General features: G+C 55.5%; 100 protein-coding genes and 4 pseudogenes (2 of these 104 only partly in view). 41 read left to right on the top strand and 63 right to left on the bottom strand.

The window, feature by feature from the left end:
- The 3 genes from asnS to ACE3MN_RS17460 all read left to right on the top strand — a co-directional run.
- A protein-coding gene (gene asnS, locus ACE3MN_RS17450; RefSeq protein WP_102650048.1) for an asparagine--tRNA ligase crosses the window boundary here: on the top strand, window positions 1-79 show its final stretch. It extends 1,322 nt beyond the left edge of the window; the window shows 79 of its 1,401 coding nt (coding positions 1,323-1,401); its start codon lies beyond the left edge, outside the window; the stop codon is at window positions 77-79.
- Window positions 80-670: 591 nt separating this feature from the next.
- Entirely contained in the window at window positions 671-1,756 is a 1,086-nt protein-coding gene (locus ACE3MN_RS17455) for a porin (RefSeq protein ID WP_064342411.1), read from the top strand.
- 187 nt (window positions 1,757-1,943) lie between these two features.
- Window positions 1,944-3,134, top strand: coding sequence for an amino acid aminotransferase (locus tag ACE3MN_RS17460; RefSeq protein ID WP_004137615.1), 1,191 nt, complete (start codon window positions 1,944-1,946; stop codon window positions 3,132-3,134).
- Between the two features lie 60 nt (window positions 3,135-3,194).
- On the opposite strand, the gene ACE3MN_RS17465 is transcribed toward ACE3MN_RS17460, so the two are convergent.
- The 7 genes from ACE3MN_RS17465 to cmoM all read right to left on the bottom strand — a co-directional run bounded on the left by ACE3MN_RS17465 (window position 3,195) and on the right by cmoM (window position 13,921).
- Window positions 3,195-3,842, bottom strand: coding sequence for an MBL fold metallo-hydrolase (locus ACE3MN_RS17465; protein ID WP_004871622.1), 648 nt, complete (start codon window positions 3,840-3,842; stop codon window positions 3,195-3,197).
- A 13-nt stretch (window positions 3,843-3,855) separates the two neighbouring features.
- Window positions 3,856-4,407: a YcbK family protein gene (locus ACE3MN_RS17470; protein ID WP_004130967.1), complete on the bottom strand. Its 552-nt coding sequence runs from the start codon at window positions 4,405-4,407 to the stop codon at window positions 3,856-3,858.
- 298 nt (window positions 4,408-4,705) lie between these two features.
- Window positions 4,706-6,499, bottom strand: coding sequence for a L,D-transpeptidase (ldtD, locus tag ACE3MN_RS17475; protein ID WP_102650049.1), 1,794 nt, complete (start codon window positions 6,497-6,499; stop codon window positions 4,706-4,708).
- Window positions 6,500-6,682: 183 nt separating this feature from the next.
- Window positions 6,683-11,131, bottom strand: coding sequence for a chromosome partition protein MukB (mukB, locus tag ACE3MN_RS17480; RefSeq protein WP_024360065.1), 4,449 nt, complete (start codon window positions 11,129-11,131; stop codon window positions 6,683-6,685).
- Complete coding sequence (gene mukE / locus ACE3MN_RS17485) at window positions 11,131-11,835, bottom strand: chromosome partition protein MukE (protein WP_004100725.1); 705 nt, start codon at window positions 11,833-11,835, stop codon at window positions 11,131-11,133. Before mukE ends, mukB begins: the two co-directional genes overlap by 1 nt.
- Entirely contained in the window at window positions 11,816-13,138 is a 1,323-nt protein-coding gene (mukF, locus tag ACE3MN_RS17490) for a chromosome partition protein MukF (RefSeq protein ID WP_024360066.1), read from the bottom strand. The genes mukE and mukF overlap by 20 nt, the downstream gene beginning before the upstream one ends.
- 3 nt (window positions 13,139-13,141) lie before the next feature.
- The gene (gene cmoM, locus ACE3MN_RS17495) at window positions 13,142-13,921 is read right to left on the bottom strand and encodes a tRNA uridine 5-oxyacetic acid(34) methyltransferase CmoM (protein ID WP_004871632.1); all 780 of its coding nucleotides are present in this window, start codon (window positions 13,919-13,921) and stop codon (window positions 13,142-13,144) included.
- 121 nt (window positions 13,922-14,042) lie between these two features.
- On the opposite strand from cmoM, the gene elyC reads away from it, so the two are divergent.
- A complete protein-coding gene (elyC, locus tag ACE3MN_RS17500; protein WP_375364121.1) occupies window positions 14,043-14,822 on the top strand; it encodes an envelope biogenesis factor ElyC in 780 nt (259 codons plus the stop codon).
- Here the strand turns inward: elyC and ACE3MN_RS17505 are convergent.
- From ACE3MN_RS17505 to ACE3MN_RS17570, 14 genes are all read right to left on the bottom strand, one after another.
- Window positions 14,799-15,692, bottom strand: a complete 894-nt coding sequence (locus ACE3MN_RS17505) for a YcbJ family phosphotransferase (RefSeq protein WP_102650050.1) — start codon at window positions 15,690-15,692, stop codon at window positions 14,799-14,801. The two genes, elyC and ACE3MN_RS17505, sit on opposite strands and share 24 nt — an antisense overlap.
- Before the next feature lie 141 nt (window positions 15,693-15,833).
- On the bottom strand, window positions 15,834-16,580 hold the full coding sequence (gene kdsB / locus ACE3MN_RS17510; RefSeq protein ID WP_004871641.1) for a 3-deoxy-manno-octulosonate cytidylyltransferase: 747 nt from the start codon (window positions 16,578-16,580) through the stop codon (window positions 15,834-15,836).
- Window positions 16,577-16,759, bottom strand: coding sequence for a protein YcaR (gene ycaR / locus ACE3MN_RS17515; RefSeq protein ID WP_004130952.1), 183 nt, complete (start codon window positions 16,757-16,759; stop codon window positions 16,577-16,579). Before ycaR ends, kdsB begins: the two co-directional genes overlap by 4 nt.
- A gap of 52 nt (window positions 16,760-16,811) precedes the next feature.
- The gene (locus ACE3MN_RS17520; RefSeq protein ID WP_098067001.1) at window positions 16,812-18,041 is read right to left on the bottom strand and encodes a winged helix-turn-helix domain-containing protein; all 1,230 of its coding nucleotides are present in this window, start codon (window positions 18,039-18,041) and stop codon (window positions 16,812-16,814) included.
- A gap of 46 nt (window positions 18,042-18,087) precedes the next feature.
- Complete coding sequence (gene lpxK, locus ACE3MN_RS17525; RefSeq protein WP_024360072.1) at window positions 18,088-19,068, bottom strand: tetraacyldisaccharide 4'-kinase; 981 nt, start codon at window positions 19,066-19,068, stop codon at window positions 18,088-18,090.
- Complete coding sequence (gene msbA / locus ACE3MN_RS17530) at window positions 19,065-20,813, bottom strand: lipid A ABC transporter ATP-binding protein/permease MsbA (protein ID WP_024360073.1); 1,749 nt, start codon at window positions 20,811-20,813, stop codon at window positions 19,065-19,067. The genes lpxK and msbA overlap by 4 nt, the downstream gene beginning before the upstream one ends.
- 45 nt (window positions 20,814-20,858) lie before the next feature.
- Window positions 20,859-23,114 (bottom strand): ComEC family protein, encoded by a 2,256-nt coding sequence (locus ACE3MN_RS17535; protein WP_064342407.1) that lies wholly within the window; start codon window positions 23,112-23,114, stop codon window positions 20,859-20,861.
- A 215-nt stretch (window positions 23,115-23,329) separates the two neighbouring features.
- Window positions 23,330-23,617: an integration host factor subunit beta gene (gene ihfB / locus ACE3MN_RS17540; RefSeq protein WP_004100704.1), complete on the bottom strand. Its 288-nt coding sequence runs from the start codon at window positions 23,615-23,617 to the stop codon at window positions 23,330-23,332.
- 150 nt (window positions 23,618-23,767) lie between these two features.
- Window positions 23,768-25,441, bottom strand: coding sequence for a 30S ribosomal protein S1 (gene rpsA / locus ACE3MN_RS17545; RefSeq protein WP_004100702.1), 1,674 nt, complete (start codon window positions 25,439-25,441; stop codon window positions 23,768-23,770).
- A gap of 137 nt (window positions 25,442-25,578) precedes the next feature.
- A complete protein-coding gene (cmk, locus tag ACE3MN_RS17550) occupies window positions 25,579-26,262 on the bottom strand; it encodes a (d)CMP kinase (RefSeq protein WP_102650051.1) in 684 nt (227 codons plus the stop codon).
- Between the two features lie 171 nt (window positions 26,263-26,433).
- Complete coding sequence (locus ACE3MN_RS17555; protein WP_102650075.1) at window positions 26,434-27,201, bottom strand: M48 family metallopeptidase; 768 nt, start codon at window positions 27,199-27,201, stop codon at window positions 26,434-26,436.
- 147 nt (window positions 27,202-27,348) lie between these two features.
- The gene (gene aroA / locus ACE3MN_RS17560) at window positions 27,349-28,632 is read right to left on the bottom strand and encodes a 3-phosphoshikimate 1-carboxyvinyltransferase (RefSeq protein ID WP_024360077.1); all 1,284 of its coding nucleotides are present in this window, start codon (window positions 28,630-28,632) and stop codon (window positions 27,349-27,351) included.
- Between the two features lie 72 nt (window positions 28,633-28,704).
- Window positions 28,705-29,793, bottom strand: coding sequence for a 3-phosphoserine/phosphohydroxythreonine transaminase (gene serC / locus ACE3MN_RS17565; protein ID WP_024360078.1), 1,089 nt, complete (start codon window positions 29,791-29,793; stop codon window positions 28,705-28,707).
- A 186-nt stretch (window positions 29,794-29,979) separates the two neighbouring features.
- On the bottom strand, window positions 29,980-30,672 hold the full coding sequence (locus tag ACE3MN_RS17570; protein ID WP_024360079.1) for a DUF421 domain-containing protein: 693 nt from the start codon (window positions 30,670-30,672) through the stop codon (window positions 29,980-29,982).
- A 114-nt stretch (window positions 30,673-30,786) separates the two neighbouring features.
- Between ACE3MN_RS17570 and ycaO the strand changes: the two genes are divergently transcribed.
- The 4 genes from ycaO to pflA all read left to right on the top strand — a co-directional run bounded on the left by ycaO (window position 30,787) and on the right by pflA (window position 37,065).
- A complete protein-coding gene (ycaO, locus tag ACE3MN_RS17575; RefSeq protein ID WP_004871670.1) occupies window positions 30,787-32,547 on the top strand; it encodes a 30S ribosomal protein S12 methylthiotransferase accessory factor YcaO in 1,761 nt (586 codons plus the stop codon).
- Between the two features lie 382 nt (window positions 32,548-32,929).
- Complete coding sequence (focA, locus tag ACE3MN_RS17580; protein ID WP_004849465.1) at window positions 32,930-33,787, top strand: formate transporter FocA; 858 nt, start codon at window positions 32,930-32,932, stop codon at window positions 33,785-33,787.
- 51 nt (window positions 33,788-33,838) lie between these two features.
- Window positions 33,839-36,121: a formate C-acetyltransferase gene (gene pflB / locus ACE3MN_RS17585; RefSeq protein WP_024360081.1), complete on the top strand. Its 2,283-nt coding sequence runs from the start codon at window positions 33,839-33,841 to the stop codon at window positions 36,119-36,121.
- 203 nt (window positions 36,122-36,324) lie between these two features.
- The gene (gene pflA / locus ACE3MN_RS17590; protein ID WP_004871674.1) at window positions 36,325-37,065 is read left to right on the top strand and encodes a pyruvate formate lyase 1-activating protein; all 741 of its coding nucleotides are present in this window, start codon (window positions 36,325-36,327) and stop codon (window positions 37,063-37,065) included.
- Window positions 37,066-37,118: 53 nt separating this feature from the next.
- On the opposite strand, the gene ACE3MN_RS17595 is transcribed toward pflA, so the two are convergent.
- Window positions 37,119-37,976 (bottom strand): MurR/RpiR family transcriptional regulator, encoded by an 858-nt coding sequence (locus ACE3MN_RS17595; RefSeq protein ID WP_098066999.1) that lies wholly within the window; start codon window positions 37,974-37,976, stop codon window positions 37,119-37,121.
- A 122-nt stretch (window positions 37,977-38,098) separates the two neighbouring features.
- Between ACE3MN_RS17595 and ACE3MN_RS17600 the strand changes: the two genes are divergently transcribed.
- Genes ACE3MN_RS17600 through ACE3MN_RS17620 form a run of 5 tightly spaced genes read left to right on the top strand, consistent with a single transcriptional unit; the run spans window position 38,099 to window position 41,858 of the window.
- Complete coding sequence (locus ACE3MN_RS17600) at window positions 38,099-38,374, top strand: PTS sugar transporter subunit IIB (RefSeq protein WP_004100672.1); 276 nt, start codon at window positions 38,099-38,101, stop codon at window positions 38,372-38,374.
- Window positions 38,375-38,391: 17 nt separating this feature from the next.
- Window positions 38,392-39,657, top strand: a complete 1,266-nt coding sequence (locus tag ACE3MN_RS17605; RefSeq protein WP_102650052.1) for a PTS ascorbate transporter subunit IIC — start codon at window positions 38,392-38,394, stop codon at window positions 39,655-39,657.
- 12 nt (window positions 39,658-39,669) lie between these two features.
- A complete protein-coding gene (locus tag ACE3MN_RS17610) occupies window positions 39,670-40,467 on the top strand; it encodes a transketolase (RefSeq protein ID WP_004871681.1) in 798 nt (265 codons plus the stop codon).
- On the top strand, window positions 40,467-41,378 hold the full coding sequence (locus ACE3MN_RS17615) for a transketolase family protein (protein ID WP_102650053.1): 912 nt from the start codon (window positions 40,467-40,469) through the stop codon (window positions 41,376-41,378). Before ACE3MN_RS17610 ends, ACE3MN_RS17615 begins: the two co-directional genes overlap by 1 nt.
- A 42-nt stretch (window positions 41,379-41,420) precedes the next feature.
- On the top strand, window positions 41,421-41,858 hold the full coding sequence (locus ACE3MN_RS17620; RefSeq protein WP_004871686.1) for a PTS sugar transporter subunit IIA: 438 nt from the start codon (window positions 41,421-41,423) through the stop codon (window positions 41,856-41,858).
- A gap of 42 nt (window positions 41,859-41,900) precedes the next feature.
- Here the strand turns inward: ACE3MN_RS17620 and ACE3MN_RS17625 are convergent, their stop codons facing one another.
- The 9 genes from ACE3MN_RS17625 to lrp form a co-directional block, all read right to left on the bottom strand.
- Window positions 41,901-43,049 carry an MFS transporter gene (locus ACE3MN_RS17625; protein WP_004871688.1) on the bottom strand — a complete coding sequence of 383 codons (1,149 nt, stop codon included), beginning with the start codon at window positions 43,047-43,049 and terminating at the stop codon, window positions 41,901-41,903.
- 274 nt (window positions 43,050-43,323) lie between these two features.
- The gene (locus ACE3MN_RS17630; RefSeq protein ID WP_375364122.1) at window positions 43,324-44,187 is read right to left on the bottom strand and encodes a dimethyl sulfoxide reductase anchor subunit family protein; all 864 of its coding nucleotides are present in this window, start codon (window positions 44,185-44,187) and stop codon (window positions 43,324-43,326) included.
- 1 nt (window position 44,188) lies between these two features.
- Entirely contained in the window at window positions 44,189-44,806 is a 618-nt protein-coding gene (locus ACE3MN_RS17635) for a DMSO/selenate family reductase complex B subunit (RefSeq protein ID WP_004871693.1), read from the bottom strand.
- A gap of 10 nt (window positions 44,807-44,816) precedes the next feature.
- A complete protein-coding gene (gene dmsA, locus ACE3MN_RS17640; RefSeq protein ID WP_375364123.1) occupies window positions 44,817-47,255 on the bottom strand; it encodes a dimethylsulfoxide reductase subunit A in 2,439 nt (812 codons plus the stop codon).
- A 200-nt stretch (window positions 47,256-47,455) separates the two neighbouring features.
- Window positions 47,456-48,748, bottom strand: a complete 1,293-nt coding sequence (gene serS / locus ACE3MN_RS17645; protein ID WP_004871699.1) for a serine--tRNA ligase — start codon at window positions 48,746-48,748, stop codon at window positions 47,456-47,458.
- A 90-nt stretch (window positions 48,749-48,838) separates the two neighbouring features.
- Window positions 48,839-50,182: a replication-associated recombination protein RarA gene (gene rarA / locus ACE3MN_RS17650; RefSeq protein ID WP_004871703.1), complete on the bottom strand. Its 1,344-nt coding sequence runs from the start codon at window positions 50,180-50,182 to the stop codon at window positions 48,839-48,841.
- 8 nt (window positions 50,183-50,190) lie between these two features.
- Window positions 50,191-50,802 (bottom strand): outer membrane lipoprotein chaperone LolA, encoded by a 612-nt coding sequence (gene lolA / locus ACE3MN_RS17655; RefSeq protein ID WP_004130911.1) that lies wholly within the window; start codon window positions 50,800-50,802, stop codon window positions 50,191-50,193.
- A 121-nt stretch (window positions 50,803-50,923) separates the two neighbouring features.
- Complete coding sequence (ftsK, locus tag ACE3MN_RS17660; protein ID WP_102650055.1) at window positions 50,924-54,970, bottom strand: DNA translocase FtsK; 4,047 nt, start codon at window positions 54,968-54,970, stop codon at window positions 50,924-50,926.
- 135 nt (window positions 54,971-55,105) lie between these two features.
- Window positions 55,106-55,600, bottom strand: a complete 495-nt coding sequence (gene lrp / locus ACE3MN_RS17665) for a leucine-responsive transcriptional regulator Lrp (protein ID WP_002439523.1) — start codon at window positions 55,598-55,600, stop codon at window positions 55,106-55,108.
- A 531-nt stretch (window positions 55,601-56,131) separates the two neighbouring features.
- Here lrp and trxB point away from each other — a divergent pair.
- The 5 genes from trxB to infA all read left to right on the top strand — a co-directional run bounded on the left by trxB (window position 56,132) and on the right by infA (window position 61,944).
- Window positions 56,132-57,100 carry a thioredoxin-disulfide reductase gene (gene trxB / locus ACE3MN_RS17670; protein ID WP_004871710.1) on the top strand — a complete coding sequence of 323 codons (969 nt, stop codon included), beginning with the start codon at window positions 56,132-56,134 and terminating at the stop codon, window positions 57,098-57,100.
- Between the two features lie 114 nt (window positions 57,101-57,214).
- Window positions 57,215-58,981: a heme ABC transporter permease/ATP-binding protein CydD gene (gene cydD, locus ACE3MN_RS17675; protein ID WP_375364124.1), complete on the top strand. Its 1,767-nt coding sequence runs from the start codon at window positions 57,215-57,217 to the stop codon at window positions 58,979-58,981.
- Window positions 58,982-60,703, top strand: a complete 1,722-nt coding sequence (gene cydC / locus ACE3MN_RS17680) for a heme ABC transporter ATP-binding protein/permease CydC (RefSeq protein ID WP_024360088.1) — start codon at window positions 58,982-58,984, stop codon at window positions 60,701-60,703.
- Between the two features lie 38 nt (window positions 60,704-60,741).
- Window positions 60,742-61,446, top strand: coding sequence for a leucyl/phenylalanyl-tRNA--protein transferase (aat, locus tag ACE3MN_RS17685; protein ID WP_024360089.1), 705 nt, complete (start codon window positions 60,742-60,744; stop codon window positions 61,444-61,446).
- Window positions 61,447-61,725: 279 nt separating this feature from the next.
- A complete protein-coding gene (gene infA, locus ACE3MN_RS17690) occupies window positions 61,726-61,944 on the top strand; it encodes a translation initiation factor IF-1 (RefSeq protein ID WP_002211347.1) in 219 nt (72 codons plus the stop codon).
- A gap of 138 nt (window positions 61,945-62,082) precedes the next feature.
- On the opposite strand, the gene clpA is transcribed toward infA, so the two are convergent.
- Both clpA and clpS read right to left on the bottom strand, forming a co-directional pair.
- On the bottom strand, window positions 62,083-64,365 hold the full coding sequence (clpA, locus tag ACE3MN_RS17695; protein ID WP_101867741.1) for an ATP-dependent Clp protease ATP-binding subunit ClpA: 2,283 nt from the start codon (window positions 64,363-64,365) through the stop codon (window positions 62,083-62,085).
- A 30-nt stretch (window positions 64,366-64,395) separates the two neighbouring features.
- Entirely contained in the window at window positions 64,396-64,713 is a 318-nt protein-coding gene (gene clpS / locus ACE3MN_RS17700; protein ID WP_004130898.1) for an ATP-dependent Clp protease adapter ClpS, read from the bottom strand.
- Window positions 64,714-65,037: 324 nt separating this feature from the next.
- On the opposite strand from clpS, the gene cspD reads away from it, so the two are divergent.
- Entirely contained in the window at window positions 65,038-65,268 is a 231-nt protein-coding gene (gene cspD / locus ACE3MN_RS17705; protein WP_004100627.1) for a cold shock-like protein CspD, read from the top strand.
- A 68-nt stretch (window positions 65,269-65,336) separates the two neighbouring features.
- Here cspD and macB read toward each other — a convergent pair whose 3' ends face one another.
- The 3 genes from macB to ACE3MN_RS17720 form a co-directional block, all read right to left on the bottom strand.
- Window positions 65,337-67,283, bottom strand: coding sequence for a macrolide ABC transporter ATP-binding protein/permease MacB (gene macB / locus ACE3MN_RS17710; protein WP_024360091.1), 1,947 nt, complete (start codon window positions 67,281-67,283; stop codon window positions 65,337-65,339).
- Complete coding sequence (macA, locus tag ACE3MN_RS17715; protein WP_004871729.1) at window positions 67,280-68,395, bottom strand: macrolide transporter subunit MacA; 1,116 nt, start codon at window positions 68,393-68,395, stop codon at window positions 67,280-67,282. Before macA ends, macB begins: the two co-directional genes overlap by 4 nt.
- A gap of 172 nt (window positions 68,396-68,567) precedes the next feature.
- On the bottom strand, window positions 68,568-70,226 hold the full coding sequence (locus ACE3MN_RS17720; protein WP_004871731.1) for an ATP-dependent endonuclease: 1,659 nt from the start codon (window positions 70,224-70,226) through the stop codon (window positions 68,568-68,570).
- A 384-nt stretch (window positions 70,227-70,610) separates the two neighbouring features.
- Here ACE3MN_RS17720 and aqpZ point away from each other — a divergent pair, with 384 nt between their 5' ends.
- From aqpZ to hcr, 4 genes are all read left to right on the top strand, one after another.
- Window positions 70,611-71,306: an aquaporin Z gene (gene aqpZ, locus ACE3MN_RS17725; protein WP_004130892.1), complete on the top strand. Its 696-nt coding sequence runs from the start codon at window positions 70,611-70,613 to the stop codon at window positions 71,304-71,306.
- A gap of 124 nt (window positions 71,307-71,430) precedes the next feature.
- Entirely contained in the window at window positions 71,431-72,330 is a 900-nt protein-coding gene (locus ACE3MN_RS17730) for a lysine exporter LysO family protein (protein WP_004871736.1), read from the top strand.
- A 145-nt stretch (window positions 72,331-72,475) separates the two neighbouring features.
- Entirely contained in the window at window positions 72,476-74,128 is a 1,653-nt protein-coding gene (gene hcp / locus ACE3MN_RS17735; protein WP_098140534.1) for a hydroxylamine reductase, read from the top strand.
- Between the two features lie 11 nt (window positions 74,129-74,139).
- Window positions 74,140-75,108: an NADH oxidoreductase gene (hcr, locus tag ACE3MN_RS17740; protein WP_082237382.1), complete on the top strand. Its 969-nt coding sequence runs from the start codon at window positions 74,140-74,142 to the stop codon at window positions 75,106-75,108.
- A gap of 39 nt (window positions 75,109-75,147) precedes the next feature.
- Here the strand turns inward: hcr and ACE3MN_RS17745 are convergent, their stop codons facing one another.
- Complete coding sequence (locus tag ACE3MN_RS17745) at window positions 75,148-75,582, bottom strand: DoxX family protein (RefSeq protein ID WP_004871745.1); 435 nt, start codon at window positions 75,580-75,582, stop codon at window positions 75,148-75,150.
- A 151-nt stretch (window positions 75,583-75,733) separates the two neighbouring features.
- On the opposite strand from ACE3MN_RS17745, the gene poxB reads away from it, so the two are divergent.
- The 4 genes from poxB to ACE3MN_RS17765 all read left to right on the top strand — a co-directional run bounded on the left by poxB (window position 75,734) and on the right by ACE3MN_RS17765 (window position 81,162).
- A complete protein-coding gene (gene poxB, locus ACE3MN_RS17750; RefSeq protein ID WP_024360095.1) occupies window positions 75,734-77,452 on the top strand; it encodes a ubiquinone-dependent pyruvate dehydrogenase in 1,719 nt (572 codons plus the stop codon).
- Window positions 77,453-77,606: 154 nt separating this feature from the next.
- Complete coding sequence (gene ltaE, locus ACE3MN_RS17755; RefSeq protein WP_004871751.1) at window positions 77,607-78,608, top strand: low-specificity L-threonine aldolase; 1,002 nt, start codon at window positions 77,607-77,609, stop codon at window positions 78,606-78,608.
- 10 nt (window positions 78,609-78,618) lie between these two features.
- The gene (locus ACE3MN_RS17760) at window positions 78,619-80,052 is read left to right on the top strand and encodes a DUF2867 domain-containing protein (RefSeq protein WP_375364125.1); all 1,434 of its coding nucleotides are present in this window, start codon (window positions 78,619-78,621) and stop codon (window positions 80,050-80,052) included.
- Between the two features lie 96 nt (window positions 80,053-80,148).
- Complete coding sequence (locus tag ACE3MN_RS17765) at window positions 80,149-81,162, top strand: NAD(P)-dependent oxidoreductase (protein WP_024360097.1); 1,014 nt, start codon at window positions 80,149-80,151, stop codon at window positions 81,160-81,162.
- Here ACE3MN_RS17765 and ACE3MN_RS17770 read toward each other — a convergent pair.
- Both ACE3MN_RS17770 and ACE3MN_RS17775 read right to left on the bottom strand, forming a co-directional pair.
- The gene (locus tag ACE3MN_RS17770) at window positions 81,159-81,989 is read right to left on the bottom strand and encodes an N-acetylmuramoyl-L-alanine amidase (RefSeq protein WP_049087316.1); all 831 of its coding nucleotides are present in this window, start codon (window positions 81,987-81,989) and stop codon (window positions 81,159-81,161) included. The genes ACE3MN_RS17765 and ACE3MN_RS17770 overlap by 4 nt on opposite strands.
- Window positions 81,986-82,309 (bottom strand): heavy metal-binding domain-containing protein, encoded by a 324-nt coding sequence (locus ACE3MN_RS17775; RefSeq protein ID WP_004100606.1) that lies wholly within the window; start codon window positions 82,307-82,309, stop codon window positions 81,986-81,988. The genes ACE3MN_RS17770 and ACE3MN_RS17775 overlap by 4 nt, the downstream gene beginning before the upstream one ends.
- A 117-nt stretch (window positions 82,310-82,426) precedes the next feature.
- Here ACE3MN_RS17775 and ACE3MN_RS17780 point away from each other — a divergent pair, with 117 nt between their 5' ends.
- From ACE3MN_RS17780 to artJ, 6 genes are all read left to right on the top strand, one after another.
- Window positions 82,427-82,942 carry a lipoprotein gene (locus tag ACE3MN_RS17780; RefSeq protein ID WP_004849391.1) on the top strand — a complete coding sequence of 172 codons (516 nt, stop codon included), beginning with the start codon at window positions 82,427-82,429 and terminating at the stop codon, window positions 82,940-82,942.
- A gap of 227 nt (window positions 82,943-83,169) precedes the next feature.
- On the top strand, window positions 83,170-83,898 hold the full coding sequence (gene artP / locus ACE3MN_RS17785) for an arginine ABC transporter ATP-binding protein ArtP (RefSeq protein WP_024360099.1): 729 nt from the start codon (window positions 83,170-83,172) through the stop codon (window positions 83,896-83,898).
- Between the two features lie 19 nt (window positions 83,899-83,917).
- Window positions 83,918-84,649, top strand: a complete 732-nt coding sequence (gene artI, locus ACE3MN_RS17790) for an arginine ABC transporter substrate-binding protein ArtI (protein WP_004130868.1) — start codon at window positions 83,918-83,920, stop codon at window positions 84,647-84,649.
- A 6-nt stretch (window positions 84,650-84,655) separates the two neighbouring features.
- Complete coding sequence (artQ, locus tag ACE3MN_RS17795) at window positions 84,656-85,372, top strand: arginine ABC transporter permease ArtQ (RefSeq protein WP_049090041.1); 717 nt, start codon at window positions 84,656-84,658, stop codon at window positions 85,370-85,372.
- Window positions 85,372-86,040: an arginine ABC transporter permease ArtM gene (artM, locus tag ACE3MN_RS17800; RefSeq protein WP_004130864.1), complete on the top strand. Its 669-nt coding sequence runs from the start codon at window positions 85,372-85,374 to the stop codon at window positions 86,038-86,040. Before artQ ends, artM begins: the two co-directional genes overlap by 1 nt.
- A gap of 173 nt (window positions 86,041-86,213) precedes the next feature.
- Entirely contained in the window at window positions 86,214-86,945 is a 732-nt protein-coding gene (gene artJ, locus ACE3MN_RS17805; protein ID WP_102650057.1) for an arginine ABC transporter substrate-binding protein ArtJ, read from the top strand.
- A gap of 217 nt (window positions 86,946-87,162) precedes the next feature.
- On the opposite strand, the gene ACE3MN_RS17810 is transcribed toward artJ, so the two are convergent.
- The 12 genes from ACE3MN_RS17810 to ACE3MN_RS17865 form a co-directional block, all read right to left on the bottom strand.
- Window positions 87,163-88,635 (bottom strand): ATP-binding protein, encoded by a 1,473-nt coding sequence (locus tag ACE3MN_RS17810; RefSeq protein WP_102650058.1) that lies wholly within the window; start codon window positions 88,633-88,635, stop codon window positions 87,163-87,165.
- Window positions 88,632-89,348: a response regulator transcription factor gene (locus tag ACE3MN_RS17815; protein ID WP_049087323.1), complete on the bottom strand. Its 717-nt coding sequence runs from the start codon at window positions 89,346-89,348 to the stop codon at window positions 88,632-88,634. Before ACE3MN_RS17815 ends, ACE3MN_RS17810 begins: the two co-directional genes overlap by 4 nt.
- Before the next feature lie 78 nt (window positions 89,349-89,426).
- Window positions 89,427-90,557 (bottom strand): 23S rRNA (uracil(747)-C(5))-methyltransferase RlmC, encoded by a 1,131-nt coding sequence (gene rlmC / locus ACE3MN_RS17820; protein ID WP_004134585.1) that lies wholly within the window; start codon window positions 90,555-90,557, stop codon window positions 89,427-89,429.
- Between the two features lie 42 nt (window positions 90,558-90,599).
- Window positions 90,600-91,088, bottom strand: a complete 489-nt coding sequence (locus ACE3MN_RS17825) for a YbjO family protein (protein WP_102650059.1) — start codon at window positions 91,086-91,088, stop codon at window positions 90,600-90,602.
- Between the two features lie 57 nt (window positions 91,089-91,145).
- Window positions 91,146-91,991, bottom strand: a complete 846-nt coding sequence (gene potI, locus ACE3MN_RS17830; protein ID WP_024360104.1) for a putrescine ABC transporter permease PotI — start codon at window positions 91,989-91,991, stop codon at window positions 91,146-91,148.
- Window positions 91,988-92,941, bottom strand: a complete 954-nt coding sequence (gene potH, locus ACE3MN_RS17835; RefSeq protein WP_102650060.1) for a putrescine ABC transporter permease PotH — start codon at window positions 92,939-92,941, stop codon at window positions 91,988-91,990. Before potH ends, potI begins: the two co-directional genes overlap by 4 nt.
- Window positions 92,942-92,951: 10 nt before the next feature.
- Window positions 92,952-94,085: a putrescine ABC transporter ATP-binding subunit PotG gene (gene potG / locus ACE3MN_RS17840; protein WP_102650076.1), complete on the bottom strand. Its 1,134-nt coding sequence runs from the start codon at window positions 94,083-94,085 to the stop codon at window positions 92,952-92,954.
- A gap of 102 nt (window positions 94,086-94,187) precedes the next feature.
- Window positions 94,188-95,300 carry a spermidine/putrescine ABC transporter substrate-binding protein PotF gene (gene potF / locus ACE3MN_RS17845; protein WP_004134594.1) on the bottom strand — a complete coding sequence of 371 codons (1,113 nt, stop codon included), beginning with the start codon at window positions 95,298-95,300 and terminating at the stop codon, window positions 94,188-94,190.
- A 348-nt stretch (window positions 95,301-95,648) separates the two neighbouring features.
- Window positions 95,649-96,128, bottom strand: coding sequence for a YbjN domain-containing protein (locus ACE3MN_RS17850; RefSeq protein WP_004130838.1), 480 nt, complete (start codon window positions 96,126-96,128; stop codon window positions 95,649-95,651).
- 89 nt (window positions 96,129-96,217) lie between these two features.
- Window positions 96,218-97,120, bottom strand: a complete 903-nt coding sequence (gene rimK, locus ACE3MN_RS17855) for a 30S ribosomal protein S6--L-glutamate ligase (protein WP_004134597.1) — start codon at window positions 97,118-97,120, stop codon at window positions 96,218-96,220.
- A 103-nt stretch (window positions 97,121-97,223) separates the two neighbouring features.
- Complete coding sequence (nfsA, locus tag ACE3MN_RS17860; protein ID WP_004134599.1) at window positions 97,224-97,946, bottom strand: nitroreductase NfsA; 723 nt, start codon at window positions 97,944-97,946, stop codon at window positions 97,224-97,226.
- Window positions 97,930-98,220: a YbjC family protein gene (locus tag ACE3MN_RS17865; RefSeq protein ID WP_004134601.1), complete on the bottom strand. Its 291-nt coding sequence runs from the start codon at window positions 98,218-98,220 to the stop codon at window positions 97,930-97,932. The genes nfsA and ACE3MN_RS17865 overlap by 17 nt, the downstream gene beginning before the upstream one ends.
- A gap of 211 nt (window positions 98,221-98,431) precedes the next feature.
- On the opposite strand from ACE3MN_RS17865, the gene ACE3MN_RS17870 reads away from it, so the two are divergent.
- Complete coding sequence (locus ACE3MN_RS17870; protein WP_004100567.1) at window positions 98,432-98,695, top strand: GrxA family glutaredoxin; 264 nt, start codon at window positions 98,432-98,434, stop codon at window positions 98,693-98,695.
- Window positions 98,696-98,701: 6 nt separating this feature from the next.
- Here the strand turns inward: ACE3MN_RS17870 and ybjM are convergent, their stop codons facing one another.
- Window positions 98,702-99,085, bottom strand: a complete 384-nt coding sequence (ybjM, locus tag ACE3MN_RS17875; RefSeq protein WP_004134606.1) for an inner membrane protein YbjM — start codon at window positions 99,083-99,085, stop codon at window positions 98,702-98,704.
- Between the two features lie 267 nt (window positions 99,086-99,352).
- Between ybjM and ACE3MN_RS17880 the strand changes: the two genes are divergently transcribed.
- Entirely contained in the window at window positions 99,353-101,038 is a 1,686-nt protein-coding gene (locus tag ACE3MN_RS17880) for an aspartate:alanine antiporter (RefSeq protein ID WP_004134610.1), read from the top strand.
- Between the two features lie 274 nt (window positions 101,039-101,312).
- Here the strand turns inward: ACE3MN_RS17880 and ACE3MN_RS17885 are convergent, their stop codons facing one another.
- The 6 genes and pseudogenes from ACE3MN_RS17885 to ACE3MN_RS17910 all read right to left on the bottom strand — a co-directional run bounded on the left by ACE3MN_RS17885 (window position 101,313) and on the right by ACE3MN_RS17910 (window position 104,548).
- Complete coding sequence (locus ACE3MN_RS17885) at window positions 101,313-101,528, bottom strand: ogr/Delta-like zinc finger family protein (RefSeq protein WP_012016760.1); 216 nt, start codon at window positions 101,526-101,528, stop codon at window positions 101,313-101,315.
- 67 nt (window positions 101,529-101,595) lie between these two features.
- Window positions 101,596-102,087: pseudogene (locus ACE3MN_RS17890) on the bottom strand (contractile injection system protein, VgrG/Pvc8 family); the annotation flags it as partial.
- Window positions 102,087-102,326, bottom strand: a pseudogene (locus ACE3MN_RS17895) (phage baseplate assembly protein V); the annotation flags it as partial. The pseudogenes ACE3MN_RS17895 and ACE3MN_RS17890, both read right to left, overlap by 1 nt.
- A 78-nt stretch (window positions 102,327-102,404) precedes the next feature.
- Window positions 102,405-103,046, bottom strand: coding sequence for an MAE_28990/MAE_18760 family HEPN-like nuclease (locus tag ACE3MN_RS17900; RefSeq protein ID WP_102650061.1), 642 nt, complete (start codon window positions 103,044-103,046; stop codon window positions 102,405-102,407).
- 1 nt (window position 103,047) lies between these two features.
- Complete coding sequence (locus tag ACE3MN_RS17905) at window positions 103,048-104,139, bottom strand: DUF262 domain-containing protein (protein WP_180971300.1); 1,092 nt, start codon at window positions 104,137-104,139, stop codon at window positions 103,048-103,050.
- 14 nt (window positions 104,140-104,153) lie between these two features.
- Window positions 104,154-104,548 (bottom strand): annotated as a pseudogene (locus ACE3MN_RS17910) (phage virion morphogenesis protein).
- Between the two features lie 73 nt (window positions 104,549-104,621).
- On the opposite strand from ACE3MN_RS17910, the pseudogene ACE3MN_RS17915 reads away from it, so the two are divergent.
- Window positions 104,622-105,383 (top strand): annotated as a pseudogene (locus ACE3MN_RS17915) (tyrosine-type recombinase/integrase); the annotation flags it as partial.
- Between the two features lie 789 nt (window positions 105,384-106,172).
- On the opposite strand, the gene ACE3MN_RS17920 reads toward ACE3MN_RS17915, so the two are convergent.
- A complete protein-coding gene (locus tag ACE3MN_RS17920) occupies window positions 106,173-106,715 on the bottom strand; it encodes a TetR/AcrR family transcriptional regulator (RefSeq protein WP_004130826.1) in 543 nt (180 codons plus the stop codon).
- A gap of 149 nt (window positions 106,716-106,864) precedes the next feature.
- On the opposite strand from ACE3MN_RS17920, the gene ACE3MN_RS17925 reads away from it, so the two are divergent.
- Window positions 106,865-108,067, top strand: coding sequence for an MFS transporter (locus ACE3MN_RS17925; protein WP_004135117.1), 1,203 nt, complete (start codon window positions 106,865-106,867; stop codon window positions 108,065-108,067).
- Complete coding sequence (locus ACE3MN_RS17930; protein WP_004135118.1) at window positions 108,067-108,882, top strand: Cof-type HAD-IIB family hydrolase; 816 nt, start codon at window positions 108,067-108,069, stop codon at window positions 108,880-108,882. Before ACE3MN_RS17925 ends, ACE3MN_RS17930 begins: the two co-directional genes overlap by 1 nt.
- A 47-nt stretch (window positions 108,883-108,929) precedes the next feature.
- Here ACE3MN_RS17930 and ACE3MN_RS17935 read toward each other — a convergent pair whose 3' ends face one another.
- Window positions 108,930-110,165 (bottom strand): MFS transporter, encoded by a 1,236-nt coding sequence (locus ACE3MN_RS17935; RefSeq protein WP_024360107.1) that lies wholly within the window; start codon window positions 110,163-110,165, stop codon window positions 108,930-108,932.
- Between the two features lie 318 nt (window positions 110,166-110,483).
- Here ACE3MN_RS17935 and ybjG point away from each other — a divergent pair, with 318 nt between their 5' ends.
- Together ybjG and deoR are read left to right on the top strand one after the other, a co-directional pair.
- Window positions 110,484-111,077 carry an undecaprenyl-diphosphate phosphatase gene (gene ybjG, locus ACE3MN_RS17940; protein WP_024360108.1) on the top strand — a complete coding sequence of 198 codons (594 nt, stop codon included), beginning with the start codon at window positions 110,484-110,486 and terminating at the stop codon, window positions 111,075-111,077.
- A gap of 125 nt (window positions 111,078-111,202) precedes the next feature.
- Window positions 111,203-111,961, top strand: a complete 759-nt coding sequence (gene deoR, locus ACE3MN_RS17945) for a DNA-binding transcriptional repressor DeoR (protein WP_004135121.1) — start codon at window positions 111,203-111,205, stop codon at window positions 111,959-111,961.
- Window positions 111,962-111,989: 28 nt separating this feature from the next.
- Here deoR and dacC read toward each other — a convergent pair whose 3' ends face one another.
- Window positions 111,990-113,192 (bottom strand): serine-type D-Ala-D-Ala carboxypeptidase, encoded by a 1,203-nt coding sequence (dacC, locus tag ACE3MN_RS17950; protein ID WP_029669928.1) that lies wholly within the window; start codon window positions 113,190-113,192, stop codon window positions 111,990-111,992.
- 257 nt (window positions 113,193-113,449) lie between these two features.
- Here dacC and ACE3MN_RS17955 point away from each other — a divergent pair, with 257 nt between their 5' ends.
- A complete protein-coding gene (locus ACE3MN_RS17955; RefSeq protein ID WP_004135126.1) occupies window positions 113,450-114,076 on the top strand; it encodes a glutathione S-transferase family protein in 627 nt (208 codons plus the stop codon).
- A gap of 2 nt (window positions 114,077-114,078) precedes the next feature.
- Here the strand turns inward: ACE3MN_RS17955 and ACE3MN_RS17960 are convergent, their stop codons facing one another.
- Both ACE3MN_RS17960 and bssR read right to left on the bottom strand, forming a co-directional pair.
- Window positions 114,079-115,191, bottom strand: coding sequence for a PQQ-dependent sugar dehydrogenase (locus ACE3MN_RS17960; RefSeq protein ID WP_049086372.1), 1,113 nt, complete (start codon window positions 115,189-115,191; stop codon window positions 114,079-114,081).
- Window positions 115,192-115,295: 104 nt separating this feature from the next.
- Window positions 115,296-115,343: the final stretch of a biofilm formation regulator BssR gene (bssR, locus tag ACE3MN_RS17965; RefSeq protein ID WP_004135130.1), read on the bottom strand. It continues 336 nt past the right edge of the window; only the last 48 of its 384 coding nucleotides appear in the window; its start codon lies beyond the right edge, outside the window; its stop codon occupies window positions 115,296-115,298.

Here is a 115,343-nt window from a genome sequence, read left to right on the forward strand (position 1 = left end):
GATCGCTTACGTGACCGGCGTGCAGAACGTTCGTGACGTCATTCCGTTCCCGCGGACCCCGCGTAACGCGACATTCTGATTTTTTTCTGCAATTTTTGTCAAAGGCCAGCGCAAGCTGGCCTTTTTTTATGTCAATTTACGTTAACGAATATCAGGAAACTTAAACATCAACCGTCATGATTCACAATTATGTTACGCACTATTTCATTAGCGACCGCTAATTAAAACCGCACCTTTTGTTCATAAACTGGCAAACATGCTGATTATATTGCTCGTTTTTTAACCACACGCAGCACAACTTGCAACGACAAGATTTGAATAAAAATAAAGCAAAATGCAGATGCAAAATGCGTAAACCCTCTCTTATCTAAATTAATCATAATTAATTCATATAGATATATAAAGGAAGGTGATTTTGTCAGCAAATACGACCGGAATGTTGATTGAGTTCACAAAGTTCCCAAAAATACATATTTGGTTACATAGAATTTCCTTTTGTTACTCATATGAGATATTGGTAGCATTTTCAGGCTAGCGAAACGTTGTTCTGAATGGAAAGATGCCTCCAGACACCAAACTATCATCAATAGTTCCGTAAATTTTTATTGACGAAACTTATTGGCGGCAGTGGCAAGTGTTCATAAAAAAATATAAATGAGGGTAATAAATAATGATGAAGCGCAAAATTCTGGCAGCGGTAATTCCTGCCCTGCTGGTAGCCGGTGCAGCTAACGCTGCAGAAATCTATAACAAAAACGGCAACAAACTGGACTTCTACGGGAAAATGGTTGGCGAGCACGTTTGGACCACCAACGGCGACACCAGCAGCGATGATACCACTTACGCCCGTATCGGCCTGAAAGGCGAAACCCAGATCAACGATCAGCTGATCGGCTACGGTCAGTGGGAATACAACATGGATGCGTCCAATGTTGAAGGTAAACAGACCACCAAAACTCGTCTGGCTTTCGCAGGCTTAAAAGCCGGTGAATATGGTTCATTCGACTACGGTCGTAACTATGGCGCCATCTACGACGTCGAAGCGGCAACCGACATGCTGGTTGAATGGGGCGGCGACGGCTGGAGCTATACCGACAACTTCATGACCGCGCGTACCAACGGCGTTGCAACCTACCGTAACTCTGACTTCTTCGGTCTGGTTGACGGTCTGAGCTTCGCGCTGCAGTACCAGGGTAAAAACGACGCTTCTAGTCGTGATGTTAAGAAACAAAACGGCGACGGCTTCAGCACCGCGGCAACCTACGCGTTTGACAACGGCGTTGCGCTGTCTGCTGGCTATGCGAACTCCAACCGCAGCGGCGATCAGAAAGCTGACCGTCAGGGCGAAAAAGCTGAAGCATGGGCAACCTCCGCTAAATATGACGCGAACAACGTCTACGCTGCGGTCATGTACTCCCAGACCTACAACATGACGCCGGAAAACGAAGGCAACTACTTCGCTAACAAAACTCAGAACTTCGAAGCCGTCGTTCAGTATCAGTTCGACTTCGGCCTGCGTCCGTCCATCGGCTACGTACAGACTAAAGGTAAAGACCTGCGCTCTCGCGCTGGCTTCTCCGGCGGCGATGCTGACCTGGTTAAATACGTCGAAGTGGGTACCTGGTACTACTTCAACAAAAACATGAACGTCTACGCTGCGTATAAATTCAACCAGCTGGACGACAACGATTACACCAAAGCCGCTGGCGTTGCGACCGACGACCAGGCCGCAGTGGGTATCGTTTACCAGTTCTAATCTGCAGTACACCCCTTCGTGATATGCCTAAAAAGCAGGACTTCGGTCCTGCTTTTCTGCTTTCCTGAGAGGAAGATCGTAACTTTCAAAAACCTTCTCGCTTTTTGTCGCAAACGGTTGGCAATTAACATAACTCCCGTTAACCTGATAGCGGATTTCCCTTCAGTAATCACAATGGAACCTCGTCATGTTTGAGAACATTACCGCCGCCCCTGCCGACCCAATTCTGGGCCTGGCCGATCTGTTTCGTGCCGATGACCGCCCAACAAAAATTAATCTTGGAATTGGTGTTTATAAAGATGAAACGGGTAAAACACCGGTCCTGACTAGCGTGAAAAAAGCAGAGCAGTATCTGCTGGAAAATGAAACCACCAAGAACTACCTGAGCATTGATGGTATCCCCGAATTTGGTCGCTGCACCCAGGAGCTTCTGTTTGGGAAAGGAAGCGCAATTATCAATGATAAACGCGCTCGCACCGCCCAAACGCCGGGCGGTACAGGCGGCCTGCGCGTCGCCGCCGATTTCCTGGCGAAGAACACCGATGCAAAACGTATTTGGGTGAGCAACCCTTCCTGGCCGAACCATAAAAGCGTATTTAATTCAGCCGGCCTGGAAGTTCGCGAATATACCTATTACGACGCCGCTAACCACAAACTCGACTTCGACGGTCTGCTGGCCAGCCTGAACGAAGCCCAGGCCGGCGACGTGGTGCTGTTCCACGGCTGCTGCCACAACCCTACCGGTATCGATCCGACGCTTGAGCAGTGGCAACAGCTGGCGCAGCTGTCGGTAGAAAAAGGCTGGCTGCCGCTGTTTGACTTCGCCTATCAGGGCTTTGCCCGCGGTCTGGAAGAAGACGCGGAAGGCCTGCGCGCTTTCGCTGCGCTGCATAAAGAGCTGCTGGTTTCCAGCTCCTACTCGAAGAACTTTGGCCTGTACAACGAGCGCGTAGGCGCCTGTACGCTGGTTGCCGCGGATCAGGAAACGGTAGACCGCGCGTTCAGCCAGATGAAGTCCGTCATTCGCGCTAACTACTCTAACCCACCGGCTCACGGCGCCTCGGTAGTGGCGACGATTCTCAGCAATGACGCGCTGCGCGCTATCTGGGAACAAGAGTTGACCGACATGCGTCAACGCATCCAGCGTATGCGCCTGCTGTTCGTGAATACCCTGCAGGAAAAAGGCGCCAGCCGCGATTTCTCTTTCATCATTCAGCAAAACGGGATGTTCTCGTTCAGCGGTCTGACCAAAGAGCAGGTATTACGTCTGCGTGAAGAGTTCGGGATTTACGCGGTGGCGTCCGGACGTATAAACGTCGCCGGTATGACGCCTGACAACATGGCGCCGCTGTGCGAAGCGATTGTCGCCGTGCTGTAACCTCAAGCTCAGGACAAACAAAAGGCCGCATTTGCGGCCTTTTTTACATTCTGGCTCCGGTCACCAGACCGGCATTTCATCCTGCAGGAAAGGGTTATGCAGACGCTCATAGCCAAGCGTCGACATAGGGCCATGGCCAGGAATAAACGACACGTCATCGCCCAGCGGCAATAGTTTGCGTTTAATCGCATCGATCAGTTGATTATGGTCGCCGCGAGGGAAGTCGCTACGCCCTACTCCGCCTTTAAAAATCACATCGCCGGAAATCAGCAGTCGGCAAGCCGGATCAAAGAAGACTACGTGCCCCGGCGTATGGCCAGGACAGTGCAGCACCTGCAGGGAAATATTCCCCACGCTAACCGCATCGCCTTCGTTCAGCCAGCGATCGGGCTGCAGCGGCTGACAGTCTTCAAGACCAAACATCCGGCTCTGCGCCGGCAATCCTTCCAGCCAGAACTCATCTTCTTTTTCCGGACCAATAATCGGCACACCATAATGCTGCGCCAGCTCCGCCGCCGCGCCAACATGATCGAGATGACCGTGCGTGAGCAGAATCTGCATCAGGCTAACGCCTGCCGCCGCGACTTCCTGTTTGATTCGCTCAGCGTCACCGCCGGGATCGACCAGCGCCGCCAGTTTGGTTTGTTCACACCAGATTAAAGAACAGTTCTGCGCGAACGCGGTAACCGGAATAATACGATAGTTCATGAGGCTCCTTTCGTTACCAGTGCCGTACCGGCCCGGTATCAATATGCACAAAGTTGCTACGTGGGTAGTATCCTACACCACCTGTGCGCATAGATAACGCCGCTTTGCGAACATTGCTTAACGAAATGCCTTCAATATGGAAATCCATCGCCTGGCCTTTAGTGTGGTAGCTGTGTTTCGCCACCCCTCGGCTGCGGGCGCGAAGCTCATTATTGGTATCAACAGAACGATAACCGGAAATAAGCTGGACAGGCTTGTTGGTGCCAAGTAATCCCTGCAAACGATAGAGTTGATCGAACAAACCGGGATCGATGGATTTAATCTTATTCGCGCGATAGTCGCGGAAAAAATGATTAAGTCTTGCTAATTCATCCTGAATATAGCCTCTGCCATCGAAAAACTCCGCCTTGAGTGATTCACCAGTATGCAGGTTGTTCAGCGTCAAAATACGCGGTCGGGGGGTCGAGAGGGTGGCAAATGCCGGCGCAGGCAGAATGGCAGCAGCACCGAGCGCGGCTCCACCTAACGCCAGCAGTTTGCGGCGATTAGCGTCAAATTTGTCCATGATAATCAGGTCTACAGGTAAATGAATCGTAATATACTTTTCCCGCAATCCGCCCGTTAGCCGCCAGCGCGCTCGCTCCCCTAAGGCTAATCAATATCAGCTATGGAGAATGGGCTGCTTACCGCCACAACGCCTTTGCAGGATTATATGTATATGCACTTCTGGCGCACGAAGGGCACCTTACCGGGCATTATTGCCAACGTCAAGGTAGCCTAACCCCAGTAAACTCGGGCCTTGCAGCATGCCAGGCCCGTTTTCACACACAGATAGGACAACCAAATCCGTTGAACTACTTCATTTATCTGATTAATTGTTCAGCTTTAGGCAATATTTGTGCGCTGGATCGCGCGGTGAGATCGTAATTGTAAATATCTGTTCGATATTGTGTACGTCCATCAGCGCCGACAAACGCGGTCAAATAATAGAGATTAACCGGGATATTCTGGCGAATATTAACGTAGCGGGTGTTTCCCTGTTTAAGCGCATCTGAAATACGCGCGTCATTCCAGCCAGCATCCTGCAGTAGCATATTCGCCAGCTCAGAGGCTTTATTGACGCGTACGCATCCGGAGCTCAACGCACGCCCATCCCGCTGGAACAGATTGTGATTTGGCGTATCGTGCAAATAGATAGCGTCCGAGCTTGGCATATTGAATTTATAGCGCCCCAGCGAATTGCGCGCGCCGGGAGCCTGCTGGAAGCGGAACGGCAGATTCGATGCGGTTATCGTTTCCCAATCGACCTGATAAGGGTCGATTGTCTCTTTGCTATTCCAGCCGCGCATCATCGTATAGCCGTGCTGCTCAAGGTAGCCTGGGTTATTGCGCACCTTCGGCAGAATATCGTTGCGCGCCAGCGTCGGCGGCACGTTCCACGGCGGGTTGACCACGACATTGTTCAGGGCGCTGCTCATCATCGGCGTTTTACGGTCCGGGCGACCAACGATAACCCGCGATGCCAGCACCTGGCTACCGCCCTGGTAATAGACCAGCGAAAAGGCGGGAATATTCACCATGATGCCGGTCGCCAGATTACCCGGCAGCAGGCGCAAACGCTGAATATTCAATGCCAGCACGCCGGCGCGCTGCGCGGGAGAAACGTTGAGCCAGTCGCGGGTCGCCTGACCAATCACACCGTCAGCGCCCAGCCCCTGCCAGGCCTGGAAGCGCTTAACGCCCTCGACTAACTGGCGATCGTAAACGCCGCGGCCGCTGTTTTTGGCCTTTTTCCCGGCAGATGGGCTCACCACCTCATCGCCCGGCAAAGCAATCTTTGCCGATTCATCCAGCATACCGGTGCGCTGTAAAATTTCGCGCAGCGCGCCGGCATCATTGCTCCATTCGCCCGGGCGCAGCGACGTCTTGCTGGTAAGCTGCGGCCATGGACGGGAATCGGCAACCTGCGCTAATAGCGCCTGATGCATTGCGGCATACTGCGGATGCTGCGGGGCGAGCCCGGCAATAAACTGCGGCAGCGAACCGTTATCCAGCGCCACCTGCCACTGGTTAATGACCGACAGAGGCGGCGTCGACATCGCATACGGTTTGGTGCCGTACAGCCAGCGGTTGCCCTGAGTCGGAATACCGCTAATAAAATGCAGATAGCCCATCATGGCGTCAGAAAGAACAACATCCCGCGCCAGACCGTTCACTGCCGGGTCGGTCAACAGCTCAACCCAGGTGGTGAACTGCGGCTGGAAACCGGCGATAGCCACTTCAGCCAGCTGCTGTTGAAACGCCTGCACCGCCTCGCGGTTATCCCACATCGGTTTCATATCCCTGGCCGCATACAGCGATACCAGCGGATTCATAAATACGGGTTGATAACCGGTCGGCAGCACCGCCTGAATATCGGCACGGCTTTTTGCCGCCGCCTCGGCTGGAAGCGCCTGCTCGCCGGTCATTTTGGCGACCGCCGCAGATTGGTTTGCGCTTTGGCTCAGCGCAGAAGAAAGCTCGCTGATGGCGGTAGCGCTATCCGATGGTACCACTTCAGGCTCTTCGGCCTGGACATTGAACAGTGGAGCAAATGCAAAAGCCAGGCTCAGACTGAGCGCGGACAATTGACGACCATACCGTTTCTTTAGCAACATCCCTTGCCCCCTGTTAACACATTGCTGCCCGCTAAATTGGGGCTTACTTTCAGTATATGAAGACGAAAACGCTTTTGCCTTCCCAAATGTAAAGAAGTTAAAAGATTATACAATCCTAAAATACAGGAACGGATAACAAAAAGGGCGACATCGCGTCGCCCTTTGGCTGGTTATTATACCACCCTATGAAGCATTTGCCGTTCCCGGCAGCGTTTCGGGCAGCTGCGGCGCGAAGCCACGCAGACCGACGACGTGCACGTGCTCGTGATTATTCACGACCTTACGCACAAGCTTATAGGTGGTGCCTTTTTCCGGACTGATATTTTCCGGCGCCGCGATAATCAGCTGCATCTCCAGACGATCGCAGAGCTCGAACAGCGTCGCGATAGAGCGGGCATCCAGACGCGCCGCTTCATCAAGGAACAGCAGACGACACGGCGAAATGTCCTTACCGCGCAGGCGCGAAGATTCATCTTCCCAGCTCTGTACCACCATCACCAGGATCGACATCCCGGTACCGATAGCCTCACCGGTCGATAGCGCACCGGATTCCGCGCGCAGCCAGCCGTCGGAACCACGGTTAACTTCCACTTCCATCTCCAGATAGTTGCGGTAGTCCAGCAGCTCTTCGCCGATGGTCTGCGGCGTACGCTGCCCCATATCAATCTGCGGATTCAGGCGCTGATACAGCTTCGCCAGCGCTTCCGAGAAGGTCAGACGATTGCTGTTGAACAGATCCTGATGCTGTTCATGCTGTTCAGACAGCACGTCCAGCAGCATCGAGTGGGTTTCCCGCACGTTGACGTTCAGACGCACGCTGTTAACCTGGCCGAAGGAGACGCTCTGCAGCCCCTGGTTGAGCATGCGAATACGGTTTTGCTCGCGCTGGATAGTCTTGCGGATAATATTGGCCACGCTGCGGGAGCTGATGGCCAGCTTCTGCTCGCGGTTGGTCAGCTCTTCCGTCAGACGGCTGAGTTCGATCTCCATCTGCTCAATCGCTTCCACCGGATCGTCGGTGCGGATGATATCCTGGCGGATACGCTCGCGCAGATGCTGATACACGGCGACAAAGAACTGGATTTTGCGTTCCGGGCGTTTCGGATCTTCAGAAATACGCAGCACATCGCGCAGATGTTCGTTATCCGAGACCGCCAGACGCAGCGCGCCGAGCGCCTTATCCGACATGGAGCGCAGCTCATCTGCAGACAGGTAAGCCAGCTCGCGACGATGCAGGCGACGCTCCACGCCGTTGTCTTTCACCAGGCGCATGACCGCGCACCAGCCCGCTTTGGCGCTGACCACCTGTTCGCGCATTTCGCAGTAATCGCGCTCCAGCTTGCGCAGTCTGCGGGTCAGGTTATCCATTTCCGCTTCGCAGAAGGTCAACGCTTTCTCAAGTTGATTGCGGCGCGCGCGGTTGTTGCTGAGCTGAGCGTGGAGCTCATCGCGGCGCAGACGGGCGCGCTCTTCGGCGCCGGCGTCGGCGCGTACGCCAATATCCTTAAGCTCTTTATGCAGGTCGTTGAGCAGCTCTTTTTTGGTGTCATACGAACTTTTCAGCGATGCCAGCACCTGATGGTACTGATTGAGCTGCGCGGCGTGGGTACGCAGCGCGTCGCGGGTGCGGGCACGTTCCGCTTCCGCCTGCTCCAGGCGATGGCGCAGCTTCTCGTTCAGATCGCTATTACCGCTGAGCATCTCTGCGGAATCAGAGTAGCTAAAGTGGGCGCGACGCTGCACCACTTCGGTCAGCGCAAACGCCTGCTGACGCGCGTCGCGCTGGGTCTGCTGCGAATACGCATAGTCTTCTTTCAGCTGTTCAAACTGCTCCGGGTCGCTCTGAAGAACGGAAACGATCGGCTCCAGCTTTGCCAGCTGATTGCCGTGCTGCTGTACGAAGCGCGCGGCTTCCTGCGCTTCGTCAAGGCGTTCCTGGATTTCATCCACGCGATCGGCCAGCGAGTCGTCGGCCAGTAGATTCAGACGCGGCAGCAGGCGGTTGAGGGCGGATACCCCCTCTTTGGCCTGCTCATACTGCGCCCGGTTCTGCTGGTTATCGCTCTCATGGGCAGTCAGCGCCCGCTCCAGTTCGCCGCGACGCGTATTCAGTTTGCGGATTTCCTCTTCCGGGTCGTCCTCAAAGGCCACCGCCAGATGGTTGCCGATAAAGCGGCTGAACGCCTGATGCAGGCGCTGGGTTTTCTGCACATCAAACGACAGCGTCGCAAAACGCTCGGACAGGCTTTCGCGCTCGGCGTGCAGGGTTTCAACACGGCTTTCGCGGGCCGCGCGGCCAAACAGCGGCAGCGTCGGGAAGCGTGAATAGCGCCACTGGCGATCGGCAATCTTCACGACCACCGCTTTTTCCAGCTCATCGACGCTGAATACGCTGTCATCAAACGACTGCGGATCGCCTTCGATCAGGTAGAGATCTTCGGGACAATCTTCAAGACCTTCGAGCTGATCGGCAATCAGCGACAGATCCGGTACCACGATGGCGTGGCGGGAAGGACCGTAGAGCGCGGAGTAATAAGGCGCATCATCGAGACTCACGTCATCGTAGATTTCCGACAGCAGTACGCCGCCAAAACGTTCCGCCAGCGCGTTCAGGCGCTGATCTTCCGAACCGCCCGGCTGGCTAAGACGCTCAATTTCATCATCGATAGCGCGCTTGCGGGCGCCGACTTCATCGCGCTCCACGATAGCTTCGCGTTCACGCTCCAGCAGCTGCTGGAGATATTCGGTGACTTCCTGGCTGGACTCAAACTGCTCGCCGCTCTGCTCGCACAGCTGGTTAAGGCTGTTCTGCGCCGCCAGCCAGATGGGCGCGCGGCGCATCAGCGTTTGCGTCCGCGACTGCAGCTGTTCCAGCTCCTGGCGTAGGGTCATCCGCCGTTCGCTGGCGGAGGAGACGCTGTCGGAAAGCGACGCGATGCGGGCTTCCAGCTCCTGATGCAGAGCTTCCAGCTCATCGATATCGTAGCGTTTGCCCTGCCGCTTACAGAATTCATTGAGCTGGCGTTCGGCGTCCTGCTGTTCACGCAGGCGCTGTTCGAGCTCGGTCAGGCGGCTGCGCAGCCCGTGCGCCTGTTCAGCCTGATGGCGTTGATTAACGCCTTCGCGCAGCAGCTCGCGCGCTACGTTCCAGGCTTCATTACGCGCCAGCGGGCCGTTGATCTCCGCCACCAGCTGGTATGCCTGTTCAAACTGGCTGTGCGCGGTTTGCGCCACGCTCATTTTCTGTTCCAGCGACAGCATTTTTTCCGTCGCTTCCTGCTCTTTCGCCTGGAACGTTTCCAGCCACTCGTCGGCGCTTTCCGGGGTTAAGTCCGGCAGATGGCAGAGGGTTTTTGCCCGCTCCAGCGCCTGCAGCGCCTGGGTGTACTGAATCGCGCGGGTCTGCTGCACGTCCAGCGCCTGCTGGTAGTCGGCAAGCTGGTTTTTCAGCTCATCCACTTCCAGCTCGGCGGCTTCGGCGCGGGCTTCGTTCTCTTCCTGTAGATCAACCGCTTCCGCGACGACTTCATTTTGCTCTTCGAGGCGAATCTGCAGTTCATCAAGATCCGCTTCATAGCGCTCGATTTTTTCCTGCTGGCGCAGCGCGGTCTGTACCAGGTTCAGATGGTCGCTGGCGGCCTGGTAATCGGCTTCCAGATCGCCTTCCGCGCCGTTATGTTCCTGCAGTTCGCGGGCCATATCGACGTGCTTATACTGTTCCGCCGCGAGCTGAGCGCGGGAGGTGAACAGATCCCGGCGATATTCCAGCGCTTTATCGAGATGAATGCGCCGTTCATTGGCGTGACGCATATAGTCGGCGGCAACGTAGTTGGTGGCTTCGCTGATCAGATGCTTGAAGAGATCGCGGTCCGACTGCGTCACGCGGATAGCTTCCAGCGTCATGCGGTTTTCACGCAGCGCCGCTTCCATATCCTGGAACGCCTTACGCACGCCGCTGTTTTCCGGCAACAGGTAGTCGCGCAGCGAGCGGGTAATGGTGCTCGAAATACCGCCGTACAGCGAGGCTTCGATCAGGCGATAGTATTTGCTACGGTCCGAAGCCGAACGCAGGCGACGGGCCACCACGCCCAGGTCAAACATCAGCGAGTGATATTCGGTAATAGAGTTAAACTGCTTAAACTGCACCCCTTCCATCGCTTCGAGCTTATCTTTCAGCTCGTTGAGCGTCACCACGCGCGCCTGGCGCTCGTTAAGGGTTTCGGTCAGCAGCTGGGTTGGCTGGATGGAGGTTGGCAGGCCCTGGATCGCAAACGGCTTGATATCGACTTTACGATCGCGACCGGCCACCTGCTGTAGGCGAACGCCGACCACCACGCGCTGGTGGCGGGAGTTGATCACGTCCAGCACCGAGTAGCAGACGCCAGCGCGCAGCTTACCGTGCAGGCCTTTATCGCGCGAGCCGCTGGTGGCCCCCGCTTCCGTGGTGTTACGGAAGTGCAGCAGCGTCAGGTCCGGGATCAGCGCGGTGACGAAGGCGGCCATGGTCGTGGATTTACCGGCCCCGTTACCACCGGAAAGCGTGGTCACTAATTCATCAAGATCAAAAGTCCGGGCAAAAAAGCCGTTCCAGTTAACCAGCGTTAGCGAGCGAAATTTACCGCGTTCAATCATTACTCTTCCTCCCCGCTATCCGGCTGATTCTCTTCATTCTCATCATTAAGCTGCAGGCGATTTTCCAGCGCCATCGCTTCACCGTCGCGGATCATACGCAGCTGGGCTTCGCGCGGATCGTCACCGGCGCGCACATCGGCGCCGAAGCGAAATACCGATTCGGTGATGCGGAATTTGCTGCTGTCGTGGCCCATAAACCACACCATGCCGAGACGGCGCAGGCGGTTGAGCGAAGCGCGCATTTTTTCCTGCAGTTTCTGGCGATCAAGGTCGGAGCCGGTAGAACGGTTATTGACCAGCTTCAGCAGCTTGGCTTCATCCGCCAGAGTCAGCAGCTCGTCGTAAAGCTCCTGCTGGGTGAAGATGCCTTCATTCGCCAGGCGCTCCGGGCTGAGGTAGAGATAGCAGAGAATTTTGCCCACCATCATATCCAGCTCGGAGAGCACCGAGCGCGGGATCAGCGTGGTCGACCGCGGACGCAGATAGAAAAATCCTTCCGGGGCGCGAATCAGCTCGACGTTGTAGCGAGCATAAAATTCTTCCAGGTAATCCTGAAAATCCATTAAAAATGCGTGATTATCCAGCTCGTCGAGGCCGATATGGCGGCCCGCGCGCAGGGCGCTATCCAGCGCCGGAAATAACGGATTAGCCAACGCTTGCGCCAGTTTAACCGGCATCACTTGTTCAATATTTGTCGATGACATGCGCCTGTACCTTGGCTCCGTAATCATTAATCGGCTGCCATTTTGCCGGCAGTCCGGTGAAATCTGCTTGCGCTACGCCCAAACGTACCGCCTGGTCGACCACAATGCGCGCGACATCAAAGTGGCGTGCGCGCGGATACTGCGACAGATATTCGCGAACCACCAGGCCAAGATCCAGCGGCAGTCCCTTCTCTTTATAGACCACCAGCTGTCCTTCAATCAGCGCCGCCAGCTGTTCGCGAATTTCGTTAAACTCTTCGTACTCCAGATCCGCCGGAAGTTCCCCGGTGACCTCTTCATCATGCAGCGCCATCTCTTCATCGCGCATATCAAGCAGTCGATCGGCATTCGCGTGGGTGAGCGCCCACGGAGCGTCGAAGTAGGTTTGCACCGACTGACGCAGACGCTGCGCGAAGACACGGTTTTTATCCATATCGATGGCGGTACGGATAAATTTATGCACGTGGCGATCGTAGCCGATCCACAGGTCAATCGCCTGCTGGCCCCAGCTGACGATGCGGTCCAGCTTGCTTTGCAGATCGAACACCAGACGATCGATAAAATTCAAATCGTCACGCGCCATGGTCGAATCCTGGATACGCAGCAGGTTTGCCTGCAGCTTATCGCCCGCCGCGTCCAGCGTATCCTGCAGTTCGCGCAGGGTGCCGGAGGTTTCCGACAGCAGCAGCTCACAGCTGGAGATCGCCGCTCGCCAGTCCTTGTTCAGCAGTTGGGCAATATCATCTTTCACCAACTGCTGCTGTTCATCCATGATCCGCTGAGTCAGGTCGATGCTGTCAAAAATTTCCGCTACCGAGTACTTCAGCGGGGCGAAAACGTTACGATGCCAGTGGAACTCATCGCCGCCCTCTTCTGCCGAGTCGGCGGCGCGCTTGAGTTCGCCGGCAACGATGGAGAGCTGCATCGACAGGCGCAAGGTGGAGAACTCACGCTGGCGAATATAGTAGTCGGTGATCCCGATGCCCAGCGGCGTCAGGCGATAAATAGCATTACCCTCGGTGATTTCGCTGGTAAAGCGGTTCAGCAGACGCTGGCGCACCATATCGTTAATGGCATTATTGGCGCGCTGGCTGATGGTTTCGCTGGTCTGCTCAAACGCATCACTCACGTGGCGGAACGCGTCCACCAGTTCTCCCTCGGTCATTTCCCCTTCCATCCGCTCGCCGTTCAGCGTGGCGATCGCCAGCAGAAAAGAGAGTCTGTCGACCGGCAGCGAAATAGAAAAATCATTTTTCCTGGCCCAGGCAACCAGTTCGGGGACTGTCTGGGAAAATTCACTCATAGTTTATCCTTGCATCTGCGGCTTAAGCGCGGTGACGTGAATATAACGGCCTAAGCTAATATACGGCTCCTGGCGACAGTAGCGCGTTTCCAGCTCCAGCAGCGCCGCAAATTTGTCGTGCTGTTGGTGTTTTTCACGCAGATAATCATGAAACACCCGTACGCCTGTCTTACCGGTAATCTGCCAGCCAATCTCTTCCAGCCAGCCGTAAACCTGCTGCGGATCGCGCGGATAGTCCGGCGACAGCGTGCGTTTTTTCTTTTTCGGCATGCCGATTTGCACATAGTCGAGATTTCCGGCGACCATATTGTGCATCAACAGACCGTTAGCATTGTAGAACATCAGCGACAACGCGCCGCCGGGACGCAGCATCGCCCACAGCGTACGCAACATCGCCTGAGGTTCGGCTACCCATTCCAGCACCGCATGAAACAGTATCAGATCGACCGGACTTTCCAAATGCTGCTCAATATCCTGAGCCGCGCATTGTACAAAATGCATGTTGTCGATCACACCTTTATCGGCAGCCGCCTGCCTGGCGCGAGCCACCATTTCACCGGAAAGATCGCATAACGTGACGTGATGGCCCATTTCCGCCACTTTGATCGCCGTCTGTCCCTCGCCGCCGCCCGCGTCAAGAACTCGCAATGGCCCAGGCCCCAGCTGGTTCAGCAGCGGTTGCAGATCCTGCCAGAGGATCGCCTGCCGCAGCTGGCCTTTGGTGGTGCCATATATATTGCGCGAAAACTTTTCAGCAATATCATCGAAATTACGATCCTGCACGGGTGACTCCACACGCCAACACAAAGCCGCTATTTTGTCATACCCGCGCGGAGAATGAAGCGATCTGTTGTAAGATCCGGGTATATCTTTAGTTAGATGGTTAAAAAAGGAACCGTACGGCATGCTTTTTACGCTGAAAAAGGTTTTAGGCGGCATGATGCTGCCGCTTCCCCTGCTGCTGTTGCTGATTGCGCTCGGGATCGCACTGCTGTGGTTTAGCCGTTTCCAGCGCACCGGCAAGCTCTGCGTCAGCCTCGGCTGGCTACTGTTACTGCTGTTGAGCCTGCAACCCGTAGCCGATAGCCTGCTAAAGCCGATTGAAGATAAATACCCGACGTGGAGAGATGAAAAGCGCGTGCAGTATGTCGTCGTGCTTGGCGGCGGCTACACCTGGAATCCGAACTGGGCCCCCAGCTCAAATCTCATCAACAACAGCCTGCCGCGGCTGACGGAGGGGATCCGCCTGTGGTATGAAAACCCGGGCTCGAAACTCATTTTTACCGGCGCCGCGGCAAAAACGAATCCAGTCAGCACGGCGGAAGCCGGGGCCAGAGTTGCCGAGAGTCTGGGGATACCGCGCAGCGAAATCATCGTTCTGGATAAACCCAAAGACACCGAAGAAGAAGCCGCTGCGGTGAAGGAGGCGATAGGCGATGCGCCGTTCCTGCTGGTTACCTCCGCCTCGCATCTGCCGCGGGCGATGATTTTCTTTCGCCGCGCCGGGCTAACCCCCCTGCCCGCGCCGGCCAACCAGTTGGCGATTGAGTCACCGCTCAACCCATGGGAGCGAGCAATTCCTTCGCCCGTTTGGCTCATGCATAGCGATCGGGTGGATTACGAAACGCTAGGCCGCATCTGGCAATGGCTGAAAGGATCCTCAGGCGATCCAGGGCAGGATTGATTTAGCCGCCAGATCAAACCGGGTGCGGTCAAAGCGCCCGGTATTCACCAGATTATCCACTTCGTCCCACAGCAGATACAGCCAGCGCCGCCAGAGAAACGCTTCCGCCACCGGCGCCCGCCGGAGATAGTGCCACAGCAGCTCCTCCTCCTGACCGCTATCGGCCAGACGGAATAGCTCATATTCCCGCGGCGCCCAGAGCATCATACCCGGCCCGACCATCGCCAGCAGCTGATCGCTGCGCGGATCTTTAAGCATGCTGCGCAGCGTGAAGCGACCGTGTACCAGCACGCAGTTATCATTGAAATCTTTAAACAAATCCATAAGGCATTCGCGGGTGCGGAACAGAATGCGTTTATCCTGCATCGTCAGGCCGGTATCATGATAAAGATTCAGCGTGCTCCATAGCACCTCCACGCGCTGGCGATACCAGTACGGCCAGAGGTTTTCCTGAGTACTATCGACCATCCCGACGCAGCCGCCGCTGTCCTGGCGGTGCCAGGCCAGCAGCGCTTCAACGATCTGCTCCTGCAGCTGCTCCCAGCGCTCCGGCGTGCGGGCGGGGGCTTCAACCGAGACGCCGCGCAGCCGTTCGATCAGCAGAACATCGGGGCCGGGATGCTCTTCATGCGTCATTACGCCGTAGACAACCGGCATACGCACGGTGCCGCTTCGCGCGAGGGTCGATATTTTCCACGCCAGCTGGCGCGCCACCCCCGGCGTCGTAAAGCTGCGCGCCAGCAGCGGCATTGGGTTTCCCTGTGCATCATATAGCGACCACAGCGCCGACGAGGGTTTCTCGCTGACGCACTCCACGCGGCTTAGTTTTTCACCCAGCAGGTGGCTCAGCTCGGTACGCAACTGTTCCATTTCTGATTACCCCTATGAATACTACCGGTTTCATAATGAGCGCCTGCGCCGGGGTTGTCATCGGGTGAGATCAAAATTGACGTAAAAAAGTATGGAATAACGGCCTGGGGATATCCCCTCCTGGCGGAGGGGACGGAGGGATTAACGCAGCTCCGCGCGAACGCGCTCCAGATCTTCCGGTGTATCGACACCCGTACCGGGAACCACTTCCGCCACCGCGACATGGATTTTCTCGCCGTACCACAGCACGCGCAGCTGCTCGAGCATCTCTATTTGCTCCAGCGGGCTCGGTGCCCAGCTAACATAGCGGCGGATAAATCCGGCGCGATAGCCATAAATCCCAATATGGCGCAGCAGCGAATCGCCAACAGCCTCGCGGGATTTGGCGAAACGATCGCGATCCCACGGAATGGTGGCGCGTGAGAAGTAGAGCGCATAGCCCTCAGCATCCATCACGACCTTCACCGCATTCGGATTAAACGCTTCTTCCGCATCGTGGATTGGCACCGCTAAGGTCGCCATACCGCTCGTGCTTGCCGCCAGATTTTCGGCCACCTGCCGCACGATGGCTGGCGGGATCATCGGCTCGTCGCCCTGAATGTTAACGATGATGGTGTCATCGCTGAAGGCGCATTTTTCGACCACTTCGGCAAGGCGTTCGGTACCAGATTGATGATCTTCACGCGTCATGCAGACTTCGCCACCGGCGGCTTCCACCGCATGGGCCACGTCCGGATGGTCGGTAGCAACGATGATACGCTCGGCACCGGATTCGCGCGCGCGTTCCAGAACGTGGACAATCATCGGCTTGCCGTTGATATCCTGGAGCGGTTTCCCTGGCAGGCGGGTAGAAGCAAAGCGCGCGGGGATGATAACCACGAAACTCATGACTGGCTCTCTTCTACAGGAAGCGGGCGCGCTTCGGTTTCCAGCAGTACGGGAATGCCTTCACGCAGCGGAAAAGCCAGGCGATCAAGTTTGCAGATCAGTTCTTGCTTATCCTGGCTGTAATACAGCTTACCGTTACAAACCGGACAGGCGATAATTTCAAGTAAACGGTGATCCATGATTCCTCCAGATGGACCGAATAGATTCTTCAGCAGCATATCACACGTGGGCTCAGGCGGCGTCAATTTCCCAACCCTGCTGCAGGCCGGCAAAAAGCGCCGGAGGTAGCCGTCCGCAGGTCACTCGCGCGGCACCCTGCCAGAGGGCAAAATCATCAATGGCGCGTTTTAGCCCGCTCTCCAGCCCGGACGTCACCTTTACCCCCTCTTCCAGCCACAGGGCGATAATTTCCAGCACGCCGGTTTTACGGTGCATTTTGCTGTCCATTCTGCCAACCAGTCTCCCCTGGTGCAGCAGCGGTAACACAAAATAGCCGTACTGCCGTTTCGGCGCGGGGGTGTAGCACTCCAGGCGGTAGGTAAAGCTAAACAGCTGTTCCGCTCGTTTGCGATCCCATACGACCGGATCGAAAGGCGAGAGCACGGCGCTGTGGCTGGCGGCGAGCCTGCCGCCGGGAGAGGACTCCAGCAGCGTCAGGGCATCACGGTGAAGCCACATTTCGCCCAGCGTCTCAACGTTAACCGGCACCACCAGCCCCTCATCCTGCCAACTCGCCAGCAGCAGCGGCAGCGGGGGCTGACGCAGACGATAATAATCCGCCAGCCACTGCGCGCGAAAAATCCCCAGGCTACGAGCGCTATTGCGTAACATAATGGCTTCAGCCTGCTCCTGAGAGAGCCCATCTCGCGCATCGTCCCAGTTCGGCATCACCCGATGGGTCAGGTCGTAAACGCGCTGAAAATTACGCCGCTCGATAACCATCACTTCACCGGCGGTAAATAAACCTTCAAGATGGCGTTTATGCGGTTTCCACTCCCACCAGCCGCTGGCGCCTTTGCGCGGATGCTCGAAGTCGGCCGAGCGCACCGGGCCATTTTCAGCAATATGGGCCAGCAGCTCCTGAATGCCTGCGGCGTGCTCGGTCATCCACGCTTTGTGATATTTCCAGCCCATTTTATCCGGCGCCAACATGCGGTGACGCACCAGCGAAAAGTCGCTGCGCGGTAAAAAACAGGCTTCGTGCGCCCAGTACTCCATCAGCTCGCCGGCGCGGAGCGCCTCGTCCAGCCAGCCCTGAGGATAGCGGCCAAGGCGGCTAAAAAGCACCAGGTAAGGACTGCGGGCAACCACGTTGATGGTATCGATTTGCAGCAGGGACATCTGCCTGATGGTCTGTAGAATGTCCTCGGGCCTGGCGCGACGACGGGGCTTTTTCAGCAGCCCCTGCGCGGCGAGGTGGAGATGGCGGGCATCTTTAAGCGAGAGGGACAATACCGGCATGCAGCTACTCCGTTAAGGGTTCAGGCGCAAGCGGTGACGGACAAAATCAGCGTTGCGCCAGCGTAATTAAGTCAGTGAGCAACCGCTGCGCGCGTTCATCAGTCATTATCGCGTCGACCGGGAGATACCACCAGTTTGCCTGCGCAAACTCGCGGCACTTCACCGCGTCTTTTTCGGTCATCAGCAGAGTTTGCCGCGCTGTCGCCAGGGCGGCGACAGCGCTCTGCGTCAATGCCTGATGATCGGCCAGGGCAACGGTTTTGACTGGCTGTACGCCGCAGCTTTCAAGAGTGGCGAAGAAACGCGGAGGGTGGCCGATTCCGGCCATCGCCACCACATTGTCAAACGCCGCGACATCCCGGCGTTCACCGGTCAGCAGATTCACCGCCAGTCCGGGGCGAAGCTGCATCGGAATTTCTCCCGGGCGGGCGAGGCCCCCGTTAACAATAACCGCATCCACGCTGCGTAAACGCGAAGCGCGCTCACGCATAGGCCCGGCGGGCAGCCACCAGCCGTTGCCAAAACGGCGCACGCCGTCAATCACCACAATTTCTTTGTCGCGCGCCAGCTTATAGTGCTGCAGGCCATCATCAGTGACGATAAGCTGAAGATCCTTGGCGGCAAGCAGGGCCTGTACCGCATCGCTGCGTACCGGCGAGACGGCAACCGGCGCGCCGGTACGTTGGTAAATCAGTACCGGCTCATCCCCCGCTTCCCCGGTGCGGGTATCCGGATTAAGCAGCAGCGGATAGCTCGCTGCTTTACCGCCGTAGCCGCGTGAAACGACACCAACGCGAATACCGCGCTGCTGGAGCTGTTCCACCAGCCAGACGACAACCGGCGTTTTACCATTGCCGCCTGCGGTCAGGTTACCCACCACCACGACCGGCACCGGCGCTCGCCAGGCTTTTCGCCAGCCCAGTTTATAGCTAAGCCGTATCAACCCGCTCACCAGGCCATAGAGCCAGGAGAGCGGAAGCAGCAGCCGCCATAAGGGCGACTCACCGGACCAGATACGAGCAATCATGCGCCGAACTGCATCTTATGCAGCTGAGCGTAGACGCCCTTGTGCTCAAGCAGATCGGTATGGCTGCCGCGCTCAACGATCTGACCATCTTCCACCACCACGATCTCATCAGCCTGCTCAATCGTCGACAGACGGTGGGCAATAACCAGCGAAGTGCGGTTTTTCTGCAGTTCGTCCAGCGCGGCCTGAATCGCGCGTTCGGATTCGGTATCCAGCGCCGATGTGGCTTCGTCGAGGATCAGGATCGGGCTGTTACGCAGCAGGGCGCGAGCGATTGCGATACGCTGACGCTGGCCGCCGGAAAGCATCACGCCGTTTTCACCGATAATCGTATCCAGGCCATTGTCCATTTTGTTGATAAAGTCCATGGCATAAGCCATACGCGCCGCCTCTTCAATCTGCTCGCGGCTGTACTCTTCGGTACGCGCATAGGCGATGTTGTTCGCTACGGTATCGTTAAAGAGATGGACGTTTTGCGACACCAGCGCAACCTGATCGCGCAGGGAGCTCAGGGTGTATTCACGCAGGTCGTGGCCGTCCAGCAAGATCTGTCCATCATCAACATCGTAGAAACGCGTAATAAGGCTGGCGATGGTCGACTTACCCGAGCCCGAGCGCCCGACCAGCGCCACGGTTTTCCCTTCCGGAATATTCAGGTCGATATTGCGCAGGGCGGCGACTTCGCGTCCTGGGTATCTGAAGGTGACGTTTTTAAATTCGAGGTTGCCCTTCGCGCGTTCGATAACCCGCGTGCCTTCATCCTTCTCCTGCTCGGAATCAAGAATGGCGAAAAGGGTCTGACAGGCGGCCATCCCGCGCTGGAACTGCGCGTTGACGTTAGTCAGCGATTTCAGCGGGCGCATCAGCGCGATCATCGAGGAGAAAACAACGGTGATGGTCCCGGCCGTCAGCGTCTCCATCACGCTCGGGAAGCTGGCAGCATAGAGCACGAAAGCCAGAGCCAGAGAGGCGATCAGCTGGATAATCGGATCAGAAATTGACGACGCGGAGACCATTTTCATCCCCTGCAGACGCATCTTATTGCTGACTTTATCAAAACGTTTGGTTTCGACGGCCTGGCCGCCAAACATCAGCACTTCTTTGTGCCCTTTCAGCATCTGCTCTGCGCTGGTCGTCACCTGTCCCATGGTGTTCTGCATATTCTTGCTGATATTACGAAAACGCTTCGAGACCACGCGAATAGCAATAGACACGATCGGCGCCAGCACGATCAGAATCACTGACAGTTGCCAGCTGTAGTAGAACATCATAACGAACAGGCCAATAATCGATGCGCCTTCACGCACAACGGTAATCAGCGCGCTGGAGGAAGAGGACGCGACCTGCTCAGAATCATAGGTAATACGCGATAACAGCGTCCCGGTGGACTGTTTGTCAAAGAAGGCAACCGGCATCCCCATCATATGGCTGAATAAACGACGGCGCATCGTCATCACGACTTTGCCGGACACCCAGGAGATACAGTAGCTTGAAACGTAGCTGGTAATGCCGCGCAGAATCATTAACCCGATCACCACCAGCGGCATCCATATCAGCACGGAGCGATCCGTTTTACCAAAACCATCATCCAATAACGGTTTAAGAAGCGATAGCATGAAGGTATCACTAGCCGCGTTAAGCACTAACGCTACCGCTGCAACGATTAGCCCGGGTTTAAACGGCGCTATAATCGGCCAGAGTCGGCGGAAGGTCTGCCACGTGGAGAGATCTTTATCGTTCTGCATTCAATAAACCAGCTTGTGTTGAAATAGCCGCATATTCTACCCGTTCTACGCCTTCCCGCCAAACCACTGATGATACCAACGAGGTAAAACTTGATCCCGTAAGCCATGGATTTGCCAGCCGTCCGGGGAAAAAACGACCGTAATTTGCCCCTGATGCGGCGTATCGAACCATTGATAACGCTGATTCCGGTAGCGCTGAATCACTTTCGCTGATGGCATACGCCAGGCGTTATAGCGAGAAGCGGAAGCAAGCGCCGCCTTGCCGCCAACGCTCCGCAGCAGGGCTATCCCTGACGAGGTATTACTGCCGTGGTGCGGAACCTGGATAAGTGTAGACGCAAGATGCTGCCAGTAGTGGCTAATCATCGCCAGCTCCGCCGGCGTTTCAATATCCCCGGTCAGCAGAATACTGTACTGCCCATCGTCAATTCGCACCACGCAAGAGCGATTATTTCCCGCTTTTGTCGCCCCAGGCAGCGGCCAAAGCGCGCGAAAGGTTAAGCCTCGCCACTGCCAGGTTTCTCCGCGTCGGCACGCTAAATGACCAGCCCAGCCCAGCGGGCTGCGCACCGCTGTCTGCGGCCATGCTTTTAACACTGAGTTGAGCCCACCGCGGTGATCGAGATGCTCGTGGCTGAGAACGATCCCCTCCAGCTGCAAATGGTGCCAGCGTAGCCACGGGATAATAATCTGCTGGCCGCTGTCGCCATCAGGCCAGGCAAGCCCGGTGTCATAGAGAAACGCCGCGCCCTGACGTTCAATGACCACCGCCAGCCCCTGCCCTACGTCCAGCATAGTGGCTCGCCATTCGTCAACTGAGGCGCTTCGCCAGAACGGCCTGCTCAGCAGCACGAGGCAGGTCAAGCAAAATGCGGGCGCCGTCCGCCAGGCGTGAAAGCGCCAGACGATCAGCGCCAGCCACGGCACTATGCTTATCCCAAGCCAGCGAGCGTCAAGCCCCAGCCAGCCGGACGGCAGCTGGCGTAATAACCAGAATAAGATAGCCAGGATCCTGTCCGCTGATTGCCAGACCGCCATCTCAATGATAGACGGCGCGCAGAGGTGTAAAAACATGGCTGCCAGGATCAACGGGACGACGACAAAGGTCACCAGAGGCACGGCGATAAAGTTGGCGACCACGGACGTTAAGCTTATACCGTGAAACAGAGCGATCTGTAGAGGAGCGAGCAGGAACATCAATCCGATCTGCAGGTGGCATAACGCAAGGCTTTGACGCAGTAGCCAGTTCTTTTTGCCGGCCGGCATCGGCGCCAGTTGATACCAGAAAATAAGCGCCGCTACGGCGAACGCTGATAGCCACAGGCTTTCGGATAACATTGCCAGCGGATCGGCAAACAGTATTGCGCCAATGCAGCAGACCCATAGCTGCCATGGCGACCAGCGTTTTCCGGATAGCCTCAGCGCGCCCCCCGCCGCCAGCGCGACGCAGGTGCGCAGCGCCGGCGGCTGCATGCCGGTTAGCCCAGCGTAAAATATCGCGCTCGCCAGGCCCATAAGCAGCGGCGCCCGCCAGCCAAGCCAGCGGCACGGGAGAAAGAATTGCGCGCCCCTGAGCAGCAACCAGCCCAGAGAAGCCCCCAGCGCGATATGTAAGCCAGAAATCGCCATCAGGTGCGATATGCCGGTTTCCTGCATCAGGGATTTTATCTCGCGAGGTATCGCCAGACGCTCCCCCATGCCTAACCCTAGCATCACCGATTGCCACGGCAACGCGGCCAGCGTGTGATTCAGCGAAGCCAGATAACGCGCTCGCAAACTGCAGTTTCGCTCCCGGATTTCAGCCGTGATAAAGCGCCCGGTTAACGGACGATGCTGCGCTAATGCATAGCGTTGGCTATCGAAACCGCCATCGTTGAGCTGACCGTGGACTGGACGCGCCCGCAGCGTCATGGCCCAAACCTGGCCTGCGCAGGGCGTTTCTGGCAGATAGTTGCCGTAGAGGCTAATCCCCGGAGCAGGAAACAGCCGACGCCCATCCAGACGAATAATTTTGCCCTGATGCGTTGTCTGCCCGTCCGTTGCGGTCAGCTCAACTTCAACCCGCTGATTCCTGTCCGTTAACCTCTCTGTCGGCCATAGCGTCTGGCGAGCGCTGAGCACTCCCCAGACAAAAAACAGCGTTATCAATGCCGCGTATTGCGCAGGTCTGCGCCGACATTGCGCAATGAGTAGCGCCAGGACCATTAACCCCCAGGTAACCCACCGCCCGGGCAGAACGGGCAACCAGAGTAGCGGCAGGATACCGATAATCACGCAGCCCGCAAGTTGTGGTAAACGCATGAGCACCTCCCTGTCAGAGGGAGTGTTACGCTAAACAGGCAGGCTGTCTCTGAGGACGGAGAGAAACTGCATCGCGCTATCCAGAGAATTTACTTTTCTGGTGCAACAGAACCTGCGTTTTGCGAGGTAGCTTCAAAGAGAGATTAAAAGTCATAAAAAAAGCACCCGAGGGTGCTTTTTTAACGTTTAAGTATGTTGTCGCCGATCGGCGAAACTTACTCTTCGTAAATATTGGCGCGGTCGCGTAATTCTTTGCCCGGCTTAAAGTGCGGAACGTATTTACCTTCCAGTTCAACTTTATCGCCAGTTTTTGGGTTACGCCCGGTGCGGGGTGCTCGATAATGCAGAGAGAAGCTGCCGAAACCGCGGATTTCAATGCGCTCGCCTTGAGCAAGCGTTGAGGCCATATGCTCCAGCATTTCTTTAACAGCATCTTCCACTGCTTTCGCAGGAATGTGAGATTGCTGGCTGGCAAGTCTTTCTATCAATTCTGACTTGGTCATTATTCCTCCGGTTTCCTTCAAGGCAAAATTAGCTAACAGCTTAAACAAGGGCGGCCGTAGCCGCCCTTTGTGCTTGATTACAGGACGAATCCCGCAATCTGTCAAGTAAACTCGTCGTAATTCAGGTTGTTGTAACCCGAAAGACTAAGATTACTCGCCTTTAGCTGCTTTGAAAGCTTCAGCCATTGCGTTGTTAGAGAAGTTTGCATCTTCCTGTTTGTTAACAGTTGCGATTGCATCTTTCTCGTCAGCTTCGTCTTTCGCACGAACAGACAGGCTGATTGCGCGGTTTTTACGATCAACGCCGGTGAATTTAGCTTCAACGTCGTCGCCAACGCTCAGAACCAGAGTTGCATCTTCAACGCGGTCACGGGAAGCTTCAGAAGCGCGCAGGTAACCTTCAACGCCGTCAGCCAGCTCTACGGTTGCGCCTTTAGCGTCAACTGCAGTCACTTTACCGTTTACGATTGCGCCTTTCTTGTTCAGTGCAACCCAGTTGTTGAACGGATCTTCTGCGAGCTGTTTAACGCCCAGAGAGATACGCTCACGCTCTGCGTCAACCTGCAGAACAACTGCTGCGATTTCGTCGCCTTTTTTGTATTCACGAACTGCTTCTTCGCCTGCAACGTTCCAGGAGATGTCAGACAGGTGAACCAGGCCGTCGATGCCGCCGTCCAGGCCGATGAAGATACCGAAGTCAGTGATAGACTTGATTTTACCTTCAACACGGTCACCCTTGTTGTGGGTTTCCGCGAACTGCTGCCATGGGTTGTTTTTGCACTGCTTCAGGCCCAGGGAGATACGACGACGTTCTTCGTCGATATCCAGAACCATAACTTCCACTACATCGCCAACGTTAACAACTTTGGACGGGTGGATGTTTTTGTTGGTCCAGTCCATTTCGGAAACGTGAACCAGGCCTTCAACGCCTTCTTCGATTTCAACGAAGCAGCCGTAGTCGGTCAGGTTGGTCACGCGACCGGTCAGTTTGGTACCTTCCGGATAACGTTTAGCGATAGCTACCCACGGATCTTCGCCCAGCTGTTTCAGGCCCAGAGATACACGAGTACGTTCGCGGTCGAACTTCAGCACTTTAACAGTGATTTCGTCGCCAACGTTTACGATTTCGCTCGGATGCTTAACGCGTTTCCATGCCATATCGGTAATGTGCAGCAGGCCGTCAACGCCGCCCAGATCAACGAATGCACCGTAGTCAGTGAGGTTCTTAACGATACCTTTAACTTCCATGCCTTCCTGCAGGTTTTCCAGCAGCTGATCGCGCTCTGCGCTGTTTTCGGATTCGATAACGGCACGACGAGAAACAACAACGTTGTTACGTTTCTGGTCCAGCTTGATGACTTTGAATTCAAGCTCTTTGCCTTCCAGGTGCAGCGTGTCGCGCACCGGACGAACGTCTACCAGGGAGCCCGGCAGGAACGCACGAATACCATTCAGCTCAACAGTGAAGCCACCTTTAACTTTGCCGTTGATAATACCGACTACAGTTTCAGCGTCTTCGTAAGCTTTTTCCAGCGTGATCCAAGCTTCGTGACGTTTAGCTTTCTCACGGGACAGCAGGGTTTCACCGAAGCCGTCTTCTACTGCATCCAGAGCAACGTCAACTTCGTCACCAACCTGGATTTCCAGCTCGCCCTGGGCGTTTTTGAACTGCTCTGCCGGAATGGCAGACTCAGATTTCAGACCGGCGTCAACCAGTACTACGTCTTTGTCGATAGCAACAACAACACCACGAACGATGGAACCCGGACGGGTTTCGATTGTTTTTAAGGATTCTTCAAATAGTTGAGCAAAAGATTCAGTCATGTTTAATCTTCAGGTTTCATATTTAACGTCCACCTGGCTCCATGCCGGATGGGGTTGTTTAACATACCCGCTAACACTCCATTGCTGCGGGGGTACTGCTAAAATTCGGAGGCTCTTGTGCTTTTTCGATAAGACGATTAAGCGGAAGCCAGTTTTTCGCGCGCATATTGTAACGCTTTTTCAATCACTTGCTCAATCTTTAGTTCTGTTGAATCAAGAACTAAGGCATCGGCAGCCGGGATCAGCGGCGCGACTGTACGATTGCGATCGCGATCGTCGCGCTCTTTTATCTCGGATAAAAGGCGATCAAAGTTAACACTAAAGCCCTTTTCCTGCAACTGGAGCATGCGGCGATGAGCACGCTCTTCCGCGGAAGCGTCAAGGAAAATTTTCACCGGCGCATCAGGGAATACGACGGTGCCCATATCGCGTCCGTCGGCGATCAGGCCCGGCAATTCGCGAAAGGCTCGCTGGCGGCGGAGCAATGCTTCACGCACGCGAGGAAAAGCAGCCACTTTAGATGCCGTGTTGGCAACATCCTGAGTGCGAATTTCAGCGCTAACATCCTCCCCCTCCAGAACCACTTCCAGGCTACCGTCAGTAGAGACAAAACGCACATCCAGGTGCGCAGCCAGCGGCACCAGCGCCTCTTCGGATTCAACATCCACATGATGATGTAGGGCCGCGAGAGCAAGCACGCGATAAATCGCCCCAGAATCGAGCAGATGCCAGCCCAGCGTTTCTGCCATTGCCTTGCATAAGGTGCCTTTGCCCGCACCGCCAGGCCCATCAATGGTGATTACCGGAACTGTTGCCGTCATCTTTTTCTCCTTCAGCAGGGCGCATCAATATATAAACGCCGCGCATTATACGCATCTCTACGACAGAAAGTGAGCATTGCTTGTAAATTACGGATAACAGGAAATCTCCTGCGGAAGAATTGTGCAATTATAGCGGGCTGTCAGAGCAACAGCCCGGAAGATGATGTCGTTTTACTGTTTATCTGCGGCGATACGGTCGCGAATATGCTGCGCGCGTTCTGTTGAAGGTGGGTGTGAATCGAACAGAGATTTGCTACGCCCGGCGTCAAGACTGGCCAGTTTTTCGAAGCTTCCCACCAAGCCTTGGGTGCTGATTTTGCGCTTCTTCAGCAAATCGTAAGAGAAATCATCGGCGTCCGACTCCTGCGAACGAGAGAAGGCTGAGTTGATCATCCCCTCGCCAATGTCGCCCAACTGGGATTTTGACAGACTTGCAGCCGCTCCGCCGGTTGCCGAAATGGCATCACGCGCGGCGACGGTTGCATACGCGGTTTGCATCGCTTTACGCGAGTGGCCCAGCGCGACGTGACCCAGTTCATGGCCCAGTACAGCTTCAACTTCATTATCGGTCATCATGTCCATCAGGCCGCTATAGACGCGCACGCAGCCGTTGGCCATTGCCCAGGCATTGACATCTGACGTCATATAAACCTTATAGTTTACCGGGGTACCGTTGATGTTATTTCCAAGCGCTTTGGCAATTTTATTCAGACGTTTGGTGTACTTACTTGAAGCGCCGGCCTGTTTATTTTCGCTATCCATTTGCTTACAAGCATCGTCGGAAAGCGCTTTGACTTCAGCGTCAGAAAGCGTTGCCGCTTTGTAGGCCGTCATCCCTGAACTTACGAGGGCGTTGGTGTCCATCCCCTGCATATTTTTACAACCTGCCAACAACGTGGCGGAAACCACTAAAGCCAGCATTACTTTTGTATTTCTCATATCAATCATCCATTGATTTTCATATTAAATGCTTATAAATCCTGCATTTACAAGCAGTCAAGGCTAGCATTTAGTTTCCCGCCCGACAAGCAGACATAAAAAAACGCCGACACGATGGTCGGCGTTTTTACCTTAAACTCACGTCATTCAGGCCGGCGTACTAATTCGCGCCAGCTGCTCGAAGTAGTCCGGGAACGTTTTCGCCGTACATTTCGGGTCAAGGATGGTGACCGGCGTATCGGAAAGTGCCACCAGCGAGAAGCACATTGCCATACGGTGGTCGTTCCAGGTGCCGATCTCAGCAAACTGAAGCTTCGCAGGTGGAGTAATGCGGATGTAATCCTCCCCCTCTTCAACCTCTGCTCCCACTTTACGCAGCTCCGTGGCCATAGCAAACAGACGGTCGGTCTCTTTGACCCGCCAGTTATAGATGTTGCGCAGAGTCGTGGTGCCTTTCGCAAACAGGGCTGCCGTGGCGATCGTCATCGCCGCGTCCGGAATATGATTCATATCCATATCGATGGCGTTCAGTTCACCATGGGTGCAGGCAATAAAGTCATCGCCCCAGGTAACGGTTGCGCCCATTTTTTCCAGCACATCGGCAAAACGGATATCACCCTGTACGCTGTTGCGGCCAATACCGGTGACCTTCACCGTACCGCCTTTGATCGCGCCAGCGGCGAGGAAGTAGGATGCCGAGGAGGCATCGCCTTCCACCAGATAGTCGCCCGGCGCGAGGTAGTGTTGATTGCCGCGCACGATAAAGCGCTGATAAGACTGGTTTTCAACCTCAACTCCAAAGGTTTTCATCAGGTGCAGCGTGATATCGATATAAGGTTTGGAAACCAGATCGCCTTTAATCACGATCGCGGTATCCTGCGGCGCCAGCGGAGCCGCCATCAGCAGCGCGGTCAGAAACTGGCTGGAAACGCTGCCGTCCACTTCAACCTGGCCGCCGCTGAAACCGCCGCGCAGGCGCAGCGGCGGGTAGTTTTCCTGCTCCAGGTAATCAATCTGCGCTCCGCCCTGACGCAGCGCGTCAACCAGGTGGCCAATCGGCCGCTCTTTCATTCGCGGTTCGCCGGTCAGCACAATATCGTTACGGCCTAAACATAACGCAGCCGCCAGCGGACGCATCGCCGTTCCAGCATTACCGAGGAACAGTTCTAGTGCTTCAGCCGCCTGCAGAGGGCCGCCGTTGCCGGTGACTTCACAGCGAGTACGATCGGAAGACAGGGTATAATGAACTCCCAGCGCGCTCAGGGCATTCAGCATGTGGCGTACATCGTCGCTATCCAGCAGGTTGGTCAGCACCGTAGTGCCCCGGGCCAAAGCCGCCAGCAGCAAGGCACGGTTAGAAACACTCTTGGACCCGGGCAGGTTAATCGTGCCATCTACGCGTGCGATGGGTTGTAACGTCAGGGATTCCATTAAACTCAACTCTCAAACAAACAGAATAAAAACCCCGCAGAGCGGCTACGGGGATGAAAAACACGACAGCGATTAACCGTGACGGCGTTCGAAGTCCTGCATAAAGTCGGTCAGCGCCTTCACGCCCGCCAGCGGCATGGCGTTATAGATGGAAGCACGCATGCCGCCCACGACGCGGTGGCCCTTCAGCGCATGCAGACCGGCGGCAAAGGACTCTTCGAGGAACAGTTTATCAAGCGCGCTGTCCGCCAGCTGGAACGGCACGTTCATGCGCGAGCGGTTCGCCGCAGCGACATCGTTGCGATAGAAAGCGCTGTTATCGATGGTGCTATAGAGCAGGTCGGCTTTCTGCTGGTTGATTTTATCCATAGCGGCAACCCCGCCCTGCTCTTTCAGCCATTTAAACACCAGACCTGACAGGTACCAGGCAAATGTCGGCGGCGTGTTAAACATGGAGTCATTGGCGGACAGAATGGAGTAATCCAGAATCGATGGGCAGGCTACACTGGCTTTACCCAGCAGATCTTCGCGCACAATAATCAGCGTCAGACCAGCAGGGCCGATGTTTTTCTGCGCGCCGGCGTAGATCACGCCATAGCGGCTAACGTCAATTTCACGGGATAAAATCGTCGATGACAAATCCGCCGTGACGACCACATCGTCGCCAAAGTTTGGCGCTTCTTCAATGGCAATACCGTCAATGGTTTCGTTCGGACAGTAGTGCAGGTAGGCAGCGCCCGGAGTCAGCTGCCATTCGCTCATCGGTTTAACCGCGCGCAGGCCGTCAACGGTAATTTTGGCGTCGATCACGTTCGGCGTGCAGTATTTATGCGCTTCTTTTACCGCGCTGGCCGCCCAGTAGCCGGCATCGACGTAGTCGGCAACGGTTTTATCGCCAAGCAGGTTCAGCGGGATACCGGCAAACTGTCCGCGACCGCCGCCGTGGCAGAATAAAACTTTATAATTGGAAGGAATATTGAGCAGGGAGCGAAAATCCTGTTCCGCCTCTTCAGCCACCTTAATGAACTCTTTGCCACGGTGGCTGATTTCCATCACCGACGTTCCCAAACCGTTCCAGTCGCACAGTTCCTTTTGCGCCAGTTTGAGTACTTCCGCCGGCAGCATTGCCGGGCCTGAACTGAAGTTATAGACCTGAGCCATTTCCCCTCACCACTTGCTATGTTATTTACCCGCGAACCGTCGCGGGCATAAGTTATTCCTGTGGCTATCGGTTTTATCATTCAGTGACACGCACCGCAATGGCTAAAACTGAGCGTCGGGGAAATGCGGCCTCGCTCACACAAAAGAATCTGCCAGCTTGACGTCATAAAACCGACATAATTGCTGTCAAGTGACTCTTTTTGCCCGGCTGACCTTCGACCATTCTGCATTTGCGCAGCGAGGGCATAATTGTTTATCCCCGGCGCGTAGCGTAAGGATTGCGCTACAGCGAACGCAGGCATAATGGTCGTCCCGGGGAATAGTGGTAAAACGATCGGTAAAGCGGGAAGGAAGAATGGAGAGTCCGGCTTTAACATCTTCATCCTCGTAGAAATAGAGGCTGATCTGGCCGTTGGTTTCCAGAATAGCCAGCCGCACCTGTCCCAGTTGTTCAACCCCGCTGATTCTCAGCTCCATAAAAAATTCAAATTCGGTCATGTTTTCCGCCTGCAGTTTCTCCCATGCCAGCTCGCCGTTTTCCACAACAATAATCGGCTTGCCTTCCAGCAGATCCTCAAGTTTTTCGCTATGCCCCATCAGCCACATAATCAATCGATACAGCAGCGCCAGCGTAATAAAAACCGCCAGTACCGGCAGCATAGGGACGTCATCGTAAAATGCGACGTCGCCCGCGGCCGAACCGAGAGTCAAAATGATGAGCACTTCGAACAGAGACATCTGACGAACGCCCCGCCGCCCGGTTATCTTGAGAAAAATAAATACCAGTACGAAGGTGTAGAGGCTCCGTAATGCCACCTCGGCCAGAAATTCCACGGGCACTTTATCCAGTGCCATACGATGCCAGTCAAATGTCTTCATGTTTTACGCCTGAACAGTTATTGAGTGACATAAGCATAGCCAGACGATGGAGATAGCACCCGTCATCTAAAACCCGTATCATTGCGCGCTTTACGTACGATAAAAGTGACCGCCATGACTCAAACATTTATACCCGGCAAAGATGCCGCCCTGGAAGATTCCATCGCTCGCTTCCAGCAGAAGTTGCTCGACCTCGGATTTGATATTGAAGAGGCCTCATGGCTCAACCCGGTACCGCACGTCTGGTCAGTGCATATCCGCGATAAAGAGTGCGCCCTGTGCTTCACCAACGGCAAAGGCGCCACCAAAAAAGCCGCGCTGGCCTCCGCGCTCGGAGAGTACTTTGAGCGCCTCTCGACTAACTATTTCTTTGCCGATTTCTGGCTGGGCGAGACCATCGCGAATGGCCCTTTCGTCCATTACCCTAATGAAAAATGGTTCCCGTTAACCGACGATGACGACGTGCCGGAAGGCCTGCTGGATGCCCGCCTGCGCGCGTTCTACGATCCTGACGAGCAGTTAACCGCCAGCATGCTGGTGGATCTGCAGTCTGGTAATGACGAGCGCGGCGTCTGTGGCCTGCCGTTCACCCGTCAGTCTGATGGTGAAACGATCTATATTCCGATGAATATCGTCGGCAACCTGTACGTTTCTAACGGGATGTCCGCGGGCAACACCCGCAACGAAGCCCGCGTTCAGGGGCTTTCGGAAGTGTTTGAACGCCATATTAAGAACCGCATTATCGCCGAGAGCATCAGCCTGCCGGAGATCCCTGCGGAGGTGATGGCGCGGTATCCGGGCGTAGTAGAATCGATCAATAAGCTGGAGGCCGAAGGCTTCCCGATTTTCGCATATGATGGTTCGCTCGGCGGCAAATATCCGGTTATCTGCGTCGTACTGTTTAACCCGGCTAACGGCACCTGTTTCGCCTCTTTCGGCGCACATCCCGATTTCGGCGTGGCGCTGGAACGTACCGTTACCGAACTGCTACAGGGCCGCAGCCTGAAAGATCTCGACGTTTTCACGCCGCCAACCTTCGATGATGAAGAAGTCGCCGAACATGCGAACCTTGAAACGCACTTTATCGACTCCAGCGGCCTGATCTCCTGGGATATGTTTAAGCAGGATGCCGACTATCCGTTCGTGGACTGGAGCTTCTCCGGGACCACGGATGAAGAGTTCGCCACTCTGATGGCTATCTTTAAACAAGAAGATAAAGAAGTTTACATCGCCGATTACGAACACCTGAGCGTCTACGCCTGCCGAATCATTGTCCCGGGCATGTCTGATATCTATCCGGCGGAAGACCTTTGGCTGGCGAATAACAGCATGGGCGCGCCTCTGCGGGAAACGATTCTTTCCCTGCCGGAAAGCGAGTGGGAAAAAGAAGATTATCTGGCGCTTATCGAACAAATGGACGATGAAGGCCTCGATGATTTCACCCGCGTGCGCGAACTGCTGGGTCTGGCGACCGGCAAAGACAACGGCTGGTATACCCTGCGCATTGGCGAGCTGAAAGCAATGCTGGCGCTGGCGGGCGGCGATCTCGAGCAGGCGTTGATCTGGACCGAGTGGACGATGGAGTTCAACGCCTCCATCTTTAGCGCCGAGCGCGCCAATTACTACCGCTGCCTGCAAACCCTGCTGCTACTGAGCCAGGAAGAAGAGCGTCAGCCGCTGCAGTATCTGAACGCTTTTGTGCGCATGTACGGCGCCGATGCCGTAGAAGCTGCCAGCGCCGCGCTCAGCGGAGAAGCACCGTTTTATGGGCTGCAGGCCGTTGACAGCGATTTGATGGCTTTCCCGGCTCATCAGTCGTTATTGAAGGCCTATGAAAAGCTACAGCGCGCGAAAGCCGCATTTTGGGCTAAATAAAGCGTTTCTTCCGTTAAAATGACGATAACAGGGGGTCGACTGCGACCCCTTTTTCCTGTTTTGCACTATTTCCGCCGATGTTGTAGCTATAAAGTTAATTAGTGGTGAGAAATAATAAAATACTGCCGCAAATATTGTTAATTTTAATAAAAATACCCCATTTTAATTAACCGAAAAACGGGGGCAAAATGAAAATAATCAACATTATTTGTAAATTTTAAAATTTATTTTTTTATTAAAAAACAAAAAGTTAACTAAAAAAATAAGCAAACCCACACACTAAAAAGGCCTATAGTTCCGGTAGGATATGATCTACATCAAATTCCCTTCTATAATGCTTTGTTAGTATCTCACCGCCAACTTACATAAAGAGAGAGTTAGTGTGAAAGCTGACAACCCTTTTGATCTTTTACTCCCTGCTGCCATGGCGAAAGTCGCCGAAGAAGCGGGCGTCTATAAAGCGACAAAACATCCGATAAAGACGTTTTATCTGGCTATCACCGCAGGTGTCTTCATCTCTATCGCTTTTGTTTTCTATATTACCGCGACAACCGGCACGGCCGGGATGCCATTCGGGGTTGCCAAACTGATTGGGGGCATCTGCTTCTCACTGGGTTTGATTCTCTGCGTTATTTGCGGTGCCGACTTGTTTACCTCAACCGTTCTTATCGTTGTCGCGAAAGCCAGCGGAAGAATCACATGGGGTCAACTGGCGAAAAACTGGCTCAACGTCTATGTTGGTAACCTGATTGGTTGCTTACTGTTTGTATTGCTGATGTGGCTTTCAGGCGAATATATGACTGCCAACGGTCAATGGGGACTTAACGTTCTGCAAACCGCCGACCACAAAATGCACCATACTTTTGTTGAAGCCGTGTGCCTGGGTATCCTGGCAAACCTGATGGTCTGCCTTGCGGTATGGATGAGTTACTCCGGCCGTAGCCTGATGGATAAAGCCATGATTATGGTTTTACCGGTGGCAATGTTTGTTGCCAGCGGGTTTGAGCATAGTATCGCGAACATGTTTATGATCCCGCTGGGTATCGTTATCCGCGACTTTGCAAGCCCGGAATTCTGGACCGCAGTTGGTTCAACTCCGGAGAGTTTCTCTCACCTGACCGTCATGAACTTCATCACTGATAACCTGATTCCGGTAACTATCGGGAACATCATCGGCGGTGGTCTGCTGGTTGGGTTGACATACTGGGTCATTTACCTGCGTGGCGACGACCATCACTAAGGGTTGTTTCAGGCAGTAAATAAAAAATCCACTTAAGAAGGTAGGTGTTACATGTCCGAGCTTAATGAAAAGTTAGCCACAGCCTGGGAAGGTTTTGCGAAAGGTGACTGGCAGAACGAAGTCAACGTACGCGACTTCATCCAGAAAAACTATACCCCGTACGAAGGTGACGAGTCCTTCCTGGCTGGCGCAACTGACGCGACCACCAAGCTGTGGGACACCGTAATGGAAGGCGTTAAACAGGAAAACCGCACTCACGCGCCTGTTGATTTTGATACTTCCCTTGCGTCCACCATCACTTCTCATGACGCTGGCTACATCGAGAAAGGTCTCGAGAAAATCGTTGGCCTGCAGACTGAAGCGCCGCTGAAACGTGCGATTATCCCGTTCGGTGGTATCAAAATGGTAGAAGGTTCCTGCAAAGCGTACGATCGCGAGCTGGACCCGATGCTGAAGAAAATCTTCACCGAATACCGCAAAACTCATAACCAGGGCGTGTTTGACGTATACACCAAAGACATCCTGAACTGCCGTAAATCTGGCGTTCTGACTGGTCTGCCGGATGCCTATGGCCGTGGTCGTATCATCGGTGACTACCGTCGCGTTGCGCTGTACGGTATCGACTTCCTGATGAAAGACAAATACGCTCAGTTCGTTTCTCTGCAAGAGAAACTGGAAAACGGCGAAGATCTGGAAGCAACCATCCGTCTGCGTGAAGAAATCTCTGAACAGCACCGCGCGCTGGGTCAGATCAAAGAAATGGCGGCTAAATACGGCTGCGATATCTCTGGTCCTGCAACCACCGCTCAGGAAGCTATCCAGTGGACCTACTTCGGTTACCTGGCTGCCGTTAAATCTCAGAACGGCGCAGCAATGTCCTTCGGTCGTACCTCCAGCTTCCTGGACATCTTCATCGAACGTGACCTGAAAGCCGGTAAAATCACCGAGCAAGACGCACAGGAAATGATTGACCACCTGGTCATGAAACTGCGTATGGTTCGTTTCCTGCGTACTCCTGAATATGATGAACTGTTCTCTGGCGACCCGATTTGGGCAACCGAATCTATCGGCGGTATGGGCGTTGACGGCCGTACTCTGGTCACCAAAAACAGCTTCCGTTTCCTGAACACCCTGTACACCATGGGGCCGTCTCCGGAGCCGAACATCACCATTCTGTGGTCTGAAAAACTGCCGCTGAGCTTCAAAAAATACGCTGCGAAAGTGTCCATCGATACCTCTTCTCTGCAGTACGAGAACGATGATCTGATGCGTCCTGACTTCAACAACGATGACTATGCTATCGCTTGCTGCGTAAGCCCGATGGTTGTTGGTAAGCAAATGCAGTTCTTCGGTGCTCGCGCTAACCTGGCGAAAACCATGCTGTACGCAATCAACGGCGGCGTTGATGAAAAACTGAAAATGCAGGTTGGTCCTAAATCTGAACCGATCAAAGGCGACGTCCTGAACTTCGACGAAGTGATGGAGCGCATGGATCACTTCATGGACTGGCTGGCTAAACAGTACGTCACTGCGCTGAACATCATCCACTACATGCACGACAAGTACAGCTACGAAGCTTCACTGATGGCGCTGCACGACCGTGATGTTATCCGCACCATGGCATGCGGTATCGCAGGTCTGTCCGTTGCGGCTGACTCCCTGTCTGCAATCAAATATGCGAAAGTTAAACCGATTCGTGACGAAAACGGTCTGGCTGTCGACTTCGAAATCGAAGGCGAATACCCGCAGTTTGGTAACAACGACTCTCGCGTCGATGATATGGCCGTTGACCTGGTTGAACGTTTCATGAAGAAAATTCAGAAACTGCACACCTACCGCAACGCTATCCCGACTCAGTCCGTGCTGACCATCACCTCTAACGTTGTGTATGGTAAGAAAACCGGTAACACCCCTGACGGTCGTCGCGCTGGCGCTCCGTTCGGACCAGGTGCTAACCCGATGCACGGTCGTGACCAGAAAGGTGCTGTTGCCTCTCTGACCTCCGTTGCGAAACTGCCGTTTGCTTACGCGAAAGATGGTATTTCTTACACCTTCTCTATCGTGCCAAACGCGCTGGGCAAAGACGACGAAGTGCGTAAAACTAACCTTGCCGGCCTGATGGATGGTTACTTCCACCACGAAGCGTCCATCGAAGGTGGTCAGCATCTGAACGTCAACGTCATGAACCGCGAGATGCTGCTCGACGCGATGGAAAACCCGGAAAAATATCCGCAGCTGACCATCCGCGTATCCGGCTACGCAGTACGTTTTAACTCCCTGACTAAAGAACAGCAGCAGGACGTGATTACTCGTACCTTCACTCAGACCATGTAATGGTATTGACTGAAATCGTACAGTAATAAGCGTACAATAAAGGCTCCACGCAAGTGGGGCCTTTTTAGCAATATCATCCTGCCCCAGTCTCTTTTGTCTGCTGTCTATACTTTATGGATAACAGCCAAAACAGACTCGACATAGCCTTTGAGCTGTGCATCTACATAGGCCCCGGATGGGCCAAATTCGGAGATATCACCGCAATGTCAACAATTGGTCGCATTCACTCCTTTGAATCCTGTGGCACCGTCGATGGCCCGGGGATCCGCTTTATCACCTTCTTCCAGGGCTGCCTGATGCGCTGCCTCTATTGCCACAACCGCGACACCTGGGATACCCACGGCGGCAAAGAGATTACCGTTGAAGAGCTGATGAAAGAGGTGGTGACCTATCGCCACTTTATGAACGCTTCCGGCGGCGGCGTGACGGCATCCGGCGGCGAGGCTATCCTGCAGGCCGAATTTGTTCGCGACTGGTTCCGCGCCTGCAAGAAAGAAGGTATTCATACCTGTCTCGATACCAACGGCTTTGTGCGCCGCTACGACCCGGTTATTGATGAACTGCTGGAAGTCACCGATCTGGTGATGCTCGATCTCAAGCAAATGAATGATGAAATTCACCAGAATCTGGTTGGCGTCTCTAACCATCGGACGCTGGAGTTTGCCCGTTACCTGTCAAACAAAAACATCAACGTCTGGATCCGCTACGTTGTGGTCCCGGGCTGGTCCGACGACGACGATTCCGCGCATCGCCTGGGCGAGTTTACCCGTGACATGGGCAACGTCGAGAAGATTGAACTGCTGCCGTACCATGAGCTGGGCAAACACAAATGGGTAGCCATGGGCGAAGAGTACAAGCTGGATGGCGTCCATCCGCCGAAGAAAGAGACCATGGAACGCGTGAAGGGTATTCTCGAGCAGTACGGTCATAAGGTGATGTACTAAGGTTATCTCCCGGTAGACCTTGCGCTACCGGGTTTCTCCTCCAGCGATAAGCATCAGGACATAAAATATTCCGACAGCTTATTCGCCACGCTCTCAATTGAGAAAATCCGCTTCTGATGCGCTTTACGGTATTCCGCATAGCGTTCATCCTGCTCTTCAAGCGCGCTCAGTATCCGGTCAGCCACCATCATTGCCCCGGCAATTTCCGCAAACCCCGATTCGCCTTCCCCTTGTAGGGCCACCGCCGCCTGAAGATTCCAGTCAGACAAACGGGCCAGCGGCGCAAACGTCCCGCGGGTCAGCGACAATATTTTAACGCCCTGCTGCTTTGCCAGCGACAGGGCCTGCATCATATCCGCCGACGCCTGTTCGCTATGCACCACAATAATGCCGGTTTTCTGGTTATCAGAAAGCAACGGCATCGCCGCCGGGTAGGAGCGATCGACAAAGCTTGCCGCCTTACCCATATTGATGAGGTTCATCTGCAGGAATAACGCCACCGGCACCGCCGTGCCCACGGCATAGATAGCGATGCTGTTCAGGGCGTTAAGCCAGTCAGCCGCGGCTTTCAGCTCCTGGCTATCGACAATGGCATTACTGTCGCGAATGCTCGCCAGCACCGGCGCAATCTCTTCGCTCTCGTGGCTACCGCTATCTTCCAAACGCGCGGCGCCCTGCTCCATCGCCAGCGCGGTTCTGAAATCCGAGAAACCTTTAAAACCAAAGGCCCGACAAAAACGGGTGATGCTGCCCTCACTGGTATCAATGGAGTCGGCCAGTTCTGAAATCGTGTGACGCATCACAAAGTCAGGATTCTCCGTAATAAAACGGCCCACTTTCTCCAGTATTGGGCTTAGCCCTGAAGCTCCATTTCTTATGCTAATCAACAAGTTGTTGTCTATATAGCTCATTTTTCGCCCTATTTGCTCAAAATGCAAACACAGTCACATCTTTCGGCCTGCGGTAAAGATAATAATTATTATCTCACATAAACAAATAAAAATAATTATTTTTACACGCAGGAGAACATCGAATGAAAGGTCTCATAGTCTGTCGTACCGGTATGGGCAGCTCTTTAATGCTCAAAATCAAAGCCCAAAAAATCATCGACAAACACGGCTGGGATATCGAACTGGAACACGATGTCCTCTCAGGCTTACGCACCTGGCGAGACATTGATTTTGTCATCACTATGCGCGATCTCACCGATGAAGTCGAAGCCGCCGGATTCAGAGCTGTCGGCATTACCGACCTGATGAACAGTGAAGAGATGGAGTCTGCGCTCACTGACATCGTTCAAAGCAACTAACCTCTCCCGGAGGCAATATGGATTTCCTCAGATTTATTGTATTCGACATTCTGGGCGTAACCCCACTTTTAGTTGGCTTTATTGCATTAATCGGCCTGTTAATCCAACGTAAGCCGATTGAAAAAGTGCTTTCCGGCACCTTCAAGACCATCGTCGGTTTTCTGGTTTTCGCCGGCGGCGCCGGTCTGGCGGTCACTTCCCTGGGTAATTTTCAGACCTTATTCAGCGATGGATTTGGCCTGAAGGGCGTAATGCCGCTGGCGGAAGCGCTAACCGGACTGGCGCAAACCAAATTCGCCATGTGCGTATCGCTAATCATGGTGATTGGCTTTGGCTGGAACCTGTTCTTTGCCCGCGTGACGCCGTTTAAATACATCTTTCTGACCGGGCAACATAACCTTTATCTCTCCGCGCTGCTTACCGTGACGCTGAAGGCGCTGGGCTACAGCGACATGACGACCATCATTGTCGGCTCCGTCCTGCTGGGTCTCGCCGCCTGCCTCTATCCGGCTATTGCGCAGCCGTGGATGCGAAAAATTACCGGTAACGATGAGATCGCGATGGGGCACTACGTCACCCTGGCCTACGCCGCATCCGGCTGGATCGGCTCAAAGGTCGGCGATCCTAAACAATCTACCGAAAAGCTGAATCTCCCCGGCTGGCTGGGGATCTTTAAAGACTACATCGTCTCAGTGTCGATCTCGGTGAGCATTTTCTATTACATCGCCGCGCTCGCCGCCGGGAAACCCGCGGTCACCGCTGCGGCCGGCGGGATGCACTGGCTGGTTTACCCGCTCTTTCAGTCGCTGACCTTTACCGCCTCGCTGTACATCATTATTACTGGCGTACGCCTGCTGCTGTCAGAAATTGTTCCGGCCTTCCTTGGCATCTCGGAAAAGTTTATCCCTAACGCCAAACCCGCGCTTGATTGTCCGGTGGTCTTTCCCTACGCCCCGACCGCCACGGTGCTGGGGTTTATCTCTTCGTTTGTCGGCGGGCTGGTGGTGATGGGCTTTCTGGCGATCCTTGGCCAGACCGTGATTATCCCGGTAGCCATCCCCTACTTCTTCATTGGCGCGACCGCAGCGGTATTTGGTAATGCCTCCGGCGGCTGGAAAGGCGCGATTGCCGGGAGCTTCATCACCGGGATCCTGATCGGCATCGGCCCCGCGCTGATTTACCCGATTATGGAGTCCGTCGGTCTTTCAGGCACCAGCTTCCCGGAAACCGACTTCGTCGCGCTGGGTCTGGTCGTGTACTACATCGGCAAAATGCTGCCCTAAGAAGGAAAGAACATGAACATTGATGAACTGAAATCCCACGCGCTTGCCGCCCGCCGCGAGATCGTCACCCTGATTTACGAGTCCGGAATTGGCCATCCGGGCGGAGCATTATCGATAATCGACATTCTTACCTGGCTCTATTATCAAGAGGTCGATCTGGCCGCCTCTCCCCGCTCGCGCGTGGTGATGAGTAAAGGCCACGCCGTCGCCGCGCAGTACGCCATGCTGTACCAAAAAGGGAAGATCGATCGCAGCGAATTCTCTACGTTCCGACAGATCAACTCGCGTCTGCAGGGTCACCCGAGCATAAAGTCGCTACCCGAGGTCGATGCAACGACCGGCCTGCTGGGCCAGGGGCTGTCGATTGCTTTGGGTATGGCGGCCGCCAAAAAGCGGCGCAACGATCCGCACCGGGTGTTTGCCATCGTTGGCGATGGTGAAATGCATGAAGGCCAAATCTGGGAGACGCTACAGCAGGCCGGGCATATGAAAATGGATAACCTGGTCGCCATCATCGATTACAACGGCTTCTCTTCCCACGATCCGGTCAATGAAGTCGTTAACCTCGAGCCGCTGGCGGACAAAATCCGCAGCTTTGGCTGGCATGTACTGGAACTGCATAACGGCAATGATATGCATCAGGTTGCCGATACCCTGATGCTATCCCGCCACCTGAAAGGTAAACCTGTCGCTATCGTGGCGCACACCACCAAAGGCTCCGGCGTCAGCTATATGGAAAACAACGGCGACTGGCACTCAAAAACCCCGAGTAAAGAACAATTTCAGCAGGCAATGGAGGAGTTACAGTGATGAAAGCGCCCCGTGATGAGATCGGTAATGCCCTGATTGACCTTAAAGAAAAGGGCTATCCCGTCGTTGTTATCGACAGCGATTTAGCCAGCTCCACCCGTACTGACCAATTTCAGGCCGTCTATCCAGAGGCTTTTTTCGAAATGGGCATTGCGGAAGGTTCCGCCATGAGCTTCGCGGTCGGCCAGGCGCTGGAGGGCTTTATGCCCTTCTACGTCAACTTTGCCATGTTCGTCACCGGCACCGCCTGGACCCAGCTGCGGCAGGCGTGCTATGCCAAAGCCAATATTAAACTCGTCGGTAGCCACCCCGGTATGGATGATGGTCCGGACGGCGCTTCGCATCATGCGCTGGAGGATTTAGCGCTGACCCGCGTCCTCCCGGGATTAACCATTCTGACCCCGGCAGATGCGGAGGAGATCGCCGAGGCCTTTGAGCAAGCGGCCAAAATAAAGGGCCCTGTCTATATTCGCGTGGCGCGCGAGCCGATGCCGGTTCGCGATAAAAGCGTCGTTCCGCGGGTCAGCGATATCGCCGCCATCGCCGATAGCGGCGCCGATTTCGCGATTCTGTTTGAAGGGACGGTGCTGGAGCAGGCTACCGATGGCTATGAAAAGCTGATCGCCAGCGGCAAAAAAGGCAAGCTTATTCACGTTGCAACCCTCAAGCCCTTTAACGAGCAGGCATTTTATCGGCTGGTTGAAGGCTGCCCGCTTATCGCTACGCTTGAAAATCACACGGTAAACGGCGGCCTCGGCGGACTGATCGCGGAAACCCTGGCGCAAAAGGTGCATCCGGCCCGCCTCACTCGGCTGGGAACGCCGGACACATTTACCGAATCGGGTAATAGCAGGCAGCTAAAAGCGAAATACGGCATCTCGGGAGAAGCGCTATTTAACGCTCTACACTAACCTCCAGGCGAGCCGGTCAGCTCGCGCGTAAAGGGAACATATATGGAAGAGACGCTATTTTCCGCCTGTCAGTTCACCAGCGACAGCCTGAACTGGCGCAGCGCCGTTCAGCTCGCCTGCCGCCCGCTTGAGCAGCAGGGAAAAATCACCGGAAGCTATGCCAGGGCTATTATCAGCGCCACGGAGCAGGATGGTCCCTGGTATATACTGAGCCCGGCGTTTGCGCTACCGCACGCGCGACCGGAAGCCGGAGTGCTGAGCAGAAACAGCGCGCTTTCGCTGCTTTGCTGTCGCAAGGCCGTTGATTTTCCGCAGCATCCCGGTATTCGGCTGATAGTCGTACTGGCGGCGGCCGATAGCGAACAGCATATTCAGACAATCCAGCGATTAGTCAGTTGGCTGGATGAGGAGGACAGACTACGGCGATTCACCGAGGTTCACAATCAGGCCCAGCTTGAAGCGCTTCTCGCTTCGCATTAATCGATAGCCAGGGGCGTCTCTCCTGGCTATTTTCGACCACAATCAGGCGTGAGCAACCGGCGTAGGGTGATGCCCCGCTTTGCGCAGCAGCGTCAGCAGGTAGATGAAGGACACGCTGGCTATCATGATAAACAGCAGATTGTCAGAGAAATTCTGCATCAGCATCGCGGTCAGCGTTGGCCCAAGCAGGCTGCCCACGGTATAGCTCAGTAACAGCGCCTGGTTCATCGCCACCAGCTGATGACGCTCCACTTTTTCACAGGCCCAGGCCATAGCGACCGGATAGAGCGTGAAGCCGGAAGCGCCCAGCACGAACAGCGCAGGCGCCATTGCGGCCTGGCTTAACATCGCCAGACAGCCGAGAATCACCACAAACACCTGGACGCGTAGAACCAGCAGGCGACCGTAGCGATCGGCGAGCCGACCAATCGGCCACTGTCCAACGATGCCTGCGCTCACCATCACCGCCATCCAGAAGCCGATGCCGGAATCGCTGACGCCCTGGTGGTTAAGCCACAGCGGCATCAGGCCATACAGCGAGCCGAGCACGATACCGGAAATAATGCAGCCATTGACCCCGTGACGGGCCTGACGCAGCCTTAACATTGGCCAGATACGCGCCGGTTCGTGCGGCTCATCGCCCCGAGTCGCCACGCGAGCAAACAGCAGCGGCAGAATGGCCGCCAGAGCCAGCGCCGTCACCCACGGCAGGACGCTCATCAAATCCGTCGGCAGTTTGCTGACCATTAACTGGCCCAGCACCGTGCCAACGTAATAAATCATCATATACGCCGCCAGCAGGCGACCGCGGCTCCGCGAAGTGCCGCTACAGACCAGCGCGCTCTCCACCACCACCCAAATCATCGCGCAGCCGACGCCCGCGATAAAGCGCCAGCTGAACCAGCTCCAGAAGCCAAGCGTAATGCCGAGCCCAACGCAGCCCACGGCAAAAATAATGGATGCCAGATAATAGCTACGATTAAAACCCAGACGCTTAATCACCCATCCGGCGAGCAATGTCCCCACCAGATTACCGGTAAAGTAGGACGACCCTACCATGCCGACCTGCCAGGTCGGCATATTTTCATGGGCGAGCCAAAGCGGGACAAGCGTATTTAAAACCGCTATCGCCAGGGTCAACAGAAGCAGGCCACAGAGCAACATTTGCACTGGCCGGGTGTAGATGGTCATGGATATAAACCGTGATGGAGTTCAGATTTCGTGCGCATCATGCCACTGCTGCAAACATTGTCAATCCACCTGAAATCAGGCGTGACGCGGTTTGCGGGCGTACGATAGAAGTTTTTTATCCAGCGGATCGGCAACAGAATAGTTGTTTATATTATTCCATTGTTTTTATTAATTTATTAGGAAAATGAGGTGGGAGTATCGGTAGAAATATTTCATGAATCGACCGCACTTTTTATCGCGCCAGAAAGTAATATCCTGGCGCGATAAAGGGCGGTTAGCTGGCGATTGCCATCCCTACGGTCATATGCAGGCCGTAGAAGACGCCGCGGCCGATCATCTCGCCGACCAGCATTAGCACAAAAGCCAGCCCCAGCATCGGCAATGCGGGCTGATAGCCTTTGAGCTGCGGAGCGATCCAGCAGACCAGGGCCAACGCCAGCGCAACCAGACGCCAGGCCATTAGCGAGCCGTAGTCCGGCACCAGCGCGGAAGCTTGCTGGATGGAGCTATGGATTGTCGCCAGCTCGCTTCCCTGCATTAGCCCCACGATCGCGCTATTCACCAGCGCCAGCAGGGTCACCGCCGGCAGCAGGCGCATCGCCCAGCCGGTAACGTCCGCAACGCGCAGCAGCAGATATCCCAGCAGCGGACCGCCGATAAACATCGTCAGGAAGAAACTCAGCGGCGTCCAGACCGTATACCAGGTGGGTACCGTATCAATAGTGTTATAGACGCGGACCATCATCCAGACAAAGATAACCCCCAGCACCATGGTAATAATCAGCCAGAGATGACGCAGTCCCGCCGGTAGCTTATTGACCACCGCCAGCAGCCAGCCAATACCGCCGACAGCAAAGAAAAGCGCCCCGCTGGCGATTTCATTGCTGAGCGACGAGGCCCCTACGCGATTGAGCGAGTTAAACGCGCGCATGGGCGACCCAAGATGCAGGGTTGAGGCAATAAAGCCCACGCCCATCAGCACCCACAGGCCAAACATACTCCACACCACGCGCTGCTGCTGTTCACGCGATAAGTCGCCTTTCATGAGCGCCAGAGCCAGTACAATAAAGCCGCCCACCACGCACTGACCAAAGACCGTGAAAATAATCAGCGGCCATTCATGCCATCCACTCCCCATCTCACACCTCCTTCGGGTTAGCCAGATAGCCGGTGGTATCTCCACACGGTCGGCTGTTGGCGTTAGGTTTAATCACAATACTTGGTTTAGTGAAGTGGGCCGAAGGCAGCGGCGCAACGGCAGCCAGCTGGCCGTGTTTTTTACGCAGCTCTTCAATCGGGCCAAAATCAAGCGCGCGGAGCGGACAGGACTCCACGCAAATCGGCTTTTTGCCCTCGGCGACGCGTTCGTGGCAGCCGTCGCATTTGGTCATATGCCCTTTTGCCGCATTGTACTGCGGCGCGCCGTACGGGCAGGCCATATGGCAATAGCGACAGCCGATACAGACATCCTCATCGACAACGACAAAGCCATCTTCACGTTTATGCATCGCCCCGCTCGGGCAAACTTTGGTGCAGGCCGGATCTTCACAATGGTTGCAGGCGATAGAGAGGTAATAGGCAAACACGTTCTGCTGCCAGACACCGTTATCTTCCTGCCAGTCGCCGCCCGCGTATTCGTAGATACGACGGAAACTCACCTCCGGCGTGAGGTTTTTGTAGTCTTTGCATGCCAGTTCGCAGGTTTTGCAACCGGTGCAACGGGCGGAATCAATAAAAAATCCATATTGAGTTGTCATCGGTCACTCCTTACAGCTTTTCAACCTGGACGAGGTTGGTATGCGATGGATTGCCTTTCGCCAGCGGCGATGGGCGTTGGGTGGTCAGCACGTTAATGCTGCCAGCCTGATCCACGCGACCGGCGTCCGGGTTATACCAGGCCCCCTCACCCAGCGCGACCACGCCCGGTATCATTCGCGGGGTCACTTTGGCTTCGATATGCACTTCACCGCGATCGTTAAAAATGCGGATCCGATCGCCATTGGCGATACCGCGCTTCTGCGCATCAAGTGGGTTGATCCACATCTCCTGACGGCACGCGGCTTTCAGTACGTCAACGTTGCCGTAGGTGGAGTGAGTGCGGGCTTTGTAGTGAAAGCCGGTCAGCTGCAGCGGATATTTTTTAGCCAGCGGATCGTCATAATTTTCAAACCCAGGGCTGTAGATCGGCAGCGGGTCGATAACATCCTCTTCTTTCAGCTCCCAGGTCGCCGCGATTTCCGCCAGCTGCGCAGAGTAAATTTCAATTTTCCCTGACGGGGTCGTTAACGGATTGGCGGCAGGATCTTCACGGAAAGCCTTATAGGCAACGTGGTGGCCTTGCGGATCGCGCTGTTTGAAGATCCCCTGCTTGCGGAATTCATCAAACGGCGGCAGCGCCGGGATCGCTTTACGGGATTGCTCATAGAGGTGACGCAGCCACTCTTCCTGAGTGCGGCCTTCGGTGAAGCGTTGCTCAACGCCCATGCGCTTCGCCAGCTCGGTAGTCATCTCATAGATGGTTTTGCACTCAAAACGCGGTTTGATGGCCTGGTCGGCAAAAATCACGTAGGACATGTTGCCGCAGGAAGCATCGAGGGCAAAATCCATCTGCTCCGAGGCGGTACAATCCGGCAGCAGAATATCGGCATATTTCGCAGACGAGGTCATATGGCAATCAATGACCACAATCATCTCGCACTTTTTGTCATCCTGGAGGATGTCATGGGTACGGTTGATTTCTGAATGCTGGTTGATCAAGCAGTTACCGGCATAGTTCCAGACCATTTTGATGGGGACGTCGAGCTTATCTTTACCACGCACGCCGTCGCGTAGTGCGGTCATTTCCGCTCCGCGCTCAATCGCATCGGTCCACATAAACATGGAAATACTTGTTTCAACCGGGTTATCCAGCGTCGGCATGCGCTCAAACGGCAGCGAGTAAGAGCCTTCACGCGCGCCGGTATTCCCGCCGTTGATTCCAACGTTGCCGGTTAAGATCGCCAGCATGGAAATCGCGCGGGAAACCAGCTCGCCGTTAGCATGGCGCTGCGGGCCCCATCCCTGAGAAATATAGGCAGGTTTTGCGCCGGCGATTTCACGCGCCAGCTGCACGATACGCGCCTGAGGAATGCCGGTAATCGTCGACGCCCACTCTGGGGTCTTCGCGATACCGTCTTTGCCCTGACCGAGAATATAGGCCTTATAGTGACCATTGGCCGGCGCGCCTTCCGGCAGCGTTTTCTCGTCATAGCCTACGCAATACTTGTCGAGGAAAGGCTGGTCTACGAGATTCTCGTTAATCATCACCCACGCCAGCGCCGAGACCAGCGCGGCATCGGTTCCGGGGCGGATAGGGATCCACTCATCTTCGCGTCCGGCACCGGTGTCAGTATAGCGTGGATCGATAATAATCAGTCTGGCGTTGGATTTCTCCCGCGCTTGTTCCAGGTAGTAGGTCACCCCGCCGCCGCTCATCCGGGTTTCCCCCGGGTTATTGCCAAACAGCACCACCAGCTTGCTGTTTTCGATATCCGACGGGCTATTGCCATCGGCCCAGCCGCCGTAGGTGTAGTTCAGTCCCGCGGCGATTTGAGCGGTGGAGTAGTCACCGTAATGGTTGAGGTAACCGCCGCAGCAGTTCATCAGACGGGCAATCACGGTTTTCCCCGGCGGCCATGAGCGAGTCAGGGTTCCGCCGAGGGTTCCCGTTCCGTAGTTCAGATAGATGGACTCATTACCGTACTCTTTTATCAGGCGCTGCATATTGCTGGCGATAGTATCGAACGCTTCTTCCCAGCTGATGCGTTCGAATTTGCCCTCTCCGCGTTTGCCCACCCGCTTCATCGGATATTTCAGGCGATCCGGGTTGTAGACGCGCCGACGCATCGAGCGACCGCGCAGACAGGCGCGAACCTGGTGCAGGCCATCGTAGTTATCGTCACCGGTATTGTCTGTTTCAACATATTTAATCTCACCATCAACCACATGCATCCGCAGCGGGCAGCGGCTTCCGCAGTTCACCGTACAGGCGCTCCAGGTGAGCGTTTCGCTGACAGGGTTGAGGTTGTCTGCGGCATGGGCAATGCGCGTGAAGGGTAAGGTAAAAGCGCTGCTGGCCATCGCCAGCCCGCCAATCGCCGTGGTTTTCATTAAACCACGCCGGCTCACCTCGGCAGCCAGTAAAGCATCGGGGGTTTTGATTTTCATAGATACTCGCTTCGGTTGCTCACAATGAACTTAAAGCCGTTGTATAGTTATTGATACAACGAAATTAGTCTTTATTAGTTTTTTATGCTGGATAATCCAAAGGGAGTATCTTCGTAATCGCGAAGTCGATTATTGCCCGGTATCAAGAAGGGGGTAAAAAAAAAGCGCCCGCAGGCGCTTTTGAGAAGAGTGTTGAAAAATCAGCCGATAAACTCAAGGCCGCGCATATACGGGCGCAGGACTTCTGGGATCGCAATGCGACCATCCGCCTGCTGATAGTTTTCCATCACCGCGACGAGCGTACGTCCAACCGCCAGGCCAGAACCGTTCAGCGTGTGTACGAGGCGAGTTTTCTTGTCAGACTTGCTGCGGCAGCGCGCCTGCATACGACGCGCCTGGAAATCCCAGACGTTAGAGCAGGAAGAGATCTCACGATAGGTATTCTGCGCCGGTACCCACACTTCCAGATCGTAGGTTTTGCATGCGCTAAAGCCCATATCGCCCGTGCACAGAGCCACTTTACGATACGGCAGACCCAGCAGCTGCAGCACTTTCTCGGCGTGGCCGGTCATCTCTTCCAGCGCCGCCATGGAATCTTCCGGACGTACAATCTGCACCATTTCGACTTTGTCGAACTGATGCATACGGATCAAGCCGCGGGTATCGCGGCCATAGGATCCGGCTTCAGAACGGAAGCACGGCGTATGCGCGGTCATTTTGATCGGCAGATCGTCTTCGTCGATGATCTCATCGCGCACCAGGTTGGTCAGCGGGACTTCCGCCGTCGGGATCAGCGCGTAGTTGCTGCTGTCAGCTTCTTCTTCCAGCGGACGGGTATGGAACAGGTCGCCGGCGAATTTTGGCAACTGACCGGTACCGTACAGCGTGTCCTGGTTAACCAGATACGGGACGTAGTTTTCGCTGTAGCCGTGCTGTTCAGTATGCAGATCCAGCATAAACTGCGCCAGCGCGCGGTGCAGACGCGCCAGTTGGCCCTTCATGACCACAAAGCGAGAACCGGTCAGCTTCACGGCGGCGGCAAAATCCAGCCCCCCGTGCATTTCGCCCAGCGTCACGTGATCGCGAACGTCAAAATCAAACTCGCGCGGCGTACCCCAGCGGCTGACTTCAACGTTGTCATTTTCGTCGCGGCCGGCCGGAACGTCATCGTGCGGAATATTAGGGATGGTCAGCGCGATATCGCGGATTTCCGCCAGCAGCGCGTCCAGTTCGGTCTTAGCGGCATCAAGCTGCTCGCCGAGTTTGTTCACTTCCAGGCGTAATGGCTCAATATCTTCCCCGCGCGCTTTCGCCTGGCCAATGGATTTCGATCGGGAGTTGCGCTCCGCCTGCAGGTTTTCAGTTTGAACCTGCAGAACTTTACGACGCTCTTCCAGAGCGCGAAGTTTATCTACATCCAGCTTAAAGCCCCGGCGTGCCAGTTTTTCTGCGACTGCGTCTGGCTCGGTACGCAGCAGATTGGGATCGAGCATGCTTATCCTGTGCTTATCGAATTAATAAAGAAAAATGGCCGCAGAGCGCGACCACGGAAATAGTGTGACAACCTTACCGCAACGCCTCAATTATCGGTAGCGTTTTATCGGGCTATTTTGATCCTGTTCGGTTAACCAGGCGAGCTTTTCGCCTATTTTGCCCTCCAGCCCCCGGTTTGTCGGCTTATAATAGCGCGTTTGCGCCATTTCCTGCGGGAAGTACTGCTCTCCAGCGGCATAGGCATTTGGTTCATCATGAGCATAGCGATACTCCTGCCCGTAGCCCATCTCCTTCATTAGCTTCGTTGGGGCATTGCGTAAATGTACCGGTACGTCGTAATCGGGGCGTTCGCGGGCATCGGCCATCGCCGCTTTAAACGCGGTATAGACCGCGTTGCTTTTCGGCGCGCAGGCAAGATAAACAATGGCCTGGGCAATCGCCCGCTCGCCTTCCGCCGGTCCGACACGAGTAAAGCAATCCCAGGCGGAGATCGCAACCTGCATCGCGCGCGGATCGGCATTACCGACATCTTCCGACGCGATTGCCAGACAACGGCGCGCGACGTAGAGCGGATCGCCGCCGGCGGTAATAATCCGCGCGTACCAGTAGAGGGCGGCATCCGGTGCGCTACCGCGAACCGATTTATGCAGCGCGGAGATTAAATCGTAAAAACGATCGCCTTTGTTGTCGAAACGCGCGCTGCGCTCGCCGGCGATTTCGGTCAGCAGCTCAACTTTCAGCACGCGATTGCCGGAGGCGTCGGACTCGGCCATATCGGCCATCATTTCCAGGGTATTCAGCGCCCGCCGCGCGTCACCGTTGACCAGGTCGGCGATGGCCTTGCGCGTCTCGTCCGGCAGAACGATATTTTGCCCGCCGTAGCCGCGCGTTTTATCGCTCATCGCCTGGCTGAGCACCTGTTCGATGTCGTCGCTGGTCAGCGATTTCAGCAGATAGACGCGCGCGCGGGATAACAGTGCGGAATTGAGTTCAAAGGAGGGGTTTTCCGTCGTCGCGCCGATAAAGGTGATGGTTCCGTCTTCGATATGCGGCAGAAAGGCATCCTGCTGGCTTTTATTGAAACGGTGAACTTCATCGACAAACAGAATTGTGCGGCGACCCGCGTTGCGGTTTTGTCGCGCGCGTTCAATGGCCTCGCGGATCTCTTTCACCCCGGAGGTCACCGCTGAAATACGTTCAACGTCGGCGCTGGCATAGCGCGCAATCACCTCGGCCAACGTGGTTTTCCCCGTCCCCGGCGGCCCCCAAAGGATCATGGAGTGCAGATGACCGGCTTCAATCGCCCGTGGTAAGGGTTTACCCGGTGCCAGCAGATGCTGCTGGCCAATGTACTGCGCTAAATTTTCTGGCCGCATGCGTGCGGCCAGGGGTTGAAACGCGTTGTCGGAAAAATCGAGCGACAGATTGCTCACGTTCGCCTCTACTTACGTTGATCGTCCACCGTAACCCCTTGCGGCGGCGTAAAGGTGAACTTAGATGCGTCGACGGCGCCATTTTGTTGCGACTTCAGCTGATAGCTGCTGCGTTGATCGTCCTGTTCCACGGCGCTGAACTGATGAATCGTGCCGTCACGACCCACGTTAATGGTGAACTGCTTCAGATTACCGCTACCGTTTTTCGGGGTCAGAACAAAATCATCGCCGTTCTGCTTAATGTTGTAGTTCTGCCAGTCGCTGGCCTGGTTGCGGGCAATCAGCATAAACGGCGTGTTGCTGGTCGCATCTTTCAGCCAGGTGGCGGTAGCCTGCTCAACAAACGGGTTATAGAACCACAGCGTTTTGCCGTCGGAAACCAGCACGCTTTCATCCGGCTGGGTCATATGCCAGTTGAACAGATTTGGTCGTTTGACCCACAGGTCGCCCTGCCCGTCCTGCACGGCGTTGCCGCTGCCGTCCGTCACTTTCTGCGTAAAGCTGGAGTGGAAGCTGCTCACTTTATCAAGGCGGCTTTTTAAATCGCTGGCGGCGTCCGCCCATACCTGACTGACGACAAAACTGGACAGTAATGCACAGGTGATTGCGAGTTTTTTCATTGTTATTCCTTAATGTGCGTCACTCCCGACGCGGGAGCCTGATCTGCTGCTAATGTAGAACGGCCAACGGCGGTTAAACAGCAGAACAGGCTGATTTTCACTTATTTACCCAACTTTGCGGTTACTCAAAAGGCGGCGGAGCCAGCACCTCACGGTTACCGTTATGACCCTGCTCGCTCACGATACCCTGAGCTTCCATTTGCTCAATGATACGCGCGGCGCGGTTATAGCCAATACGGAACTGACGCTGCACCCCGGATATGGAAGCCTTGCGTTTCTCCGTCACAAAGTTGACGGCCTGATCGAACAGCGGATCGAGCTCTTCACCGCCCTCGTAGCCACCGCCGCCGCCTTCGCTTTCGCTATCGGAGGTGATGCCATCGACATACTGCGGACGCCCGCGCGCCTTCCAGTCCTGAACGACGGCGTGAACTTCCTCGTCGCGTACAAAAGCGCCGTGCACGCGCACCGGGATCGTGGAGTTAGGCGCGGAGTAGAGCATATCGCCCATCCCCAGCAGAGACTCCGCACCGCCCTGGTCAAGGATGGTCCGCGAGTCAATTTTACTCGATACGGTAAAGGCGATACGCGTCGGGATGTTGGCTTTAATCAGGCCGGTGATAACGTCAACCGACGGTCGCTGGGTCGCCAGCACCAGGTGGATCCCCGCGGCGCGCGCTTTCTGCGCCAGACGCGCGATCAGCTCTTCCACTTTCTTGCCGACGGTCATCATCAGGTCGGCAAATTCGTCGACCAGCACTACGATATAAGGCTCTTTTTTCAGCACCGGATGCGTCGCATCCATACTGTCGCCAGGCTTCCAGTAAGGATCCGGAATGGGTCGTCCCATACGCGCGGCTTCGGCAATCTTCTCGTTATAGCCTGCGAGATTACGTACGCCCAGCGCGGACATGAGTTTATACCGGCGCTCCATCTCGTTAACGCTCCAGCGCAAAGCGTTGGCCGCGTCTTTCATATCCGTCACGACTTCCGTCAACAGATGCGGTATTCCCTCATAGACCGACAGTTCGAGCATTTTCGGGTCAATCATGATGAATTTCACATCTTCCGGCTGCGCTTTGTAGAGCATGCTGAGGATCATGGCGTTGACCCCAACGGACTTACCGGAGCCGGTGGTACCCGCCACCAGCAGGTGCGGCATCTTCGCCAGATCGGCGGTCACAGGTTCGCCCGCGATGTCTTTACCGAGGACCACCGTGAGCGGTGAAGGATTGTCGCGGAATTTCGCATTATCCAGCACTTCGCGCAGGTAAACGGTCTGGCGCTTTTTGTTAGGCAACTCCAGGCCAACGTAAGGTTTACCCGGAATAACTTCCACCACACGAACCGCCGCCGTGGACAGTGAACGCGCCAGATCTCGCGACAGGTTGGAAATCCGCGCCGCTTTCACCCCTGGAGCCAGGTTTAGCTCAAAGCGGGTGATGACCGGGCCTGGTGAGTAGTTCACCACGTCGGCTTTAATGCGGAAATCGGCCAGACGAGCTTCAACCAAACGCGCCATCTGCTCGAGGGCAAAGGTATCGATCGGCTCAACCTCAGCCGGCGGCGGCGTGAGCAGATCAAGCGAGGGCAGCAGCGTCGTGGGTTTCTGCAACGGGCGACTGTCGCCATTGCGCATCAACAGCGGGTGAATCAGGCTTTCCTGCGGCTGCGGGATCGGTTGCTGCTGCTGCGAAGCCTGCTGCTGCGGATAACCGCCAGGAGCCTGCTGTGGCATCTGCGGATGTTGAACCGGCTGCTGCTGTACTGGCTGATAAGCCTGAGGCTGCGCACTTTGCGGCTGCTGATGCATCTGCTGGTGCGGCATCGGCTGCTGTACGGGCTGCGAATGCTGGGTCGGCTGCGGGGCAGGCTGCTGCACTTCCGGCATCGGCGTGAAGACAGGCTCGCTCGGCGTATCATCAACTAACGTTTTCATTGGCGAGAATTCATAATCAGCCGCAGAGAACGGATGCGATCCCGGCGGCTGCTCGCTGGCGTAACGCTGCTGCTGGGAAGCGGCAAACTGACGGGCAAGTTCGGCTTCAGCGGCGGAATCCTCGTCTACATTATCCTCTTCCGCAGCGTAGCTATCGCCATAGCGCTGATTTTGCGCAGCCGCGAACTGACGCGCCAGCTCGCCCTGCTCAAACTCTGCAACTTCCTCGTCCGTCAGCGCATCATCATCATAGTGCTGATGTTCTGCCTGACGCGCGCGTTCTTCAGCCAACCGCTGCGAAGGCAGCTTAATGCCATAGGATGCCAGCTCACGTCGCGTTGGAACACGAACGCGATTTGGACGAGGCAATTTCGGGCCTATGCCCTCTTTTACCTGCGCACGCGGGCCGCCAGACGCCGGGCTAAACAGCGGCGCGGCGCTGGATGCGACGGAGGCCGCCGCGGCGCTTGCCCCGGTGGCCTGATGGACGCCGGCCGCCAGCGCGCTCACCGCGGCAACATCAGCCGCCGGAGCAGGCGGAGGCGAGATCGGTTTTGTCGCAACTGGACTGACCGGTTCTGGAATTGGCTGATACCACGCGGCAAGCTGCTCGCGTTCACGCGCGCGTTTCTCTTCCACTTCTTCGAAGTAGTACATCGGCGGACGCTGTGGTTTCACTTCCTCTGCTGGCTCAGGCTCTACGGCAGAAGCAGGAACGTAAGGTTCAGGCTGCTGGATAGGGGCCTGCTGCGGCGGGTAAGCTGGTTCAGACTGATAAGCGGGCTGCTGAACTGGAGCCTGCGCAGGCTGATAGGCCTGCTGCGGCGGGTAGGCCGGTTCAGGCTGATAAGCAGGCGGCTGAACAGGAGCCTGCTCCGGCTGATAGGCATGCTGCGGCGGGTAAGCCGCTTCAGGCTGATAAGCAGGCGGCTGAACAGGGGCCTGCGCCGGCTGATAGGCCTGCTGCGGCGGGTAAGCCGCTTCAGGCTGATAAGCAGGCGGCTGAACAGGGGCCTGCGCCGGCTGATAGGCCTGCTGCGGCGGGTAAGCTGGTTCAGGCTGATAAGCAGGCTGCTGAACAGGAGCCTGCTCCGGCTGAGACGCGTACTGCGGCGGGTAAGCCGGTTCAGGCTGATAAACTGGCTGAGCGTCATACCCAGGCAGCGGTTCAGACCATGCCTGCGGCGCCGCGGTATCCTGCGCGGCCAAAGCCACCGGATCGGCAATGCTATGCCCGTTCAACAGAGGATCGTAGGGGTCAAAATCGCCGGGGCGCGCCGCGCTGGCTCCGGAGAACAGAACATCATCGGCGTTCGCCTGACGCGCTGCGCTAGAACCAGAAAAAAGCACATCGTCTGCGGCAACAGGCGCGCCGCTGGCGCTGTACTGAACCTCGCCCTCGGCGTCGTCCATCCGTTTACCGGAGAACAACGCGGCATCGGTCTTACGCCCCAGCGGATTGGCAAACTTCTCAGCCAGGCGCTGGCGGCGTGCTAAGGCGCTGCGTAGAATCCGCGCCCGACGAGAACCTTGCGGTTTAGTGGATTCATCGTCTTCATATTCTTCTTCATCTTCTTCATATTCCCCTTCATCGACCCAGGTGTCGTCACGACGGGTACGGTTGCTGGCGAAAGTGAGAATAGAAAGGATCGCGCCGCCGAGTTTTTCAGCAATGCTAACCCAGGACCAGCCGGTAAACAGCGTCAGTCCTGCCGCCCAGATGCAGAGCAGCGCGATTGTACCGCCGCTGCTGTGCAGCAGCGGTTGCAGGGTCGTGCTCAGTAGGCTGCCGATCACCCCGCCCGAAGCGAAGTACCAGATATCATCCGCGTTAATCGCCGCCAGACCGCAGGACGTGAGGATCAGCGCCAGCGCGCCAATCAAACGCAGCGAGACGGCGAAATAGTCGATGTACTCGTCGTTTTCCTGATGACGCCAGGCAAACCAGCAGCCGCCGATAATGATGACCGGAATGGTATAGGCCATTACGCCAAAAATAAAAAATAGCGTATCGGCGAGCCAGGCTCCCGGCGTCCCGCCTAAGTTGTGAATAGGCTCATGCCACGCCGTTTGTGACCAGCTAGGATCCGAGGGATTAAAGCTGAGTAAGGCCGCCATCAACCAGATGGCAAAAAGGGAGCAAAGAATGAGTAACGCCTCAAGGAGTCGGCGCCCGCTACTTAGCTTTGTGAATTTGACTTCTTTGTCTTCGGTGTATTCCTGGCTCAAGAAAGGCTCTCCAGGTATCAGGCTGTTTCCTGCCTTCGGCTAAAACGGACAACAGTGCCGGGTCTCCCCGGCACTGTTGCTGTATGGATTAACAGGAGTGTAATCAAACTACATCGATTTTGCACCTGTTCCGTGTTAGCGCGTCTTGATTACCAAACGATTACTTTGCTTGACTTCTTCCATTACCACATAGGTACGGGTGTCATTTACGCCCGGCAGGCGCAGCAAGGTCTCGCCCAGTAATTTACGATACGCTGACATATCCGGCACGCGAGTTTTCAACAGATAGTCGAAATCCCCGGAAACCAGATGACACTCTTGAATTTCTTCAAGTTTTTGCACAGCGGAGTTAAATTGCTCAAACACATCCGGCGCGCCACGATTCAGAGTAATCTCAACAAATACCAGAAGTGATGCATCCAGATAATGCGGGTTGAGCAGCGCTGTATAGCCCTGAATAAAACCCTGTCTTTCCAGTCGACGCACGCGCTCAAGGCAAGGCGTCGGAGAAAGTCCCACCCGTTTAGAAAGCTCTACGTTGGAAATACGCCCGTCTTTTTGCAATTCATTCAAAATATTACGATCAATGCGGTCGAGATCTTTGCCAGGGCGCTTCTTGCTATCTACCATTATTATTGTCTCTCTGTATTCCTTCCCTACTCCTGTTCCGACTCTGAGCCTTCACTGCCAGAGTCCATCCTGTTATCACCCGTACGACGTTGGGTAACCCAGGGGTACGTGAGAAGCCCGTTGCCTGACGGCAGCCACCGACATCACGCATGGCGTCTGTCCACACCATGCGTAGATTTCGCTAACCCGGATAAAAATGGCATTTGCGTGCATGAAAATTCGCCACACGCCAAACACTGCTTTTCTTCTTCCATGAATGTTTTCGCAAAAGCACAGGGGATTGTCAAAGCAAAACATCGATTTTTAGTACAAGATGCCAGATATTCATTATCCTCCCCGGTTGATTCTCATGTTTTCCTCTTATAATTGTCCCGCTAACAGTAGAATTAGTTATATTGTTCGTTCGTTAAATCGCCAATTAATCGGCATCTTCTATTGCACATATCGTTAACAAAACCGCCGCGCTCTTTTTTTACGTCAACAAATTCCCTACAATCCAGCTCATGTATGCCAATAAATTATGAGGATCTCATGGGCACGGCCAAACACAGTAAACTGCTTATTCTTGGTTCTGGACCTGCGGGATACACCGCTGCGGTCTACGCAGCGCGCGCAAATCTGCAGCCGGTACTGATTACCGGAATGGAAAAAGGCGGTCAGCTGACCACCACCACTGAAGTGGAAAACTGGCCAGGCGATCCTAACGATCTGACCGGACCGCTGCTGATGGAGCGCATGCACGAACATGCCACCAAGTTTGAAACCGAAATTATTTTCGATCATATCAACAGCGTCGATCTGCAAAACCGTCCGTTCCGCCTGGTTGGCGACAGCGGTGAGTACACTTGCGATGCCCTGATTATCGCTACCGGCGCATCAGCGCGCTATCTGGGTCTGCCATCGGAAGACGCGTTTAAAGGCCGCGGCGTTTCTGCCTGCGCGACCTGCGACGGTTTCTTCTATCGTAACCAGAAGGTCGCGGTGATCGGCGGCGGCAATACGGCTGTAGAAGAGGCGCTGTACCTGTCTAACATCGCTTCCGAAGTCCATTTGATCCACCGTCGTGATAGCTTCCGCGCGGAAAAGATCCTTATCAAACGCCTGATGGACAAAGTGGAGAGCGGCAACATCGTGCTGCACACCCACCGTACGCTGGAAGAAGTGACCGGCGACCAGATGGGTGTGAGCGGGTTGCGTCTGCGCGATACGCAAAATGCTGACAACGTGGAATCCCTCGAAGTTGCGGGGCTATTCGTGGCAATCGGCCACAGCCCGAACACGGCAATTTTCGCCGGTCAGCTGGAGCTGGAAAACGGCTACATTAAAGTTCAGTCCGGCATCCACGGCAACGCCACCCAGACCAGCGTTCCGGGCGTTTTCGCCGCCGGCGACGTGATGGATCATATCTATCGTCAGGCGATTACTTCTGCCGGTACAGGCTGCATGGCGGCGCTGGACGCAGAGCGTTATCTGGATGGTTTAGCCGACGCTTGCAAATAATCTTTACAAGTCAGTAACAAAGGTAAAGAAGGCGACGAAAAGTCGCCTTTATTTTTGCCCCGTTGTAACATTGCCGTGCCCAAAAAACTCATAACTACACCTGCTAAGCGCGCAATGAATAAAACCCGTCAACAAGAGTTAACCCGTTGGTTAAAAGATCAAAGCATTATCTCCCGTCGCTGGTTGATGATTTCCCGTGTATTGGGCGTCGTTAGCGGCCTGTTGATCGTTGCTCAGGCCTGGTTCCTGGCGAGGATCCTTCACCGCATGATTATGGAAAATATCCCCGCGACGGCGCTGCTGCTGCCCTTTACGTTACTGGTGCTGGTCTTCGTGCTTCGCGCCTGGGTGGTCTGGCTGCGTGAAAGAGTGGGTTTTCAGGCAGGTCAACATATCCGCCTGGAGATCCGCCGTCAGGTTCTTGATCGCTTACAGCAGGCGGGGCCGGCCTGGATACAGGGGAAACCCGCCGGTAGCTGGGCCACGCTGATCCTTGAGCAGATCGACGATATGCATGATTACTATGCTCGCTATTTGCCGCAGATGACGCTGGCGGCCTCTATCCCTTTGCTGATTGTCATCACTATTTTCCCGGTCAACTGGGCTGCCGCGCTTATTTTGCTGGGCACCGCCCCGCTTATTCCGCTGTTTATGGCGCTGGTTGGGATGGGCGCGGCCGATGCCAACCGACGCAACTTTCTCGCTCTGGCGCGGTTAAGCGGCCATTTTCTCGATCGTCTGCGCGGTATGGAAACGCTGCGAATTTTTCATCGCGGTGAAGCAGAGACCGACAACATACGCGAAGCCTCGCAGGATTTCCGCCAGCGGACCATGGAAGTGCTGCGCCTGGCGTTTCTCTCCTCCGGGGTCCTGGAATTTTTCACCTCGCTCTCTATTGCGCTGGTCGCCGTTTACTTTGGCTTCTCCTATTTGGGAGAACTCAACTTTGGCCATTACGGCGCCGGGGTGACGTTGATGTCCGGTTTCCTCGCTCTAATTCTGGCCCCCGAGTTTTTCCAACCGCTGCGCGATTTAGGTACCTTTTATCATGCTAAAGCGCAGGCTATTGGCGCCGCTGATAGCCTGAAGACCTTTATGGAAACGCCGCTGGCGCAGGCAGAGCGTGGAGAAAAGGCATTAAGCGATAATGAAATGATAAGTATTGAAGCTCGCGACCTGCTAATTAAGTCTCCCGAAGGAAAAGTGCTGGCCGGGCCGCTGAGTTTTTCCTTACGCGCCGGGGAACGTGTGGTGCTGATTGGGCAAAGCGGCTCGGGCAAGAGCTCGCTGCTGAATACGTTAACCGGTTTTCTTCCTTATGATGGCTCTCTCAGGGTCAATGGCGTTGAGTTAAAGAGCCTGGACGCCGACCGCTGGCGCCGTCTCCTGAGCTGGGTTGGGCAAAATCCGCAGCTGCCCGCGGCGACGCTGCGCGAAAACGTCCTGCTCTCCTGCCCTGATGCTACTGAAGCCCAGCTGCAGCTTGCGCTGGATAAAGCCTGGGTCAGCGAGTTCCTCTCCCTTCTGCCGCAGGGTATCAATACCCCTGTTGGCGATCAGGCCGGTCATCTGTCGGTCGGGCAGGCCCAGCGCGTCGCCGTCGCCCGGGCGCTGCTGGTGCCCTGTCGTCTGCTGCTATTGGACGAGCCAGCGGCCAGCCTTGACGCGCATAGCGAACAGCGGGTGATGCAGGCGCTGACCAATGCGTCAACGCAGCAAACCACGCTAATGGTTACCCACCAGTTGGAAGGCCTGGCAAACTGGGATGCCGTCTGGGTTATGCAGGATGGTCAAATTGTTGAGCAAGGCAGTTATTCGCAGCTGGCGGCCGCAGGCGGCCCGTTCGCGACCCTACTCGCCCATCGTCAGGAGGAGATTTAAATGCGCGCGTTGTGGCCTTACCTGGCGCTCTACAAACGACACAAATGGCTGTTGCTGCTCGGAATCGTGCTGGCGATCGTGACGCTGCTGGCCAGTATTGGCCTATTAACGCTGTCGGGCTGGTTCCTGTCGGCATCCGCCGTGGTTGGCGTAGCGGGCATCTACAGCTTTAACTATATGCTGCCTGCCGCCGGCGTACGCGGCGCGGCGATTATTCGCACCGCAGGCCGCTACTTTGAGCGTCTGGTTAGCCATGATGCCACCTTCCGCGTCCTGCAGCACCTGCGGGTCTTTACCTTCAGCAAGCTGCTGCCGCTCTCCCCAGCCGGGCTGGCGCGTTTTCGTCAGGGCGAGCTGCTCAACCGGGTGGTTGCCGATGTCGATACCCTGGATCATCTCTATCTGCGCGTTATATCGCCGCTGGTAGGGGCGCTGGTGGTGATCCTGGTCGTCACCGTGGGGCTGAGCGTGCTGGACGTCACGCTGGCCCTGACCCTCGGCGGTATTATGCTGCTCACCCTGCTGGTGATGCCGCCGCTGTTCTATCGCGCCGGCAAACCCGCTGGTGAAAGCATGACCCGGCTTCGCGGGCAGTATCGCCAGCAGTTGACCTCCTGGCTGCAGGGACAGGCGGAGCTGATGCTGTTCAACGCCAGCGATCGCTACCGGCGGCAAATGGAAAAAACGGAAGCGCATTGGCTGGATGCACAACGTCGCCAGGCGGAACTGACCGCCCTCTCTCAGGCGCTGATGCTACTGATTGGCGGTATTGCAGTTATTGCTATGCTGTGGCTCGCCTCCGCGGGGGTTGGCGGCGATACTCAGCCAGGGGCGCTGATTGCGCTGTTTGTCTTTTGCGCGCTGGCGGCGTTCGAAGCGCTGGCGCCGGTTACCGGCGCATTTCAGCATCTCGGGCAGGTGATCGCTTCTGCAAAACGCATCACGCAAATAACCGAGCAAGAGCCGGAAGTCTCCTTCACTCAGGGCGAAGAGCGGAAGCTGGAGCGCGTCGCGTTGAACTTAAATCAGGTTAGCTTCAGCTATCCTCAGCAGCCCTCCCCTGCGCTGGAGAAAATTTCATTGCAGGTCAAGGCCGGGGAGCATATCGCCATTCTGGGGCGCACAGGCTGCGGTAAATCAACCCTGTTGCAGCTGCTGACCCGGGCATGGGATCCGGCGGAAGGTGAAATATTACTCAACGGTGAGCCACTGGCGCAGCTTAACGAGGCAACGCTGCGTCAGGCGATGAGCGTCGTGCCGCAGCGCGTGCACCTGTTCAGCGCCACGCTGCGCGATAACCTGCTGCTGGCTTCCCCGAACGCCAGCGACGCCCGGCTTGCCGAAACGCTTGAGCGCGTCGGTTTAGCAAAATTACTGGACGATAGCGGCCTGAATAGCTGGCTGGGCGAAGGCGGCCGTCAGCTCTCCGGCGGCGAACTGCGCAGACTGGCTATCGCCCGCGCCCTGCTCCACGACGCGCCGCTCATGCTGCTTGATGAGCCTACTGAAGGCCTCGATGCGACGACTGAAAGCCAAATCCTTGATTTACTTGCAGAAGTGATGCGTGAAAAAACCGTATTAATGGTGACCCATCGTCTGCGCGGACTGGCGCGTTTTAATCAGATAATAGTCATGGACAACGGGAAGATTATTGAGCAAGGTAGTCACGCAGAACTGCTGGCTGAACAGGGGCGTTACTACCAGTTTAAGCAGCGCCTGTAGGCTACTATTGAATCATTGCCTGATGCGTTGAGGTAAAAATGCGGCTGGTTCAGCTCTCTCATCATTCCATCGCCTTCCCCTCCCCGGAAGGCGCTTTACGTGAACCTAATGGCCTGTTGGCGCTGGGCGGCGATCTTAGCCCGGCGCGGCTACTGATGGCCTATCAGCGCGGTATTTTTCCGTGGTTTTCACCCGGCGATCCTATTTTATGGTGGTCTCCCGATCCGCGAGCGGTACTGTGGCCGGAGAAATTCCATCTCAGCCGCAGCATGAAGCGCTTCCATCAGCGCTCGCCCTATCGTGTGACGCTGAATCACGCCTTCGGTCAGGTTATCGAGGGCTGTGCCGACCATCGCGATGAGGGCACATGGATAACGGCAGGAATCGTTCAGGCCTACCATCAGCTGCACGAGCTGGGACATGCGCATTCTATTGAAGTGTGGCAGGGAGATGCTTTAGTCGGTGGAATGTACGGCGTCGCGCAGGGCGCGCTGTTTTGCGGAGAGTCGATGTTCAGCCGTGCCGAAAACGCCTCTAAAACCGCGCTGCTGATCTTTAGCCAGGTATTTTCACAGGATGGCGGAAAATTAATCGATTGTCAGGTGCTGAATAAGCATACGGCATCGCTGGGCGCAGTGGAAATTGCTCGCCGGGATTATCTCGACTATCTCTCCGTACTGCGGACTTATCGTCTACCGGAACGATTCTGGGTACCGAGGGTGCTATTTGCAGGAGAAGCGTAAATGTTTTCAGCACATTTTTTGTTGGGATGTTATAATTGCGCGGTAGAGTAGCTTCTGCCCGTTGCCCCGCCGCCGTTTGGGAATAATAAGAGTCAGATAACACCCATTGTTCTGTCACTCCCCCTTTACGTTTGCGCCTGTCACCCGGTTTATCCGCGTGAATTACGGGTAATGCGCCAAAACTACTTCGGCGATTTGACGTAAAACTTTACATACTTGCTGAACTTCGGCATTATCTTGCCGGTTCAAAACTACGGTAGTGATACCCCAGAGGACTAGATGGCCAAAGAAGACAATATTGAAATGCAGGGCACCGTACTTGATACGCTGCCTAACACTATGTTCCGCGTAGAACTGGAAAACGGTCACGTGGTAACTGCGCATATTTCCGGTAAAATGCGTAAAAACTACATCCGCATTCTGACGGGCGACAAAGTGACTGTTGAGCTGACCCCGTACGACCTGAGCAAAGGCCGCATTGTCTTCCGTAGTCGCTGATCGTTTTCGCGCTTAACGCGCCAGATGCTGAAGGCCGGGATAATTCCCGGTCTTTTCATTTCTACATCATTGACAACTTAAAGCGCGCAGATAAAAAAACCGGCCCTAAGGCCGGTTTTGTCATTGAGTACCAGAAACTTAATGCGCCGCTTCCGGTTTGTGCTTCTGCGCACTCTGGAAGTCGTAGGTCAGCGCGTTTTTCTCTTTATCCAGTTCCACAGTCACCTGGCCGCCGTCAACCAGTAAGCCAAACAGCAGCTCGTTGGCCAGCGGTTTTTTCAGGTTGTCCTGAATTACCCGTGCCATCGGACGTGCGCCCATGGCCCGGTCGTAGCCTTTCTCGGCCAGCCAATCGCGGGCTTCCTGGCTCACTTCCAAAGAGACGCCTTTCTGATCCAGCTGAACCTGCAGCTCGACGATAAATTTATCCACCACCTGATGGATAACCGTCGTAGACAGGTGATCGAACCAGATAATGTTGTCGAGACGGTTACGGAATTCCGGCGTAAAGATCTTTTTGATCTCCTCCATCGCATCCGGACTGTTGTCCTGATGGATAAGGCCAATGGATTTACGCTCGGTTTCACGCACCCCGGCGTTGGTGGTCATCACCAGCACCACGTTGCGGAAATCCGCTTTGCGGCCGTTGTTATCGGTCAGCGTCCCGTTATCCATCACCTGCAACAGCAGGTTAAAGACGTCCGGATGCGCTTTTTCAATTTCATCCAGCAGCAGCACCGCGTGCGGATGCTTGATAACCGCATCGGTCAGCAGCCCGCCCTGATCGAAACCGACGTAGCCCGGAGGCGCGCCGATTAAGCGGCTGACGGTATGACGTTCCATATATTCGGACATATCAAAACGCAGCAGCTCAATACCCAGCGACTTCGCCAGCTGCACGGTGACCTCGGTTTTACCCACCCCGGTAGGTCCGGCGAACAGGAAAGAACCCACAGGTTTGTGCTCATGGCCAAGCCCGGCGCGCGCCATCTTGATCGCTTCGGTTAAGGCCTCAATCGCCTTATCCTGGCCAAAGACCAGCATTTTCAGGCGATCGCCGAGGTTTTTCAGCGTATCGCGATCGCTGCGGGAAACGCTCTTCTCAGGAATGCGCGCAATCCGCGCCACCACGGACTCAATATCCGCCACGTTAACCGTTTTCTTACGTTTGCTCACCGGCATCAAGCGCGCACGCGCTCCGGCTTCGTCAATCACGTCAATCGCCTTATCCGGCAGATGACGATCGTTAATGTATTTCACCGCCAGTTCCACCGCCGCACGTACCGCCTTCGCGGTGTAACGGACATCGTGGTGCGCTTCATACTTCGGCTTCAGGCCGTTAATAATCTGCACCGTCTCTTCCACGGAAGGTTCGGTGATATCAATTTTCTGGAAACGACGCGCCAGGGCACGATCTTTTTCAAAGATGTTGCTGAATTCCTGGTAGGTTGTCGAACCAATTACCCGGATCTTACCGCTGGAAAGCAGCGGTTTAATCAGGTTAGCGGCATCGACCTGCCCGCCGGAAGCCGCGCCCGCACCGATGATGGTGTGGATTTCATCAATGAACAGAATACTGTTGGTGTCCTGCTCCAGCTGCTTGAGCAGCGCTTTGAAGCGTTTTTCAAAATCGCCGCGGTATTTGGTGCCTGCCAGCAGCGAGCCGATATCCAGTGAATAGATAGTGCAATCTGCCATCACTTCCGGCACATCGCCCTGCACGATACGCCAGGCAAGACCTTCAGCAATAGCGGTTTTACCGACGCCGGATTCCCCTACCAGCAGCGGGTTGTTCTTGCGACGGCGGCACAGAACCTGAATAGCGCGTTCCAGCTCTTTCTCGCGGCCGATCAGCGGATCGATACCGCCTACGCGGGCAAGCTGGTTGAGGTTGGTGGTGAAGTTTTCCATACGATCCTCCCCGCCTGCTTGCTCTTCGCTGCTGCCTGGCTGGCTTCCGCTGTTATCGGAAGACTGGCTCGGCTCGTCTTTACGCGTACCATGAGAGATGAAATTCACCACATCAAGTCGGCTGACTTCATGTTTACGCAGCAGATAGGCCGCCTGAGACTCCTGCTCGCTAAAAATCGCGACCAGAACGTTGGCGCCGGTCACTTCGCTGCGGCCGGAAGACTGGACGTGGAAAACGGCACGCTGCAGTACGCGCTGGAAGCTCAGCGTCGGCTGAGTATCGCGCTCTTCTTCCGTTGCAGGCAGTACGGGTGTGGTCTGTTCGATGAAGGCTTCAAGCTCCTGACGCAGCGCGACCAGGTCCACTGAACACGCTTCAAGCGCTTCGCGGGCCGAAGGGTTGCTAAGCAGCGCCAGCAACAAGTGCTCGACGGTCATGAACTCATGACGGTGCTCGCGCGCTCTGGCGAAAGCCATGTTTAAACTGAGTTCCAGTTCTTGATTGAGCATAGGCACCTCCCCCAAGTTTATTGCCTGCATTCAGGCTTTTTCTAGCGTACACAACAACGGATGTTCGTTCTCCCTTGCGTACTGGTTCACCATCGATACTTTGGTTTCCGCGACTTCGGCGGTAAAGACCCCGCAAATCGCTTTACCTTGATAGTGAACCGTCAGCATCAGTTGCGTTGCACGTTCAACATCATAAGAAAAGAATTTTTGTAACACGTCAATAACAAACTCCATTGGAGTGTAGTCATCATTGACTAATATCACTTTATACATAGATGGCGGTTTAAGCGCATCCTTAACTTCGTCCTCTACTAGCTGATCGAAGTCCAACCAGTCTCTCTTACTCATCGTCAGTGTTCATCATCGGTTGCTGTTGCCAACAGGCGGTGGCCTGTCGATGACCAGAGGCTATGCACATCACAAATCTACAATAGATCATAGATAATTATCATCTATTACTTCCATCCGCGATGTCTGTCACATTCCCCGGCAATAGCGTTAACTGCTTCAAATTTTGACGCATTTTTCACCGTCCCCCAGCGTCAATCGCTTGACGCATTTCCTGATTTCTCTAAATTGTAGTGGCGAGAGTTGGCGAGCAAATGAACAACTCGTCACTCCACTACCGGTTCATTCCATCTTACTTATAAGATTTACGAAGGATGTCGAAGTATGGAAATGGGTACTGTTAAGTGGTTCAACAATGCCAAAGGGTTCGGTTTTATCTGCCCTGAGGGCGGCGGCGAAGACATTTTCGCCCATTACTCGACCATCCAGATGGATGGTTACAGAACGCTAAAAGCCGGACAAGCGGTTCGGTTTGATGTTCACCAGGGGCCAAAAGGTAACCACGCCAGCGTGATTGTCCCTGTTGAAGCTGAAGAAACAGAAACAGCCGCATAACTCTTTTGCTTCATTGTGTACATCCCGCCAGCAAAATGCCAGTCCTTCTGACTGGCATTTTTTTATCGCTACTCGCGCGCCAGGGCGTCTACCGGGTCCAGACGCGCCGCGTTGCGCGCCGGTAGCCAGCCAAACAGCACCCCGGTCAGCGTGGAGCATAAAAACGCGGTCAATAACGCCAGCGGTGAAAAACCGATCTCCCAGCCGGGTAAAAACAGCTGTAGAACAAAGGCGATCAGCAGCGAAAGCGTGACGCCCAGCGCCCCGCCGACCAGGCAAACCAGCACCGCCTCGATCAAAAACTGCTGTAACACATCGCTGGCCCGCGCCCCGACCGCCATACGGATACCGATCTCCCGCGTGCGCTCGGTGACTGAGACCAGCATAATGTTCATTACGCCAATTCCGCCGACCACCAGCGCAATCACCGCCACCAGCGTCAGAAACAGCTGTAATGTATGTGTGGTCCGCTCCGCCGTTTTCAAGACGCTGTCCATATTCCAGGTAAAAACATCTTTCTTGCCGTGACGCAGTTCCAGCAGGCGCAGCAGCTGCTGCTCAGCAATCGAGCTGTCATAACCTTCGTTCACCCGCACGGTAATGGAGTTCAGCCACGACTGTCCCATCACCCGCCCGGCCATCGTGGTATAGGGTAACCAGACGCGCAGAATTTTGCTGCTGCCGAACATCGACTGTTTTTCATCCGCGACGCCGATCACCGTTGCTGGCATATTGCCGACCAGAATGATCTCACCCACCACTTTCGCTTTGTGCGGAAACAGCTGTCGACGCGCGTTGCTGTCGAGCACCACCACCTGCGCGCGGCTATTTAGCTGGAGCTCGTTAAAGGTATTTCCTTCGCTAAAAGTCATGCCGTAGACGTTAAAATACTGCGCCCCCACGCCCTCGGCGCTGGCGGCAACGTCAATATTATCCGCCCGCAGACGCAGGCTTTTTGATACCGCCGGGGTCGCCGAGCTGACCCAGGGCTGTTTCTGAATAGCCAACAGATCATCGTACTTGAGAGACTGCTGATAGCGGGGATCGTCATCGCCGAAATCCTTGCCGGGATAAACATCAATGGTATTGGTACCGATAGCGCGAATATCGGCGAGCACCATCTGCTTCGCGGCATCGCCCACCACTACAATCGACACCACCGAGGCAATGCCGATAATAATCCCGAGCATCGTCAGCAGCGTGCGCATTTTATTCGCCGCCATCGCGCGCCAGGCCATGACCAGCGCTTCGCGAAAGCCGCTGCTGAACTGACGCCACGCCGATGGCTCAGCCGCCCCGCGCTGGTGCAGCACGCCGCCGTGGGCGGAACCCAGCGCGGGCGGATTACGCACGATTTCACCATCGTGTATTTCAATGACCCGTTCCGCCTGGGCCGCCACCTGCGGGTCGTGGGTGACAATAATCACCGTATGCCCCTGCGCTTTTAGCTGGTGAAGGATCCCCATGACCTCTTCGCCGGAGCGGCTGTCCAGCGCGCCGGTTGGCTCATCCGCCAGAATCACTTCCCCGCCGTTCATCAGGGCGCGGGCGATACTCACCCGCTGCTGCTGGCCCCCGGAGAGCTGCGAAGGCTGATATTCAGCCCTGTCGCCCAGCCCCAGCCGAATCAGCAGCTCATGGGCCCGAGCCAGGCGCGCTTTACGCTCCGCGCCGGCATAAACCGCCGGAACTTCGACGTTCTGCGCCGCGGTCAGATGCGATAGCAGATGATAGCGCTGGAAAATAAAACCGAAATGTTCCCGCCGCAGGCGTGCCAGTTCATCGCCGTTAAGACGGGCCACGTCCGTACCCGCGACCCGATAGGTGCCGCTGGTGGGTTTGTCCAGACAGCCCAGAATATTCATCAGCGTGGATTTACCGGAGCCGGACGCCCCGACGATAGCCACCATTTCTCCGGCGGCGATGCTCAACGTAATGCCTTTCAGCACCTCAACGTTGCCCTCGCCAGAAGGATAGCTGCGGCGAATATCACGCAGTTCCAGTAACGCCGTCATTTCGCCGCTCCGGCCGCACCTTCGCCGATAATCACTTCATCCCCCTCTTCCAGCCCTTTCACCACCGCCACATCGGTGTCGTTACGCGCGCCGATAACGATTTCGCGCTCTTTAACTTCACCGGTACGCAGCAGACGCACGTGATAGCGGTTATCGCCGATGGCGTCACCCAGCGCGCTCAGCGGGAGGGTGATGACGTTTTTTACTTCAGAAAGCTGGATATGCACCTGAGCGGTCATCTCCAGACGCAGGATCCCCTGCGGGTTCGGCACTTCAAAACGGGCGTAGTAGAAAATCGCGTCATTGACCTTTTCGGGTGTCGGCAGGATATCCTTCAATGTTCCTTCATAGCGCGTCAGCGGATCGCCCAGCACGGTAAACCAGGCTTTTTGCCCCGGCTTCAGATGAATCACGTCCGCTTCCGAGACCTGCGCCTTCACCAGCATGGTGCTGAGATCGGCCAGGGTTAAAATATTCGGCGCCTGCTGGGCGGCGATCACCGTCTGCCCCTGCAGGGTAGTGATTTGCGTCACTTCCCCGGACATCGGCGCCAGAATTTTGGTGTAGTCGAGGTTGGTTTTGGCCGTATCCAGGGTAGCCTGATTACGTTTGACCTGCGCTTCAATCGTACCGATTTGCGCTTCTTTGACCGCTAAGTCGGTCGCGGCGGTATCGAGGTCCTGGCGAGAGACCAACTGGCGCTGCGCCAGCTGCTGCTGGCGGGCCAACGTCGTCGCGGACAGTTTACGTTCCGCACGCGCCTGGTTGAGCTGCGCCCGCAGCTCCATCAGCGTCGCTTCAACTTCTTTAATCTGGTTTTCCGCCTGCTCGGGATCGATAACCCCCAGCAGCTGATCTTTTTTCACTTTGTCGCCAATCTCAACGCGCAGCGTTTTTAGCTGTCCGCTCACCTGCGCCCCGACGTCAACTTTTTTTAACGCATCCAGCTTACCGGTCGCCAGCACGCTCTGCTGCAGGTCTCCTTTGCGTACCACCAGCGTCTGATACTGCGGCAGCGGCGCATTCAGAATTCGCCATCCCCAGACGGCGAGGGCCAGTACGACAATCGCCAGCAGCCACCATACTTTCCTGCGCTTTCCATTTAATTTCATAAAAATTCCTGATGTTTTAACCCGCAGAACCCGCGACAATTCTATCTAAATGCGGTAATAGAATAACGCGCATTTTTAGCTGCGCTTAATTTTTGTTTAACCGAAGTTGAAGGTCGTGCGGATAAAGGCGTGCCGGGAGAGTTCCCGGCAGAGAGATAAACGGCGGTCGGCGCTAATCCGCCCGCCCGCGCGCCAGCCATAGCACGCGGGAGAACATTTTTTTCAACAGCGCAGGAATGGCGTCAACCCCGCGACGCCCGGCCTCCATCGCCACTTCAATCGCCAGGTCCGGTTTTGACGAACGGTGGATCGCTTTGGTGATCACCCGCCGCATATTCATGGGAATATTTATCGGCAGCTGGGCCACCCGATGATAAACATCGTCGAAGCCCTGGCGATACATAAAATGCTCCATATCCATCGCCGGTAGCGCGGTGAGATGGTCGCGCTCAAGCATTTTGTCGTCATTCAATAGCCCGCGAACGGTGGCGGCATATTTCTTCCCGGCCTCATCGCCGTCCACCAGCACGTGCCATTCAATCCCCATTCGCCGGGCGAATTTGATAAGCGGTTTTAATCCCGACTGGGCAAACTCAATCACCTTCACCCCTTCCGCATCAAAGTGGTGGCCGCACTGGCGCGCCAGCTCGTTGATAACCCAGGTTTCGGTCTCCCCTTCGACCAGTAGCCAGCAGCGGGCAAACAGCGATGAAGCGCGGTTAAAGCGAATATGAAAAGCGATGCGCCGGCTGTCTTCGGCATTCATCCCGCCGGGCCCCAGCCGCCAGGCGGATACCCGTGATGATTCACGCACCAGCCGGCAGACGTGCTCGACGGGCGTTAATGACAGCAGTTCGCCGGAGTTCGTCGTCGTCACCCGCTGTAGCGGCAGTAAATTAAGTAAATGCCAGGCTACGGACAGCATAATCGGATGCAGCCGGGTTTCCGGATCCTCAATCAACAAGAGCGGCCGCGCATCGCGATCGAGTCTCACCGTGCCTTTCGCCTGCAGCAGCGTAGAAAACAGTCCCAATAAAATCACCCGATGGCTGCGCCCGCCGGGCTTGTCGATCATCCTGTTAATGATGTCCAGGTAGCGCCAACTGCGCTGTTCATCATGTGAATGACGGCGCATCAGGCGATGACGCGACTGCGCGCTGCTCTGCTCGGCAAAATAGTGCTCCAGCAATTGCACCATGGCCGACAGTCCCTGGCGGATCTGCCCATCGGTTAAATTTTGCGGATGATGCACCAGTTCACGAGAGAGGAAATCAAGCTGGCGTGCGGTAATCTCGATCTGCGGCGAATGCGGAACGGTGCCGTTGTGGATCCGTCGCATAAAGCGGGCGTCGCGCAGCCGCAGAACCGGCATCAGCCGCACCAGGTGACGGGCGAGTTCATCAATATCGTCAAGCTCCAGCGCTTCCCCTTCACCGTTAATAAAACTACGCAGGGTCATTACGCTGTCGTCATCGGCAAGCTCCCCCTCGAGGCGATAGAAAACGCGCTGATAGCCGTCGTCGCAGGGCACCCAGCAGTTACTGAGAGGGCGATAGCGTCGCACTCGATGGCGGCCGGGTTCATTCTCACGGAAGGTCAAAATGATATGCAGATGATGCTCGCGTCCCTGAATATCGCCGGGCGGAAACCAAAAATCTTCCCGAACAAAATGATAAAGGTCAAACTCCGGGGACAGGAGTAGCGTCAGGGCATCCAGCAGGCTGGATTTACCCCAGGCATTTTCGCCAATAAGCACGTTATTTTGCTCAAGCATCAACGATAAACGGTTAATGCCGCGAAAACCGACTATTTCGACGCGCTCAAGATGCATATGCCCTCCGCTCGGTGGCGACTATCTCCTTCAGTTATCAGCAGTATAGCGAGGTGAGCATCAACATGACACTCCGGGCGTATTATGAATCGCTATAGGGTGAAGAGGCGGAATGTGATGCGCGGTATTTCACTTAATTGAGAAACGCATTCATCATCAAAAGTCGTTTTTTTAATCATTTTTGTTCTACACTTTTAAAAATTCCCATGAAAAAAGGAATCCCAGCACATTGTTCTAAATCAAATTACATCAATTTATTTAACTGGTCCCGGAGTAGCGATCGTCCATAGAATAGCGTCGCTTTATTCTAGTCGTCATTCTTTGTGTCGAAAATAAAGGCCGGCACGAAAACTCGTGCGCGTTTACGTTTTTATTGAGGTGGTTATGTTTAGAAAATTAGCAGCAGAATGCTTTGGTACATTCTGGCTGGTATTCGGTGGTTGCGGCAGCGCCGTTCTGGCTGCAGCGTTCCCGGAACTGGGAATTGGTTTTGCCGGCGTCGCGCTGGCTTTCGGTTTAACCGTATTAACCATGGCCTATGCCGTTGGTCATATTTCCGGCGGGCATTTTAACCCAGCGGTGACTTTAGGTTTATGGGCCGGCGGTCGTTTCCCGGCCAAAGAGGTAATTGGTTATATTATCGCCCAGGTTGTCGGCGGTATTATCGCCGCCGCTATTCTGTATGTTGTCGCCAGCGGTAAAGCGGGCTTCGACGCCGCCGCTAGCGGGTTCGCTTCGAACGGTTATGGCGAACACTCTCCGGGCGGCTTCTCCATGCTTTCCGCCATTGTGATTGAGATTGTCCTGACCTGCGGCTTCCTGCTGGTTATTCACGGCGCCACGGATAAAAACGCCCCTGCCGGCTTCGCCCCTATCGCCATTGGTCTGGCGCTGACGCTTATTCACCTAATCAGCATTCCGGTCACCAACACGTCGGTAAACCCGGCGCGTAGCACCGCGGTAGCGATTTTCCAGGGCGGCTGGGCGCTGCAGCAGCTGTGGCTATTCTGGGTAATGCCGATTATCGGCGGCATTCTCGGCGGCGTGCTCTACCGCACCCTGCTGGAAAAACGCAGCTAAGCTCCCACGATTCTCTTGAGGCCCGGTACTACCGGGCCTTTCTTTTTTCCGACTACTTTACTCAGTCCGGCGATTTGGGTAGTGTCAGTGACGCTATTTTCACTCTGCAAGGATCGTGTCGTTCATGTTTTCGGGACTATTAATCATTCTGCTGCCGTTGGTCATAGGCTATCTTATTCCTCTTCATCGGCCATCAGCCCTTAAACTCATTACGCGATTTCTGAGCTGGATCGTCTACGTTATTCTCTTCTTTATGGGTATTAGCCTGGCCTTCCTGGACAATCTGGCCAGCAATCTTCTGGCGATCCTTCATTATGCGGCGGTCAGCGTCGTTATTATTATGCTGTGCAATATTGCCGCCCTGATGTGGCTTGAACAGAAAATGCCCTGGCAAAATCATCATCGTCAGGAAAAATTACCCTCGCGTCTGGCAATGGCGCTGGAATCCCTTCAGCTATGCGGCGTGGTGCTTATTGGCTTCCTGATTGGTCTGAGCGGTCTCTCTTTTTTACAACACGCCACCGAGGCCAGCGAATATACGCTGATTTTCCTTTTGTTCCTCATCGGTATTCAGCTGCGTAATAATGGCATGACGCTGCGGCAAATCGTTCTTAATCGTCGCGGCATGATTGTCGCGGTGGTGGTGATGGTCAGTTCATTGCTGGGCGGCGTCATCAATGCCTTTATTCTCGACCTGCCGCTAAAAACCGGGCTGGCCATGGCCTCCGGTTTTGGCTGGTATTCGCTCTCCGGGATCCTGCTGACCGAATCCTATGGCCCGGTGATTGGCAGCGCGGCATTCTTTAACGATCTTGCCCGTGAACTGCTGGCGATTATGCTTATCCCCGGGCTGGTGCGCCGCAGCCGTTCAACGGCGTTAGGCCTTTGCGGCGCGACATCAATGGACTTTACGCTGCCGGTACTACAACGCTCAGGCGGGGTGGAGATCGTCCCGGCGGCCATCGTGCATGGCTTCATTCTGAGCCTGCTGGTGCCCATCTTGATGGCTTTTTTCTCCGCTTAATACCTCTCTGGCGGTAGTTCCCTGCCGCCAATTTTGCGCTAAATCAATCTCCCTGTAAGTTGTACGAGAAATACCTTTTATCTTCACGCGCTCGGGCATAACCTTAAACATGTATATTAAATATAACTTTAAAAAAGGTGTGACCATGTTTTGTGTGCAATGTGAACAAACCATCCGTACCCCGGCAGGGAACGGCTGCTCTTACGCGCAGGGTATGTGCGGGAAAACGGCCGAAACGTCCGATCTGCAGGATCTGTTGATTGCTTCTCTGCAGGGCCTCTCCGCATGGGCGCTTAAAGCCCGCGAATACGGCATCATCGACCATGACATCGATAGCTTCGCGCCGCGCGCTTTTTTTTCCACGCTGACCAACGTTAACTTCGACTCCCCGCGTATCGTTGGCTACGCCCGCGAGGCCATCACCCTGCGCGAAGCGCTGAAAGCCCGGAGCCTGAATATCGACGCTCATGCGACGGTTGATAACCCGATGGCCGATCTGCAGTTAGTGAGTGACGATCTCGGCGACCTGCAGCGTCAGGCGGCGGAATTCACCCCGAACAAAGACAAAGCGGCCATCGGCGAGAATATTCTCGGCCTGCGCCTGCTGTGCCTGTACGGTCTGAAAGGCGCGGCGGCCTACATGGAACACGCCCACGTTCTCGGTCAGTACGACAACGCCATCTACGCCCAGTACCACAAAATCATGGCGTGGCTCGGTACCTGGCCTGCCGATATGAACGCGCTGCTGGAATGTTCGATGGAAATCGGCCAGATGAACTTTAAAGTCATGAGCATTCTGGACGCCGGCGAGACCAGCAAATATGGCCATCCCACCCCGACGCAGGTCAACGTCAAAGCGACCGAAGGCAAATGTATCCTGATTTCTGGCCATGACCTGAAAGATCTGTACAACCTGCTGGAGCAGACCGAAGGCACCGGCGTTAACGTCTACACCCACGGTGAAATGCTGCCGGCGCACGGTTACCCGGAGCTGCGTAAATTCAAACATTTGATCGGTAACTACGGCAGCGGCTGGCAAAACCAGCAGGTCGAGTTTGCCCGCTTCCCTGGCCCGATTGTCATGACCTCAAACTGCATCATCGACCCAACCGTCGGCGCCTATGACGATCGTATCTGGACCCGCAGCATCGTCGGCTGGCCGGGCGTGAATCATCTGGAAGGCGAAGATTTCGCCCCGGTTATCGCTCAGGCGCAGCAGATGGCGGGCTTCCCGTACAGCGAGATCCCGCACCTGATCACCGTTGGTTTCGGTCGTCAGACCCTGCTGGGCGCGGCGGATACGCTGATCGACCTGGTGAGCCGTGAAAAGCTGCGCCATATCTTCCTGGTGGGCGGCTGCGACGGGGCGCGCGGCGAACGTAACTACTTCACCGATTTCGCCACCAGCGTACCGGACGACTGCCTGATCCTGACCCTGGCCTGCGGTAAGTACCGTTTCAACAAACTCGAATTCGGCGATATCGAAGGTCTACCGCGTCTGGTCGATGCCGGTCAGTGTAACGACGCTTACTCCGCCATCATCCTGGCGGTCACCCTGGCGGAAAAACTGGGCTGCGGCGTCAATGACCTGCCGCTATCGCTGGTACTTTCCTGGTTCGAGCAAAAAGCGATTGTCATCCTGCTGACCCTTCTCTCGCTGGGCGTGAAAAACATCGTCACCGGCCCGACGGCGCCGGGCTTCTTCACGCCGGATCTGCTGGCCGTGCTTAATGAGAAATTCGGTCTGCGTTCGGTGACCACCGTAGAAGAAGACATGAAGCAACTGCTGAGCGCGTAAGGAGTAAAAGTATGACTTTGCCAACCCATCAGTGCCCGTGGCGGATGCAGGTTCACCACATCCATCAGGAAACGCCGGATGTGTGGACAATTTCGTTGCTCTGCCACGACTATTATCCGTATCGTGCCGGGCAGTACGCGCTGGTCAGCGTACGCAATTCGCCGGAGACGCTGCGTGCCTACAGCCTCTCCTCGACGCCGGGCGTTAGCGAATATCTTACGCTGACCGTACGCCGTATTGACGAGGGCGCGGGTTCGCAGTGGCTCACCCGCGACGTGAAGCGCGGCGACTATATCTGGCTGTCCGACGCGATGGGTGATTTCACCTGTGACGATAAAGCGGACGATAAATTCCTGATGCTGGCCGCAGGATGCGGCGTCACGCCAATCATGTCAATGCGCCGCTGGCTGGCGAAATATCGCCCGCAGGCTGATGTTCAGGTGATTTTTAACGTGCGTTCTCCCCAGGATGTCATTTTCGCTGAGGAATGGCGTCAGTATCCGGTGACGCTGGTGGCGGAAAATCACGCCGCCCACGGTTTCGTGGCAGGACGTTTAACGACCGAACTGCTGCAAAGCGTGCCGGATCTGGCATCGCGTACCGTCATGACCTGCGGCCCGGCGCCGTATATGGAGTGGGTTGAGCAGGAAGTGAAAGCGCTGGGCGCGACGCGCTTCTTCAAAGAGCAGTTCTTTACGCCGGTAGCCGACGCCGCTACCAGCGGCCTGAAGTTCACCAAACTGCAGCTGGCGAAAGCGTTCTATGCGCCGGTCGGCGCCACGCTGCTCGAAGCGCTGGAAAGTAACAAAGTGCCGGTTACCGTCGCCTGTCGCGCAGGCGTCTGCGGCTGCTGCAAAACGAAAGTGGTTTCCGGCGAGTATACCGTCAGCAGTACCATGACGTTAACCGATGCGGAAATCGCAGAAGGCTACGTGCTGGCCTGCTCCTGCCATCCGCGGGGCGATCTGGTACTGGCTTAACCAGCAACTGCCGGATGGCGCAGCGCCATCCGGCTATCTTTACCGCCAGGCCGAATTGCCGGCGATGGCATAGCGCCCTGCCCCCAAAAAAGCGACCGCCAGCGCACCCACGAAAAAATAGACCAGGCTCTCAATCGCCCACGCGCCGACCGCATCCAGCGCGAAGGTTTTGCCCGTCCCGACCATCAGCCAGGCGACGACCATCGTAAACGCCAGCACCAGCGCCGCCGGACGGGTAAGAATTCCCAGGATCAGCAGGCAAGGCGCAACCACCTCACCCACTAATACCCCATAAGCGATAAAACCCGGCAATCCTTTTGCTACCAGCATATTGCTGATTCCCCCTACGCCATCAAATAGCTTGTGCAATCCGTGAAACAGCATCAGTCCGCCAACGGCAAGTCGTAACAAGAGTTTGCCGAAATCGTCATGAGACAGCAGTTTATTAACAGCATTTAACAGCGATTTAACCATTTGAAATGATTCCTGTTTACCACTTTATGTGAGCACAGATTATGCGGAGTTTTTGCTGAAAAAAACCAGCGAAAATGAGGGGTTAAAGCGAGCGTAACTGGCAGTATCATCTAAGCTTGTAAGCGTTATCACAAAAAGGAGATGGAGAACCATGAAACAGACCGTGGCGGCATACATTGCCAAAACTCTTGAACAGGCTGGCGTTAAACGTATTTGGGGCGTAACCGGGGATTCTCTTAACGGCTTAAGCGACAGCCTGAACCGCATGGGGACCATCGATTGGATGCCCACGCGCCACGAAGAAGTGGCCGCCTTCGCCGCCGGAGCGGAGGCCCAGCTTACCGGCGAACTGGCGGTATGCGCCGGTTCCTGCGGGCCGGGCAACCTGCACCTGATTAACGGCCTTTTCGACTGTCACCGCAACCATGTTCCGGTGCTGGCTATCGCCGCCCATATTCCTTCCAGTGAAATCGGCAGCGGCTATTTTCAGGAGACGCACCCTCAGGAGCTGTTCCGCGAATGCAGCCACTACTGCGAACTGGTCTCATCCCCGGAACAAATTCCGCAGGTGCTGGCCATCGCCATGCGCAAAGCAGTAATTAACCGCGGCGTCTCGGTAGTGGTGCTCCCCGGCGACGTTGCGCTAAAACCCGCGCCGGAAAGCGCCAGCAGCCACTGGTACCACGCGCCGCTGCCGCAGGTGACGCCGGCGGAAGAAGAGCTGAAGAAGCTGGCCCAGCTGCTGCGCTATTCCAGCAACATCGCCCTGATGTGCGGCAGCGGCTGCGCCGGAGCGCATAAAGAGCTGGTGGCGTTCGCCGCGAAGCTCAAAGCGCCTATCGTTCATGCGCTGCGCGGCAAAGAGCACGTTGAATACGACAACCCTTATGATGTGGGGATGACCGGGCTGATTGGCTTCTCCTCCGGCTTCCACACCATGATGAACGCCGACACCCTGGTACTGCTCGGCACCCAGTTCCCCTATCGCGCCTTCTACCCGACGGACGCGAAAATTATTCAGATCGATATCAACCCCGGCAGTATCGGCGCCCACAGTAAAGTGGACATGGCGCTGGTCGGCGATATCAAATCCACCCTCAACGCGCTGCTGCCGCTTCTCGAAGAGAAAACCGACCGCAAATTCCTCGATAAAGCGCTGGAACACTATCGCGACGCGCGTAAGGGGCTCGACGATCTGGCCAAGCCCAGCGACAAAACGCTTCATCCGCAGTATCTGGCGCAGCGCATCAGCCACTTTGCCGACGAGGACGCCATTTTTACCTGTGACGTGGGTACGCCGACCGTCTGGGCCGCGCGCTATCTGCAGATGAACGGCAAGCGCCGCCTGCTCGGCTCCTTCAACCATGGGTCAATGGCTAACGCCATGCCGCAGGCCATCGGCGCAAAAGCCACGGCTCCCGACCGCCAGGTCGTGGCAATGTGCGGCGACGGCGGCTTTAGCATGCTAATGGGGGATTTCCTCTCGCTGGCGCAAATGAAGCTGCCGGTGAAAATCGTTATCTTCAATAACAGCGTACTGGGTTTCGTGGCGATGGAGATGAAGGCCGGGGGCTATCTGACAGACGGCACCGAGCTGCACGCCACCAACTTTGCCCGCATCGCCGAAGCGTGTGGTATCAAGGGCATACGCGTTGAGCGTGCGTCAGAGGTTGATGAAGCGCTGCAAACCGCTTTCGCTACCGATGGCCCGGTACTGGTGGATGTGGTCGTCGCCAGTGAAGAGCTGGCGATGCCGCCGCAAATCAAACTGGAGCAGGCCAAAGGTTTCAGCCTTTATATGCTGCGCGCGATTATCAGCGGCCGCGGCGACGAGGTTATTGAACTGGCGAAAACTAACTGGCTAAGGTAAAAATATCCTTTTCAATTCATACACAAAATCCTTCGTGTTGCCTCAAGGCGGCAAGCCCGAACATCCCCGGGAGCATAGATAACTATGTGACCGGGCTTTGAGGGTGTAGCCAACGCAGAAGCAGCGCGAAGAATGAAGTGTATAAGGATATGACATGATAGATTTACGCAGTGATACCGTCACCCGCCCGGGCCGCGCCATGCTGGAAGCTATGATGGCCGCCCCGGTCGGGGATGACGTCTATGGCGACGACCCGACCGTTAACGAACTCCAGCGCTTTGCTGCCGAGCTGGCGGGCAAAGAAGCCGCGATCTTCTTGCCCACCGGCACCCAGGCCAACCTGGTCGCCCTGCTCAGCCACTGCCAGCGCGGCGAAGAGTATATCGTCGGCCAGGGCGCGCATAACTATCTCTATGAAGCCGGCGGCGCGGCGGTACTCGGCAGCATCCAACCGCAGCCCATCGACGCCGCAGCGGACGGCACCCTGCCGCTGGACAAAGTCGCGGCCAAAATCAAACCGGACGATATTCATTTCGCGCCCACCCGCCTGCTGTCGCTGGAAAATACCCATAACGGCAAAGTGCTGCCGCGTGAATATCTGAAAGAAGCCTGGGAATTCACGCGCCAGCGCGGCCTCGGACTGCACGTGGACGGCGCGCGTATTTTTAACGCCGTCGTGGACTACGGCTGCGAGCTGCGCGATATCACCCGCTACTGCGATTCTTTCACCATCTGCCTGTCCAAAGGCCTTGGCGCGCCGGTAGGCTCGCTGCTGGTAGGGAGCGAAGAGTATATTCGCCGCGCGATCCGCTGGCGGAAAATGGTCGGCGGCGGAATGCGTCAGGCGGGGATTCTGGCGGCGGCTGGCCTGTATGCTTTGCAGAACAACGTCGCGCGCCTGAAAGAGGATCATGACAACGCCGCGTGGATGGCGGAGCAGCTGCGCGCCGTCGGCGCTGACGTGATGCGCCACGATACCAATATGCTGTTTGTTCGCGTTGGTGAAGCGCGCGCCACCGCGCTGGGCGAGTATCTGCGCGAACGCGGGGTGCTGATCAACGCCTCGCCCATCGTGCGCCTGGTGACGCATATTGACGTTAACCGCCAGCAGCTCGCCGAAGTAGTGAGCCACTGGCAGGCATTTTTAAACCGTTAAGGAGTCCGGTGTGTCGCAGCGAATTCTGGTGCTTGGCGCCAGCGGTTATATCGGCCAGCATCTGGTGAAAAGACTCAGCGAGCAGGGCTTCACCGTGCTGGCGGCGGCACGCCACATCGACAGGCTTAAAAAACAGCATCTCCCCGGCGTCGAGTGCTATTCGCTCGATTTAAACCAGCCGGAAGCGCTACCCGACCTGCTGGCGCAGGCTGATACCGTTTACTATCTGGTGCACGGGATGGGCGAAGGCGGCGACTTTATCCGCCACGAGCGGCAGGTCGCGCTCAACGTTCGCGACGCGCTGCGCGAGACGCCGGTGAACGAAGTCATCTTTCTCAGTTCCTTACAGGTGGCGGAGCAGGAGCAATCCGATCATCTACGCGCCCGCCAGATCACCGGCGATCTGCTGCGCGAATCGGGCGTCCCGGTAGCGGAAGTTCGCGCCGGCATTATCGTCGGCGCCGGTTCCGCCGCCTTCGAAGTGATGCGCGATATGGTTTACAACCTGCCGGTGCTGACGCCGCCGCGCTGGGTACGCTCGCGCACTACGCCGATTGCGCTGGAAAATTTGCTCTACTATCTGCTGCGGTTGCTTGACCATCCGTCCCGCGAGCATCGGGTGTTTGAAGCCGCCGGGCCGGAAACGTTAAGCTATCAGCAGCAGTTTATCCGCTTTATGGCGGTCAGCGGCAAACGACGCCCGCTGATTCCTGTTCCTTTCCCTACCCGCTGGATTTCAGTGTGGTTTCTCAATGTGATTACCTCGGTGCCGCCAACCACGGCCAAAGCCCTGATTCAGGGGCTAAAGCACGATCTGATCGCCGACGATCGCGCCCTGCGGGCCTTAATTCCTCAATCGCTTATCGCGTTTGATGAGGCGGTGCGCCGCACGCTTAAAGAAGAGGAGCAGCTAGTGAACTCCAGCGACTGGGGCTACGATGCGCAGGCCTTCGCCCGCTGGCGGCCCGAATACGGCTACTATCCGAAACAGGCGGGCTGTACCGTTAATACTTCCGCCAGCTCCGGCGCGCTGTGGGAGGTGATCAACCAAATCGGCGGCAAAGAGGGCTATTTCTTCGGTAACGTGCTGTGGAAAACGCGCGGGGCGATGGACCTGCTGGTCGGCCATCGGCTGGCAAAGGGGCGTCCGGAAAGAGCGTATCTGCAAACCGGCGACGCGGTGGACAGCTGGAAGGTCATTATCGTCGAGCCGGAAAAGCAGCTGACGCTGTTATTCGGCATGAAAGCGCCCGGCCTTGGCCGCCTGAGCTTTACCCTGCGCGATAAAGGCGATCATCGCGAGCTGGACGTGCGCGCCTGGTGGCACCCGCACGGTATGCCGGGGCTCTTCTACTGGCTACTGATGATCCCGGCGCATCTGTTTATTTTTCGCGGTATGGCGCGACGCATCGCCCACCTGGCGGAGCAAATCACCATCAAATAGAGTATACGTATAGAATTCTTTCATGATTCTCATTGCATCGTAGTCAGAATCACGGAAAAATGCGCACGAAATTCTTTTGTTTAACAGTGGATCGATATGAAGGTACTGGTTACCGGTGCGACCAGCGGATTGGGCCGCAACGCGGTGGAATATCTGCGTAACAGGGGCATTAGCGTCAGAGCGACCGGGCGCAACGAAGCGATGGGCAAGCTTCTGAGCAAAATGGGCGCAGAGTTCGTCCCTGCGGACTTAACCGAGCTGGTCTCTTCGCAGGCCAAAGTGATGCTTGCCGGTATCGATACCCTGTGGCACTGTTCCAGCTTTACCTCGCCGTGGGGCACCCAGCAGGCCTTCGATTTAGCTAACGTCCGCGCGACTCGCCGTCTCGGCGAGTGGTCGGTAGCCTGGGGCGTGCGCAACTTCGTGCACATCTCTTCGCCGTCGCTCTATTTTGATTATCACCATCATCGCGATGTTAAGGAAGATTTTCGCCCGCAGCGTTTCGCCAACGAATTCGCCCGCAGCAAAGCGGCAAGCGAAGAGGTGATCCATCTTCTGGCGCAGGCCAACCCGAATACCCGCTTTACGATCCTGCGCCCGCAGAGCCTGTTTGGCCCGCATGATAAAGTGTTTATCCCGCGGCTGGCGCAAATGATGCAGCACTACGGTAGCGTTCTGTTGCCGCGCGGCGGCAGCGCGCTGGTGGATATGACCTACTATGAAAACGCGGTACACGCGATGTGGCTCGCCAGCCAGCCCCAGTGCGACCTCTTGCCCTCGGCCCGGGCGTACAACATCACTAACGGCGAACCGCAAACCCTGCACAGCATCGTACAGAAACTCATCGATGAGCTGGGAATAAAGTGCCGCATCCGTTCGGTCCCTTACCCGATGCTGGATATTATTGCCCGCAGCATGGAGCGCTTTGGCAATAAGTCAGCTAAAGAGCCCGCCTTTACCCACTACGGCGTCTCTAAGCTGAACTTTGATTTCACCCTTGATATCTCCCGCGCCCAGCAGGAGCTAGACTACCGGCCGGTTGTCACGATGGATGAAGGCATTATCCGTACCGCCGCGTGGTTGAAGGACCACGGTAAGCTGCACTATTAACCCCGCCCATACTTTTCCAGCAGCGCTTCGGCTATCGCCAGGGTTTGGGCATCGGCAACCCCGTCCCAGCGCTCGGGGCGGAAGTGCATCTGGAAAGCCATAATGACCCGCTTCTGCTGTGCAGGGGTCATGTCCGGCGTCACCTGATAGCCGTAGCGAGACAGCACGTCCAGCAGCTCTGCGGCGTCGACCGGCTCGTATGACGGGCGCCCCTGCAGATAAAACGCCACGCGCTGGGCATCCGGCCATGCGCCAATTCCCTGTTCGGCCAGCCTGCGCCACGGGAACAGCGGCCCCGGATCGTCTTTACGCTGCGGGGCGATGTCCGCATGCGCGACCACGTTCTGCGGCGCGATATGGTAGCGGGCGATAATGTCTTTCGCCAACGGGATCAGAGCGTCAATTTGCGCCGGATTAAACGGCGTGAAGCTTTTGCCCCCGGCCGTTTTTTGCCAGCCGCGATTCTCCAGCTCAATACCAATCGAGGTATCGTTAATACGCGTGCTGCCGCGCCAGAAGCTGACGCCCGCATGCCAGGCCAGATCCTCTTCCGGCACCAGCTGCCAGATCCGCGGTTTGCCTCCGTGCAGCGGCGGTATCTCCGGAATCAGGTAGTGAGAGCTCACCTGGTTATCCGTCAGCGTCGCCAGCGAAACGTCGAAATCATCGGCGGTGTAGTGGATCACCAGCACTTTGATGCGCGGATAAGCCGCCTGCGCCGGGTGGCGCGTATCCAGCTGATAGCCGTCGCGATCGATAATGCCCTTTTCCGTAGCGCAGCCCGCCAGCAGCAGCGTCAGCAGGACGCCTGCCCGGCACATTCTCATCGCCGGGTCTTCACCGCGGTGCCGCTGACGCTGACCATCAGCATGCTGCTATCTTTACCGACGGTTTCATAATCAATATCAATGCCGACAACCGCGTTGGCGCCCAGCGCTTTGGCCTGTTCGCTTAGCTCTTCAAAGGCGATTTCCCGGGCTTTACGCAGCTCTTTTTCATAGGCGCCGGAACGACCGCCGACGATATCGCGGATGCTGGCGAAAAAATCGCGGAATACGTTAGCGCCGAGAATCGCTTCCCCGGTGACGACGCCGCAGTATTCGATGATGGGCTGACCTTCGAGGGTTGGCGTAGTTGAAAATTGCATGTTCAAACTCCTTCTTTAGCGTTCAATGCGTTAGCTCTAAGGGTCAAGCACAATCCCTATCTGATACACTATGCTTGAACAGATATTCTAACGTAGTGAGCTCATAAGGAAATCATCATGCGCTACAAAGTTCTTGCATTAGTCCTCCCCTGCGCGCTGGCGCTCAGCGCCTGTACAACCGTCACGCCTGCCTACAAAGATAACGGCACCCGCAGCGGCCCCTGCATCGAAGGCGGCCCGGATGACGTGGCGCAGAAGTTTTATGACTATCAGGTACAGCACCGCAACAGCGATTTAACGGCGCTGCGTCCGTACCTGAGCGACGGTCTGGCAAAACTGCTGAACGACGCGCGTCAGGACCCGTCTAACAACGCCCTGCTGCAGTCAAACCTGTTCTCCAGCAGCACAACGCCAGCCGACAGCGCCGATGTCGCCAGCGCCTCGACCATTCCTAATCGCGACGCGCGCAATATTCCGCTGCGCGTGGAGCTGAAACAGGGCACCCAAAGCTGGAAGGACGAAGTACTGATGATTCAGGAAGGCCAGTGCTGGGCCGTGGATGACGTGCGTTATCTCGGCAACAACGCCCATGCGCCGGCGGGCACCCTGCGTCAGAGTCTCGAAAAACGCTAATCCGGGCGCCAGGCCGCTCAGGCCGAATGAAATAACCCCGGTAAAATGTCGGCATTTCCGCTGGTAATGCCGACATTGACTTCTCCCGCCTTCACGAAGCCATATTTTGTGCTAACTTTAAATGTAAACATGGTTTACATTTAACTTTTAACGCATAAATATTGCATAACTATTCTGCCAAAGGTACTATTTGCGGCCTCAATTGCTATTTGTATCAGACTGCCCAGATGAGCATTAAATTAAACGGCATTAATTGCTTCTACGGCGCGCACCAGGCGCTGTTCGACATCACGCTGGATTGCCCGCAGGGGGAAACGCTGGTGCTGCTCGGCCCAAGCGGTGCCGGTAAAAGCTCGCTGCTGCGCGTCCTCAATCTGCTGGAGATGCCGCGTTCCGGTACGTTGCATATCGCCGGAAACCATTTCGACTTTACCAAAGCGCCTTCTGACAAAGCCATTCGCGAGCTGCGCCAGAACGTGGGTATGGTTTTCCAACAGTATAATCTGTGGCCGCATCTGACCGTGCAGCAAAATCTGATTGAAGCCCCCTGCCGCGTACTCGGTTTAAGCAAAGATCGGGCGTTAGACCGCGCGGAAAAGCTGCTCGAACGTCTGCGCCTGAAACCCTATAGCGATCGCTACCCGCTGCATCTTTCCGGCGGCCAGCAGCAGCGCGTGGCCATTGCCCGCGCCCTAATGATGGAACCGCAGGTTCTGCTCTTTGATGAACCCACGGCGGCGCTCGATCCAGAAATCACCGCCCAGATCGTCAGTATTATCCGCGAACTGGCTGAAACCGGCATTACGCAGGTTATCGTCACCCACGAAGTGGAAGTGGCGCGCAAAACAGCCAGCCGCGTGGTCTATATGGAAAATGGCCATATCGTTGAACAAGGTGATGCCGGCTGCTTCGCGCATCCGCAGACCGACGCGTTTAAAAACTATCTTTCACATTGATGTTTTCGGGGAAATGACGATGAAAAAAGTACTGATTGCCGCTCTTCTTGCGGGCATGAGCCTCTCCGCTACCGCAGCCCAGACCATTCGTTTCGCCACCGAGGCCTCCTACCCTCCATTTGAATCGATCGATGCCAACAACAAAATTGTCGGCTTTGACGTCGATCTGGCGAACGCCCTGTGTAAAGAGATTGATGCGACCTGCACCTTTACCAACCAGGCCTTCGATAGCCTGATCCCCAGCCTGAAGTTCCGTCGTTTCGACGCGGTCATGGCCGGGATGGACATCACTCCTGAGCGTGAAAAGCAGGTGCTGTTCACCACCCCGTACTATGAGAATTCCGCGCTGTTCGTCGGCCAGCAGGGTAAATTCACCAGCATTGATGCCCTGAAAGGCAAAAAAGTCGGCGTGCAGAACGGCACCACTCACCAGAAATTCATCACCGACAAACACCCGGAAATCACTACCGTTCCTTACGACAGCTACCAGAATGCGAAGCTGGACCTGCAGAACGGCCGTATTGATGCGGTATTCGGCGATACCGCCGTAGTGACCGAATGGCTGAAGAGCAATCCGAAGCTGGCCGCGGTGGGCGACAAGGTTACCGATAAAGACTATTTCGGCACCGGTCTCGGCATTGCGCTACGTCAGGGCAATACCGAACTGCAGCAGAAATTTAACGCTGCGCTGGAAAAAGTAAAAAGCGATGGGACTTACCAGTCTATCTATAACAAATGGTTCCAGAAGTAACGCTGAATGAACGAATTTTTTCCATTAGCAAGCGCCGCCGGGATGACCGTCGGCCTTGCCGTTTGCGCCCTGATCATCGGCCTGGTGCTGGCGATGCTGTTTGCCGTCCTCGAGTCGGTGAAGCTGCGTCCGATCGCCTGGCTCGCAACCGGCATTGTCACCCTTTTACGCGGACTACCGGAAATTCTGGTGGTTCTGTTTATCTATTTTGGTTCCTCACAGCTGCTGCTGACCCTCTCTGACGGCTTTACGATCAATCTCGGCTTTGTGCAGATCCCGGTACAGATGCAGATTGAAAACTTCGACGTCAGCCCGTTCCTCTGCGGAGCTATCGCGCTTTCTCTGCTGTATGCCGCTTACGCATCGCAGACCCTGCGCGGAGCGCTAAAGGCCGTTCCGCAAGGGCAATGGGAATCCGGCCAGGCGCTGGGACTATCGAAAGCCGCTATTTTCTTTCGCTTAGTGATGCCGCAAATGTGGCGTCACGCGCTGCCGGGTCTCGGTAACCAGTGGCTGGTGCTGCTGAAGGATACCGCGCTGGTGAGCCTGATCAGCGTCAACGACCTGATGCTGCAAACCAAAAGCATCGCCACTCGTACCCAGGAGCCGTTTAACTGGTACATCATCGCGGCGGCAATCTATCTGGTCATCACCCTGTTGAGTCAGTACATCCTGAAACGTATTGACCAGCGTGCGACGCGCTTCGAACGGAGACCGGGCTGATGCTTGATTACTTACCTGAACTGCTAAAAGGGCTGCATACCAGCCTGACGCTGACGGCGGCCTCTATCGTCGTGGCGCTGATTCTGTCGCTGATCTTTACCATTATCCTGACGCTAAAAACGCCGGTGCTGGTGTGGATCGTACGCGGCTATATCACGCTGTTTACCGGCACGCCGCTGCTGGTGCAGATCTTCCTGATTTACTACGGCCCGGGACAGTTCCCGTCGCTGCAGGAGTATCCGGTACTCTGGCATCTGATTTCCGAGCCCTGGCTCTGCGCGCTGATCGCCCTTTCTCTTAATAGCGCCGCCTATACCACGCAGCTGTTTCATGGCGCCATTCGCGCCATCCCGGACGGCCAGTGGCAATCCTGCGGCGCGCTGGGGATGAGCAAGAAAGATACCCTGGCGATCCTGCTGCCGTACGCCTTTAAACGCGCCCTCTCCTCCTACTCCAACGAAGTGGTGCTGGTGTTCAAGAGTACGTCCCTGGCCTACACCATTACCCTGATGGAAGTGATGGGTCACAGCCAGCTGCTCTATGGCCGCACCTATGACGTGATGGTGTTCGGCGCCGCCGGTATTGTCTACCTGGTGGTCAACGGCCTGCTGACGCTGCTGATGCGCCTGATTGAACATAAAGCGCTGGCGTTTGAGCGACGGAATTAAAATCGCATAACTAGCCAGACCAAGACGGATAACTTCACTGAATTATCCGTCTTTTTTTAACCAAATAAAAATAACCATCCATCTTTATTGAATATAAATTCATTTGGTGGCATTGTTAGACCCAGCCGCAAACACGGCACAACATCATAAGATTGACCGACGGGAGTTCCACAATGAAAAAGTTAGTTCTGGCCGCACTGCTTAGCTCTTTCGCCTTTGGTTCCGCTGCCGCAGAAAAAATAAGCTTTGGCGTTTCTGCAACTTACCCACCGTTTGAATCCATGGACGCCAATAACCAAATCGCCGGTTTCGACATCGACCTGGCGAACGCGCTGTGCAAACAGATGCAGGCCGAGTGTACTTTTACCAACCATGCTTTCGACAGCCTGATCCCGGCGCTCAAATTCAAGAAATATGATGCGGTCATTTCCGGCATGGATATTACCCCCGAGCGCAGCAAGCAGGTGGCGTTCACCGACCCGTACTACGCTAACTCCGCGCTGGTTATCTCGAAGAAAGATGCCTTCCACTCTTTTGACGATCTGAAAGGCAAACGCATCGGGATGGAAAACGGCACCACGCACCAGAAATACCTGCAGGATAAACATCCTGAGGTGAAAACCGTGGCTTACGATAGCTACCAGAATGCGTTTATCGACCTGAAAAATGGCCGTATTGACGGGGTGTTTGGCGATACCGCCGTGGTCAACGAGTGGCTGAAAACCAACCCGCAGCTGGGCGCGGCGACGCCGAAAGTGACCGACGCGCAGTACTTCGGCACCGGCCTCGGCATTGCGGTACGCCCGGATAACAAAGCGCTGCTGGAAAAACTGAACGCGGCCCTGAAGGCGATTAAAGCCGACGGCACCTACGAAAAAATCAGCAAGCAGTGGTTCCCGGAGTAAGCATTTCCCGGAGGCGGCGCTTGACGCGCCTGTCCGGGCTACCGGCCCGCAGACAGCCGTGGCCCCGTAGCCCGGGCAAGCGCAGCGCGGCCCGGGAAACAGCCGCAACAAAGCCTCAATCCCGGCGCAGTCCCCGGGTTGCGGCGTAAACGCCTTACCCGGGCGACCGATTAGCAGACGGCGGTAAACCGGTAGCCCGATCGGCTAATCCGCAACCTTACACCGGCAGGGTAAACTGGAAACAGGCCCCTGCCGGCGCGTCAAGCAGGCGAATATCGCCGCCGTGCAGCTGCAGCATCCGTCGCACAATCATCAACCCCAGTCCCCCTCGTGATGCGCTTTGCGCGCCAGGCGCCAGCACCGAAGGCCGCTCGAACAGCGTTGCCCGCAGCTCGCTGCCAATGCCCGGCCCGCTGTCGGCCACCTCGACGATAAACTCCGGTCCCGAGCGACGCGCCGCCAGACGGATAAGCCCGCCTTCCGGGGTATGACGAATGGCGTTATCGAGCAGATTAGTCAGCACCCGCTCAATCATCGAGAGATCCGCGGTTATCGGCGGTAACCCAGTGGCCAGCTCCAGCCGTAGACCGATATTGCGCGTCGCGATTGGCAGGTCGAATTTTTGCGCCACATCCTGTACCAGCTCGGCCAACACAAATGTTTCCGGCTGCGGCTTAATCCCGCCGTGCTCCAGGCGAGCCAGCTCAAACAGCTGCTGAGACAGATGGCGGACTTTGTTGCCCTGGCGCAGGGCGATATTCAGATACTGCTTGTTCTCCTCCATCGTCAGGCGATCGGCCTTCAGGCTTAACGTTTCCAGATATCCCAGCAAAGAGGTAAGCGGCGTGCGTAAATCGTGGGAGATGTTGGCGACAAATTCCCGCCGCTGACGATCGCTATCGGCCAGACGGTCCCACTGGCTGGCAATCTGGCGAGCCAGCTCAATAAAGCGATTGTGCAGCACGGCCACTTCATTTCCGGGGTTTGCCTCCGGGGTTTGCGCCGCCAGCGCCTTGATCGCATGAATACTGTCCTGGCTGTCGGTTGCCACCAGCGCGGTGAGCTGACGCACCGGGCGCGTTACCCAGAACCAGGCCAGCCAGCCCGCCAGCCCGCCGAGACCGGCCACCAGCAGCAGAGTCCACAGCAGCAGGCTCCACAAGGTTTTCTGCCAGGCGCTCGCCGCCAGCTCATTAAAGGTTTCGCCTTGCAGGATAATGTAGAGATAGCCGCGCAGCTGGCCGTCCTGGCGCAGCGGCGCCACGCTAAACACCTTTTGCTTATCAAGGCTGCGCGGATCGTCGCCGTACACCGGCCAGGCGTCGCCGGACAGGAACGTTTGCACCGGCGCCAGATCGATGCGCTGGCGCTTAATATGCCCCGGCGGCGCGGCGTCGGCCAGCAGCTCGCCGTCGGGCGAAAGCAGATACAGCTCCACGCTGGGATTAAAGGTCATCAGCCGGTCAAAAAGCGGTTTCAGCATCTGGCGGTCAACCTGCCCCTGAGCGTCCAGCAGCGGCTCGCGGGCGGCGATCTGCTGCGCCAGCCCGGCGGAGAGACGCTGGACCATCACATTACCGTACTGCGCGCTGCTGTACAGCTGGATCAGGCAAACGGCTATGGCGCAGAGCAGCAGCAGTGAGGTAAACACCAGCGCCAGGCGCTGGCTGAGGCTGAGACGGCGGATCATGGCTGCGCCTCTTTGCGCTCCACGGCAAACTTATAGCCTTTTCCCCAGACGGTCAGAATGATGTCCGGCTCCGCCGGGTCGCGCTCAATTTTGGTGCGCAGGCGGTTGATATGAGTATTGACCGTATGCTCATAGCCGTCGTGCTGATAGCCCCACACCCGATCGAGCAGCTCAAGGCGGGAAAAGACCTCCCCCGGATGGCGGGCAAAGTAGTAGAGCAGGTCGAACTCGCGCGGCGTCAGATCCACCGTCTCGCCGCGCAGCTTAACGTCGCGCGATAAGGGGTCAATGCTTAAACCATGGCTGGCAATACGCCCGGCATCCATCAGCAGATTTTGCCCCATCGCCTCCTGACGACGGAACACCGCCTTAACCCGGGCGGTCAGTTCGAGAATCGAAAACGGTTTGGCCAGGTAATCATCCGCTCCCATCTCCAGCCCCTGCACCCGTTGGGTTTCGCTGGCGCGGGCGCTGATAATAATCACCGGCAGATAGCGGGTTTGCTGACGAATGCGGCGACAAATTTCCAGACCGTCGACGCCCGGCAGCATCAGGTCGAGGATCACCGCATCCCAAAGCTCTTTTTCCAGCAAACTCAGGGCCTGCACCCCGTCCGCCACGTGGACAATCTGATAACCCTCATCCAGCAGATTCAGGCGCAGCAGCGCGGCGATATCTTCATCATCTTCAACCAACAGGATTTTTTTTGCCACCGGCAGCACTCCGCTATTCTTACGTTCTGATTAGCCAAGCTTACCCGATCTTCACCGCCTGAAGAGTTCACATTTTGTTTATACTTCGCGAACCAGCAGGGTCAACACCTCATAATGGGCGGTGTGGGGGAACATATCGAACAGCTGGACGCGCTCAATACGATAACCGCTCAGGCGAGCGATATCTTTCGCCATCGTTCGGGCGTTGCAGCTGGAATAGATAATAAACTCCGGCGCCATACGGCTTAAATACGCGCATAGCTCGTCGCCGATGCCGCGACGCGGCGGATTCACCAGCACCAGATCCGGGATCTCGCCTTCGCCGGTGGCAAACTGCGTGGAATCAAGCGCCTGGAAATGCAGGTTATGCAGGCCGAGCTCTGCCGCCGACTGCTTCGCGCAGGCGATGGCTTCCGGGGCGATTTCAATCCCGGTCAGGCGCATCTCAGGCGAAGCGCAGTGCAGACCAAAGCCGCCGACGCCGCAGAACAGATCCCACATATGGTTGACCGGCAGCTGGCGCACCCAGTCGCGAGCGGTGGCATACAGCCGGCTGGCGACCGTCGGGTTAGTCTGAAAGAAGCTCTGCGGGCGGATCCACAGCGGTACGCCGTTGAAATTTTCCGCCAGCGCCTGCTGGTCGGTAAGGAAAATTTCCTGCGGCCCCTCCATGATAGCCATATGCACCGGCTGAATATTGGCGGTAATGACTTTCAACTGCGGCAGCAACGCCTGCAGCGCCGGCAGCGCGGCGCGCAGCTGGGTAAGCCTGGTCTCCGAGCGCAGGACAAAGCGCAGCATCATACCGCCGTCGAGCCGGCTTTCGGTCAGCAGAATGTACTTCAGCTCTCCGCGCCTGCGGGCGACATGATAGGGCGTGAGCCCGGCGCGGGCGATAAACGGCTTAAGCGCAGCGAAAACCGGCGCGAAGCTTTGCGGATAAAGCGGGCAATCGGTCAGGTCTTCCGGAGCGCCATCACGGTGCAGCATCCCGAGCAGCGGGCGCTCAACGCTACCGCTGACCACCATTTTGGCTTTGTTGCGAAACCCACTCTCCGGGCCGCAAGCCGGTGCGCACCACTCAGCGACGGGCGCATCGGCCAAAAGCGCGCGCAGATCGGCCATTTTATCGGCGAGCTGTTGGGATATCGGCAGTTCCAGCCACTGGCAGGAGCGGCAGCGACCCGCGTCATAAAGTGCGCAATGCATAACAAGACCTTCATAAAAACAGGGGCGGGGATTGTATCACCGTTACTGTAAACGGAAAAAGCGTCGGCACGGGGCCGGCACAAACAGCATCGCCAGCACCAGCAGATCCGGTAGTTTTTGCAGCACCAGGGAGCAAAAGATTTCGCGCTTCGATTCCCCGGCAATGCTAAACAGCTCGGGGTAACCGTAGCCCAATGACGCGGCCCACAGGTAGCCAATCACGATAATCTGCGTCAACAAGAATAGCCAACGCGCCCAGTTGCGCCCTTTTACCAGCGAAAAAGCGCACCAGATTTCAATAAACACCAGCACCAGGCTTGAGAGGAACACCAGGGTGAGCGCCCACGTCTGCACGCTGCGATGGACAAAATCCACCATTCCCTGAACGCCAAGCTGGTTGAGGATCATCAGCAAATCCAGACCGCGGATTAAAATAATGGCGAAGGCCGCCACCTGCACCAGCGCAGGAACGTTAAGACGTGCATGAGAAGAACGCGTATTAGTAAACAATCCCAACGTAAAGTCTTCCATGAAAACGGCGCCTCAAGTGCGGCGCCGATGTTAACTCTATTGCAGATTTTAGGTGGTTCAGCCGGTTCTTGCACGCTGGATATCGCGTACCCGCTGCTTTTCCGCGCGGGCCATCAAATACCAGGCGATAAAACCAACAATTCCAACCACGCCGAGGATTAACGTCGCCAGGGCGTTAATCTCCGGGTTGACCCCCATGCGCACGCTGGAGAAGACCAGCATCGGTAGCGTTGTCGCCCCCGGTCCGGAAACAAAGCTGGCTATGACAAGGTCGTCGAGCGACAGCGTAAAGGCCAGCAGCCAACCGGAGACCACCGCCGGCATAATCATCGGCAGCGTAATGACGAAAAAGACCTTCAGCGGCGCGGCCCCCAGATCCATCGCCGCCTCTTCAATGGAGTGGTCAAGCTCACGCAGGCGCGATGAAATAACCACCGCGACGTACGCGGTACAGAAGGTGACGTGCGCCAGCCAGATGGTCAGCATGCCGCGATCCGACGGCCAGCCAATGGAATGCCCCAGCGCCACAAACAGCAGCAGCAGCGACAGGCCGGTAATCACATCGGGCATCACCAGCGGCGCGGTGATCATAAAAGCAAAGCCGTTTGAACCGCGGAAGCGGCCAAAACGCACCATTACCACCGCGGCAATGGTACCGAGGATCACCGCCGCCGTCGCGGCGCAGGCGGCAATGGTCAGACTTAAGCCTACCGCGCTCATCATCGCATCGTCATGAAACAGCTCGCGATACCAGCGCGTCGACCACCCGGCCCATACCGTCACCAGCTTTGAGCTGTTGAACGAGTAAATCACCAGCATCAGCATCGGCGCATACAAGAAGGTAAAGCCGAGCAGCAGAATTAAAATTCGCCACGGCGAACGGACTACCGGCAAATTATTCATCCGTGTTCCCCCACCTGTTTTTGCTGATGCTTGTGGAACCACATGATCGGCACGATCAGCAGCAACAGCATCACGATCGCCACCGCCGACGCGACCGGCCAGTCGCGGTTATTGAAGAACTCCTGCCACAGCACGCGGCCAATCATAATGCTGTCCGGGCCGCCCAGCAGTTCCGGGATAACGAACTCCCCGACCGCCGGAATAAACACCAGCATCGACCCGGCAATAATCCCGCCTTTGGTGAGCGGAACGATCACCTGGAAGAAAGTCTTCAGCGGTCGGGCGCCCAGATCCAGCGACGCCTCCACCAGCGAGTAATCAATACGCGTGAGGGCGTTATAGATCGGCAGCACCATAAACGGCAGATAGGCGTAAACAATACCGATATAGACCGCCAGGTTGGTGTGCAGGATCTCCAGCGGCTGGTCGATGATCCCCAGCCACAGCAGGAAGTTATTGAGCACGCCGTTGCTTTTCAGCAGCCCCATCCAGGCGTAGACGCGGATCAGAAACGAGGTCCATGACGGCAGGATCACCAGCAGCAGCAGGATATTTCGCGTCGATGGCTTACTGTGCGCTACCGCCCACGCCAGCGGATACCCCAACAGCAGGCAGCAGAACGTCGAGATCGCCGCCACCTGAAGCGACTGCAGATAGGCTTCAAAATAGAGCGGATCGTCGGTGAGCTGCAGGAAATTCCCGAGATTCAGCGTTAACGTGAGCTGACCGTCGGCCCACTCCAGCAGGTCGGTGTACGGCGGGATCGCCCGCGCCATCTCCGCCAGGCTGATTTTAAAAACAATCAGGAACGGCAGCAGGAACAGCAGGATCAGCCACACGTAGGGCAGCGCAATAACCAACTTGCGCCCGTGGGCCATCTGCAGTCGCGCCAGCCATAGCGCAAAACCGCCCGGTTTTTTTACGCCTGACGGGGGTTCTAATGTACTCATCGCCCTCTCCTTACACCGTCAACACGACGCAGCTATCGGCATCCCAGCACAAACGCACCTCATCACCCCAGGTTGGCGCCCCCTTACGGTAACGATGTTCGTTCTGCAGCTGAGCGCTCAGCATCTGCCCGCTTTTCAGGCGCACATGGTAGATAGACAGGTCGCCGAGATAGGCTATATAGATAACCTCGCCCACCGCGAAGTTATAGCCATCCGCGGGCGGGTCCTCGCAGAGCATGATTTTTTCCGGGCGCAGGGCCACCCACACCGGGACGTTATCGACGACGGAGGCATCGGGATCGACCTTCAGCGGATGGGTCAGGCCCGGAGAGTCCAGCACCAGGCCATCTTCCTGACGCTCTTTCACCAGCCCTTCAAAGACATTGACCGAGCCGATAAACTCCGCGCTGTAGCGGGTGGTCGGGTGTTCGTAAATTTCCTCCGGCTCGCCGATTTGCACGAACTTGCCGCGGTTCATAATGGCGATACGCCCCGCCATGGTCATCGCCTCTTCCTGATCGTGGGTCACCATCACGCAGGTGACGCCGACGCGCTCAAGAATATCGACGACTTCGAGCTGCATCCGATCGCGCAGCTTTTTATCCAGCGCCCCCATCGGCTCATCAAGCAGCAGCAGTTTCGGTCTTTTCGCCAGACTGCGGGCCAGGGCCACGCGCTGACGCTGGCCGCCGGAGAGCTGATGCGGTTTACGCTTTGAAAACTCCTGCATATGCACCAGCGCCAGCATCTCCTGCACCCGGCTGGTGATTTCGGCCTTGGGCAATTTGTCCTGCTTGAGGCCAAAGGCGATATTCTGCTCCACCGTCATATGGGGAAATAGCGCGTAGGACTGGAACATCATATTAATCGGCCGCTGATACGGCGGCACCCGCGCCAGATCGACGCCATCCAGGACAATCTGTCCGGCGGTGGGCTGTTCAAAACCCGCCAGCATACGCAGCAGGGTTGACTTGCCGCAGCCGGAAGCGCCCAGCAGTGCGAAAATTTCGCCTTTATAAATAGTGAGGTTGACGTCGTCGACGGCGTGCTGACCGTCGAACGACTTGGTTAAATTACGGATTTCCAGCAGCGGGGTCAGCGCTTTGGGGGTTTTCGCCTGCGGGCGAGGAATCACATCATTCACGGGGTGTTCTCCGGCAGAAATCAAATCATGGTGCAGGCGCACCATCGCGGTGCGCCTGTTGCCGGCAGCGCGAGGCATCGCCGGCCTACAACTCACGGAGAATTACTTACCGCTTTTCACCTTCGTCCAGGCGCGAGTACGCACGCGGTCGATTTTCGGATCCTGTACTTTCAGCGTGAACAGCTTGGCGAAGACGTCAGCCGGCGGATAAATGGCCGGGTTATTGCGGATCTCTTCGCTGACCAGCGGGAGAGAGGCTTTATTGCCGTTAGCGTAATAGACATGATCGCTGATGTGGGCGATAACATCCGGGCGCATCAGGTAGTTGAGGAACTGATAAGCCTCATCTTTGTTTTTCGCATCTGCAGGCATCGCGAAGACGTCAAAGAACGCCAGCGCCCCCTCTTTCGGAATAAAGTAGGAGACATTAACGCCGTTCTTCGCTTCTTTCGCCCGGTTCGCCGCCTGCCATACGTCGCCCGCCCAGCCGATAGCGACGCAGATATCGCCATTCGCCAGGTCATTGATGTACTGCGAGGAGTGGAAATAACGAATATTCGGCCGCAGCTTCAGCAGCAGGTCGGTCGCCGGGCCGGTGTAATCGTCGGCTTTACTGCTGTTAGGATCTTTGCCGAGGTAGTTCAGCACGGTGGCGAAAATCTCTTCCGGGGCATCAAGGAAGGAGACGCCGCAGCTTTTCAGTTTCTCAAGGTTCTCCGGCTTCATCACCAGATCCCAGCTGTCCAGCGGCGCGTCTTTACCCAGTACGGCTTTCACTTTATCGATGTTATAGCCAATACCGGTGGTCGCCCACAGGTACGGGATCGCGTATTTATTGTCCGGGTCGTGCTTCGCCACCAGCTTCAGCACTTCCGGATCGAGATTTTTCCAGTTGGGAAGTTTGCTCTTATCCAGCGGCTGGAAAACCCCTGCCGCCAGCTGGCGCTCAAGGAAACTCGCCGACGGCACCACCAGGTCAAAACCGGTGCTGCCCGCCATGAGCTTACCCTCCAGCACTTCGTTGGAGTCAAAGACGTCATACACCACTTTAATGCCGGTCTCTTTTTCAAAATTCGCCACCGTATCCGGCGCAATATAATCAGACCAGTTATAAACATGCAGGGTTTTTTGTTCGGCTGCGAGCGAACCGGCAGAGACGGCCATCAGCGCACCCGTAACCAGACCTGTTAACCATTTTTTACCAAAGGCGGTCATATCTCTTATTCCTTCTCAATGCCCGTTAACAAGCGGGCTGAATATACGCACTTGTTCGCATGCAATAATCATGCATATTTTTTCATTGCCTAAGAAAAGGAGAGAGGACCTCTCCCGGAATGGTTGCCCGCAACTGGAAGCAGCGTCAGAATAACTGTAGCCAGAATAAGAGGCTATAGCCCAGGTAAAAAAACGGCTTTTATCAATTTTTTATGCAATAAGGGTCTATGTGATAAGCCGAAAGCGGCAGAATGGCGGTGAAAAATTCTTTACAGGAAGGTTAATAGCAGAATAAAAGCACGTAATACGCAGCCGCCATGGCAGTGGCTGCGCTATTTTTCGACAGGCTTAGTGAAGAAAATGGTACTGAATATTCTCAGCCGCCGGCTCTTCTTCCTCGGACTTATACAGCACCTGATTGGCGCTGGCCTCAAGGATAACCATAGAAATCTGTTCTTCGCTCTGGCGGAAAAACCACGCGAACTGGTCGAGGGTCACGCCGACGCCGACGGTCAATGCCTGACACACCACCAGTTTCGGCAGATTATCGTCCTGAATATCGAGGAAAGCTTTGACCGTCAACGAACTGGCGTTAATCGCAGAAAGATCGGCGGAAAGCGGCAACAGCGCGGAGGGTTTGACCTCAGCCAGCGCGGAGAAAAGCACCACGTTATCCACCAGGTCAAGTTTGGCATCAAAAATGCCTTCGAAATTTTGCATATGCGGCAGGTGCAGTGCCTGGCAGGAATCACACTCAAAAAAGCTGATGCCCAATTCGTCGAGCCATTGACGTAATGTATCAAGACCCGGAACGACCAGTGAATCCATATGACCTGTGACCTCTTACTGTGAAAAATGCGACGCCATAGCTTACGCAAAAAAAGCGGCGTATTCCATGACGGTGTCGTGAAAGGGAACTATCCGCCCATTTTCAGACAAAATCCGGGCGTGGCTTGTCGTTCGATCCAGGCGATCATTTTGCCGGCGATATCGACGCCGGTGGTGGTTTCAATCCCTTCAAGCCCCGGAGAAGCATTAACCTCCATCACCAGAGGACCGCGCGTGGCGCGCAGAATATCAACGCCAGCGACGTCCAGCCCGAGCGTCTGCGCGGCCTTAATGGCCATTTCACGCTCCTGCTCGCTGATAAACGCCACCGACGCTACGCCGCCGCGATGCAGGTTAGAGCGAAAATCCCCCTCCTTCGCCCGCCGCTCAATCGCCGCCACGACCTCATTGCCCACGACCAGGCAGCGCACGTCCCGGCCTTTCGCCTCGGCGATATACTCCTGCACCAGAATATGCGCATTCAGACCGCGAAAAGCGTCAATGACGCTCTCTGCCGCCTGCCGCGTTTCGGCCAGCACGACGCCGATGCCCTGAGTGCCCTCCACCAGCTTTACCACCAGCGGCGCGCCGCCAACCATCGCGATCAGGTCGCTGGTATCGTCTGGCGAATGGGCAATGCCGGTGAGCGGCAGGTCGATTCCCTGACGCGCCAGCAGCTGGAGCGAACGCAGCTTGTCGCGGGCGCGGGTGATGGCGACGGACTCATTGAGCGGATAGCTGCCCAGCAGCTCAAACTGACGCAGCGCCGCGGTGCCGTAGTAGGTAATCGCCGTGCCGATGCGCGGAATGACGGCGTCAAAATGCGGGAGCTGGCGGCCTTTGTAGTGAATCGATGAGGCCACCGGACTGACGTTCATATAGCAGGAAAGCGGATCGAGGATTTCCACCTGATGACCGCGTTTTTGCGCGGCTTCGCGCAGGCGTCGACATGAATAAAGCGTTCCATCCCGGGATAATATGGCAATTTTCACCCTGCACCTCTGCGAAAAGACCCGCTCCGGCGGGCCTTTGGTAGTCAATGAGCGCTGACCTGCGGAATTTCCTTACGTCAGACCAGGGGCAGTTTACACGCAATCAGCGCGTAGCCCATCCCTGCTTATGCAGATATTCCAGAATAAATGGACGACTCTCTTTGACGATAGTCCGGCGGATATGGTCGCTCCAGGTATCGCGACGCGTGTTGCTGCCGCGTGAGAGATAATACTGCGCCAACTGCTCGTCATATTCCGCAAGGACCGTCTCATCCAGCGGCTGATAGTGATTTTCATGCACCAACATCGCCGACGGCATGCGCGGTTTCACTTCCGGGTTATCGTCAGGCCAGCCAAGGCACAGGCCAAACAGCGGCAGCACGTGCTGCGGGAGCTTCAGCAGCTCGGTCACCGCATCGATATTGTTGCGCAGGCCGCCGATATAGACGCCGCCCAGGCCAAGGGATTCCGCCGCCACCAGCGCATTCTGCGCCAGAAGAGCGGTATCGACGCAGCCCAGCAGCAGCTGTTCGGCGAGGCCCAGCTGAGCGTCCGGGCAGATTTGCAGATTGCGGTTAAAATCAGCGCAGAATACCCAAAACTCCGCGGCCTGCGCCACGTGCTGCTGACCGCCGCTCAGCGGGACCAGCTGTTGACGTATTTCCGGGTCGGTAACGCGAATAATTGAGGAACATTGTAAAAAACTGGAGCTTGAAGCGCCCTGCGCGCTGGCAATAATCGCGGCGCGCTGTTCGTCGCTTATCGGCGCGTCGGTAAAATGGCGAATAGAACGGTGGCTGCGCAGCAGCTCAATGGTCGGCGTCATCTCGTTTTTCTCTGTCAGGCAGTGAGGAAGGTGGGGTTTTCGTGTGCGTCAACTGCGGGGCAATGACTTGCGCCACGCGCCACATTAACGCCACGGCGGCCGGGAGCATCAGCAGGATCCCCGCGAAGATCATCAGCAGCGCCGCCGTCGGGCTGGAAAACGGCGCGGGCAGGCTGACGTACTGGTTGAGCGAGAGCCAGGCCAGGGTCAACAGCACCATGCCGATAATCTCGACTACCAGAATACTTGTGGGTAATGCAGCGGGCGATCGCATAACGCTCCTCCGGTCCAAATCATGCACGCTCCCGGGCAAAAACCGGTCGCGTATCAGGCCAGTATAGCGGTTTCATCAGCAGAATATTTAACAAACATAGCCTTAAGCCATCAAAGCAAAAGGCAGAACCTTCTTTCCCTCGCCGACATAACGCGGCATGATACCCGCCATTCGCCATTCGCCATCCGGCTGAGGTTTAAGGAGAGAGACTATGTTTACGGTAATTTTTGGTCGTCCAGGCTGCCCCTATTGCGTTCGCGCCAAAGAGCTGGCGGAAAAGCTGAGCAATGAGCGCGATGATTTTAACTATCGCTACATTGATATTCACGCAGAAGGCATCAGCAAAGCCGATCTGGAAAAAACCGTGGGTAAACCGGTAGAAACCGTGCCGCAGATTTTTGTCGATCAGAAGCACATTGGCGGCTGCACTGACTTTGAAGCCTGGGCGAAAGAGAATCTCGGCCTGTTCGCCTGAGACGGCTCACTCCTCTGACGAGGGCTTGCGTCTGGTATCAAGCCAGGCGCAAATAAACAAAAAGCACAGCGCGCCCAGCGCGCACCAGAACACCGCGCTAAACAACCACGCCAGTTCCTGCCAGAAAGAACGCTGGGTCACAAAGAAAAGCCGCATGACCACCAGACACACAGGCGCAGCCAGCATCGCGCCGATAAGCGGGCGAATAACCCGCTGTCCGGGAGAGAGGCAGCTTGCCGCCGCACCGGGTAGCAAAAAGAATAGCAGCCCGAGCTCAGGGTTACCGGTAGCCCGAAAGGCGCCTTTCATATGTAACAGTAGTGACAAACAAACCACAATAAATAGAAAGAACCCACAGATAATACCGGCCCAGGTACGCTCAGATTTCACGACATCCTCCTGATTTTGCCTCTAACCAACTTCCACTTCGCCCAGTCAGATAAAGATTCTGGCAATCCATGCCAATAAAAGATCCCGTCAATGTAAAAACGATTGTTACTAGCCGCAGCCTCCAGGAAGGATTAAACTGTCGACTATATTTTGCTGGTTATAACGGGATGCCAGAATAGCGTTCGGGACAACGCGAACACTGGACCAACCTTAGACCAAATAACCATTTCCTTCAACAACTTACTAGTAAATGAGAAGTTGGCTTTCGTGAATATAAACGTCGCAGATTTGTTAAACGGGAATTACATCCTGTTATTGTTCGTTGTACTAGCATTAGGACTCTGCCTCGGGAAACTGCGTCTCGGGTCGGTACAACTTGGTAATTCCATTGGCGTTTTAGTCGTTTCCCTATTATTAGGGCAGCAGCATTTCAGTATTAACACTGACGCCCTCAATCTCGGCTTTATGCTGTTTATTTTCTGCGTCGGCGTGGAGGCGGGACCCAACTTTTTTTCTATTTTTTTTCGCGATGGGAAAAATTACCTGATGCTCGCTCTGGTGATGGTCGGCAGCGCGATGCTGATCGCCATGGGGCTGGGTAAGCTATTCGGCTGGGATATCGGCCTGACGGCCGGGATGCTCGCCGGCGCTATGACCTCCACCCCCGTGCTGGTGGGCGCCGGAGATACGCTACGCCACTTCGGCCTGCCCAGCGACCAGTTAGCCCTTTCGCTCGATCATCTGAGCCTCGGCTATGCCCTGACCTATCTGGTTGGCCTGGTCAGCCTGATCGTCGGCGCCCGCTATATGCCGAAGCTGCAGCATCAGGATTTACAGACCAGCGCCCAGCAGATCGCCCGCGAGCGCGGCCTCGACACCGATTCCCGGCGTAAGGTGTACCTGCCGGTGATCCGCGCCTACCGCGTCGGCCCGGAGCTGGTGGCGTGGGCTGATGGTAAAAACCTGCGCGAGCTGGGCATTTACCGCCAGACCGGCTGCTACATTGAGCGCATCCGCCGCAACGGCATTCTCGCGAACCCGGACGGCGATGCGGTGCTGCAGATGGGCGATGATATCGCCCTGGTGGGTTACCCGGATGCCCATGCCCGCCTCGACCCAAGCTTCCGTAACGGCAAAGAGGTCTTCGACCGCGATCTGCTCGATATGCGTATCGTCACCGAAGAGATCGTGGTCAAAAACCACAACGCCGTCGGCCGCCGCCTGGCGCAGCTGAAGCTTACCGATCACGGCTGCTTCTTAAACCGCGTTATCCGCAGCCAGATCGAAATGCCGATCGACGACAACGTTGTGCTCAACAAGGGCGATGTGCTGCAGGTTAGCGGCGATGCGCGTCGCGTCAAAACCGTCGCGGATCGTATTGGCTTTATCTCCATCCACAGCCAGGTGACCGACCTGCTCGCCTTCTGCGCCTTCTTTATTGTTGGCCTGATGATCGGCATGATCACCTTCCAGTTCAGCTCGTTCAGCTTCGGCATCGGTAACGCCGCCGGTCTGCTGTTTGCCGGCATCATGCTCGGCTTCCTGCGCGCCAACCATCCGACGTTCGGCTATATCCCGCAGGGGGCGCTGAATATGGTGAAAGAGTTCGGCCTGATGGTATTTATGGCCGGCGTGGGGCTCAGCGCCGGCGCCGGCATTAATAACGGCCTCGGCGCCGTCGGCGGTCAGATGCTGGCGGCGGGCCTCATCGTCAGCCTGGTGCCGGTGGTTATCTGCTTCCTGTTCGGCGCGTACGTCCTGCGCATGAACCGCGCGATGCTCTTCGGCGCCATGATGGGCGCCCGCACCTGCGCGCCGGCGATGGAAATCATCAGCGATACCGCGCGCAGCAATATTCCGGCGCTGGGATACGCGGGGACCTACGCCATCGCTAACGTGTTGTTAACCCTGGCAGGTACGCTGATTGTTATCATCTGGCCGGGGCTACAGTAAACTTTTGAGAAAAAAAACGCGTATACGCAGAACTTTTTTAGCTGGCGTCAGTCATAAGTAGTGCCACTGCTTTTCTTTGATGTCCCCATTTTGTGGAGCCCATCAACCCCGCCACTTAGGTTCAAGGTTGATGGGTTTTTTGTTGCCTAAAATTTTATACCCATTAAATCAATCACTTACACAACCACTTTTCCATGCATGGCGACAAAGTGGCGACAGCGCTTTTGCTATGGCGACAACATGCATTAAAAAACCCGCCAGCGGCGGGTCAGTATCAGTAAGCTAATTGTTCCTGCATTCCTTTCGGATGAGGCGGTGCGGCGCTAATTTTTTGCGGTCGGCATACGGATCGCACAAAAGTCTCATGCGTCACGAACGTATGCCCACACTCAATATTGGTGCACTGGTTGTATCGTTCTTTGGTTTCGCTGGAAACCTGAAAGCTACTGCGTGTATGAGCGGCCTGGCCGCACATTGGACAATTCATCATTTCGTTCAGCCCTCACTCTTAACCAGTTCGCAATAATGATACATTATTGTTCTCAATTTGGAACTAATCATTCAATGTCGAACTCATCTATTTTCACTTCGAGATCCAGACTGGTCGTAAACCCATTATCCGGGCTGATGCTATACGTCAGGGTGGTGATGGTCCACTCCGCATCATCAATGGGCTGTTTGAAGCCACTCACCTTCACCGGCATTTCGGTGTAGAGATCTGCCCGGCCTTCTGCGAGTTGCAGGGAGAATGACGCGACCCCGCGCTGCAGGCGCTCCCACTGAGCCTTTGCGGCACGCTCCGCATTGCTTCGGTTGGCATAAGTCCGGTTGAGTACCAGCACGTTTTCATCGGTTCCCACCAGATAGTCGCCCTGCTTTGCTTCCGGCTCTTTGGGCGCAGCGGTTTTCTTCCTGCGTCGTTTCACCTGCGTAGTCTCTTTCTTCTTTGGCTCGCGGGTATGCAGCCAGCTGGCAATCACGCCAGTGTACGCTCCGCGATCTGCCAGGGTGAACCGGTGTCCGTCTCCTGCCTTTCGGGTGATGTTGATAGCGCAAAAGCGGTTTCTAGGTTGCCGCCCATACTCAGGACCACCACCTGCTCATCCGGCGACGGACACCACCATGTGCGGGCACCACCGGCGCGTAGCGTCAGCCAGTTAATCCAATTGGTTTCGAGTTCGCCCACCTTCACCCGGCATAGCCAGTTCTCCCGGTCCACTTCGGTCACAGTGCCGGTGCGGATCAGATTGGTGATAAGGCGCATGATTTCGGTGAGTTGTGCGTTCATGAATTTATGATCTAATAATTCTCATGAACGCGATAGGAGATCGCTTTGTAGGACGCTTGAAACAAAGATATGCGGGGATCAAACCTTTAAATAGTTTCTCATTGCTACTATATTTTCAATGTCATTTTTATACATATTCATTAAAGTCGTAACAGTGGTTGTCAACTGCTCAAACTGAACTTCATCGATCATCAATCTCTCACCATGAGCAATACCGTTCCGAGCATTAACAATAGACTCATCAATATACGGATAGTATGTTTTATAACCACTGGTATCAATCCCTATTGACCTCGCTATATTATCAAACACTGCCGAACTTAAATTAGATTGGGTATCAACGTAATTTTCATGTTTTATGGAAGCAACTGCAGTAGTTTTCTCAAGCATCGCAGATAAAAACCTTACACATGTTTCCACATCCTTTGTTTCAGAAAATCCGTAAATCTCTTTCTTTAATGAATGTGTAATATAAACAAGCTGCAAAGAATCCATCGTTAACTTTTGGTAATGTAAAAAATTCAAAAAACATTCAGTTGAATTTTTTATAAAACCTTCCCAGTGAGAATAACATATAGCAACACCAGATCTTATAATTGTATTTTTCAAAGAACCAGACTTACCTTGAGCCTGCATTCTCAAATGTATGATCTCCTGAGTCCGCCATGCTTTCTCATTAGTTAGTTGCCTAAAAAGGCCGTCACTGGTTCTTATTTCCATACTAATTAAACCATGTAGTTGCTTTGGGTAAAGTTTTAATCAATCTACTCGGCGCACTTACCCCTGCACGAGCATAATTTGTAAAATCAGTATCAAGCCACATCGCCTTAATTTTATCCTCAATATATTGCGGGGTTTCATTTTCATATTTGGCTATATTTGTTGAAATACCTTTTGTAATAACCTCATACGCTGAAATCAAAAAACTTCTTGAGAAAGTTGTACCGTCATATTTTTTAAATGAATTTAAACCAACGCTAGAGTGCAACACATCGAACGTTTTTTTAAACACTTCAATTTCACTATCAACATCATAACTATCATCAACAGAAATTTCTCTAGATATTGAGTTGAGCCATTCATTGATATCGACGCTTTTATCGAAAGTTGAATACCGATATGCAAGAAATCGCAATACCAGGTCCATTGGCTTTTGCTCAGAAATTGATTTATCCGTTTGCAATGTAACCGCTTCAAAACTTGGGTACTTGCTGATTGTAACTAATTTTTCAAACAAGTCTTTATTTAGCATAACCATAATGCAATTTCTCACTTCTTGATCAGTCAGGCTAGAACCACCTGTATTCAACCTTTCAAAAAGTTCATACTTTGTTTTTTCATCACTTTCTTTTTTAAGTATCTCCACTCTTAAGCGTGACCGTTCAAAATCTAAACGTGTTGAAAGTGGAATAACATTAATGTCATCATCACCATCTGAAATCCATTTCATACCATCTAATGATGGAAGTGAGCGGGTTCCTGAAGGAACAAATGGTGGATACACTCCCCCATCATCTTTTTTTAGAATGCCGGTAAATTCAAATATAGTAGACAATCTTTGCAACCCATCTATAACCTCCCAGCGACCATCTTCGTCCGTAAATACAAATACGGGTGGAATGGGAATGCCTAACAATAGAGACTCTATAAATCTAGTTTTTTGTGATTCATCCCATCTAAATAACCTTTGATAGTTAGGATTAATAATCATCTCTGATCGCTCATAAATGCGAGCCAACTCACCTATAGACATATCAAAGCTGTCCTTAACAATTTCCTTTTTCGCTTCTCTTAACTCATCATGTAAACTCATATAAAGTATCCTCATTATGTTTTTATATAATCTATCATAAAGGATTTTATCTTATCTACAGCGTTTTGTGTGAGTCCCAACAATCGTCGCTCCGCATAACGCACCTCTGGCCCCTTACGGCTTACACGATCACGTAAGCCGTAATGATGTACCCGCGCCACCGCTGCACTTTCCCGTCAAACTGCACACTGGCAGAATCCGCGCTGGCTGCAGTTTTCAGGTATTTCGCGGTGCGCAGTTTCGAGAACATCTGCCGCTTAATACGCCCCTTTTTAGTCCGGGCGGTGACCTTTCGCGGCTCGTAGCCGCTACCGTCAGGATTACGCTGCAGCCGGATGTTCTGCTGCTGATTCCGCCGCAGCTCTTGCGCCAGCTCCCACATCATGCGCTGACGAGCCGCAGGCTCCATATTCGCCAACAGGACTGGACTGACCCCGCCCCGGTAGACGATCCTGCCCTATAGTTGGACTGACCCCGCCCCGGTAGATGCTCTCGGAAACCCTCTCGCTACTGATTTCAGCTCAAAATTGTTCGCGCATTACCGTGACAAATGCCTGACGGGGGAAATCTACTTTAGCGAAAAGTGGAAAAAAGGTGCCAGCCCGGTAACTATCAATCTGGAGCAGAGCTATCTGAGCGGAGTATTTAGTGAGTTGTCCCGGCTGGGCGAATGGACAGCACCGAACCCGCTAGAAAACATGCGCAAGTTCACCATTGCCGAAAAGGAAATGGCCTGGCTGACGCATGAACAGATCACAGAGCTTCTATACGACTGCCAACGCCAAAGCGCCCTGCTCGCTCTGGTCGTTAAAATCTGCCTGAGCACCGGAGCTCGCTGGCGAGAAGCTGTGAACCTAACCCGTTCTCAGGTCACCAAATACCGGATCACCTTCGTCAGAACCAAAGGCAAAAAGAACCGCAGCATCCCGATCAGTAAAGAGCTGTACGAGGAAATAATTGTTCTTGACGGTTTCAGGTTCTTTACTGACTGCTACTTCCAGTTTATGTCGGTGATGGACAAAACCTCAATAGTGCTTCCTCGTGGGCAGCTTACCCACGTTCTGCGCCACACGTTTGCAGCACACTTTATGATGTCCGGCGGAAACATCCTTGCCCTCCAGAAAATCCTCGGCCATCACGACATAAAAATGACCATGCGCTATGCTCACCTGGCTCCTGACCATCTTGATACCGCTTTACGCTTCAATCCGTTGGCAACTCTGTCCACAAAACATCCTTATTAAATATTTGTTCATTATGAAAGTCTTTATGCGGACATATTGATATGTAACACACTTATGCGTATTGTAGATATATATTCCAATTCAATCTTAATGTAAAAATGATAAGTTATTATGCATTAGAATGACATTTAAAACCACTTACATACTAGTTTTAATTTAACCTGACCTTGAAAGGGCATCATTGAATGAAATCAAAATTCGGTTCATCCAAAAAAAACATTAGACGATTTCAATTCATTCTATTTCTCATAGGTGTTTTTGCATCTTATTTCACGGGAGATGCATTTGCTCTTCTAATATTTATTATTTTTATCTTGGTTTTTTATTCGCTAATTTACATGTCAGTGAGGATAATAAAATCAGGAAATGTAAAACTTATCAAAGATTTTTCAAATGCAATATGGAATATCTCAACTGCAGTTAGCTTCACATATGCGGTTTATTTATTACTAAGATATAAAATAAAAAATATCACTATCGATGATGCATCAATAAATTATATAAACTTGCATCCTTACCTCTCATTTTCAATACTGACATTTTTAATCTTTACAGCCATACTACGCGCATCAGTAAGTATTGCTGAACTTGTAACGACGGACTATACCTAGCGGTGAGGCAGAGCAGTTAGTTGATTTACTTGCCAAGTGGCGACAAAGTGGCGACAGCGGTTGGCAATACCCCGTAATCGTCACTTCTCACCACCAAACTAACTTATTGATTACCCTACAAGTCTTTGTTTTTACTACCCCATTTACATAAATGGTTTTTTTGTTTTCTGTGCCCCGCTCACTCTCCCGCCAGCCGGTCTACCATCAGTCGAATCGCTTCTCTCGATAGCGGCGCTCTGTCGGTCACGAAGTGCAGCGTCATCCCCTCGATAAAGGCGTCCAGCCCGCGGGCCGTTGCCGGTTCAAACCACTGCTCAAGGGTCTGCTGGCTGCGCAGCATCCAGTTCTGCATGACCGCTTTTAAATTCGGCTGGCTGCTGCAAAAAGCATAAAGCTGATACATCAGCTCCATATTGCGCGCGGTAGTGACCTGGGCGCTAAAAATCAGCTCGGCAATGGCGTCACAGGCCTCCCGGCGATTATGCACATCGGCAAAAAACTGCTGATACTGCGCCGACATCTGGCCGGTAAACAGGCTGAACGCCTCTTCGACCAGCGCCTCAATACCGCTAAAATAGTAGGTCAGCGAGCCCAACGGCACGCCCGCGCAGGTGGCGATTTTCCGGTGCGTAACCGCATGAATGCCGTGTATCGCGATCGTGTCCAGCGTCGCCTGCAAAATCCGCTCCCGACGCTGCGGGTCGTTTGGTCGACGGGCCATACTCTTTTCCTCTTTCATTTAATATGCCTCAGGCTGAATCGAATCATAGAGGTCAATAAAAAAGCATTCCTCAGCAAGCAACCTGGATGTACAAATGTACACAACCTTGCTACTGTTGTCTGCATCTCTTCACTCTCGGGCATTTACGGATGACAGCGCAAACTTCACGCAGGGCCCTTCAGCTAAGGCTGTGGGCGCTCTTCATGTTCTTTTTTATCCCCGGATTACTCATGGCGTCATGGGCCACCCGCACGCCGGCGATTCGCGATCTGCTCGCGCTATCGACGGCGGAAATGGGGATTGTATTATTTGGACTCTCAATAGGTTCAATGAGCGGCATCCTCTGCTCAGCGTGGCTGGTCAATCGATTCGGCACCCGTAAAGTGATTCGCGCCACCATGTCCTGCGCGGTGGTCGGCATGCTGGTGCTCAGCGCCGCGCTATGGTTCACGTCGGCGGTGCTGTTTGCCATTGGCTTAGCCATCTTCGGCGCCAGCTTTGGCTCCGCGGAAGTGGCGATTAACGTCGAAGGCGCCGCCGTTGAACGCGAAATGAATAAAACCGTCCTGCCAATGATGCATGGTTTCTACAGCTTCGGCACGCTCGTCGGCGCCGGGATTGGCATGGCGGTAACCGGCTTCGGCCTGCCCGCCGCGCCGCACATTCTGCTGGCGGCGCTGGTGGCTATCGCCCCCATCGCTATCGCCATTCGCGCGATTCCTGAAGGCACCGGCAAAAATGCGGCGGAAGCGGCGCGCCATGAAGGCAAAGGCCTGCCGATCTGGCGCGATGCCCAGCTGCTGCTGATTGGGGTGATCGTCCTGGCCATGGCCTTTGCCGAAGGCTCCGCCAACGACTGGCTGCCGCTGCTGATGGTGGACGGCCATGGCTTCAGCCCGACCTCCGGCTCGCTGATTTATGCAGGCTTCACCCTCGGCATGACCCTTGGGCGCTTTACCGGCGGCTGGTTTATTGACCGCTACAGCCGCGTGACGGTGGTACGCGCCAGCGCGGTAATGGGCGCGCTGGGCATTGGCCTGATTATTTTCGTCGACAACCCGTGGGTCGCCGGTCTCTCCGTATTATTATGGGGCCTCGGCGCGTCGCTGGGCTTCCCGCTGACCATTTCCGCCGCCAGCGATACCGGCCCCGATGCGCCGAAGCGCGTCAGCGTGGTGGCGATTACCGGCTACCTCGCCTTCCTCGTCGGGCCGCCGCTGCTGGGCTTTCTCGGCGAACACTTCGGCCTGCGCAGCGCCATGATGGTAGTGCTGGCACTCGTGCTGGTCGCGGCCATCGTCGCCCGCGCGGTAGCGAAGCCACAATCTGAACCCGTGATGGAGAACAGTTAATGAGCATCAAATTGATTGCGGTAGACATGGACGGCACCTTTCTGAGCGATGCCAAAACCTATAACCGTCAGCGTTTCCTCGCCCAGTATGCGCGGATGCGCGAGCAGGGCATCCGCTTCGTCGTCGCCAGCGGCAACCAGTATTACCAGCTCATCTCCTTCTTCCCTGAGGTGGCGCACGAAATCGCTTTTGTCGCCGAAAACGGCGGCTGGGTGGTCAGCGCCGGCGAGGATGTGTTTAACTGCCGGATGCCGAAGGAACATTTCAATACCGTCATCGACCATCTTCTGACGCTGACCAACATTGAAATTATCGCCTGCGGTAAGCGCAGCGCTTATACCCTCAACCGCTATAACGATGCGCTGAAAGCGGTCGCGGCGAAGTACTATCATCGCCTCGAACTGGTCGACGATTTTAATCATATTGCTGATGATGAAATTCTGAAGTTCGGTCTCAACGTGCCGGACCAGCTGATCCCGCAGATTCAGCCGAAGCTGCACGCCGCGCTTGGCGATATGGTCACCGCGGTCGCCACCGGCTACGGTAGCATTGACCTGATTATTCCCGGGGTGCATAAAGCCAACGGACTGCGCATCCTGCAGGAACGCTGGGGCATAAAGAACCATGAAGTGGTGGCGTTTGGCGATAGCGGCAACGATATCGAAATGCTGCAGCACGCCGGATTCGGTTTCGCGATGGCCAACGCCGCCGCGCCGGTGAAGGCCGTCGCCGGCTACCGTGCCCCGCACAATAACGAAGAAGGCGTGCTGCATATTATTGATAAGGTACTGAATCGCGAAGCGCCGTTCGCCTGAGGTAGCGCCTGCTGCGGCGCGTCACGTCGCAGCAGGGCATTTGAAGGTTACTGCGGTTCGTGGGCGTTGCCCACGCGTTTATCCTTCAGGAAGTAGACCGTCATCGCCAGCCAGAGCACCCCGCTCAGCAGGTTGAGCAAGCTGAAGAGCCCGCTACCGCCAGACTCATAGGCGTGCTTGCTGACTTCGATACCCACGGTAAAGATCAGCATTTGCAGCATCCCCATCGCCGCCGACACCGTCCCCTTACTCATCTCGCTGGCAAACAGCGTCAGACGCACCAGTCCGGCGTTGGCGAGACCAATCCCGAAGGCGTAAACGCTCAGCCCGGCGGTCATCCACAGATACGCGTGCGTCGACGCCACCGTCGCCACAGCGGAGATCAGCAGGCCGATCATAATCGGCCAGCCGCCGAGAATAATCAGCGAGCGCACCGTTTTGCGTGAAGTCTGGCGCGCCAGCACCAGGTTCCCGGCAATCAGCGCGCCAAAAATCGGCACCTGCAGCAGGCCATATTCGTAGCTGGTCGCCTGCTCGCCGCTGATGATGATCACCGGCGATTGGGCAATCCACGCCAGCAGCGGCAGGCTGACAAAACCGGTGGCCAGCGCGCCGGCGACAAAGCGCAGGTTTTTCAGCACTTCACGATAATCACGCCCCAGCTCTTTTACCGATAGCTTCTCGCCCATGCGGGTGGCGGTTTCCGGCATCGCCTTCTGTAGCCCGAAAAAGGCGATGGCGGCCAGCACGGCAAACAGGACAAACATCATCTCCCACGGCAGGAGATGAACCCAGGCCGCGCCCACCAGCGGCCCGAGCAGCGGCGCAATCAGCGCGACGTTGGCCATCAGGGCGGTGATCTTGATGCACACCGCCTCTTCAAAAGACTCCTGTATCGCCGCATAGCCGACCGCGCCGATAAAGCACAGGCTGATACCCTGCAAAAAGCGCAGCAGCGTGAACTGCTCAATAGTTTGCGCCAGCAGCGTCGCCAGGCAGGTTACGATAAACCACACTACCCCGGTCAGCATCACCGGACGACGGCCGATGCGGTCCGAAAGCGGCCCCAGCAGCCACTGCAAAAACATACCGCCGGCCAGATAGGCGGTCATTGAGGTCGGCACCCACTCGTTGCCCACGCCAAATTCTGCCACCACCGAGAGCATGCCCGGCTGGATCATGTCATTGCCGATATAGGTGGAGAACTCGTATAACACCAGGCACAACGGAAAGAGCAGCGCCTGACGTCCGAGGCGTTTGCCAGAAAGCGAATAATTCTGCATGAAATCTCTTATTTAAATAAAACCGCGCAAAGTTTAATGAAAGTCGTCTCGGGGAGATAGCGAATTGTGAGCGATGAAGCAAAATATCGCCACACGGATAGCGCATCGCCAGCAACCAATCAAAATCCAGCTGTATATATTTCGTTTATGTTTCAATTAGATTACAGGCTATATACTCCTTCAATCAGTCTGTTAACGAAGCCACGCCCGCGTTTTAATTCATAACAAACTGATAATTAAGACAATACTGCTTTACCTTATCGCCACCGTTTTTTAAGGTGGGCGGCTTGTTGCTAACGGACCCAAGAGCCTGGATGTATGCTGGAAAATATTAACTACTCGCTGTTTGCATTACTCAACGCTACCCCCGCATCGCCGTGGTGGGCGATTGAAATCGCGACGTTTATCGCCAAAGACCTGATAATTATGGTGCCATTATTGGTGTTGGCCTTATGGCTTTGGGGCCCAAACCAGCGGCAGTTAGTATTTAAGGTCATGATGGCATTAGCCATTAGCCTGACGCTTTCGTGGATATTCGGCGTATTTTTTCCGCATGACCGTCCGTTTGCCGCCGGTATTGGCTATAACTTCCTGCATCATTCGCCCAATAACTCCTTCCCGAGCAATCACGGCACGATCTGCTTTACCTTTGCGCTGGCCTTTATGTTCTGGCACCGCCTGTGGTCGGGCGCGCTGCTGTTCTCCCTTGCCTGCGCGATTGCCTGGTCCCGGGTCTATCTCGGCGTGCACTGGCCGATGGATATGCTGGGCGGGCTGCTCACCGCGATGATCGCCTGCCTTAGCGCCCAACTGCTGTGGCAAAGCGGCGGAAAAACCCTCTATCAGCATCTGCAGCGGCTGTACCGTCTGTTTTTTTCGCTGCCGATTCGCAAAGGTTGGGTGCGCGAATAGATGTTCCTGACCAGCTGGTAAAGTTGCGGTAGCGCCCAATTCCTGCGCGTGACTAAGCCTCTTCCGGCAGGTAAAATCGCCGCTGACGCCCTGTCAATGCAGGGCGCTTTCAGCTTAGAGGGAATATGGAAACTCGTCGTGACGAACGCATCAGTCAGCTTATTCAGGCACTCAAGCGCAGTGATAAACTCCATCTAAAAGAAGCGGCCACCCTGCTTGGCGTGTCAGAGATGACCATTCGTCGCGATCTCAACGGCCACAGCGGCCCGGTCGTGTTGCTGGGCGGCTATATCGTTCTGGAGCCGCGCAGCGCAACGCACTATCTGCTGAGCGATCAGAAAACACGCCTTGTGGATGAAAAACGCCGCGCAGCCCGCCATGCGGCTAAGCTGCTTGAGCCCCACCAGATGGCCTTTTTTGACTGCGGGACCACCACGCCGTGGATCATCGACGCCATCGATAGCGCCCTGCCCTTTACCGGGGTCTGCTATTCGCTCAATACCTTTCTTTCCCTGCAGGAAAAACCCCAGTGCCGCGCGATTTTGTGCGGCGGCGAGTTCCACGCCAGCAACGCCATTTTTAAACCGCTAAGCCTGCAGGATACGCTGAGCCACCTTTGCCCGGACATCGCGTTTTATTCCGCCGCGGGCGTCGATTGCGAGCAGGGCGCGACCTGTTTTAACCTGGAAGAGCTGCCGGTCAAACACTGGGCGATGAAAAGCGCGCGCTACCACGTGCTGGTCGTCGATCACAGTAAATTTGGTAAAGTTCGCCCGGCGAGGATGGGGGATTTAGCGCAGTTTGACGTGATTGCCAGCGACGTGTGTCCGGATGACGATCTGCTCGCGCTGGCGAAGGAAAAACAGATTTCACTGCTTTACTAACCGCGCCCCGCAGGGCGCGGCCTGCATTTTAAGAGAACCAACCGCCGAACCAGCCGTGCAATTTCATCAGCACGAAATCGATCATCCGGCTAAAGAAACCGCCTTCGTTTACCGCTTCCATCACAATCAGCGGCCGCTGCTCAATGGTTTTATCATTAAGCTTGAAGTCGATGGTGCCGACCACCTGCCCTTTGGTGAGCGGCGCGGTCAGCTGCGTATCATTCAGGGTGTAGCTGGCCTTGAGGTTTTTCAGCTGGCCTTTCGGCAGCGTGATGGAGCCGGCCTCGCCCGCCCCCAGCTTCGCTTCGCTGCTATCGCCAAACCAGACGCGCTGGGTAATAAAGGTGGCATCGGGTTTAATCGGCGTCACGGTTTCATAGAAACGGAAGCCCCAGGTCAGCAGTTTTTCTGATTCGTTAAAACGGATACGGTCAGTTTTGGTGCCGAGCACGACGGCAATCAGGCGCATATCGTTTTGCGTCGCGGAAGAAACCAGATTGTAGCCCGCCCCGGCGGTGGTCCCGGTTTTCACGCCGTCAGCGTTGAGATTCGTGCTCCACAGCAGACGGTTGCGGTTCGGCTGACGGATTTTGTTGAAGGTGAACTCTTTTTCTTTATGGATCGCATACTCTTCCGGCACGTCATGGATCATCGCTTTGGTGAGCAGCGCCATATCGCGGGCGGTACTAAACTGACCCGGCGCATCCAGACCGTGCACGGTCATAAAGGTGGTGTTGGTCAGGCCCATTTTCTGCGCATAGCCGTTCATCAGGCTGACAAACGCGTCCTGGCTGCCCGCCACGTAGTCGGCGATCGCGATGCTGGCGTCGTTGCCGGATTGAATGATAACGCCCTTGTTAAGATCTTCGACCGACACCTGCATTCCTGGCTTAAGGAACATCACCGATGAGCCGCGCAGCGCCGGGTTACCGGTTGCCCACGCGTCGCGCCCGATAGTCACCATATCGGTCGACTTAATCTTACCCGCCTTTAACGCCTGGCCGACAACATAGCTGGTCATGATTTTGGTCAGGCTCGCCGGATCGAGTTTTTCATCGGCATTGCCTTCGCTGAGCACTTTGCCGCTGGCATAGTCCATCAGGATCCAGGCTCGCGCGTCAATGGATGGCGCATCGGGGAGTTGTTCTGCAGCCTGCACCGCAGGCGCAACGAGAAATAAAAGCGCGCAGCCTGCCGCGAGGCCGCGAAGGGAAAAAGCATCATGCGTCATAAGAGCCACCCAAGTATCCTTTCCAAACAAAAATATGCCGCCACACTCGTTCGGCGCCGCAGCAGCCGGTGAGTAAAGCGTACAAATGACCTTAAAGAAACAGCGAGTTGGTAAAGTTTTTAAAGTTTACGCAATAACCTCGCCCGGTGCTGCAAACAGAGCAATTTTTTTGATCGCGGTTGCCTAAATATTAACTTTATTCCAACATGAATGCTCACTACGCCGCAACGGCGGCTTAATAAAAAGCAGGAGCGGATATGATTACGCTGTGGGGCAGAAATAACTCGACCAATGTGAAGAAAGTGCGCTGGGTGCTGGAAGAACTCGACCTCCCGTATCAGCAAATTCTGGCCGGTCTGGAGTTCGGTCTGAATCACGATGCGGACTATCTGGCCATGAATCCCAATGGCCTGGTACCGTTATTGAAAGATGAGACGACCGATCTCGTGCTCTGGGAATCAAACACCATTATCCGCTATCTGGCCGCGCAGTACGGTCAAAATCGCCTGTGGGTGGAGTCGCCCGCCGAGCGCGCTCAGGGGGAAAAATGGATGGACTGGGCCAACGGTTCGCTCTCGCCTGCCCATCGGCCGGTGTTAATGGGGCTGGTGAGAACCCCGCCGGAAAAACGCGACCCCGCCGCGATTGAAGCCGGTATTGCCGCCTGCGAGACGCTGTTCGCCATTCTGGATGATGAACTGTCGCGTCATCAGTGGCTCTCAGGCAACGCCTTCGGCCTCGGCGACATCGCCGTCGCGCCGTTCATTTATAACCTGCTGGAGATCGTTAAAACCTGGCAACCGCGCCCGCACCTGCAGCGCTGGTATCAGCAGATTAACCAGCGCCAGGCCTGGCGCAACGTGGTGATGATTCCGGTCACCTGATATTAGCCCGCCGGTCTCACCTTCAGCAGCTCGCCGTTGGATTCGTCGGTTAGCACATACAGATAACCATCGGGTCCAACGCGCACATCGCGGATACGTTTTCCGCGATCGCCCAGAATCCGCTCCTGTTCCGTGACGTTATCGCCGTCAACCTTGAGAACAATCAGCGATTTATCCTTCAGCGCGCCGATAAACAGCCGGTGCCGCCACTGCGGAAAAGTCTGCGCGTCGTAAAACGCCATACCGCTCACCGCCGGCGATTTTTCCCAGACAAACAGCGGCGCTTCGGTTCCTTCCGCCGTTTTGCCTTTGGCCTCCGGGATCGGCAGGCCGCTGTAGTTAATGCCGTGCGTCGCCAGCGGCCAGCCGTAGTTTTTGCCTTTTTGCGGAATATTGATCTCATCCCCGCCTCGCGGCCCGTGCTCATTTAACCACAGCGTATCGCTCCACGGGTTCATCGCCATCCCCTGGGGGTTGCGAATACCGTAAGACCAGATTTCCGGTCTGACGCCGGCCTGGCCGACAAAAGGATTATCGTCCGGGACCTTGCCATCAGCCGTTAGCCGCACCACTTTTCCCTGCAGCTTATCGAGATCCTGAGCGGTCGAACGCTGGTTATTCTCCCCGAGTCCAATAAACAGATAACCGCGGCCGTCGAACACCAGCCGTCCGCCAAAATGATTGCCGGTTGAGAGCTTCGGCTGCTGGCGGAAAACCACCTGGAAATTTTCCAGGCGCTGGAGGTCATCGCTCAGTCGGCCGTAGCCCACGGCGGTCCCGGCCTTGCCGTCACTCCCGCCTTCGGCGTAGCTCAGCCAGACCCGGCGCGACTGGGCGAAATCCGGAGCCAGCGCCACGTCCAGCAGACCGCCCTGCCCGTTGGCCCAGACCTGCGGCACGCCCGAAATCGCAGGCGCGAGGCCTTTATCCCGCTGCCACAGACGGAGCTCGCCGCCGCGCAGGGTCATCAGAATCCCCCGGTCGTCGGGAAGAAAGGCCAGCGCCCACGGGTGTTCAAGCTGGTTCTGCAACACCTCTACGCGCTCCTGGGCGGCAAGACTTGCCGTTGGCAACAGCAGCGCGGTAAGGGCGATCAGGTTAATGGTCTGGCGCATGGCATACTCCTTTTGTCAGCAATGCTGATAAGGGTAGCCAGCGTGGGAAAGCGGGAAGGGATTTTTACATAACATTAATCGGGGGGAGCAGGCTCCCCCCGATTTCAGGCGTGCGTAATGGGCTGAGAATCATTCAATTTATGAATATTTAG

The sequence above is a fragment of the Klebsiella grimontii genome, assembly GCF_042137965.1.
GTDB classification, from domain to species: domain Bacteria; phylum Pseudomonadota; class Gammaproteobacteria; order Enterobacterales; family Enterobacteriaceae; genus Klebsiella; species Klebsiella grimontii.

Excerpts from the sequence above, each read along its gene's own strand:
- clpA (WP_101867741.1), bottom strand. The coding sequence starts at position 64,365 with ATGCTCAATCAAGAACTGGAACTCAGTTTAAACATGGCTTTCGCCAGA.
- lpxK (WP_024360072.1), bottom strand. The coding sequence starts at position 19,068 with ATGATTGCTCGTATCTGGTCCGGTGAGTCGCCCTTATGGCGGCTGCTG.
- ACE3MN_RS17520 (WP_098067001.1), bottom strand. The coding sequence starts at position 18,041 with ATGCCGGTATTGTCCCTCTCGCTTAAAGATGCCCGCCATCTCCACCTC.
- ACE3MN_RS17620 (WP_004871686.1), top strand. The coding sequence starts at position 41,421 with ATGGAAGAGACGCTATTTTCCGCCTGTCAGTTCACCAGCGACAGCCTG.
- cspD (WP_004100627.1), top strand. The coding sequence starts at position 65,038 with ATGGAAATGGGTACTGTTAAGTGGTTCAACAATGCCAAAGGGTTCGGT.
- ACE3MN_RS17505 (WP_102650050.1), bottom strand. The coding sequence starts at position 15,692 with ATGGAACAGTTGCGTACCGAGCTGAGCCACCTGCTGGGTGAAAAACTA.
- ACE3MN_RS17930 (WP_004135118.1), top strand. The coding sequence starts at position 108,067 with ATGAGCATCAAATTGATTGCGGTAGACATGGACGGCACCTTTCTGAGC.
- cmk (WP_102650051.1), bottom strand. The coding sequence starts at position 26,262 with ATGACGGCAACAGTTCCGGTAATCACCATTGATGGGCCTGGCGGTGCG.
- ACE3MN_RS17865 (WP_004134601.1), bottom strand. The coding sequence starts at position 98,220 with ATGCGATCGCCCGCTGCATTACCCACAAGTATTCTGGTAGTCGAGATT.
- mukE (WP_004100725.1), bottom strand. The coding sequence starts at position 11,835 with ATGTCATCGACAAATATTGAACAAGTGATGCCGGTTAAACTGGCGCAA.
- pflB (WP_024360081.1), top strand. The coding sequence starts at position 33,839 with ATGTCCGAGCTTAATGAAAAGTTAGCCACAGCCTGGGAAGGTTTTGCG.
- nfsA (WP_004134599.1), bottom strand. The coding sequence starts at position 97,946 with ATGACGCCGACCATTGAGCTGCTGCGCAGCCACCGTTCTATTCGCCAT.
- hcp (WP_098140534.1), top strand. The coding sequence starts at position 72,476 with ATGTTTTGTGTGCAATGTGAACAAACCATCCGTACCCCGGCAGGGAAC.
- ACE3MN_RS17960 (WP_049086372.1), bottom strand. The coding sequence starts at position 115,191 with ATGCGCCAGACCATTAACCTGATCGCCCTTACCGCGCTGCTGTTGCCA.
- artM (WP_004130864.1), top strand. The coding sequence starts at position 85,372 with ATGCTTGATTACTTACCTGAACTGCTAAAAGGGCTGCATACCAGCCTG.
- pflA (WP_004871674.1), top strand. The coding sequence starts at position 36,325 with ATGTCAACAATTGGTCGCATTCACTCCTTTGAATCCTGTGGCACCGTC.
- cydD (WP_375364124.1), top strand. The coding sequence starts at position 57,215 with ATGAATAAAACCCGTCAACAAGAGTTAACCCGTTGGTTAAAAGATCAA.
- ACE3MN_RS17720 (WP_004871731.1), bottom strand. The coding sequence starts at position 70,226 with ATGCATCTTGAGCGCGTCGAAATAGTCGGTTTTCGCGGCATTAACCGT.
- artQ (WP_049090041.1), top strand. The coding sequence starts at position 84,656 with ATGAACGAATTTTTTCCATTAGCAAGCGCCGCCGGGATGACCGTCGGC.
- ACE3MN_RS17935 (WP_024360107.1), bottom strand. The coding sequence starts at position 110,165 with ATGCAGAATTATTCGCTTTCTGGCAAACGCCTCGGACGTCAGGCGCTG.
- potH (WP_102650060.1), bottom strand. The coding sequence starts at position 92,941 with ATGAGTACATTAGAACCCCCGTCAGGCGTAAAAAAACCGGGCGGTTTT.
- hcr (WP_082237382.1), top strand. The coding sequence starts at position 74,140 with ATGACTTTGCCAACCCATCAGTGCCCGTGGCGGATGCAGGTTCACCAC.
- ACE3MN_RS17570 (WP_024360079.1), bottom strand. The coding sequence starts at position 30,672 with ATGAAGACATTTGACTGGCATCGTATGGCACTGGATAAAGTGCCCGTG.
- ACE3MN_RS17470 (WP_004130967.1), bottom strand. The coding sequence starts at position 4,407 with ATGGACAAATTTGACGCTAATCGCCGCAAACTGCTGGCGTTAGGTGGA.
- potI (WP_024360104.1), bottom strand. The coding sequence starts at position 91,991 with ATGAATAATTTGCCGGTAGTCCGTTCGCCGTGGCGAATTTTAATTCTG.
- ACE3MN_RS17810 (WP_102650058.1), bottom strand. The coding sequence starts at position 88,635 with ATGATCCGCCGTCTCAGCCTCAGCCAGCGCCTGGCGCTGGTGTTTACC.
- ACE3MN_RS17555 (WP_102650075.1), bottom strand. The coding sequence starts at position 27,201 with ATGAGAAATACAAAAGTAATGCTGGCTTTAGTGGTTTCCGCCACGTTG.
- ACE3MN_RS17955 (WP_004135126.1), top strand. The coding sequence starts at position 113,450 with ATGATTACGCTGTGGGGCAGAAATAACTCGACCAATGTGAAGAAAGTG.
- ldtD (WP_102650049.1), bottom strand. The coding sequence starts at position 6,499 with ATGTTGCTAAAGAAACGGTATGGTCGTCAATTGTCCGCGCTCAGTCTG.
- ACE3MN_RS17900 (WP_102650061.1), bottom strand. The coding sequence starts at position 103,046 with ATGGAAATAAGAACCAGTGACGGCCTTTTTAGGCAACTAACTAATGAG.
- lrp (WP_002439523.1), bottom strand. The coding sequence starts at position 55,600 with ATGGTAGATAGCAAGAAGCGCCCTGGCAAAGATCTCGACCGCATTGAT.
- ACE3MN_RS17625 (WP_004871688.1), bottom strand. The coding sequence starts at position 43,049 with ATGACCATCTACACCCGGCCAGTGCAAATGTTGCTCTGTGGCCTGCTT.
- ACE3MN_RS17595 (WP_098066999.1), bottom strand. The coding sequence starts at position 37,976 with ATGAGCTATATAGACAACAACTTGTTGATTAGCATAAGAAATGGAGCT.
- cydC (WP_024360088.1), top strand. The coding sequence starts at position 58,982 with ATGCGCGCGTTGTGGCCTTACCTGGCGCTCTACAAACGACACAAATGG.
- potF (WP_004134594.1), bottom strand. The coding sequence starts at position 95,300 with ATGACCGCCTTTGGTAAAAAATGGTTAACAGGTCTGGTTACGGGTGCG.
- ACE3MN_RS17920 (WP_004130826.1), bottom strand. The coding sequence starts at position 106,715 with ATGGCCCGTCGACCAAACGACCCGCAGCGTCGGGAGCGGATTTTGCAG.
- rpsA (WP_004100702.1), bottom strand. The coding sequence starts at position 25,441 with ATGACTGAATCTTTTGCTCAACTATTTGAAGAATCCTTAAAAACAATC.
- msbA (WP_024360073.1), bottom strand. The coding sequence starts at position 20,813 with ATGCAGAACGATAAAGATCTCTCCACGTGGCAGACCTTCCGCCGACTC.
- artJ (WP_102650057.1), top strand. The coding sequence starts at position 86,214 with ATGAAAAAGTTAGTTCTGGCCGCACTGCTTAGCTCTTTCGCCTTTGGT.
- macA (WP_004871729.1), bottom strand. The coding sequence starts at position 68,395 with ATGAAATTAAATGGAAAGCGCAGGAAAGTATGGTGGCTGCTGGCGATT.
- ACE3MN_RS17465 (WP_004871622.1), bottom strand. The coding sequence starts at position 3,842 with ATGAACTATCGTATTATTCCGGTTACCGCGTTCGCGCAGAACTGTTCT.
- ACE3MN_RS17605 (WP_102650052.1), top strand. The coding sequence starts at position 38,392 with ATGGATTTCCTCAGATTTATTGTATTCGACATTCTGGGCGTAACCCCA.
- ACE3MN_RS17770 (WP_049087316.1), bottom strand. The coding sequence starts at position 81,989 with ATGAGAATGTGCCGGGCAGGCGTCCTGCTGACGCTGCTGCTGGCGGGC.
- infA (WP_002211347.1), top strand. The coding sequence starts at position 61,726 with ATGGCCAAAGAAGACAATATTGAAATGCAGGGCACCGTACTTGATACG.
- ybjG (WP_024360108.1), top strand. The coding sequence starts at position 110,484 with ATGCTGGAAAATATTAACTACTCGCTGTTTGCATTACTCAACGCTACC.
- elyC (WP_375364121.1), top strand. The coding sequence starts at position 14,043 with ATGCTTTTTACGCTGAAAAAGGTTTTAGGCGGCATGATGCTGCCGCTT.
- ACE3MN_RS17765 (WP_024360097.1), top strand. The coding sequence starts at position 80,149 with ATGAAGGTACTGGTTACCGGTGCGACCAGCGGATTGGGCCGCAACGCG.
- ACE3MN_RS17615 (WP_102650053.1), top strand. The coding sequence starts at position 40,467 with ATGAAAGCGCCCCGTGATGAGATCGGTAATGCCCTGATTGACCTTAAA.
- dacC (WP_029669928.1), bottom strand. The coding sequence starts at position 113,192 with ATGACGCATGATGCTTTTTCCCTTCGCGGCCTCGCGGCAGGCTGCGCG.
- ACE3MN_RS17780 (WP_004849391.1), top strand. The coding sequence starts at position 82,427 with ATGCGCTACAAAGTTCTTGCATTAGTCCTCCCCTGCGCGCTGGCGCTC.
- lolA (WP_004130911.1), bottom strand. The coding sequence starts at position 50,802 with ATGAAAAAACTCGCAATCACCTGTGCATTACTGTCCAGTTTTGTCGTC.
- trxB (WP_004871710.1), top strand. The coding sequence starts at position 56,132 with ATGGGCACGGCCAAACACAGTAAACTGCTTATTCTTGGTTCTGGACCT.
- ACE3MN_RS17730 (WP_004871736.1), top strand. The coding sequence starts at position 71,431 with ATGTTTTCGGGACTATTAATCATTCTGCTGCCGTTGGTCATAGGCTAT.
- ihfB (WP_004100704.1), bottom strand. The coding sequence starts at position 23,617 with ATGACCAAGTCAGAATTGATAGAAAGACTTGCCAGCCAGCAATCTCAC.
- ACE3MN_RS17635 (WP_004871693.1), bottom strand. The coding sequence starts at position 44,806 with ATGACAACTCAATATGGATTTTTTATTGATTCCGCCCGTTGCACCGGT.
- macB (WP_024360091.1), bottom strand. The coding sequence starts at position 67,283 with ATGACGGCGTTACTGGAACTGCGTGATATTCGCCGCAGCTATCCTTCT.
- ACE3MN_RS17610 (WP_004871681.1), top strand. The coding sequence starts at position 39,670 with ATGAACATTGATGAACTGAAATCCCACGCGCTTGCCGCCCGCCGCGAG.
- artP (WP_024360099.1), top strand. The coding sequence starts at position 83,170 with ATGAGCATTAAATTAAACGGCATTAATTGCTTCTACGGCGCGCACCAG.
- aqpZ (WP_004130892.1), top strand. The coding sequence starts at position 70,611 with ATGTTTAGAAAATTAGCAGCAGAATGCTTTGGTACATTCTGGCTGGTA.
- aroA (WP_024360077.1), bottom strand. The coding sequence starts at position 28,632 with ATGGAATCCCTGACGTTACAACCCATCGCACGCGTAGATGGCACGATT.
- deoR (WP_004135121.1), top strand. The coding sequence starts at position 111,203 with ATGGAAACTCGTCGTGACGAACGCATCAGTCAGCTTATTCAGGCACTC.
- ACE3MN_RS17600 (WP_004100672.1), top strand. The coding sequence starts at position 38,099 with ATGAAAGGTCTCATAGTCTGTCGTACCGGTATGGGCAGCTCTTTAATG.
- rlmC (WP_004134585.1), bottom strand. The coding sequence starts at position 90,557 with ATGCATTGCGCACTTTATGACGCGGGTCGCTGCCGCTCCTGCCAGTGG.
- ACE3MN_RS17925 (WP_004135117.1), top strand. The coding sequence starts at position 106,865 with ATGACAGCGCAAACTTCACGCAGGGCCCTTCAGCTAAGGCTGTGGGCG.
- clpS (WP_004130898.1), bottom strand. The coding sequence starts at position 64,713 with ATGAGTAAGAGAGACTGGTTGGACTTCGATCAGCTAGTAGAGGACGAA.
- ltaE (WP_004871751.1), top strand. The coding sequence starts at position 77,607 with ATGATAGATTTACGCAGTGATACCGTCACCCGCCCGGGCCGCGCCATG.
- ACE3MN_RS17745 (WP_004871745.1), bottom strand. The coding sequence starts at position 75,582 with ATGGTTAAATCGCTGTTAAATGCTGTTAATAAACTGCTGTCTCATGAC.
- serS (WP_004871699.1), bottom strand. The coding sequence starts at position 48,748 with ATGCTCGATCCCAATCTGCTGCGTACCGAGCCAGACGCAGTCGCAGAA.
- ACE3MN_RS17825 (WP_102650059.1), bottom strand. The coding sequence starts at position 91,088 with ATGGAAGACTTTACGTTGGGATTGTTTACTAATACGCGTTCTTCTCAT.
- kdsB (WP_004871641.1), bottom strand. The coding sequence starts at position 16,580 with ATGAGTTTCGTGGTTATCATCCCCGCGCGCTTTGCTTCTACCCGCCTG.
- ACE3MN_RS17460 (WP_004137615.1), top strand. The coding sequence starts at position 1,944 with ATGTTTGAGAACATTACCGCCGCCCCTGCCGACCCAATTCTGGGCCTG.
- ACE3MN_RS17630 (WP_375364122.1), bottom strand. The coding sequence starts at position 44,187 with ATGGGGAGTGGATGGCATGAATGGCCGCTGATTATTTTCACGGTCTTT.
- mukF (WP_024360066.1), bottom strand. The coding sequence starts at position 13,138 with ATGAGTGAATTTTCCCAGACAGTCCCCGAACTGGTTGCCTGGGCCAGG.
- dmsA (WP_375364123.1), bottom strand. The coding sequence starts at position 47,255 with ATGAAAATCAAAACCCCCGATGCTTTACTGGCTGCCGAGGTGAGCCGG.
- ACE3MN_RS17455 (WP_064342411.1), top strand. The coding sequence starts at position 671 with ATGATGAAGCGCAAAATTCTGGCAGCGGTAATTCCTGCCCTGCTGGTA.
- ACE3MN_RS17535 (WP_064342407.1), bottom strand. The coding sequence starts at position 23,114 with ATGCGTTTACCACAACTTGCGGGCTGCGTGATTATCGGTATCCTGCCG.
- ycaR (WP_004130952.1), bottom strand. The coding sequence starts at position 16,759 with ATGGATCACCGTTTACTTGAAATTATCGCCTGTCCGGTTTGTAACGGT.
- ACE3MN_RS17775 (WP_004100606.1), bottom strand. The coding sequence starts at position 82,309 with ATGCAATTTTCAACTACGCCAACCCTCGAAGGTCAGCCCATCATCGAA.
- ACE3MN_RS17885 (WP_012016760.1), bottom strand. The coding sequence starts at position 101,528 with ATGATGAATTGTCCAATGTGCGGCCAGGCCGCTCATACACGCAGTAGC.
- ACE3MN_RS17870 (WP_004100567.1), top strand. The coding sequence starts at position 98,432 with ATGTTTACGGTAATTTTTGGTCGTCCAGGCTGCCCCTATTGCGTTCGC.
- ACE3MN_RS17850 (WP_004130838.1), bottom strand. The coding sequence starts at position 96,128 with ATGGATTCACTGGTCGTTCCGGGTCTTGATACATTACGTCAATGGCTC.
- serC (WP_024360078.1), bottom strand. The coding sequence starts at position 29,793 with ATGGCTCAGGTCTATAACTTCAGTTCAGGCCCGGCAATGCTGCCGGCG.
- artI (WP_004130868.1), top strand. The coding sequence starts at position 83,918 with ATGAAAAAAGTACTGATTGCCGCTCTTCTTGCGGGCATGAGCCTCTCC.
- poxB (WP_024360095.1), top strand. The coding sequence starts at position 75,734 with ATGAAACAGACCGTGGCGGCATACATTGCCAAAACTCTTGAACAGGCT.
- mukB (WP_024360065.1), bottom strand. The coding sequence starts at position 11,131 with ATGATTGAACGCGGTAAATTTCGCTCGCTAACGCTGGTTAACTGGAAC.
- aat (WP_024360089.1), top strand. The coding sequence starts at position 60,742 with ATGCGGCTGGTTCAGCTCTCTCATCATTCCATCGCCTTCCCCTCCCCG.
- ACE3MN_RS17905 (WP_180971300.1), bottom strand. The coding sequence starts at position 104,139 with ATGAGTTTACATGATGAGTTAAGAGAAGCGAAAAAGGAAATTGTTAAG.
- ycaO (WP_004871670.1), top strand. The coding sequence starts at position 30,787 with ATGACTCAAACATTTATACCCGGCAAAGATGCCGCCCTGGAAGATTCC.